Origin of the sequence: Paenibacillus sp. HJGM_3, assembly GCF_045062745.1 — a bacterium.
Lineage (GTDB): Bacteria > Bacillota > Bacilli > Paenibacillales > NBRC-103111 > Paenibacillus_AA.
Genome location: NZ_JBJGED010000004.1, coordinates 1 through 115,343, shown reverse-complemented (window position 1 = coordinate 115,343; position 115,343 = coordinate 1). Strand labels below are relative to the sequence as shown.

The 115,343-nt window shown below is 54.7% G+C and carries 100 protein-coding genes, 1 tRNA gene, 1 rRNA gene and 2 pseudogenes (1 of these 104 running past the window's edge); 33 read left to right on the top strand and 71 right to left on the bottom strand.

Annotated elements, in window-relative coordinates; translation table 11 throughout:
* The 3 genes from cysI to ACI5FR_RS06200 all read right to left on the bottom strand — a co-directional run.
* Positions 1-880, bottom strand: partial view of an assimilatory sulfite reductase (NADPH) hemoprotein subunit gene (gene cysI / locus ACI5FR_RS06210; RefSeq protein WP_405451759.1) — the 5' portion only. Its footprint begins 842 nt before the window's first position; the window shows 880 of its 1,722 coding nt (coding positions 1-880); the start codon lies at positions 878-880; its stop codon lies off the left edge, out of view.
* A 119-nt stretch (positions 881-999) separates the two neighbouring features.
* Positions 1,000-2,826 (bottom strand): assimilatory sulfite reductase (NADPH) flavoprotein subunit, encoded by a 1,827-nt coding sequence (locus ACI5FR_RS06205; protein ID WP_405451756.1) that lies wholly within the window; start codon positions 2,824-2,826, stop codon positions 1,000-1,002.
* A 226-nt stretch (positions 2,827-3,052) separates the two neighbouring features.
* Positions 3,053-4,459 (bottom strand): DHA2 family efflux MFS transporter permease subunit, encoded by a 1,407-nt coding sequence (locus ACI5FR_RS06200; protein ID WP_405452229.1) that lies wholly within the window; start codon positions 4,457-4,459, stop codon positions 3,053-3,055.
* Positions 4,460-4,677: 218 nt separating this feature from the next.
* On the opposite strand from ACI5FR_RS06200, the gene ACI5FR_RS06195 reads away from it, so the two are divergent.
* On the top strand, positions 4,678-5,349 hold the full coding sequence (locus tag ACI5FR_RS06195) for a response regulator transcription factor (RefSeq protein ID WP_405451754.1): 672 nt from the start codon (positions 4,678-4,680) through the stop codon (positions 5,347-5,349).
* The gene (locus tag ACI5FR_RS06190) at positions 5,346-6,347 is read left to right on the top strand and encodes a sensor histidine kinase (protein WP_405451752.1); all 1,002 of its coding nucleotides are present in this window, start codon (positions 5,346-5,348) and stop codon (positions 6,345-6,347) included. Before ACI5FR_RS06195 ends, ACI5FR_RS06190 begins: the two co-directional genes overlap by 4 nt.
* 42 nt (positions 6,348-6,389) lie before the next feature.
* Here the strand turns inward: ACI5FR_RS06190 and ACI5FR_RS06185 are convergent, their stop codons facing one another.
* From ACI5FR_RS06185 to ACI5FR_RS06160, 6 genes are all read right to left on the bottom strand, one after another.
* Entirely contained in the window at positions 6,390-8,351 is a 1,962-nt protein-coding gene (locus ACI5FR_RS06185) for an ABC transporter permease (protein ID WP_405451749.1), read from the bottom strand.
* Complete coding sequence (locus tag ACI5FR_RS06180; protein WP_405452227.1) at positions 8,348-9,094, bottom strand: ABC transporter ATP-binding protein; 747 nt, start codon at positions 9,092-9,094, stop codon at positions 8,348-8,350. The genes ACI5FR_RS06185 and ACI5FR_RS06180 overlap by 4 nt, the downstream gene beginning before the upstream one ends.
* A 200-nt stretch (positions 9,095-9,294) precedes the next feature.
* Complete coding sequence (locus tag ACI5FR_RS06175; RefSeq protein WP_405451746.1) at positions 9,295-9,651, bottom strand: nucleotide excision repair endonuclease; 357 nt, start codon at positions 9,649-9,651, stop codon at positions 9,295-9,297.
* A 71-nt stretch (positions 9,652-9,722) separates the two neighbouring features.
* Entirely contained in the window at positions 9,723-11,297 is a 1,575-nt protein-coding gene (locus tag ACI5FR_RS06170; RefSeq protein WP_405451745.1) for a sigma-70 family RNA polymerase sigma factor, read from the bottom strand.
* A gap of 128 nt (positions 11,298-11,425) precedes the next feature.
* Positions 11,426-12,181 (bottom strand): class I SAM-dependent methyltransferase, encoded by a 756-nt coding sequence (locus tag ACI5FR_RS06165; protein ID WP_405451742.1) that lies wholly within the window; start codon positions 12,179-12,181, stop codon positions 11,426-11,428.
* Positions 12,182-12,380: 199 nt separating this feature from the next.
* Positions 12,381-12,953, bottom strand: a complete 573-nt coding sequence (locus tag ACI5FR_RS06160; protein ID WP_405451741.1) for a permease — start codon at positions 12,951-12,953, stop codon at positions 12,381-12,383.
* Between the two features lie 579 nt (positions 12,954-13,532).
* Here ACI5FR_RS06160 and ACI5FR_RS06155 point away from each other — a divergent pair.
* On the top strand, positions 13,533-14,273 hold the full coding sequence (locus tag ACI5FR_RS06155) for a glycosyltransferase family 2 protein (protein ID WP_405452224.1): 741 nt from the start codon (positions 13,533-13,535) through the stop codon (positions 14,271-14,273).
* 261 nt (positions 14,274-14,534) lie between these two features.
* Here ACI5FR_RS06155 and ACI5FR_RS06150 read toward each other — a convergent pair whose 3' ends face one another.
* Positions 14,535-15,644, bottom strand: a complete 1,110-nt coding sequence (locus ACI5FR_RS06150; protein ID WP_405451738.1) for a glycosyltransferase — start codon at positions 15,642-15,644, stop codon at positions 14,535-14,537.
* A 237-nt stretch (positions 15,645-15,881) separates the two neighbouring features.
* On the opposite strand from ACI5FR_RS06150, the gene ACI5FR_RS06145 reads away from it, so the two are divergent.
* The 5 genes from ACI5FR_RS06145 (at position 15,882) to ACI5FR_RS06125 (ending at position 22,802) form a co-directional block, all read left to right on the top strand.
* A complete protein-coding gene (locus tag ACI5FR_RS06145) occupies positions 15,882-17,417 on the top strand; it encodes a response regulator (RefSeq protein ID WP_405451735.1) in 1,536 nt (511 codons plus the stop codon).
* 6 nt (positions 17,418-17,423) lie between these two features.
* Positions 17,424-19,202: a cache domain-containing sensor histidine kinase gene (locus ACI5FR_RS06140; protein ID WP_405451733.1), complete on the top strand. Its 1,779-nt coding sequence runs from the start codon at positions 17,424-17,426 to the stop codon at positions 19,200-19,202.
* 232 nt (positions 19,203-19,434) lie between these two features.
* The gene (locus ACI5FR_RS06135; protein ID WP_405452222.1) at positions 19,435-20,295 is read left to right on the top strand and encodes an ABC transporter permease; all 861 of its coding nucleotides are present in this window, start codon (positions 19,435-19,437) and stop codon (positions 20,293-20,295) included.
* Positions 20,289-21,149, top strand: a complete 861-nt coding sequence (locus ACI5FR_RS06130; protein ID WP_405451730.1) for a carbohydrate ABC transporter permease — start codon at positions 20,289-20,291, stop codon at positions 21,147-21,149. The genes ACI5FR_RS06135 and ACI5FR_RS06130 overlap by 7 nt, the downstream gene beginning before the upstream one ends.
* Positions 21,150-21,263: 114 nt before the next feature.
* Positions 21,264-22,802: an extracellular solute-binding protein gene (locus tag ACI5FR_RS06125; RefSeq protein WP_405451727.1), complete on the top strand. Its 1,539-nt coding sequence runs from the start codon at positions 21,264-21,266 to the stop codon at positions 22,800-22,802.
* Positions 22,803-22,884: 82 nt separating this feature from the next.
* Here ACI5FR_RS06125 and ACI5FR_RS06120 read toward each other — a convergent pair whose 3' ends face one another.
* From ACI5FR_RS06120 to ACI5FR_RS06095, 6 genes are all read right to left on the bottom strand, one after another.
* Entirely contained in the window at positions 22,885-24,264 is a 1,380-nt protein-coding gene (locus ACI5FR_RS06120; RefSeq protein WP_405451724.1) for an ABC transporter substrate-binding protein, read from the bottom strand.
* 72 nt (positions 24,265-24,336) lie between these two features.
* Positions 24,337-25,161: a carbohydrate ABC transporter permease gene (locus ACI5FR_RS06115; protein ID WP_405451721.1), complete on the bottom strand. Its 825-nt coding sequence runs from the start codon at positions 25,159-25,161 to the stop codon at positions 24,337-24,339.
* A complete protein-coding gene (locus tag ACI5FR_RS06110; RefSeq protein WP_405451718.1) occupies positions 25,158-26,120 on the bottom strand; it encodes a carbohydrate ABC transporter permease in 963 nt (320 codons plus the stop codon). Before ACI5FR_RS06110 ends, ACI5FR_RS06115 begins: the two co-directional genes overlap by 4 nt.
* A 798-nt stretch (positions 26,121-26,918) precedes the next feature.
* Positions 26,919-27,722 carry an aminoglycoside phosphotransferase family protein gene (locus tag ACI5FR_RS06105; RefSeq protein ID WP_405451715.1) on the bottom strand — a complete coding sequence of 268 codons (804 nt, stop codon included), beginning with the start codon at positions 27,720-27,722 and terminating at the stop codon, positions 26,919-26,921.
* A 210-nt stretch (positions 27,723-27,932) separates the two neighbouring features.
* Positions 27,933-31,550 (bottom strand): Npt1/Npt2 family nucleotide transporter, encoded by a 3,618-nt coding sequence (locus ACI5FR_RS06100; RefSeq protein ID WP_405451712.1) that lies wholly within the window; start codon positions 31,548-31,550, stop codon positions 27,933-27,935.
* A 136-nt stretch (positions 31,551-31,686) separates the two neighbouring features.
* Positions 31,687-32,631: a helix-turn-helix transcriptional regulator gene (locus ACI5FR_RS06095; protein ID WP_405451709.1), complete on the bottom strand. Its 945-nt coding sequence runs from the start codon at positions 32,629-32,631 to the stop codon at positions 31,687-31,689.
* Positions 32,632-32,741: 110 nt separating this feature from the next.
* Between ACI5FR_RS06095 and ACI5FR_RS06090 the strand changes: the two genes are divergently transcribed.
* The gene (locus tag ACI5FR_RS06090; RefSeq protein ID WP_405451706.1) at positions 32,742-33,932 is read left to right on the top strand and encodes an MFS transporter; all 1,191 of its coding nucleotides are present in this window, start codon (positions 32,742-32,744) and stop codon (positions 33,930-33,932) included.
* 40 nt (positions 33,933-33,972) lie between these two features.
* On the opposite strand, the gene ACI5FR_RS06085 is transcribed toward ACI5FR_RS06090, so the two are convergent.
* Positions 33,973-35,097, bottom strand: coding sequence for an acyltransferase (locus tag ACI5FR_RS06085; RefSeq protein ID WP_405451703.1), 1,125 nt, complete (start codon positions 35,095-35,097; stop codon positions 33,973-33,975).
* 209 nt (positions 35,098-35,306) lie between these two features.
* On the opposite strand from ACI5FR_RS06085, the gene ACI5FR_RS06080 reads away from it, so the two are divergent.
* The gene (locus ACI5FR_RS06080; RefSeq protein ID WP_405451700.1) at positions 35,307-35,957 is read left to right on the top strand and encodes a response regulator; all 651 of its coding nucleotides are present in this window, start codon (positions 35,307-35,309) and stop codon (positions 35,955-35,957) included.
* Positions 35,958-35,975: 18 nt separating this feature from the next.
* On the opposite strand, the gene ACI5FR_RS06075 is transcribed toward ACI5FR_RS06080, so the two are convergent.
* Positions 35,976-37,931 (bottom strand): ATP-binding protein, encoded by a 1,956-nt coding sequence (locus ACI5FR_RS06075; RefSeq protein WP_405451697.1) that lies wholly within the window; start codon positions 37,929-37,931, stop codon positions 35,976-35,978.
* Positions 37,932-38,013: 82 nt separating this feature from the next.
* A complete protein-coding gene (locus tag ACI5FR_RS06070) occupies positions 38,014-38,661 on the bottom strand; it encodes a hypothetical protein (RefSeq protein ID WP_405451694.1) in 648 nt (215 codons plus the stop codon).
* A 151-nt stretch (positions 38,662-38,812) separates the two neighbouring features.
* Here ACI5FR_RS06070 and ACI5FR_RS06065 point away from each other — a divergent pair, with 151 nt between their 5' ends.
* The gene (locus ACI5FR_RS06065) at positions 38,813-40,222 is read left to right on the top strand and encodes an MBOAT family O-acyltransferase (RefSeq protein WP_405451691.1); all 1,410 of its coding nucleotides are present in this window, start codon (positions 38,813-38,815) and stop codon (positions 40,220-40,222) included.
* A 20-nt stretch (positions 40,223-40,242) separates the two neighbouring features.
* The gene (locus tag ACI5FR_RS06060) at positions 40,243-41,568 is read left to right on the top strand and encodes a DHHW family protein (RefSeq protein WP_405451688.1); all 1,326 of its coding nucleotides are present in this window, start codon (positions 40,243-40,245) and stop codon (positions 41,566-41,568) included.
* Here the strand turns inward: ACI5FR_RS06060 and ACI5FR_RS06055 are convergent, their stop codons facing one another.
* From ACI5FR_RS06055 to ACI5FR_RS06045, 3 genes are all read right to left on the bottom strand, one after another.
* Positions 41,569-42,654 carry an S-layer homology domain-containing protein gene (locus ACI5FR_RS06055; protein WP_405451685.1) on the bottom strand — a complete coding sequence of 362 codons (1,086 nt, stop codon included), beginning with the start codon at positions 42,652-42,654 and terminating at the stop codon, positions 41,569-41,571.
* A 267-nt stretch (positions 42,655-42,921) separates the two neighbouring features.
* Positions 42,922-44,424: a malate:quinone oxidoreductase gene (locus tag ACI5FR_RS06050; RefSeq protein WP_405451682.1), complete on the bottom strand. Its 1,503-nt coding sequence runs from the start codon at positions 44,422-44,424 to the stop codon at positions 42,922-42,924.
* Positions 44,425-44,777: 353 nt separating this feature from the next.
* Entirely contained in the window at positions 44,778-45,443 is a 666-nt protein-coding gene (locus ACI5FR_RS06045) for a YdeI/OmpD-associated family protein (RefSeq protein WP_405451680.1), read from the bottom strand.
* Positions 45,444-45,596: 153 nt separating this feature from the next.
* On the opposite strand from ACI5FR_RS06045, the gene ACI5FR_RS06040 reads away from it, so the two are divergent.
* The 4 genes from ACI5FR_RS06040 to pdxA all read left to right on the top strand — a co-directional run bounded on the left by ACI5FR_RS06040 (position 45,597) and on the right by pdxA (position 50,910).
* Entirely contained in the window at positions 45,597-47,432 is a 1,836-nt protein-coding gene (locus tag ACI5FR_RS06040; RefSeq protein WP_405451677.1) for a sigma-54-dependent Fis family transcriptional regulator, read from the top strand.
* Between the two features lie 124 nt (positions 47,433-47,556).
* Positions 47,557-48,516 carry a 2-keto-3-deoxygluconate permease gene (locus tag ACI5FR_RS06035; protein ID WP_405451674.1) on the top strand — a complete coding sequence of 320 codons (960 nt, stop codon included), beginning with the start codon at positions 47,557-47,559 and terminating at the stop codon, positions 48,514-48,516.
* Positions 48,517-48,608: 92 nt separating this feature from the next.
* Complete coding sequence (locus ACI5FR_RS06030) at positions 48,609-49,910, top strand: four-carbon acid sugar kinase family protein (protein ID WP_405451671.1); 1,302 nt, start codon at positions 48,609-48,611, stop codon at positions 49,908-49,910.
* Position 49,911: 1 nt separating this feature from the next.
* Positions 49,912-50,910 (top strand): 4-hydroxythreonine-4-phosphate dehydrogenase PdxA, encoded by a 999-nt coding sequence (gene pdxA, locus ACI5FR_RS06025; protein WP_405451669.1) that lies wholly within the window; start codon positions 49,912-49,914, stop codon positions 50,908-50,910.
* Between the two features lie 355 nt (positions 50,911-51,265).
* Here the strand turns inward: pdxA and ACI5FR_RS06020 are convergent, their stop codons facing one another.
* Positions 51,266-52,126 (bottom strand): GNAT family N-acetyltransferase, encoded by an 861-nt coding sequence (locus ACI5FR_RS06020; RefSeq protein ID WP_405451666.1) that lies wholly within the window; start codon positions 52,124-52,126, stop codon positions 51,266-51,268.
* A 167-nt stretch (positions 52,127-52,293) separates the two neighbouring features.
* Between ACI5FR_RS06020 and ACI5FR_RS06015 the strand changes: the two are divergent.
* Positions 52,294-52,483: pseudogene (locus ACI5FR_RS06015) on the top strand (hypothetical protein).
* Between the two features lie 86 nt (positions 52,484-52,569).
* Positions 52,570-52,812 (top strand): annotated as a pseudogene (locus tag ACI5FR_RS06010) (MFS transporter); the annotation flags it as partial.
* Positions 52,813-53,107: 295 nt separating this feature from the next.
* Here ACI5FR_RS06010 and ACI5FR_RS06005 read toward each other — a convergent pair.
* Positions 53,108-53,650, bottom strand: coding sequence for a hypothetical protein (locus ACI5FR_RS06005; RefSeq protein WP_405451663.1), 543 nt, complete (start codon positions 53,648-53,650; stop codon positions 53,108-53,110).
* Between the two features lie 111 nt (positions 53,651-53,761).
* Between ACI5FR_RS06005 and ACI5FR_RS06000 the strand changes: the two genes are divergently transcribed.
* A complete protein-coding gene (locus ACI5FR_RS06000; RefSeq protein WP_405451660.1) occupies positions 53,762-54,349 on the top strand; it encodes a TetR/AcrR family transcriptional regulator in 588 nt (195 codons plus the stop codon).
* A gap of 260 nt (positions 54,350-54,609) precedes the next feature.
* On the opposite strand, the gene ACI5FR_RS05995 is transcribed toward ACI5FR_RS06000, so the two are convergent.
* The 3 genes from ACI5FR_RS05995 to ACI5FR_RS05985 form a co-directional block, all read right to left on the bottom strand.
* Positions 54,610-55,176 (bottom strand): hypothetical protein, encoded by a 567-nt coding sequence (locus ACI5FR_RS05995; protein WP_405451657.1) that lies wholly within the window; start codon positions 55,174-55,176, stop codon positions 54,610-54,612.
* Positions 55,177-55,669: 493 nt separating this feature from the next.
* Positions 55,670-55,966, bottom strand: coding sequence for a hypothetical protein (locus ACI5FR_RS05990; protein WP_405451655.1), 297 nt, complete (start codon positions 55,964-55,966; stop codon positions 55,670-55,672).
* A gap of 350 nt (positions 55,967-56,316) precedes the next feature.
* Positions 56,317-56,901 (bottom strand): Crp/Fnr family transcriptional regulator, encoded by a 585-nt coding sequence (locus ACI5FR_RS05985; protein ID WP_405452219.1) that lies wholly within the window; start codon positions 56,899-56,901, stop codon positions 56,317-56,319.
* 110 nt (positions 56,902-57,011) lie between these two features.
* Here ACI5FR_RS05985 and ACI5FR_RS05980 point away from each other — a divergent pair, with 110 nt between their 5' ends.
* A complete protein-coding gene (locus ACI5FR_RS05980; RefSeq protein WP_405451654.1) occupies positions 57,012-57,974 on the top strand; it encodes an NAD(P)-dependent alcohol dehydrogenase in 963 nt (320 codons plus the stop codon).
* Between the two features lie 35 nt (positions 57,975-58,009).
* Here the strand turns inward: ACI5FR_RS05980 and rlmH are convergent, their stop codons facing one another.
* The 3 genes from rlmH to ACI5FR_RS05965 form a co-directional block, all read right to left on the bottom strand.
* Positions 58,010-58,492, bottom strand: coding sequence for a 23S rRNA (pseudouridine(1915)-N(3))-methyltransferase RlmH (gene rlmH, locus ACI5FR_RS05975; RefSeq protein ID WP_405451652.1), 483 nt, complete (start codon positions 58,490-58,492; stop codon positions 58,010-58,012).
* Between the two features lie 182 nt (positions 58,493-58,674).
* On the bottom strand, positions 58,675-58,872 hold the full coding sequence (locus ACI5FR_RS05970) for a CxxH/CxxC protein (protein ID WP_405451649.1): 198 nt from the start codon (positions 58,870-58,872) through the stop codon (positions 58,675-58,677).
* A gap of 5 nt (positions 58,873-58,877) precedes the next feature.
* Complete coding sequence (locus tag ACI5FR_RS05965) at positions 58,878-60,113, bottom strand: S1C family serine protease (RefSeq protein WP_405451646.1); 1,236 nt, start codon at positions 60,111-60,113, stop codon at positions 58,878-58,880.
* A 212-nt stretch (positions 60,114-60,325) separates the two neighbouring features.
* Between ACI5FR_RS05965 and ACI5FR_RS05960 the strand changes: the two genes are divergently transcribed.
* Positions 60,326-60,535: a hypothetical protein gene (locus ACI5FR_RS05960; protein WP_405451643.1), complete on the top strand. Its 210-nt coding sequence runs from the start codon at positions 60,326-60,328 to the stop codon at positions 60,533-60,535.
* On the opposite strand, the gene ACI5FR_RS05955 is transcribed toward ACI5FR_RS05960, so the two are convergent.
* The 12 genes from ACI5FR_RS05955 to ACI5FR_RS05900 form a co-directional block, all read right to left on the bottom strand.
* The gene (locus tag ACI5FR_RS05955; protein WP_405451641.1) at positions 60,501-61,316 is read right to left on the bottom strand and encodes an MBL fold metallo-hydrolase; all 816 of its coding nucleotides are present in this window, start codon (positions 61,314-61,316) and stop codon (positions 60,501-60,503) included. The genes ACI5FR_RS05960 and ACI5FR_RS05955 overlap by 35 nt on opposite strands.
* 32 nt (positions 61,317-61,348) lie before the next feature.
* The gene (gene yycI / locus ACI5FR_RS05950) at positions 61,349-62,101 is read right to left on the bottom strand and encodes a two-component system regulatory protein YycI (protein WP_405451638.1); all 753 of its coding nucleotides are present in this window, start codon (positions 62,099-62,101) and stop codon (positions 61,349-61,351) included.
* Between the two features lie 40 nt (positions 62,102-62,141).
* On the bottom strand, positions 62,142-63,413 hold the full coding sequence (locus ACI5FR_RS05945; protein WP_405451636.1) for a YycH family regulatory protein: 1,272 nt from the start codon (positions 63,411-63,413) through the stop codon (positions 62,142-62,144).
* Entirely contained in the window at positions 63,410-65,260 is a 1,851-nt protein-coding gene (gene walK, locus ACI5FR_RS05940) for a cell wall metabolism sensor histidine kinase WalK (RefSeq protein WP_405451633.1), read from the bottom strand. The genes ACI5FR_RS05945 and walK overlap by 4 nt, the downstream gene beginning before the upstream one ends.
* Before the next feature lie 86 nt (positions 65,261-65,346).
* Positions 65,347-66,066 (bottom strand): response regulator YycF, encoded by a 720-nt coding sequence (gene yycF / locus ACI5FR_RS05935; RefSeq protein ID WP_405451630.1) that lies wholly within the window; start codon positions 66,064-66,066, stop codon positions 65,347-65,349.
* Positions 66,067-66,220: 154 nt separating this feature from the next.
* Positions 66,221-67,813 carry a peptidoglycan DD-metalloendopeptidase family protein gene (locus ACI5FR_RS05930; protein WP_405451627.1) on the bottom strand — a complete coding sequence of 531 codons (1,593 nt, stop codon included), beginning with the start codon at positions 67,811-67,813 and terminating at the stop codon, positions 66,221-66,223.
* A gap of 155 nt (positions 67,814-67,968) precedes the next feature.
* On the bottom strand, positions 67,969-68,589 hold the full coding sequence (locus tag ACI5FR_RS05925; RefSeq protein ID WP_405451625.1) for a hypothetical protein: 621 nt from the start codon (positions 68,587-68,589) through the stop codon (positions 67,969-67,971).
* A 138-nt stretch (positions 68,590-68,727) separates the two neighbouring features.
* On the bottom strand, positions 68,728-70,014 hold the full coding sequence (locus ACI5FR_RS05920; protein WP_405451622.1) for an adenylosuccinate synthase: 1,287 nt from the start codon (positions 70,012-70,014) through the stop codon (positions 68,728-68,730).
* Positions 70,015-70,202: 188 nt separating this feature from the next.
* Positions 70,203-71,564 (bottom strand): replicative DNA helicase, encoded by a 1,362-nt coding sequence (gene dnaB / locus ACI5FR_RS05915; RefSeq protein ID WP_405451619.1) that lies wholly within the window; start codon positions 71,562-71,564, stop codon positions 70,203-70,205.
* A 2-nt stretch (positions 71,565-71,566) separates the two neighbouring features.
* Positions 71,567-72,013: a 50S ribosomal protein L9 gene (gene rplI / locus ACI5FR_RS05910; RefSeq protein ID WP_405451616.1), complete on the bottom strand. Its 447-nt coding sequence runs from the start codon at positions 72,011-72,013 to the stop codon at positions 71,567-71,569.
* Complete coding sequence (locus ACI5FR_RS05905; RefSeq protein WP_405451615.1) at positions 72,010-73,971, bottom strand: DHH family phosphoesterase; 1,962 nt, start codon at positions 73,969-73,971, stop codon at positions 72,010-72,012. Before ACI5FR_RS05905 ends, rplI begins: the two co-directional genes overlap by 4 nt.
* A gap of 20 nt (positions 73,972-73,991) precedes the next feature.
* Entirely contained in the window at positions 73,992-74,924 is a 933-nt protein-coding gene (locus ACI5FR_RS05900) for a DUF2232 domain-containing protein (RefSeq protein ID WP_405451612.1), read from the bottom strand.
* A 204-nt stretch (positions 74,925-75,128) separates the two neighbouring features.
* Between ACI5FR_RS05900 and ACI5FR_RS05895 the strand changes: the two genes are divergently transcribed.
* Positions 75,129-76,361 (top strand): SGNH/GDSL hydrolase family protein, encoded by a 1,233-nt coding sequence (locus ACI5FR_RS05895; RefSeq protein ID WP_405451610.1) that lies wholly within the window; start codon positions 75,129-75,131, stop codon positions 76,359-76,361.
* Positions 76,362-76,427: 66 nt separating this feature from the next.
* Here ACI5FR_RS05895 and ftsX read toward each other — a convergent pair whose 3' ends face one another.
* From ftsX to rpsF, 13 genes are all read right to left on the bottom strand, one after another.
* Complete coding sequence (gene ftsX / locus ACI5FR_RS05890; RefSeq protein WP_405451607.1) at positions 76,428-77,345, bottom strand: permease-like cell division protein FtsX; 918 nt, start codon at positions 77,343-77,345, stop codon at positions 76,428-76,430.
* Positions 77,335-78,021: a cell division ATP-binding protein FtsE gene (gene ftsE, locus ACI5FR_RS05885; RefSeq protein ID WP_405451604.1), complete on the bottom strand. Its 687-nt coding sequence runs from the start codon at positions 78,019-78,021 to the stop codon at positions 77,335-77,337. The genes ftsX and ftsE overlap by 11 nt, the downstream gene beginning before the upstream one ends.
* Before the next feature lie 97 nt (positions 78,022-78,118).
* On the bottom strand, positions 78,119-79,201 hold the full coding sequence (locus ACI5FR_RS05880) for a coiled-coil domain-containing protein (protein ID WP_405451602.1): 1,083 nt from the start codon (positions 79,199-79,201) through the stop codon (positions 78,119-78,121).
* A gap of 153 nt (positions 79,202-79,354) precedes the next feature.
* Positions 79,355-80,143, bottom strand: coding sequence for a 6-phosphogluconolactonase (locus ACI5FR_RS05875; protein WP_405451599.1), 789 nt, complete (start codon positions 80,141-80,143; stop codon positions 79,355-79,357).
* A complete protein-coding gene (locus ACI5FR_RS05870) occupies positions 80,140-81,273 on the bottom strand; it encodes a hypothetical protein (protein ID WP_405451597.1) in 1,134 nt (377 codons plus the stop codon). Before ACI5FR_RS05870 ends, ACI5FR_RS05875 begins: the two co-directional genes overlap by 4 nt.
* A gap of 51 nt (positions 81,274-81,324) precedes the next feature.
* Positions 81,325-83,334 carry a glycoside hydrolase family 20 zincin-like fold domain-containing protein gene (locus tag ACI5FR_RS05865; protein ID WP_405451595.1) on the bottom strand — a complete coding sequence of 670 codons (2,010 nt, stop codon included), beginning with the start codon at positions 83,332-83,334 and terminating at the stop codon, positions 81,325-81,327.
* Entirely contained in the window at positions 83,321-85,660 is a 2,340-nt protein-coding gene (locus ACI5FR_RS05860) for a helix-turn-helix domain-containing protein (RefSeq protein ID WP_405451592.1), read from the bottom strand. The genes ACI5FR_RS05865 and ACI5FR_RS05860 overlap by 14 nt, the downstream gene beginning before the upstream one ends.
* A gap of 98 nt (positions 85,661-85,758) precedes the next feature.
* The gene (locus ACI5FR_RS05855) at positions 85,759-87,390 is read right to left on the bottom strand and encodes a type 2 periplasmic-binding domain-containing protein (RefSeq protein ID WP_405451589.1); all 1,632 of its coding nucleotides are present in this window, start codon (positions 87,388-87,390) and stop codon (positions 85,759-85,761) included.
* Between the two features lie 86 nt (positions 87,391-87,476).
* Positions 87,477-88,409, bottom strand: coding sequence for a carbohydrate ABC transporter permease (locus tag ACI5FR_RS05850; protein WP_405451588.1), 933 nt, complete (start codon positions 88,407-88,409; stop codon positions 87,477-87,479).
* Entirely contained in the window at positions 88,403-89,350 is a 948-nt protein-coding gene (locus tag ACI5FR_RS05845; protein WP_405451585.1) for an ABC transporter permease, read from the bottom strand. Before ACI5FR_RS05845 ends, ACI5FR_RS05850 begins: the two co-directional genes overlap by 7 nt.
* 293 nt (positions 89,351-89,643) lie before the next feature.
* Complete coding sequence (gene rpsR / locus ACI5FR_RS05840) at positions 89,644-89,934, bottom strand: 30S ribosomal protein S18 (RefSeq protein WP_405451583.1); 291 nt, start codon at positions 89,932-89,934, stop codon at positions 89,644-89,646.
* A 21-nt stretch (positions 89,935-89,955) separates the two neighbouring features.
* The gene (ssb, locus tag ACI5FR_RS05835; RefSeq protein ID WP_405451580.1) at positions 89,956-90,462 is read right to left on the bottom strand and encodes a single-stranded DNA-binding protein; all 507 of its coding nucleotides are present in this window, start codon (positions 90,460-90,462) and stop codon (positions 89,956-89,958) included.
* A 44-nt stretch (positions 90,463-90,506) separates the two neighbouring features.
* Entirely contained in the window at positions 90,507-90,791 is a 285-nt protein-coding gene (rpsF, locus tag ACI5FR_RS05830) for a 30S ribosomal protein S6 (RefSeq protein WP_405451579.1), read from the bottom strand.
* A 246-nt stretch (positions 90,792-91,037) separates the two neighbouring features.
* Here rpsF and ACI5FR_RS05825 point away from each other — a divergent pair, with 246 nt between their 5' ends.
* A complete protein-coding gene (locus ACI5FR_RS05825) occupies positions 91,038-91,223 on the top strand; it encodes a YjzC family protein (RefSeq protein WP_405451576.1) in 186 nt (61 codons plus the stop codon).
* Positions 91,224-91,315: 92 nt separating this feature from the next.
* On the opposite strand, the gene ACI5FR_RS05820 is transcribed toward ACI5FR_RS05825, so the two are convergent.
* The 4 genes from ACI5FR_RS05820 to ACI5FR_RS05805 all read right to left on the bottom strand — a co-directional run bounded on the left by ACI5FR_RS05820 (position 91,316) and on the right by ACI5FR_RS05805 (position 92,944).
* Positions 91,316-91,406: transfer RNA gene (locus tag ACI5FR_RS05820), tRNA-Ser, on the bottom strand.
* Positions 91,407-91,517: 111 nt separating this feature from the next.
* Positions 91,518-91,736, bottom strand: a complete 219-nt coding sequence (locus ACI5FR_RS05815; protein ID WP_405451574.1) for a DUF951 domain-containing protein — start codon at positions 91,734-91,736, stop codon at positions 91,518-91,520.
* A 49-nt stretch (positions 91,737-91,785) separates the two neighbouring features.
* A complete protein-coding gene (locus tag ACI5FR_RS05810; RefSeq protein ID WP_405452216.1) occupies positions 91,786-92,631 on the bottom strand; it encodes a mechanosensitive ion channel family protein in 846 nt (281 codons plus the stop codon).
* 49 nt (positions 92,632-92,680) lie between these two features.
* Positions 92,681-92,944: a putative Se/S carrier protein gene (locus tag ACI5FR_RS05805; RefSeq protein ID WP_405451572.1), complete on the bottom strand. Its 264-nt coding sequence runs from the start codon at positions 92,942-92,944 to the stop codon at positions 92,681-92,683.
* Positions 92,945-93,054: 110 nt separating this feature from the next.
* On the opposite strand from ACI5FR_RS05805, the gene yyaC reads away from it, so the two are divergent.
* Positions 93,055-93,666, top strand: a complete 612-nt coding sequence (gene yyaC, locus ACI5FR_RS05800; RefSeq protein WP_405451569.1) for a spore protease YyaC — start codon at positions 93,055-93,057, stop codon at positions 93,664-93,666.
* On the opposite strand, the gene ACI5FR_RS05795 is transcribed toward yyaC, so the two are convergent.
* The 12 genes from ACI5FR_RS05795 to rpmH form a co-directional block, all read right to left on the bottom strand.
* Positions 93,644-94,141 (bottom strand): DUF4446 family protein, encoded by a 498-nt coding sequence (locus ACI5FR_RS05795; protein ID WP_405451566.1) that lies wholly within the window; start codon positions 94,139-94,141, stop codon positions 93,644-93,646. The two genes, yyaC and ACI5FR_RS05795, sit on opposite strands and share 23 nt — an antisense overlap.
* 63 nt (positions 94,142-94,204) lie before the next feature.
* On the bottom strand, positions 94,205-95,362 hold the full coding sequence (locus tag ACI5FR_RS05790; protein WP_405451563.1) for an aminotransferase class V-fold PLP-dependent enzyme: 1,158 nt from the start codon (positions 95,360-95,362) through the stop codon (positions 94,205-94,207).
* Between the two features lie 142 nt (positions 95,363-95,504).
* Positions 95,505-96,365, bottom strand: coding sequence for a ParB/RepB/Spo0J family partition protein (locus ACI5FR_RS05785; RefSeq protein ID WP_405451561.1), 861 nt, complete (start codon positions 96,363-96,365; stop codon positions 95,505-95,507).
* Positions 96,358-97,119 carry a ParA family protein gene (locus ACI5FR_RS05780; RefSeq protein ID WP_405451558.1) on the bottom strand — a complete coding sequence of 254 codons (762 nt, stop codon included), beginning with the start codon at positions 97,117-97,119 and terminating at the stop codon, positions 96,358-96,360. Before ACI5FR_RS05780 ends, ACI5FR_RS05785 begins: the two co-directional genes overlap by 8 nt.
* A 142-nt stretch (positions 97,120-97,261) precedes the next feature.
* Positions 97,262-98,080, bottom strand: coding sequence for a nucleoid occlusion protein (gene noc / locus ACI5FR_RS05775; protein ID WP_405451556.1), 819 nt, complete (start codon positions 98,078-98,080; stop codon positions 97,262-97,264).
* A 178-nt stretch (positions 98,081-98,258) separates the two neighbouring features.
* On the bottom strand, positions 98,259-98,981 hold the full coding sequence (gene rsmG / locus ACI5FR_RS05770; RefSeq protein ID WP_405451553.1) for a 16S rRNA (guanine(527)-N(7))-methyltransferase RsmG: 723 nt from the start codon (positions 98,979-98,981) through the stop codon (positions 98,259-98,261).
* Positions 98,982-98,985: 4 nt separating this feature from the next.
* Positions 98,986-100,875 carry a tRNA uridine-5-carboxymethylaminomethyl(34) synthesis enzyme MnmG gene (mnmG, locus tag ACI5FR_RS05765; RefSeq protein WP_405451552.1) on the bottom strand — a complete coding sequence of 630 codons (1,890 nt, stop codon included), beginning with the start codon at positions 100,873-100,875 and terminating at the stop codon, positions 98,986-98,988.
* A 36-nt stretch (positions 100,876-100,911) separates the two neighbouring features.
* Positions 100,912-102,288, bottom strand: coding sequence for a tRNA uridine-5-carboxymethylaminomethyl(34) synthesis GTPase MnmE (gene mnmE, locus ACI5FR_RS05760; RefSeq protein WP_405451549.1), 1,377 nt, complete (start codon positions 102,286-102,288; stop codon positions 100,912-100,914).
* 132 nt (positions 102,289-102,420) lie between these two features.
* The gene (gene jag / locus ACI5FR_RS05755) at positions 102,421-103,038 is read right to left on the bottom strand and encodes an RNA-binding cell elongation regulator Jag/EloR (protein ID WP_405451546.1); all 618 of its coding nucleotides are present in this window, start codon (positions 103,036-103,038) and stop codon (positions 102,421-102,423) included.
* Positions 103,035-103,742, bottom strand: coding sequence for a membrane protein insertase YidC (gene yidC / locus ACI5FR_RS05750; protein ID WP_405452213.1), 708 nt, complete (start codon positions 103,740-103,742; stop codon positions 103,035-103,037). Before yidC ends, jag begins: the two co-directional genes overlap by 4 nt.
* Positions 103,743-103,865: 123 nt before the next feature.
* A complete protein-coding gene (gene rnpA / locus ACI5FR_RS05745) occupies positions 103,866-104,204 on the bottom strand; it encodes a ribonuclease P protein component (RefSeq protein WP_405451544.1) in 339 nt (112 codons plus the stop codon).
* Between the two features lie 261 nt (positions 104,205-104,465).
* On the bottom strand, positions 104,466-104,600 hold the full coding sequence (gene rpmH / locus ACI5FR_RS05740) for a 50S ribosomal protein L34 (RefSeq protein WP_405451541.1): 135 nt from the start codon (positions 104,598-104,600) through the stop codon (positions 104,466-104,468).
* A gap of 534 nt (positions 104,601-105,134) precedes the next feature.
* Here rpmH and dnaA point away from each other — a divergent pair.
* From dnaA to ACI5FR_RS05695, 9 genes are all read left to right on the top strand, one after another.
* Entirely contained in the window at positions 105,135-106,499 is a 1,365-nt protein-coding gene (dnaA, locus tag ACI5FR_RS05735; RefSeq protein WP_405451538.1) for a chromosomal replication initiator protein DnaA, read from the top strand.
* 165 nt (positions 106,500-106,664) lie between these two features.
* Positions 106,665-107,810 (top strand): DNA polymerase III subunit beta, encoded by a 1,146-nt coding sequence (gene dnaN / locus ACI5FR_RS05730; RefSeq protein WP_405451535.1) that lies wholly within the window; start codon positions 106,665-106,667, stop codon positions 107,808-107,810.
* Positions 107,811-107,843: 33 nt separating this feature from the next.
* On the top strand, positions 107,844-108,065 hold the full coding sequence (gene yaaA / locus ACI5FR_RS05725; RefSeq protein WP_405451532.1) for a S4 domain-containing protein YaaA: 222 nt from the start codon (positions 107,844-107,846) through the stop codon (positions 108,063-108,065).
* Entirely contained in the window at positions 108,056-109,162 is a 1,107-nt protein-coding gene (recF, locus tag ACI5FR_RS05720; RefSeq protein WP_405451529.1) for a DNA replication/repair protein RecF, read from the top strand. Before yaaA ends, recF begins: the two co-directional genes overlap by 10 nt.
* Before the next feature lie 28 nt (positions 109,163-109,190).
* Positions 109,191-109,469 carry an extracellular matrix regulator RemB gene (gene remB, locus ACI5FR_RS05715; protein WP_405451527.1) on the top strand — a complete coding sequence of 93 codons (279 nt, stop codon included), beginning with the start codon at positions 109,191-109,193 and terminating at the stop codon, positions 109,467-109,469.
* 10 nt (positions 109,470-109,479) lie between these two features.
* Positions 109,480-111,390 (top strand): DNA topoisomerase (ATP-hydrolyzing) subunit B, encoded by a 1,911-nt coding sequence (gene gyrB, locus ACI5FR_RS05710; RefSeq protein ID WP_405451524.1) that lies wholly within the window; start codon positions 109,480-109,482, stop codon positions 111,388-111,390.
* 15 nt (positions 111,391-111,405) lie between these two features.
* Positions 111,406-113,865, top strand: coding sequence for a DNA gyrase subunit A (gyrA, locus tag ACI5FR_RS05705; protein WP_405451521.1), 2,460 nt, complete (start codon positions 111,406-111,408; stop codon positions 113,863-113,865).
* 104 nt (positions 113,866-113,969) lie between these two features.
* The gene (locus ACI5FR_RS05700) at positions 113,970-115,022 is read left to right on the top strand and encodes an HD-GYP domain-containing protein (protein ID WP_405451518.1); all 1,053 of its coding nucleotides are present in this window, start codon (positions 113,970-113,972) and stop codon (positions 115,020-115,022) included.
* 246 nt (positions 115,023-115,268) lie between these two features.
* Positions 115,269-115,343, top strand: a 16S ribosomal RNA gene (locus tag ACI5FR_RS05695); the annotation flags it as partial.

The following is a 115,343-nucleotide window of genomic DNA, read 5'->3' as shown; positions in this document are numbered from 1 at the left end:
TGGTGACGGTCTTCTCCGCGACTTCCAGGAGCTGCTCCGGCACGATGAATCCGATCGTACGCGCAACCTGCGGATACGTCTTCGGATCGCCGTGCGACATGCCCATGCCGCCGCCAACTACAACATTGAAGCCCAAGAGGCGACCGTTCTCGTGAATCGCGATGAAGCCGAGATCCTGGGAGAACACGTCGACTTCGTTGGCCGGAGGGACGGCGATGCCTATCTTGAACTTGCGCGGGAGGTAGACCGGGCCGTAGATCGGCTCTTGCTCTACTCCGTCGCGGCTGTCGACGACCTTTTCTTCGTCCAGCCAAATTTCATGATACGCACGGGTCTGCGGCTCGAGGTAGGTGCTCAGCTTTTGCGCCCACTCGTACACCTGCTCGTGTACTTCCGATTGGTACGGATTCGGGTTGCACATGACGTTGCGGTTCACGTCGCCGCACGCCGCCAGCGTCGTCAGCAGCTCGTCGTTCACCTGCTGGATGACGGACTTCATGTTCCACTTGATCACGCCGTGCAGCTGGAACGATTGCCGCGTCGTCAGCCGAATCGTGCCGTTGGCATACTTCTGTGAGATGCGATCCATCATCAGCCATTGCTCCGGCGTGACGATGCCGCCCGGCGCCCGTACCCGCACCATGAATTGGTAAGCGGGCTCGAGCTTCTGCTTGTTCCGCTCGTTCCGGACATCCCGGTCATCCTGCATGTAGCTGCCGTGGAACTTCATCAAGCGGTTGTCGTCCTCGGAGATCGAACCCGTAATCTGGTCCTGGAGCGATTCCGAGAGCGTGCCCCGCAAATAATCGCTTCTGCGCTTGATCGCCTCTACGTCGCTATGCGGCGCGCTGTTCGGCGACACTAAGTTGTTGTCTGACATGCTTTTGGCCTCCTTGCTATCTTAGCCCTCCGGATTAAGAAACCCCACAAAGTGACGTCGGCCCCTCGAAGTTTATTCCGATTACTTTGCGGGGACCCCGGATTTATAAATTCTAATTTCTAGTAAACGTCCCGTTGATAGCGCTTCTCCTGCTGCATCTTCGTCATGTACTCGGCCGCTTCCTCTTCGCTTAGGCCGCCTTCCTGCCGCAGAATCGTGAGAAGCGCCGCATGAACGTCATGCGCCATCTTCTTCTCATCCCCGCAGACGTAGACGACCGCGCCCTCCTGCAGCCATTGGTACAAGTCCTTGCTCTTCTCCAGCATCCGATGCTGGACGTAGATCTTCCGGTCCGTATCGCGCGAGAAGGCGACGTCCATACGCGTCAGTACGCCGTCCTTCAGCCAGCGCTGCCAGTCGATCTGGTACAGGAAGTCCGAGGCGAAATGCTGATCGCCGTAGAACAGCCACGACTTGCCCTCAGCCCCCGTCTCCTCCCGCTCGCCTAGGAATGCTCGGAACGGAGCCACACCCGTGCCCGGGCCGATCATGATGATCGGCGTGTCCGGATTCGCCGGCAGCTTGAAGTTCGGATTCTCCTGCACGAAGACCGGCAATGGCTCGCCGGCCTTCAGCCGCTCCGATACGAACGTCGAGCAGACGCCGTACCGGACACGGCCGTACGATTCGTAATGCACCTTGCGAATCGTCAGGTGCACCTCGCCCGGGTACGCCTTCGGGCTGCTCGCGATCGAGTAGAGGCGAGCCGGCAGCTTCCGCAGAATCGCGACGAACAGTTGCGCCGATACGCCCACGAGATCATAATCCTGGACCAGATCAAGCAGATCCCGTCCCTTGAGGTACTCCCGCAGCTCTTGCTCCCGTCCTGGCGCGAGCAGCTCGCCTAGTCCGCTGTGCGGAGCGAGCTCCGCCGCCTGCTCGAGCAGCGGCTTCGTCAGCACGGTGATCTCGTAATGGCTCGTCAGCGCTTCCTTCAGCGGCACCTCTTCGGTGCTCTTAGGGAGCGGTACCCGCTCATCCGGGTTCCATTCCATCGCCGCGATCAGCTCCTCGACGAGGCGAGGATGATTCTGGGGATAGATCCCCAGGCTGTCGCCCGCCTCGTACTGGAGATTGGAGTCCTCCAGGGAGATCTCCAGATGGCGCGTCTCGCGGTCCGATCCGCGTCCGTTCAGGTTCAGATTCTCCAGCACGACCGCTTGCAGCGGATTCGACCGCGAATACTCGGATGCCGCGCCCGCCGAAGTCGGGGAGACGCTAACGGCTGCAGCAGCGCTAACCGAGCCGCCGGCCGTTGCCTGGCCGAGGGACTCGACGACGCTCGCGATCCACTTGCCGGCCAGCTCGTCGAAGTCCACGTCGCAGTCGACGCGCGGAGCGATGCGCTTGGCACCCAGCTCCTCCAAGCGCTGATCGAAGTCCTTGCCGGTCTTGCAGAAGAATTCGTACGACGTATCGCCCAAGGACAGGACGGAGAACGACATCCCCTCCAATTGGGGTGCCCGCTTGCTATGCAGGAACTCGTAGAAGGAGATCGCATTGTCCGGCGGATCGCCTTCGCCATGCGTGCTGACGACCACGAACAAGTTCTGAACCTTCTTGAGCGTATTCGTTTTGAAATCGATCATCGAAGAAACCGTCACTTGGAAGCCTTGCTCCTGCAGCTGACCGGACAGCTTCTTCGCCAGCTTTTGGCTGTTGCCGGTCTGCGAGCCGAAGAGCACCGTCACCTCGCGGGAAACCGCCGGCGCGCCGGCAACCGGTACCGCTTGCGGAGCCGGGGCCCCCGCTGCCGATCCTGCACTATGGAGAGCGGCCAAATACCCGCTCAACCAGATTTTCTGTCCTTCCGTCAGCGTAGGCAACAAGCGGTTAAGCAAATCCACTTGGTCTTGCTGAAACGGACTGTTCGTTACTTGAAGCATGAACCTAACACACCTCGCTCGATTAGCTTAGAAGAAATTCCGATAATTCTGATTACAATTAGCGACATTGATTCCTTAAAGGTACCATGCCTGGCCGTGAGTCACAATACAAATGATTTTATAGCATTTATAAGTTGCGGTGATAAATTGAACTGCTTTTTTCGACATTTCCTGATCTTGGATAGAAAACGAAAAAAAGCACCCAAACTGGGTGCCTCATTCGATATTACGCCGCTTGCTTCTGCTCTTCCTTAGGCGCCTGGACGCGCTTGATGAAGAACCCGAGGACGAGCGCCACCAGGCCAACGAAGAACCCGACCAGGAACGCATCATGCAGCCCCGCGACGAGACCGCCGGCCTCGGTCGGATTCGGCGTCGTGGCCATGTAATCCTTCGTCCCGGCGGACATGATGCTGATGAACAACGCTGTGCCGATCGCGCCGGCGACCTGCTGCAGCGTGTTCAGGATCGCCGTGCCGTGCGGATACAGATGACGCGGCAGCTCGTTCAGCCCCGTCGTTTGCGCCGGCATCATCACGAGCGAGATCCCGATGAGCAAGATGATATGGAGCGTCACGACATAGCCGGCGGAGGTGTCGACGGTGATGCCGGTGAACAGCCACACGGCAAGCAGAACGAGAATTAGCCCTGGGATGACGAGCACCCGTGGGCCGAATTTGTCGAACAGCTTGCCGGAGATCGGCGCCATGATTCCGTTGATGATCCCGCCCGGCATCAGCGTCAAGCCCGCCTTGAACGCAGTCATCATTAGCGCGGTTTGCAGGAAGAGCGGCAGCAGGATCATCGTGGAGAACAGCGTCATCATGAGCACGAGCATCATGATCGTCACCAGCGTGAACATCGGGTACTTGAACGCGCGCAGATCCAGGATCGGCTCCTTCACTGTAAGCAGGCGCACGACGAAGAGCACCAGGGAGATGCTGCCGACCACGATCGTCCAGACGACCTCGGGTGCCGACCATGAGCCTTCGCCCGCTTTGGAGAACCCATAGACGATGCCGCCGAACGCGATGCTGGAGAGGATGATCGCCAGAATGTCCACCTTCGGCTTCGTAATATCCGAGACATTGCGCAAATACGTCGCGGCGAAAATGACCGAGAACGCCGCGAGCGGAATGACGAGATAAAACAACCAGCGCCAATCGAGCTGGTCGATGATCAAACCGGCGAGCGTCGGCCCGATGGCAGGACCGAACATGATGACGAGCCCGATCATCCCCATCGCGCCCCCGCGCTTCTCAGGCGGGAAAATGACGAGAATCGTGTTCATCATAACCGGCAGCATGAGCCCGGTTCCGAGCGCTTGCACGACCCGCCCGGTGAGCAGCACGCTGAAGACCGGAGCTACTCCGCAAATAATCGTCCCGATTAGGAACAAGATCATAGCCGATAAAAACATTTGTCTAGTGGTGAACCATTGCTGCAGCAAGGCGGTCACCGGCACGAGAATCCCGATCACGAGCATATAGGCCGTGGAGAGCCATTGAATCGTCGCGGGCAAGACGCCGAATTCCTGCATCAAATCCGGGAACGCGATGTTGAGCAGCGTCTCGTTCAAGATCGCCACGAACGCGCCGATCACGAGCGCCGCTACGATCGGCCCCCTTTTGATCCCACTTAAATCTTTGGATGCACTTGCATCCGACGAAACGTTCACTCCAGCTCCTCCTTTATCTATGGGAAAGGTTTCCTTTCCCCTCATCCTTACATAATACCATTCCTCGCTTGCCCGAACAAATGCGGGAGCAGGGATGCTCCACCGTTTCCCAGCGCGGCTCATCTGGTATAATGACACAAGAACCTTTCCCTCGCGGAGTCGGAGGAATCCTTATGTTTCGCATCCTAATCGTGGAAGATGACAAGAAAATTAGGCAAATCGTAGCCGATACGCTGCGGAAGTGGCAATACGAGGTCATCGAGGTGACCGAATTCGAGCATGTGCTGAACGACTTTACCCGAACCCAGCCGCACCTGGTGCTGCTCGACGTTAATTTGCCGCTGTTCGACGGCTACTACTGGTGCAATCAGATCCGGTCGGTCTCGAAGGTGCCGATCATCTTCCTCTCGTCCCGAAATCAGAATATGGACGTCATCATGGCGATCAATATGGGCGCAGACGATTACGTGCAGAAGCCGTTCGATCTGGGCGTGCTCGTCGCCAAAGTGAGCGCGCTGCTGCGCCGCAACTACACGTACCAGGACGAGAGCCTGCAGCTCACCCACGGCCAGCTCGTGTTTCACTTGTCCAATTCGACCGTCCAGGTTGGCGGGCAGACCGCCGAGCTGTCCCGGAATGAATTCATCATCCTTCAGACCTTGATGCGAAATGCAGGGAAGATCGTCTCCCGGGACGACCTGATGCAGGTACTGTGGAACGACGAGCAGTTCGTCGACGACAACACGCTGACCGTGAACGTGAACCGGCTGCGGCGCAAAATCGCTCAATTGGGGTTGGACGAGTTCATCGGCACGCGCAAAGGAATGGGGTACATCATCGAATGAACGTTTGGCGATTCCTTCAGTACGAGCGTCCCTACCTGCTCCTCTATACCGTGGCCTTTCTGCTCACGATCGCCGTGTTCGCGACCGATCCGCTCCTTCCGTGGCGCTGGCCGACGTTCTTCTATGTGCTGGCTTTGGTCGTGCTCTGGCTGGCGGCCTTCCTGCTCCACCGGTATATCCGGACGCTGCAAGCGATCCGCAGCTTGCGCGAGGAAGACTCCGAGCCGCTGTCGCTGGAGGCCGAGGCGTACCGGGACGCCCTGGAGCAGCAGGAGAGGGAGCATATCCGCGCCCTGAACGAGGTGCAGGCGAAGCAGCGGGAACACTATGACTTCATCGTTTCGTGGTTTCACGAGGTCAAGATCCCGATCGCCGTGCTGCGTCTCATGCAGCAGACCGAGGTCGATCCGAAGAGCCTGGAGGAGGAGCTGTCGCGCATCGAGCATTACGTGGACCAGGCGCTCTATTATGCCAAGCTCGACAGCTTCCATCAGGATTACGAGATCGTGAACGTCGATTTGGCGCTGCTCGCGAAGGACGTGGTCAAGGCCCATTCCAAGACGTTCATCTCCAAAAAAATCCGCATGCAGTTGGACGTACAGTCCATGACGGTGCAGAGCGATGCCAAATGGCTCCACTTCATTCTCAACCAGCTGGTCACGAACAGCTTGAAGTACACCGACGATCATGGGGAGATCTCGATCTCCACACGCATCACCCAGCAGGAACGGCAGCTGGTCCTGCGCGACAACGGCATCGGCGTGGAGCCGAAGGACTTGCCCCGGATCTTCAATCGGGGCTTCACAGGCTCGAACGGGCGCACGCACATGAAGTCCACGGGGATGGGCTTGTACTTGGCTCAAGAGCTGTCCAAAAAGCTCGGCCACTATATCACTTGCGAATCGGAAGTCGGCCGCTATACGGAATTCGTCGTGCATTTTCCGAGGATTCACGACCCCTATCTCCACACGCTGCAAAGAAACGACCAAACGCCTTGACCCGAGTTTCAGCCTCGGCTGCGTTTGGTCGTTTCCCCTTTATTAACTCTGATTCGCGATCTTATAATACAGATTCGTGGAAGAGGCGTAGAGCACCAGGTAGATCAGGAAGTAAACGCCCACGATGCCCAGAACCAACCCCGGGAGCTCCGGGAAATCCTTCACCGAATCAAGAATGAAATATTTGATGATGAACCAGCTGTGCAGCACGCCCAGCACGAGCGGCGGCAGGAAGACGAAGAGCAACTGCTTGCGGATGACGCTCTTCATCTGACGGGCCTCGACGCCCATCTTGCGCAGGATCGCGTATTGCATCCGCTCGTCCGTCGCTTCGCGCAGCTGCTTGAAGTAGATCACGCTTGCGAGGGCGAAGATCGCGATCAGGGCGAGGAACCCCGCCGAGAACAACATCAGCGACGAGCCTTCGATCTGCTTGGAGTACACGTCGGCGAAGGAGGAATAGTACGCGTCCGGCTTCGCAGTGACGATCGCATGCACTTGCTTCGACAGCTCCTCCGCCTTCTTCGCGTTCTCGATCCCATAGATCTCGAACGATTCCTTAGGAGCACGCCCCTGCAAGCTTTGGTACAGCTCGTCAGAGACGACCAGCACCGCCAGCTTCTTGATCATGGATGTCTCCGGATCCGAGCCCCACCCAAGATAGGCGTAGTCCTTCTTCTCGACTAGCTGCAACGTCGTCTCCCGGTCCGACTTGACGGTGAACGCAGGCTGCGTCCCCGGGGCGAATTCGCTCGGGAAGTCCGAGCCTTGCGCCAGTGCTACCGCTTCGGACCCGGACAGCTTCACGCGCTCGTCGTCGCCCCTCAGCGCGATCAGTTCGTTGTAAGTTTGCTGTGACACCAGCAGGACTCCCGGGTAGTAGTACTCCGGATTGTCGAATGCCTGCTCCCGGTCCGACACGGCGTCCACCTTCAACAATTCATGCGTCAGGTGAAATTTTGCAGGGTGCTCCGACTTTCGGATCAAGTCGTCAATTTGACTGTTCGTGGCGGCGGATTGCGTTTGAAACGCAATATCGTTCGGCAAATTCCGGCCCACCGCTTCGAACTGCACCTTGTAGTTGATCGTCATGAAGCACATCAGCATCAGGATCGCCGCGCTGAACAGCGAGATGAACGTCAGGTTCAGGGTGTTCCCTCGGACCTGGAACCGCAGGGATGCGGTCCAGAGCACCGTATTGCCTTCGTGATACTTCCTCCGCCGGCTGATCGTCTGAAGCAGCCACCCGGCGAACTGGCGGAAAAACAAGTACGTGCCGCCGATAATGCCGACCGTGACCCCGATCATGGCCCACATCGTGTAATCCTTCCATACGGCGGATCCCAAACCGGACATGATCAGCCCGAACGCCAGCACCAGCAGGAGCAGAGAGAGAATCGCCATGAGCGCGGATACGCGAACGGGCTTCTCCGTCTTTTGTTTCGCGTGGAACAGCTCCGTCAGCTGCACCCGGTTCACCATCACATAGCTTTGGGCGCTGATAATGAGCGCGAGCAAGAGGAACACACCGGCGGTCGATGCGATCGCTTCGATCGGGAACGTAAGCGAGATGACCTGTTCGTACTGCATCAGTCTCATGAGCGCCATACCGAACAGCTTGGACAGCAGGCCTCCGAGCAACACCCCCGTCGCCAGTGCGATCGCACTGATGATCAGTGTCTCATACAACACCATCCGCGTGACCTGGCGTTCGTTCAGGCCGTACAACAAGTACATGCCGAACTCTTTTTTGCGCTGCCGCATGAAGAACGAATTGGCGTAGAGGATGAAGAAAATGATGAACAAATACACGACGACCGATGCGATGGCGACACCTGTCTGGAAATTTTGGCGATTCTGCAGGGCGTTCATGATGTCTTCGTTGTACATGAGCGACGAGAACGTGAACTGAATGATGACGCCGATGATCATCGAGACCAGATAGATCGTATACAAGCGGAAATTCCGCTTCACATTCCGGATGGTGAGGTCTAACAGGCTCATCGCAGCTTGCCCCCCATCAAGCTCTGGGTCTCCAGAATCCGGTCATAGAACACCTTCTGGCCCATCTCGCCGGCATAGATCTCGTTCACGATCCCTCCGTCGCGCAGGAAGATGACCCGCTTGCAATAGCTCGCCGCATACGTATCGTGCGTCACCATCAGGATCGTCGTGCCGAACGTCTCATTCAAGCCGACGAGCTGCTCCAACAGCTGCGTGGCGGAACGCGAGTCCAGCGCGCCCGTCGGTTCGTCGGCGAACACGATCGCCGGCTCCGTGATGATCGCCCGGGCCGAGGCGACCCGCTGCTTCTGCCCGCCCGAGATCTCGCTCGGGTACTTCGCCAGAATCCCTTCGATGCCCAGAGCCTGCAGGATCGGCTGCAGCCGGCGCTCCATCTCGTCCGCCTTGAAGCCCCGTAGCGAGAGGGGCAAGAGGATGTTCTCCTTGACCGTCAGCGTATCGAGCAAGTTGTAGTCTTGGAAAATAAAGCCGACCCGCTCCTGGCGAAATTGCCGCAGCGCGCTTTTCTTCAGGTCGAGCAGCGCCTTCCCCTCCAGCCACACTTCGCCTCCGGAGAGTTTGTCGATCGTGGACAGCACGTTCATCAGCGTCGATTTGCCCGAGCCCGAGGGGCCCATGATGGCCGTGAATTCCCCCGGCTGGACCGTCAGATCGATATTTTTCAGGACCGCCGTCGCGCCATATTGTTTGGATAAGTTTTTCGTTTGAATCACCGGTTGTATCGCTTGCATCGTTGCTCCCTCCCTCTTACCGGAACGGACGCAAATGATAGGCGTCTGTTCTGGTGTATACCCTTACTATAGACACTTCCAGCCTTTCCAACCATCGATATACCGCGACTCGAAGTGACGTTTTTGTCACATACGGCGAATAAAAAAACGACGAGCCGGGTCTTCAGGACCGCGCTCATCGCTTCTGGGGTTTACTTGAAAAACGCTTTGTCTACGTTGTACTTGGCCTTGCCTTTATTCAGGATGTAGGTTTCGTAGATGTCCCGCTCCACCGGATCCTCGTTGATATACACCTCGATCTTGGTCACTTCGTTCCGATGCTCCTTGATGTCAGAGACGGTGTCCTCGAAATGCTTTTTGATCCGCGGCCGCAGCTTCCTCGCCTTCCCTACGAACAGCAGCTCGTCCTTCTCGTTGTAAAAAGCGAAAAATCCGCCTTTGTCCCGGGGAATCAGATGAAAGTCCGTAAATCCATAAATATGGCTCATCTGCGGGGCCTCTTGCTTCGTAATCGTCACATCCGGCGACGGAATCGTAATCTGGATCACACGCGTTCACTTCCTCTGTCCATATAGGACTCCATCCTATCACAATTGGCCGGAGAAAACCATCGGGCTTGCTACTCCCCATCCCCGATCTCTCGGATCGCTCCCTCGACCCGATTCCACCGCCATCGAGGCCGATGTCCTTGCAGATGCACCCCGCCATACCACTCGTCGATGCCTTGCTTCCCGATCCAGTCCTCTTGTCCGTTCAACACCCGTTTCCCGAGCTCTGTAAGGCTTACAGTGCAGTCGCGAAGGGATGCAGGCGGTTCGTTGTAAGCCGGAAAAGCGGACACACCCTGGACCTCGAGCAACGGATGGGAGCCATGAGACATTTTCCTGAGAATGTGCCAATACTCCAGGTCCCCCATGCCCAATACCGAGAGCTGATCCCCTACCTGCTCGAACAATTCGAACGGGGTTCCGGCCCCTTCCTGGATCCTCTCCAGCGTAGTCTGCTCCACGAGACCAAGCCCATTCGTTGTCGAAGGAAACCTCGCCAGATGAGCCCGGAATGCTTCCTGTGCGAACGGGAGAGGAGACGTATCTTGATGAAGCAAGCGCTCCAGCCCTCTCGGATCCTCGGAGGCGTAGGCTTGCCACAGCGCGCGGCCCAGCTCCAGCTCCGGGGCTCCGATCGGCCTCCACGTGCCGGACAAAGGCTTCAACTGGCCGACGGTGAGTTGGCCCAGCCCCCGGAACCGCTCGATGCCCGGATAGTCGCCGATGCTCAAAAGGCTCAGCTTCGTAGCAGCTGGCGGCTGACCGGCGAACCAATGGAGCAAGCGGCTCAGCATCGTCTGGTCGAACAGATCGTGCTCGAACCATAACACGACCTCCTCATACTGCCGAAACCCCTCCAAAACCTTCTCCTGGGCTGCGCTTATCCGGATAAAGTCCTCGCTCGGGACGCCTATCGTTAGTTCCAAATATTGCGCCCGTGCCGCACGATTCTCCTGCGCCTCTGGCGATACGAATGCGGGCCCGTGCGGGTACACCTCTCTCCAGACCAAAATCTCGCCCTGCACGATGCCTTGCCGCAGCTTCTCCGCGACCGAATCTCCGTTCACGATATGCAGCATGCTTCGTCCTCCTTCATACAGATTGTGGAATACGGACGCCAAGTCGGCTACGGGCAACGCGCCCTTCAGCTTGAGGCGGGCATCGAAGAGCCGTTTCTTCAGCGCCGGCACCGAAACGCCGAGGAACCGGGACATCTCTTGCAGCGAGTAACCTTGGAAATAAAACAACTGAACCGCGATCCGCATATTAGCCGTTAGCGCTGCGATCGAGTCATGAATCGCTTGCTCCGCTTCCCGCCGCTCGAAGGCCTCCGCCACGCCCGGCGCTGCTTCAGCCGTTCGCTCAGCTTCGTCATACGGGATGGCGAGCACCCGTCGGCGGCGCAGGATCCGATAGCATTGCCGCGCCACGATCGCCTTGAACCAACCCGGGAAAGCCGCTGGAGCCCGCAGTTGAGGCAAATGCAGGAACGCTTCCGTGAACGCTTCCTGGACGGCATCCTCGGTCAGCTGCACATCGCGCAGCTTTTCGTACGCCACAGCCTTCGCCATCGCCGAATAATGCGTGACGATCTTTTCGAATGCCTGCCGGTCTCCTTGCCTCGCCTGTTCGATATACGCCTCCATGCGCTGCCGCTCCTTTCTACCGTATTATACAGAAGTGCCGCGGCTAGGCTCAAAGGTTACCCCGCAAAGCAAATACGAGTGTGAAGACCACGGATGGGCCCCTCACACTCGTAAACGTGAATGTACAATTAAACCTCGCCCCAGAACACTTGAGTCTCGTAGTCGAACGAGATCTCACCGTTCTGCTGGCTGCGGTCGAATAAACTTCGCAGCTCGCTCATCATAGGCTCGTAATTCGGATCTCCGGGTATGGGGGAGTAGGAGGACGACAGCAACCGCCCGCTTAGCCCTTCGAAATCAAACCATTGCTGGTTCGGGAACCGGGCTTCTTGGATCCGGCCCGCCCGGAAGAAGGAGGCCAAGCTCTCTTCGGTGATGTTCGTATGCTTCACTTCTTGGTAATCGGTGCCGTACTTGTGCAACAGCCGGTCGTAGTCCTCCCGGAACGGAGTGCCTTCCGTCAGGCGGGTATTCCATATCAAGGCGACCTTGCCGCCAGGCTTCAGAATACGCCGGAATTCCGCTTGCGTCGCCTCACGATCGAACCAGTGGAACGCTTGGGCACAGACGATAAAATCGACGGAGCCGTCAGGCAATCCGGTCGCTTCGGCCGACCCTGCGACGGTGCGAAAACCGCCCTCGCCACCGAGGTTCTTCTCTGCGGCTTCCCGCATTTCCTTGTTCGGTTCCACCGCCGTCACTCGACTCCCCCGCTCCAGCAGCAGCTTGGAGAAAATGCCGGTACCGGCTCCGACATCCGCCACTTCGCAACCCGGGGACAACCCCACGGTGTTGTAGAGATGGTCGATCGCGGCCACAGGATAGCTCGGGCGGTACTTCTCATACAACTCGACCCGGTTCGAGAAACGTTCTTTGCTGTTCATTAGAACCACTCTCCCGCTTGTCATTTGTTTCATACAATGAAACTTGGTTGCATCCACTGATTTTATTGTATGACAAGTTGGAGGTCGTAGCCAGTCTTTTTTTCAGTTATTTAGCCTTTCCCGAAACCCGGGCGTCCAACCACCCGCACAAGATTGTAAATAAGAGCATAAAGACGATGAAACTCATGGCGCTACCTCCTTAAAATAAACCGGTTACGTCGGTAATCAACGCGAACCCGAGTACGCCTCCGAGCACGATGGACGACGCGATCGCCGTCTTCCTCCTTGCGGCCCCCGCCCTCCGAAGCGCAGACCCGGCGTACATCCCGAAGCCGATCACAAGAAGCAGAAGCTCGATGGTGACGGACAACCCCTCGAATCTCCAAGCGCCCAGACCCAGCAGGGGCAGATTGCCCCAGTTCGCAGGGAAGACCGGCATGTCAGCGCGATGCACGACAAGATCCAGGATCCAGTGGCTGAAGACAACGCCTGCCATGATGAAGCTCGCCCTCTTCCCCCATAGCTTCTTTGCCAGCAGTCCGGCCAATAAAGCGAGAATCAGAGCCCCTAGTAAAGAATGGGTATAGTCCGCATGAATAATCGCCTTCCCATATCCGACTCCATGCTGATCATCAATGGTCTCCACGCCTGACACAAAGAGAGGAACGAACACGACGTCCAACAACTGCGTACCCAGCATAAGCGCCCACAGCGGCACCTCCGGTGCCTTCGCTCTTATTCCCGCCGCCAATCCGAAATGGCCTGCAAACATAAGCTTTCCACACTCCTCATCAATATTAACCATTGGTTACTAACCGTTGGTTATATTGTAACCGGCGGTTATATTGTTGTCAATAATAATCATAAATAAGAAAAGCTTCTGATCGAAGCCTTTCGAGGATGTACATTCGTGCTTTAGCGGTAGCTTTTCTTGCAACACCAGAATTCATGAGCTTTGCGAGCTGTAGTTCGATTTCACCGAATTGCTCGAGGGCAGCTTGGCTCCTATCGAGTTCTAATTCCATTTGTCCGAATTGGAGCGGCTTATTGGAGCCCTAACCCCGTCAGAATGCGCTCTAAATAGGCAAAATCGAACTGCATCCCCATAAACGCTTCGGACCGCGTCTCCAAGTGGTCTAAATCGAATTACGCGAAGCTTCCCCCGGATCGCAAGTTTAATAGCGCTGCTGGTACTTTCCCCAACAATTGCAGTTTACCGGACGTATACACCGGCAGGATGCTTGTCACAATGATTCATTTGCCTTGGTGGATATGCCGTTCCGCTTGTCTCAGGATCACATATAGTACTGACAGGCTAAGTTTATTCATCCTCGAACAAGGGAGCCCTATCATGTCATCCAACAGAAGAAACCCTGTGCATCGTCTCGGAGTGTCGGTTATTACTTGCACGAATCGTCACCCTTTTATACGAAACTTGTTTGACAATTACATTAGGCAGCGTCATTCGAAGAAAGAATTGATTGTCATTGTGAACGATAATAAAATCCCGCTTGCCCCTTACCAACGACTAGCTCGAAAGATCGGAAACATAAAAATTTTTCGTATTCCGGAGCATATTTCATTGGGCGTTTGCTTGAATCTTGCCGTTCGGAAAGCCAAGTTCAGTTATATCGCCAAATTCGACGACGACGATTATTACGCTCCTTATTATTTGACCGACAGCCTGCAGGCGTTAATCCGGACCAAGGCCGACATCGTGGGAAAACGAGCCCATTATATGTACTTGCGCGGCTCCAAAACGCTTCTCCTGCGTTTTGCCCAGGATGAGAATCGACCTGTCACTATACTTCCGGGCGCCACGCTGGTCTTCAAACGGAACGTCTTCGATAAAGTCCAATTCCCGAATCGAAGCGTCGGAGAAGACGATCTCTTCTGCGAAAGAAGCAAGAAAAAGGGATACAAGGTGTACTCTGCGGGCAAATATAACTTTATCGCCATCCGCCGGAAAAATTCGGCCAACCATACATGGATCATCAGCGATAAAGAACTGATCGCCCACAATAAGACCGTGCCCAATGTGCATAATTACAAAAAGTTCGTGCAAAGAAAGCCTAAGGACGTTCTAACATGAAGAGCGCGCCCTACACTTCCTATGCCCCGCAGGCGGTCGATCTTGCCGCCGGGAAGGCTTCCGGATTTACGCGGGCAGCCCGTACAACTTCGTCGCCATGCGCAAGCCGAACTCGAAGAATCATACATGGATCGTAAGCGACAAACAGCTGCTAACCCGACACGTGAAAGTACTGCCTGTGGAGGAGAGGAAACCATTTATAACCCGGTGAACGCAAACGAACCGTCAACCTCGATTACACCGAGACTTGACGGTTTTTGTTCATCGGCGGATGACCGCTTCGATCGCTTTCTTCATCATCACCCCGGCACGGTTCCATGATAGTCTTAGCGCATCCCTTCGGCCTTCCTGCCCTTTCCTTCTGCTCAAGACAGGGTTCTCGTAAGCCAATCTCATCTGGCGCTTCAAGCTGCCGATATCCGCTTCCGCCCATAACTGGGCCCGGCCGGAGAACAAATAACGGAACGTGCGCGAGATGGGGCGCGACCTGCCGGTGAACGGGTGACTTAAGCGATATTTGACGAGGAACGAGTTCCGACCGTTCAAGAAATCCATATGCCCGCCCCAGCCGGTCGCGATGACGGGCGTGCCGCTGGCCATCGATTCGAGGAAGGGCAAGCCTACCCCCTCGCCCCTAGTGGGAAGCACGAACGCATCCCCGAGCGTGTAGATCCCTTTAAGCTGCCCTTGCCTCAGACGCCGGGCCAGGATCGTCACCGGAGCGGTTCTTTTGCGAATGCCGAGCCTTCGCTTATAGGCCGCGATTCGGTTGCGGATCCACTGTTGGTTTTCCCGTGCATTGTAGCCATTCGTCTTGACGACGAGATGCACCTTGTCCGAGGCGGAGAACGCCTCCCAATACGCTCGAAACAAGGCCTCCGGATTTTTGCGGTGCTGGAAGCCGAATACGGACACGAACACGAATTTCCCCTTCGTCTCAGGCACTTGCAGCTTACGATTGCGGGGATGGAAGACCGCCGCGTGCACCCCATGGGGAGCGATATATACGGGGACCCGGACCCCGCTGTTGCGCATCGCTTTTTTGTTTTGCCTGGAAGGCACGAACACCGCATCATACTGATTGATGGCCCTCACCCAACTGCCGGGAATGACCGTCGTCTCCCAGACGGCGTTCAGAATGACGCGTTTATACTGCGTCTTCGCTTTCCTTACGTTCAGCGTGTGGGGAGGATAATGATAGATCAAGACGGAGCGGCTCTTAGCACCGCCGGACTGCCGCAGCTTTCTCCCGCTTCCGGCCGTGGTTCGTACGCCTTGCCGCCGCAACGCCCGGACATATTCCCTGCTTGCGATGCCAAGGCCGCCAGCGGTATGGATCGGTCCTTTCCACACGACATGGTATCGGGACATCAGCTTGTGAGCCTCCTCATAGTCAGCACAGTTTTAGGCCTTGCCTACAGGATATGCGGCAATTTCGGAACCTGATAAGGTGATCGCCCGGACCGGCCTGAAGTTTTCTTCTACTCGGCTAACAAGATTTGAATACAAAAGTTACGTTTTTGTGTATGACCCGTAGTCCGCTATCATGATAAAATACAATAAAAGCGTTTACATATAGGAGCAAATCTATAAAAAGAGGGAGATTGGATGGCGAATGAATGGCTTACTGTGCTTATTGTTGACGATGAACTTCCGATTCGGCAAGAGCTGCGGCTCTTTCCGTGGGAGTCCCATGGCTTCGAGTTGATCGGCGAGGCGTCTAACGGCGAGGAGGCGCTCCGGTTTTGCCGGAATTTCACGCCGGACGTTGTCGTGACCGACATCACGATGCCCGTCATGGACGGACTTGCCTTGTTCCGCGCACTCAGGGAAGAGTACCCGGAGGCGCTTGTCATCCTGCTGACCTGCCATTCCGATTTTGCGTACGCGTGCGAAGCGGTGAAACTAGGCGCGATTGAATACATCGTGAAGGTGACGATGGGTGAGGACGATCTTGGTTGCGCGCTCGACAAGGCGAAGGAGGTTTATGCGCGGGAACGGTCGCGTCGCCGAAGCGAAACCGAGCGGCAGCGATGGGAATGCTCGCTTAAGCTACGCCGGTTCGCCCAGGATCCCGAGGCGGGAGGCATGACCGATTTCCTTTGGGAGGCGTTCGGTCTTGGGTTGCCGCTTCGTCTGACGGCGCTTCATGTGGAAGCGAGGAAGGAAAACCGGTTGCTCGTGAAGCGAGAGGTCGAAGAGACCCTGACGGAGCTTGAGCGATCGCACTTGCCGTTCGCTTGGGTGCCGGCGGAGGACGGCGTCTATCTGCTGTTGTTCGAGCCGTCGGTGCAGCGTAGCGCCGGCGTCCTGCGAGACCAACTGGAAGCGGCCATGGATGCGCTGTGCAAGGTCATCGACAGCCGGCTCGCTTATTTAAGCGGGGCATTCCGGCTTTATGCCGTTATCGGCGAGCCGGTTCGGGAGGCAGCGGACTTCCCCGGCTGTTACCGCACCGTCGCGAATGAGCATCCGAACCGCTTTTACGATGCGGCGAGCCGTGTGTTTATCGCCGACACCGCCGAAGCGGCAGGGGCGCCGGACGAGACGGCGAATGCGGAGATCAGGGAGAAGCTGAAACAGCAAGATCGGGAAAAGCTGGTCCACCAATTCATGCACGAGCTGCCCCGCTGGGCCGCGAAGTTCCGAATCGATCCGGATACGCTCAAGATTTGGGCGGCGGACTGGCTCCGGGAGTGGCTGCACGGGCAATCCAGCGGTGCAAGAGCGCTCGGTGCGGCCAAGGCCTTGCAAGAGGCCCGTACAATCGGCGAGCTGATCGCCGTGATCGTTCATGAAGTAGAGACATTAGGCGGGAAGAAGCGCAAGCTGCGCAAGGAAATTGCGGATGCCCAACACTATATTGGCAACCATCTCGATCAGTCGATTACTCTCCCGGTAGTGGCGGAACAGGTAGGGCTCAGTCCGCATTACTTAAGCCGGCTATTCCGGGAGGAAGCGGGGATTTCCTTCAACGATTACATCACGAAGCTGAGAATGGATAAAGCGGTCCATCTGCTGCAGACTACGTCGATGCGCGTCTATGAGGTCGCCAGCGCCGTGGGTATTCCAAGTTACCGCTATTTCAACGCGACGTTTCGGGAACATACAGGGGCCGCTCCGACCGCCTACAAAAAAGGATGATGCCAGATGCTGCGCTCCCTAAGAAGCTTGAGCCTCGGTACGAAGCAATTTCTGCTCCTTTTTTGCGTGACCTTCACGATGTTCGCTTTCCTGGCGGTCAACAATTACAACCGTTCTGCCGAGCTGTTCAAAAACCAGATCGTGGACGACGCCCAAATGCTTATGCTGCGAACGAATCAATTTTTGGACACGTACCTGGATAATGGGCAAAACATTTTGTTGGTGCTTTCTTCGCAAACCGACATGCTCAAGTCTTCCCCGGATACGGAGGTGGAGAACTTCCTTCGTTCGGTTTCCGAAAACAACAGCATGATCGTCAAGACGCTCTACGTGATTCGCGATGACGGCAAAGTGTTCAGCAGCTCGCAGGTGTTCTACGAGGTGCTTGGCAATCCGATGCTGCCGCGATTGTATGACCAGGCGCAAAAGGGGTATGTCTCGATCGTCAGTCAGCCTTATGTATCGCCGCAATCCGGACAGACCGTAGCGATCGCGCGCCCCCTGGTGGACAAAAAGAATCAGCGCGCAGGCGTCGCCGTAGTCGAGCTCGACCTGAACAAAGTCAACAGTGAAATAACGGACGTCAATACGGCCAATCAAACATTCGTGCTCCTGTCGGACAAAAACGAGTTGGTCACGTACGACAATCAGACCGACCTGCTGCCAGCCAAGCCGCATGAGTATCAGACCGTGCTGACGGATGAATTCGTCGAGGCGGTGATCGCTCTGCCCGTCGGCACGAGCCACATCGAAGGACCGCAAGGACCGCTTGTCACCATTCGGTCGGGGCAAAACCGGCTCGGCTGGACCCTTGTCTTTTTCATCAAAGAGTCGTATTTCTACCAGAACATAGCTGCCTTAAATGAGAACTACAGAACCGCGGCCATCGTCATGCTCGCCGTGCTACTGCTGGCGGCGTTTACGATCTCGCGCTTTTTCACCCGCCCCATCCGGCTCCTTGCTTCCCGTATGGACCGGGTGCAGGACATGGCGGTTGTGCCGAATATTACGCTGCACCGCGATGATGAGATCGGCCGGCTCGCCCGCAGCTTCAATGCGATGATGGAGCGGATCCGGGGGCTGCTCGATGAGACGAAGCGGATGGAAGCCCGTAAGAAGGAGCTCGAGCTGAAGGTGCTGCAGAGCCAGATTGCGCCGCACTTCCTGTACAACACGCTGGCTTGCATCGGCAGTCTGGCCATCCAACACAAAACGGCCGAAGTCAAAGAGACGATTCGCGCTCTAGTTGGAGTGCTCAAATTCAGCTTCGACAAAACGGCGGAATTCGTCCGTGTCGACGAAGAGCTCGAGGGCCTGCATCACTACTTGCAAATCCAGAAGACGCGTTACGGTGACATGTTCTCGCCAACCCTCGAGGTCGACCCGGCCGTTTACGATTGCGTGATGTTGAAGCTGACGCTGCAGCCGATCGTGGAGAATGCGATCTTTCATGGCATTTTGCCGCTCCAGAGAGAGGGCCGGCTCGTCATTCGCGGCGTGGTGCGGAACGGGGTCATTCGGTTCACCATCCGCGATAACGGCGTCGGCATGGAACCGGAGCGGCTGCGCATGGTGCTGGAGCAGCGCATCACGAAGCTGTCCAAAGAGCGGTTTACCGGCATCGGCGTCCACAACGTACATGACCGTCTCCGCCTTTACTACGGCAAGCCCTACGGGATGCGCATCCGCAGTCTGGAAGGGGCCGGCACGGTCGTTTCCATCGCCTTCCCCGCAACCAAGGCGGATCGCCAGCCAGATGAGCAAGCCAATGCCGCCTCGATGTAGGCGGTTATTTTTTTGTTGCATTACAGCCTATTTTAACAAAATCGGTGCATATTGGAATCGCTTACACCCTGCTATACTACGGTTACAGCTTCGAACCGCGCCAAATCTACACACAAACGAGGTGACCATCATGGAACAGCCGTTTCCTGCCGAAGGACACGCGGTTTCCCGCATAAGCGTCAAACCGAACCGGCCGCTGAAGCGAGTGTGGCAATTCCGTTCGCTCTACTTCATGCTGCTGCCTGGGGTGATCTACTATGTCCTCTTCAAGTACATCTCGATGTACGGCGTCGTGATTGCGTTTAAGGACTTCAGCATCGTGGACGGCATCCTCGCGAGCGATTGGGCCCACCCATGGAATAAGCATTTCCTGACCTTTATCCACTCGCCTTACTTCTCGCAATTGATTACGAATACGCTCTTGATCAGCTTCTACAAGCTCGTGTTCGGCATCCTGCCCCCGATTCTCATGGCGATTTTGTTGAATGAGTGCCGGATCCGGTGGTTCAAATCGCTGATTCAGACCCTGACGTACATGCCGCATTTTTTATCCTGGGTGATCATCTATGGGATTCTAATCGCGCTGTTGTCGCAAAACTCCGGTCTCGTCAACCATTGGATCAAGGAAGCGGGCGGAGAAGCGATTCCGTTCCTGACCTCCACCGGCACGTTCCGGTCGATTCTCGTCGGCTCGGAAATCTGGCAAAATCTCGGCTGGGGAGCGATCATCTACCTCGCGGCCATGGCCGGAATCGATCCGACCTTGTATGAAGCGGCCCGCGTTGACGGCGCCAGCCGGTTGCGGATGATCTGGCACATAACGATTCCCGGCATCCGCAGCGTCGTTGTCATGTTGTTTATTTTGCGGCTCGGGCATATGTTGGATGCCGGATTCGAGCAAATCTACATTTTGTACAACGTTCAGGTTTATCCGGTCGCCGACATTCTGGACACATGGGTATTCCGCACCGGGTTGCAGCAGCTCAATTTCAGTCTTGCTTCAGCGGTCGGCTTGTTCAAGGCCGGGATCGGACTCGCGCTCGTCCTGCTGTCCAACCAAATCGCCAAGCGCTGGGGGGAAGGCATATGGTAAGAGGCCTCGAGGATCGACTGTTCAACACCTGCGTCTTCGTCATATTGACGGTCTGCGGTGCCGTTGCCTTGTTCCCGCTGCTATACGTCGTTTCCGTTTCGTTAACCCCGATCAGCGAGGTGCTGAAAAACGGTGGATTCATTCTGATCCCAAAGCAGCTGACCTTCGTGGCGTACCAGACGTTGCTGACGGAGTCGGGGATTCCGCGCGCTTTTTGGATAACGATCTTCATTACGGTAGTCGGTACGCTTCTCAATATGCTCTTCACCGTGCTGATGGCTTATCCGCTTAGCCGCAAGCTGTTGCCGGGACGCAGCCTCTTCCTGCTCATGGTCGTCTTCACCCTGCTATTCAACGGGGGGATCATTCCAACCTATCTCGTAATCAAGTCGATCGGACTACTCGATTCGGTATGGGCGATGATCCTGCCGAACCTGATCTGGAGCTTCAACGTTCTTATTGTTAAAAGCTTTCTCGAGCAGCTGCCCGAGGAACTGTTCGAATCGGCCAAAGTCGACGGTGCCCGCGAGCTCCGAATTTTGTGGCAAATCGCCGCTCCGCTTTCGGTTCCGGTCATGCTGACCGTAGGTCTCTTTTATGCCGTGGGCCACTGGAACGAATTTTTCCAAGCGATCATGTATGTGACCGATCGGACGCTCTTCCCGCTTCAGGTGATCGTACGCGAGCTGTTGATGCAAACGCAGCAGCCGCTGGAAAACGCCGAGAATGTCACCCCCACCGAAACGCTGCAAATGGCCTCGGTCGTTCTCGCCAGCGCCCCGATTATCGCGGTGTACCCGTTCTTGCAAAAGCATTTCACCAAAGGCATGCTGCTCGGCTCGATCAAAGGTTGAACGCGGGAGGCGGAGCATCGACCTGCAGGGATGCCACCGCCGGTACTGCTTCAATATATAGCCAGACAGGTAAGAAACGGACCACAATCATAAATAGAAAGATGGGGTATGTGTATGAAATCGAGAAAAACCGTGGCTGTCTCCCTCCTCTCGGTCTTGCTCGGCGGGGTTCTCGCCGGCTGTAGCGGCGGGACGAAACCCGATCCCGGCGCCGGCAGCACCCCTGGGGCTTCTGCAAGCGCCAAACCTCCCGAGCCAGCGAAGCCGGTCAAGCTGGATATTATTGAGAATGCGAGCGGCCTCCCCGCACCCGACAAAGATTTCGTCAAGCAGGAGCTGGACAAGGCGCTGAATACCGACATCGTGCTGACTGCTTATGCAGCGGCCGACGATTACAAAAATCAGTTGAACGTTCGCATGGCATCCGGCAACTTCCCCGATCTGTTCGGCGTGGATAAAGGGCAGTTAAAACAGTTCGTGCAGCAAGGACTGCTGCTCGATCTAACCCCGTATTTGAACAAGGAGCTGAAGCCGGTCAAAGATTTCATCGGCGAGGACAGCATCAAGAAAGCAACGATCGATGGGAAAGTGTACGCCGTTGCAAAGGCGCCGACCATTCCATATAACACTTACTGGATTCGCAAAGACTGGCTGGATCAGCTAAAGCTGCCGGTCCCGACGACATACGAGGAAATGCTGAATGTAGCCAAGGCGTTCACCGAACAGGATCCGGACGGCAACGGCAAGAAGGATACGTTCGGGCTCACCGGAGGCAAGCTTGGCGCGTTCGCCCCGATGTATGGCGGCTATGGGGTAGGGAATCCCGGCGATTTTTACTTGAAGGATGACAAAGTCGTCAACTCCCTGTATGACCCCGCGATGAAGGATGCGCTGGCGCTGATCCAAAAGTTCATCGCCTCGGGCTCCGTCGATCCCGAGCTCATGGCGAACACGGGGCTTCAGCACCAAGAGAAGGCGATTAAGGGTCAGGCGGGTATCATATACATTGACTGGCCAAATATTACGAAGGAGCAGTTCGCGGATCAGATTAAAAAGGTGAATCCGAAGGCCGAATGGATCCAACTGACTGCTCCGAAAGGCCCCGCAGGCGCTTACGACGGAGCGCTCGACATAGGCAGCACGGCAGGCTTGTTCGCGATTCCGAAATCGCTGGAGAAAGACAAGGCGAAACTTCAGAAAGTATTCGACCTGCTGAATTACGTGTCCACCGGGGATGGGGCGGCGCTTGTCCAATTCGGCCAGAAGGGCAAGCACTACAATCTCGAAGGCAACAAGGTTGTGCCGACCGAGCTGATGGGCAAGGAAGCCGGCTATACATGGCTGTATCAGTTTACGGGCCGGCCGGAGCTGAGCTATCTGCAGGTGAAATTCGCCCCGCAAGCGGCTTATATCGATTTCGCCAACAAGCAGCAGCGCATCAAGACGCTGAATGGCTTCATCAGCTACCCGGACGGCTACAATTCGGCCGACGCCGGGCGTTATATCGAGGAGGAATTCACCAAATTCGCCTACAATAAAAGACCGCTCAGCGAATACGACGCGTTCCTGAAAACGCTCGAATCGACCATGAACTATAAGACCTACCTGGATTCGGCCCAAAAGCAACTGAAGGATCTCGGATACGGCAAATGATTGTGCGGTGAGAACCGCTCTATTGCAAAAGCCCTCAAGGACATCATTCCTTGAGGGCTTTCGCTCTGTTGGAGCGTCGGGCTTACTTCACCGTCTTATTGTAATCGACAATTTTGGTGCTGATCTCTTTGGCCGCCGCGTCCAGCGCGTCCTTCGGCGATTTTTTGCCGGCGAGCGCCTCTTCGATGGCGTTCTCGGTAATTTGGCGTGCTTCCGGATACACGCCCATGACGGCGCCTTGCGTAGCCAGGTTCAGCTTGGTCGCATGCAGCTGGTCGACAGCCGTCTTGAATTGCGGATATTTCGTCATGTTGTCTTTGACGATTTGCTCATCGTACGCTTTCTTCGTGATCGGGAAGTAACCGGTGTTCACGCTGAAATACGCTTGTTGCTCCGGCGCCGACAAATACTTGATGAACTCCCACGCCGCCTTCTGCTCGGCTTCGCTCTTGTTGTTCAAGATCCAGTTGCTCGCGCCGCCTACCACTACGCCGCCTTCCTTGGCATCAGCCGGCTTGGGCAGGAAGCCGGTGCCGACTTCGAACTTGCCGCTGACGGAGTTGACGATGCCCCGCAGCGATGCGGTGGAATCAAGGATCATGGCCACTTGTCCGGCAGCAAAAGCTTTTTTGGTGTCATCTGTTTTGCGGCCCAGGTTGATCGCAGCCTTGCTGTCGACGAGATCCTTCCACCAGGTGAGCGTCTTGACGCCGGCATCGGCGTTCACCAGTGAAGTCGTGGCCAAGCCGCTGCGGCCATTGCCGTTATTCAATAGCTCGGAGCCCTGGTTTGCGAAGAACTGCTCCATGAACCAGCCGTAGATCGCGAAGGAAGCACCTGACACGCCATCCTTGCTCAGCTTCTTCGCGGTTTCGGTCAACTCCTCGTACGTTCTTGGCGGCTTCTCCGGGTCCAGTCCTGCGGCTTTGAACAAATCCTTGTTGTAATACAGAATTGGATTGGATGTGTTGAACGGCATGGAATACAGCTTATTGTCGAACTTGTAGTAGCCGGTGATGTTTTCCTCCAGCCGGGTCAAGTCGAAGTTGTCTTTATCGATGAAATTCTGCACCGGTGTGATCGCCTTGGAGTCGATCATGTAGCGGCTGCCGATTTCGTAGACTTGGATGAGGGACGGTCCGGTTTTGGAGTCCATCGAGGCTTTCATCTTCGTCAGGCTCTCATCGTAGGAGCCTTGGAACACGGCTTCGACCTGGATATCCTTGCGGGACGCGTTGAAGTCGGCCACGAGCTTGTCCACCGCCTTGCCGTTGTCGCCGCCCAGCGAGTGCCACCAAACTACTTTTTGCGGAGCGGCGGCTGCAGTTGAAGGGGCTGCTGATTGACCGGGTGTCGCGGCAGAGTTCTTGTCGGTGGCGTTCCCACACGCACTGACCAACGTCATGACGGCGATGGAGGCCGGGATCAAAGCTTTGCGAAGATTGCTGACATACATGTTCATAAAATTGAGTTCGCTCCTTCAATAGATTGGGACCTGCAAGGTAACCTATATAGTTAAAGCTTGACGTTCGGCTCAGCCTTTGACCGCTCCGGCCGTCATGCCTCGAACCAATTGTTTCAAGCCGAGCACGAGCAAGATCAAGGAAGGCAGCAAAATCAACACGACCCCCGCCAGTACCGCGCTCCACGAAGTAAATTCTTCCGATTGCATCATGCTCACCCCAATTTGAACCGTGCGCATCTGCGGACTGTTCGTGACGAGCAGCGGCCACATGTACTGGTTCCAGGCGTGCAGGAACGAATACACCGCCAGGGTGGCGAGCGCCGGACGGGCCAGCGGCAGGACGATCAGCGCGTAGCAGCGCCAATGGCCGCAGCCGTCGATGCGCGCCGCTTCGTACAGCTCGTTCGGGAGCTGGAGGAAAAATTGACGCAGCAAAAAGGTACCGAACGCGGAAGCCAAAAACGGTACGATCATCCCGGGGTACGTATCCAACCAGCCCCAAGCCCGAACGGTCAAATAATTCGGAATCATCGTCACTTCCCACGGGATCATCATCGTCGACAGGAACAAGGCGAACCAGAACGGTTTTCCCGCGAAGCGGATATTGGCGAACGCATACGCGGACAGGCTCCCCAGCACCAGATGGCCGACCGTGATTGCGATCGAGATGAGCAGGCTGTTCCACATGAAGCGGCCAATCGGCACCGCCTGGATCACCGCGGCGAAGTTGTCGAAGTACAGTTGATGCGGCACCAATGCCGGCGGGTAGCTCATCGCTTCCTTCTGCGTCATGAACGCGGTCAGGAAGGCGTACAGCACGGGATACAAGACCGCCACCGCCAACACGCCGAGCAGCAAGTACTGAATCGTAGACCAGAGTCGGTTCGTTCTCATCGGTAATGCACCTTCCTCTCCAGCACGACGAATTGGACCAGCGTCAGGATGAGAATGATGGCGAAGAGCACGAGCGCCTCGGCGCTAGCCATCCCGAACCGATAGTTTACGAACGCCTCCCGGAACACTCCGTATACGAACACGTCTGTGGTGTGAATCGGGCCGCCTTTCGTCATGATGTGGAACTGGCCGAACGCCTGCAGCGATTGAATGACGGACACCACGAGCGTGAAGAACAGCGTCGGAGACAAGAGCGGCAGCGTGATGCGGAAGAACACGATAAACATCCCGGCACCGTCGATCTTGGCGCTTTCCTGCATGTCGGACGGAATTGCTTGAATGCCGCTTAGCAGAACGATATACGTGAAGCCTAGATTCATCCACACCGTCATGACCGAGACCGAGAACAGCGCCCACGCCGGATCGGACAGCCAAGGCACGGCTTCGAAGCCGGCCAACTTCAGGAAGTAATTGAAGATCCCGGCGGTCGGATGGAACAGCAAGTTCCAAATAACCGCGCCCGTTCCGACCGAAATCGCCACCGGCATGGAGAACACGCTCTGGAACAGCTTCATGCCAGGCCGTGCCCCCGCGGTCAAAGCCGCAAGCAAGAGCGCCAATATGATCGTTGTCGGCACCGTATAGAGCGCGAATTTCCCGGTTACGAGGAGATTCTGGTAGAACGCCTCCGACTCGAACATCGCTTTGAAGTTATCAAAACCTGCAAAATCTACTACCTTCCCCCTCGGGTTCGTTACCTGCATACTGAGATAAACGGACCGAATCAGCGGATAAAAGCAGAAGATCGAGAATACCGCAAGCGAAGGAGCCAGAAAAAGCAGACCCAGGGCGGTTTCCCGCATATGCCTCGCCCGGACGGACGTTTTCTTTTGCAGCAGAGTTTTTTCTGTATTTTGGGCCTGATGCGGAATGACCAGCGTCTCTTCCATTGCGTTCATCGCAAGACCTCCTTTCGCTAACTATCATAGCGGCGCTTTGTTTGGACATTATCAACCGCAAGTAAAGAAAAAGTTAAGCCAACCGGTTCGGCTCAACAAAGCTCTCCAAGTAAGAAAAACCTGACCGGAAGATCATCGGTCAGGTCCTTGGGCATATGAGTTTCGTCAACGCTCGGGGAGGGCATCGGAAGGGCTCCGACCGCTGTTGAAATCGTTGCCCTTCGATTGTAGTTTTGTAGTAGTTGGGCAATGATTTCAAAGGCGGACGCTGACGCTTCTCCGTAACCTCCGCGTTCGGTTTGGCGGGCCGTACATCTTCATTCCGATATTCGTATCCATGCACACCTTGTAGACCTCCGGATACATCTCGTTATTGGAGTTACAGCCTTTGCATGTGTTTGGTTAGCCGCGAAGATAGCGACCAAAAACCGCGTATTTGGTGTCCCATGAATACGAAGGGAACATGATTCCGCTATTCTTCCGGAAACCAGAGAAATGAAATCTTTGTGGAAACGAAGTTCCCTTATTCGGGGCGAATAGGGCTAGAGCCGTGCATTTTGAAAGGAATAGCGGAATGTCGTTCCCTTTCATGACGAAATAAATGCCGTATACCCCAAATAGCGGAACGACGTTCTCATTCACTCGCTGTTATCCCTTTTTCGCCCCTGTTCTTAGCTCAGAGCTGCCGAGTTCGCCATTCTCGTAGGGTACCTCTTCGTCCAAAGCCACCCGAAGTTTATATTTTCTAGTATTTTAAAAAAGGCAGGCTGCCGTTGTTACGGCGCCTGCCTTTAACTGCTACCCTAGTGCTTTTTGTAAAACGGCTCGGTGCTTGAGAATCCATGCCGCGGCCCGCGCTCTCCAAGCGATCCCCCACAGCGACCCATGAGTGTCCGGGATAACTTGAATCTCGATCGCTTGTTCCGCGGTCTCGCGAACAACTACTTCCAAAATAAGCTCGAATAGTGCCTGCCTCTGAGCGGGAGGAACACCATACGCCTCTACTAGCAGACGCAGCTGCCGAGCTCGCATCTCCAGAGAAGGCAGGCCCACCCGATCCGCGACATCGTCGTCATGAAGCTGCGGGAAGAGCCAGCATACTCGAGCAAGCTCTGCCATCGGATCGACAGGTCCGGCGCACTCCCAATCGATGAGCGCCATTGGCATTCCTTTTCGTGTCACCGTGTTCCAAGGCGCCACATCGCCATGGCTGTACACAACGCTCGTCCCGCCTAGCTCTCGCAAGAACCATGGCTTCCAAACGGCATGGGCAGGAGGCTCGAACGTTGCGGAATGATCATGCAGCCTTCGCAACAGGCTTCCCACCTCCGAGATCGCCTCATCGCTCCAGGGGCCCGGATGAACGGACTCCCCCTCGATATAACTCACCATCTCGCGGCCTTCCGTATCCAATCCGGAGCCCACAATAGAGGGTGCGGATGTAAAGCCGGTTTTGTGCAAATGCCGCAACAGCGAGTGAATGCCTGGCGTCCACGGACCTGATGGCCGAAGCACCACGTTGCCCTTACGAACTACCGACTTGTCGGGAGAAAGTACCGTCTCTTCGTTGATTCTCGAAGTTTCGTTGTTATTGTCTTCCACCTTAATACCCCTTTCGTCCATAAAGGGGAATCCCGCAGTTTAACGGGCTAGTGATGCGTCATCCCCATTTTGGATTCAGCCCGGACTGATTGAACATATTCTTCCATCGACAACGCCTCCTATGTAAGATAGTTCCAGTTTATCACATTAACTCTGCCGTGACTTGGTTATCGGTGCTTTCGGTCCCCGGCGGGCATCACGGGACGCTTCTTACCCCTGCTGCTGCATCGTCCTCAGACGTTCGGCCAGGAAACGCAGCATCCCCTTCATGACGTCGAGGCGCTGGAAGCAGAACGAGAGAGTCGTCTCGCGCGTCAGCCGCAGCAGCAGCGTGGGCTCGGTCGCCGTGCAATCCGCCGATCGGGGTTGATTGTCGAGGATCGACATCTCCCCGAAGAGCTCGCCTTCCCCCAGCATGGCGAACGTAACGTCCCCACGGTGAATGCGCACGGTTCCTTCGATGATGCCATGCATCGAATCTCCTGGCTCATCCGCCCGGAAGATGACCTCGCCTGCCTCATAGTGAACCTCCTCCACCACTCGAGCGAGCCGAACATAATCGTCCTGGGAAAAATGGGCGAACAGGGTGATCTTCTGCAGCACCAGCATGCGGCGCAACAGGGTCTGATTGTCGACCGCGGCCGCCGCGGCGAGCGCAGCGGTGCCGGGTCCCGACTCGGCCGCAACGGCGGCAGCCGTCTGCCGCTCGGCGAACGCTGGGTCCATCTCGGTCTGCTGGCGCACTGCGCGGGCATTGGAGCCCCGCAATCGCTCCGACAGCAGGCGCATCATCTCCAGTGCAATGTTCGTCTGGTCGAACATAATCTCATAGAATACATCGGAATCGAGCCGCCACAGCCGCATGTCGCTCTCGGCCTCGATCGTCGCCGTGCGCAATCCGCTTGTTAACACGGCCATTTCCCCAAAGCAATCTCCGGTCTGCACCCGCCCGATTCGCGCCTCGCCTCGGAATACGCCAGCCTTGCCCTCAATGACGAGGAACAGCGAATCGCCCTCCTCGCCTTCATGTATGATCGTCTCCCCAGCGACCGCGTCGACGGCGACCAGCTGTCCGGCGATCGCGGCCAGATCCTTGCCCCACATGCCCCGGAACAACGTGACTTGCCGCAGGAGCTTCACCTGCTCCAAGACAGGCGGCTGCCCCGTGTCCGCAGCCAGCGCCGCATCCACGCACAATTGCAGCCAGCTGTCGCCGTGCTTCAGAAGCCGCAGCGCCACCAATCGGCTATGGATGAGTCGGATATCGGGCGCCTTCGAACCGGTCGAAGAAGCGACTGACGAGTAGCCCCGCGTCATGAACTGGGCCATCGTGTTCCGCAGCTCGCCTTGCAGCACTTGGTCGATCACTTCGGCAGCGTTCGCCTGCCGGCGCATCTCGCCCGACGCCCAGTTGGCCTGTACCGCCTGGATCACTTGCGAGTCATAGATCAGCGCCAATAAGCCAAACACCCGGTTCGCGGCCGCTTGCTTCAGGCGGCGGACCGCGTCCGCCGTTTCCGTGTACGCTTCCCCAGCCGACTCCAAAAACCTGCCGTTCTCATCCAGCATGCCAAACATCTCGGCTTCTTCGGTAATTAGAGGCTCCACTGTGGCGGCAGCCGCATACCTCCCTTCCTTCCGCATTCGCGTCATCGCTTCCAGAAGAGGCGTACGCAGATCGCCCTCGAGCCGGCCGTAATGGCGCAGGAGCACTTCGAAAGCCCGCTGGGTGCCCATTCGCTCGAATACTCTGGAGATATGCCTGGTCGCGTCACCGCCCGCCATCATCGGCTCAAGAATCGCCTCGATGTGCTTCTCCTCGTAGCCGGCTAGCGCCCCGATCGCTCCTTCGCGCGTCGTGCTGTGCCCGAGCAGCGGCACGAGGTGCGGGATCAGCTCGGGTACGCGCAGTTGGGAAGCCGACAAGAGGGCACGCTCCCGAACTTGCACCGATCGGTCCGTGAGCAACGGAATAAGCGGCTTATAAAAGCTGGGGATCCCAATCTGACCGAAGAGGGTTGCGACCGCAATCCGTTCTTCGACGCGTTCACTGCCTATAAGAGCCTTCATCGGCCCTACGGCGTGGAACATGCCTTCTACGCCATAGTACTTGATCAGCCCGACGATCGCGGCCGCCCGGGCTTCGATGTGGGGATCGTCCAGAAACGCCGTCACGCGTTCCAACTGCGAATCCTGAGCGTACGCCGCCAGAGCCAGCAGCGCCTGCGCACGCTCCGTCTGGTGTTCTGCGGCCAGGAAGGGATTCAGATCGGGCATCCGGCCTTCCGGTGTCCGGACCTGCACCCACTTGAGGGCCTCCACCCGGACTTCCGTCACCGGATGCTGAAGCAGCTGGGGAATGTGGGGCGCCAAGTCGAATCCGTTCAAGCTCTGCAGCAGCCGAAGCGCATAGAGCACCTGCAGCTTGTCGTTGCTCTGCAACGTATCCGTAAGCGCCTTTACGCTGCCCGAATCCATGAGATTCCAATCGGCGTCGAGCAGCTCCTCGTCTCTCGTCCTGAGCGTAGCCATGAGCATTTTCAAGTACGCCTGCTTGATCCGGATCGCGGCCGCTCCGCAGATGAGCAGCAGCACGATGACGATCACGCTGAACTGCTGCACCGACAATAGAGGCGATAGCAGGATGAGGCTAATCCCGGCGATGCTCTTCGCGCCGTTGCGTACGGTTCCATCGAGGAAGCCTTTCGCCCTTGCCCGGTATTCGGGAGGGATCGGGAACATGACGAGCTGGCTGACCGAAGAATAGATCGTATCGCCGAACACTTTGTCGCTGCCCTTCAGCACGATCGCGAGAGCCACGATCGGCGCCGCCAACAGTCCGGCCGATCCCGCCAGCAGCGCCGCCGGCAGGAGGAGAAGCGATGTCCTAACCCCATAGCTCGAGATGACTTTGCCGGTCAAAAACAGTTGAACCGCAAGGGCCAAAATACCCGCGAAGCCATAGAAGCTGCCCATGAAGCCGGCGAGCGCTTCGTTTTGCAAGGAGCCTCGCAGGATAAGCTTGAACTGATAGTCCGCATAAGTAAGCGAAATCGTGATCGTCAACGCGATAACGGCCAAATATTTCAGGTGCGGGACTTGCTGGAACAAGCCACCCTTGCCCGCTTGGGCTGAGCTTGGTTTGCCTCCACCTTTCGTCTGCTTGGCCTTGGAGGTAGAAGCTCCTATCGCGAAGGTCCCACGTCGATCGGTAACCCGACTGATAAGCACCCGGACCAGTATGAAGCCTACCAGCTGGAGGCTGCTGTAGATGAGGATCAAATTTAGCGTGCCAAGCGGCTGAACGAGCCATTTCAGCCCGAACCCACTGACGATCCCACCGACAAGCGTCCCGCTCCCTACCCAGTTGATCAGCTTCTTCGCCTTTCTTTGGTCCATCACCGACGTAGCGAACTGCCAAAAGCTCACGATCATGAGAAAATTGAACAAATCGAAGGCGACGTAGGTAACCATAAACAGCTCGTTGTAGCCTAGCTCGGCCAGCATACGTGTCCCGAGACTGAGTCCCGCGGTTCCGAGTGTAATGAACGTGCAGAGCTGGTCGATGCGCACTTGCTTGCACACCTTCTGATACACAACTCCGGCTAGCAGCAGCGTAAGCGATTGGGGCAAGTACATCATGGATAATTGCGAAGGGGAGAAATGGCTGAGGAATAACGTGTCCGCCGCGGTTCGGCCGATCGTCGATGCCGAGGCCGCGCAAAATAAATAGAGAAAGAGGAGTCCGATTTTGGCGTACTCCTCCCGGTCGTCCAGCACCTGTTGACGAAACGCCCCGAGCTTTTGCCGGGAAAGGATAGACTCCAATGGAAAGCACGCACCTTTATCTAGGAATGACCAGTAGGGCGTTCCGCCTATAAATCTACTACCATTTATACTACTGGAACTGGACGAAAATGACAAAGTTACTTTTGGATCAACCGATGCCATGCACATCGCCTTATTACTCGTATCGGACCAACAGCTCGGTCAGCTTCCGCCGGATCGCCTCTTTCAACTCCTCCGGCTCCTCCAGGATGGCCTCGTCGCCCAGTCCGATGAAGAATTTCGTGTAAAAAGGGATGTCCGCCCGGGGCACGTCCTTATCGATCGCGCCGCTTCCGTCTTCGCGGACTTGAAGCATCGGAGCGAGCCACAGCTCGGCTTCGCATAGCTGAACGCCCGTGCGGGTCAGCTGCGCGCGGAGACGAACCGGCTCCCGCGGCTCTTCCGCCTCCCGCCGACTCAGGCGGATCTCACCCAGATCGAGCGGCTCTGTGCCTGATGTATCGTACTCGGCCTCGCGAATCCGGTCGCAACGGAACACCCGGAAGCCCTGACGCAGGAAGCAGTAAGCCGTACAATACCAGAATCCATTGTTCGCATATAGGCAGACCGGCTGAATCCGGCGGCAGCTCTTCCCTTCGCCCTTCGACTCATATTCGACGGTGAGCACCTTTTGATGGACCGCCGCGTCGAGAAGAATGGCCAAACAAGGCGCATCGCCCCGTCGGGTCGGCGTAATGAAGTCGACCCGGTCCTTCATCCCGTCGATCCGGTCTCGGACATCCCCGGGCATATGCAGATAGAACTTGCTGAGCGCGGAGGCGGATTCCGCTTCGAACGGCAGCGACGAATAATGGCGCAGGGCATGCACCGCGAAGAACATGGCCACGGCCTCTTCCTCCGTGAAGGCGATCGGCGGCAGCACCCGCTCCCTCACCACCTGATAACCCCCATGTGGACCTACCTCCGAGTACAGCGGCACGCCCAGCTCGCTGAGCTCCTGCAAATCCCGTAGAATCGTACGCTTGGAGACGCCGAACTCGTCGGCCAACTCCTGCACCTTGAACCGCCGCTTCCGGTTGACGGTCATCATCAGCTCCATCAGCCGCTTGGACTTGGGCATCCGGGTCAACCCCTTTTTTAAGAAAGATCAAAAGTTTGTGACACAATCTGTCACCATTATACCTTACGATAGGGGCAAGACCAACAGTAAACCCTTAGGAGTGATCGACCATGCGGAAACACACCGCCCTGTTCTTCCTCATTATGTTCATGATCGGAACCGACACCTTCCTCATCTCCCCCTTGCTCCCGACGCTGCAGACGCAATTCGGCGTCTCGACGGGCAACGCCGGCTGGATGCTCGGCGCTTATACGCTCAGCTCGGCCGTCTTCGCCCTGATCGCCGGGCCTCTGTCCGACGGCTGGAACCGGAGGACCGTCCTGCTGGGCGGCCTGCTCGGCTTCTCCGTCTCGACGATCCTCTGCGGATTCGCGGACAGCTTCTGGACGATGTGCCTGTTCCGCTTCCTGGCCGGCGTCAGCGCGGCGTTCACGGCTCCCCAGGTGTGGGCTTCGATTCCCGCGGTCATGCCGCCGGCCCGAATCCCGAAGACAATGGGCCTCGCCTTCTCAGGGCTGGCTGCCTCCCAGGCGCTCGGCGTGCCGATCGGCAGCTGGCTGGCCACCGCCCATTGGTCCGTGTCGTTCTGGACGATCGGAGTCGCTTCGTTGCTGCTCGCGCCCATCGTCTACTCCTCGCTGCCGGACATCAAGCCTATGGCGCAGAAGGGGGACCGGACGTCGGTTCTTCGCCGCTATGTTCCGCTCATCACGAGCGGCAAAGCCCGAAGCGGCTTCCTCGCCTACCTGCTCCTCCACTTGGGGAGCGGCACTGCGTTCGCCTTCGCCGGCAAGTGGCTGGCCGACCGCTTCGAGCTTCCGATCGGACAGATCGGGACGGTGATGATGGTGCTCGGCTTCGGTACCCTGCTCGGAAGTACGGTTAGCGCTTATGCGGCGCGCAAACTGGGCCATGCTGGCGCGTTCGCGATTGGAATGGTGATGGTCATCGCGCTCTACGCGGTTCTGCCCCATCTGCCGAATCTCTCGATCGTGACGATCTTCTACCTCATCATTTTCGCGACTCTCGGGATCATCTTCCCGATTGTCATGGAGGCTCTGACTTCCCTGAACGCCTCGATTCGGGGAACGATCTCCAGCCTGGCCAACTCCACGATGAACGGCGCGAACACGCTTGGCGCTTGGGTAGCGGGCCTCCTCTATGTCCATCTCGACGGCTATTCGTCGATCGGTCTCTTCGCGGCGGTCTGCCTGGCGCTCTCGCTCGGGACGTTCCTTTTGGGCGGCGTCCTGGGGAGGAAAACCGTCCGTTCCAACCCGGAATCGGCCTCTGCTTCATGAAGAAAGGGTACCCGGGCGCCCGGGTACCCTCTACTTTTCTTCAAACCACCTTCTTGACCCCGGGTATCCGCCGGATTAGCGATGCTGCCGTATACGAGAGCAGGACCGCGGCACACCCGACCAGCACGAATTTGATCATCGGATTCCACTCCAGATCACGGAGCGCAAAGGCCACGTAGGTTACGAACAGCGCATGCAGAATATACACAAGAAAGGCGTTGGTGGACAGCCATCCGGTTGACTTCGTGGCCGTCCCGTTGCAGCGCTCGCGAAACGATACGAGCAGGACATAAGAGATCCCAAGGCCCATAAGCGGATCGAGTGTGGCATAGAAAGCCGATTGCCAACTCACTCCCCCCATAAATACGGAGATATCGCCTTCCATCGCGCCTCCTAGCGCCATGCCCGCAGCCATCGAGACGATCAGCGCCAACACCGCCCACTTCCATTTGCGGGCCGCGCCCTGGGTGAGCTGCTGCAGCCATTTCCCGCGATAAGCGGCAACACCCGCCATGAACAAGCCGATATAAGCCGGGAAATAAGCCAACTGCAAGTTCAATATTTCTTCACCGACAGGGTACGCCAAGCGAACCACAAAATTCGCTGCAGCCACAATTACGACATAGCCGGCCATCAAGCGAGGAGACAGGTCGAGACGATGACGACGTGTTGTGCCCGCAGTCAGCCGACGAACCAAGGCATACCCGGCAACGAACAGCAGCAGCGCCTCGAGATACCACAACGGCCCTACTTCAAACCCCATGACACCTCGCAGCGGATTGGATACGATCTCCTCTTGAATGAATTGGCCCAGCGAACCTTCATGTCCGGAGGACACATACTGCAGCAATGGGGCAATCACCAGCATGTAGAAAAGCAGCGGAATGCCGAACCGGACCAGGCGTCCCTTGAGGAAATTCGCAGCCCCATGCCGATCATACGAAGCCGGCGTCACAAACCCGGATATGAAGAAAAATAGCCCCATAAAAAACGACTGGTTGACGGCCGTAAACATCGTCAGCAACGTGTTCACGACGACATTATCCTGATGCTCGTAATAAAACCAGCTGCCCGCTCCTCCGTAAGTGATCGCGGTATGGTGCAGCACTACCAGCACCGTCATAAAGATTTTCAACCGATCCAAGTAAACCAACCGCTTCTCCATCTTTGCATCCCTCCCTGTTCTCATGCATCTACGGTAACACGGAATGCACAGGAAGCTCACCGAAAGAAAGAAGCGAACCCGCGCAATTCAAGCTTCGGTACCGAAGGGTGTCTCTTGCGGTCCCGCTCACCACCGTTGCGGTGTGGCCTTGCGTCCGCCATGGTATACTGAAATCGATCCTATAGAAGTAGCGCGTGGGGGAATCCGATATGAAGCATATTTTATTAGTCGACGATCACCGGACATTCTTGGCCGGGACGACCCTCATCCTTGAGAAACACGGCTTCCAGGTGACGACCGCGTCCAGCGGAACCGAAGCACTGGATCGGATGGAGCAGTCGGTATTCGATCTGTATGTGTTTGATTTGAAGCTGCCTGGGATGAACGGCTTCGAACTGACGGAAGCGACCCTACAGCGCCATCCGGAAGCGACGATCGTCATTCTGACCGGGGAAGACATCTCGGAGCACTACGACCGGCTGATCGAGATCGGGGGCACCGGCATTCTGGAGAAATCGCTCGGCGAAACGGAATTTATCCATAGCCTTCAGCTAGCCATGCAGCAATTAACCGTTCTTCCTCTTCATCTCGCTAAGCAGCTCAGAACCAAGGATAGCCGATTCTTCCGCCCAGCCGCAGAGTCCGGGACCTCGAGCCGCGCATTGACGGATAAAGAGTTGGCGGTCTTGAAGCTGATCGCCCAGGGGCATAAAAATAAAGACATTGCGGATCGGCTCTTCATGAGCCAGCGCAATGTCGAGTATGTGATCTCCCATCTGTTCGAGAAATTGAGCGTCACCTCCCGTCAGGAGGCCGTCATGAAGGGGATCGAGTCGAAGTGGCTGAACGTGGACCTGTAGCGGGCAGCCTACTCCGCACTAGACCGGCACTGTACACTGGATCGACACCCCTTGGCCGGGTCCGGACTGTATCGATAGCTCCCCTCCGACCATGCGAATCCGCTCCGCAATGCCTCTTAACCCGAAGCGGTTCGTGGAGGAGAAATCGACCCCGGTCTCCATCCCCTTCCCGTCGTCCGTATACCGGATATGCACCTCTCTCCCCTGCTGCCCGAGCTCCAATGTGACCCGGCCGGCTTCCGAATGCTTCATCGCATTGTGGATCAGCTCCTGCACGACCCGATAGATCGTCGTCGTATGCTCGTCGCTGAGCGAAGCGGCTAGCGGCGAAGGGTGGTACTCCAGCTGGAAGTCCGCGCGCAGCCGGGTTCTCTCCACCAGCTTGGACACCGCCTGCAGCACGCTTTGATCGGACAGCGATGAAGGCATCAGCTCCCGGCACGTTTCCCGGATCATGAACTCGGCGTTATCCAACCCGAGCCGGATTTGCTCCCTGTCCTCCAGCGGCCCTTGTCCGGCCGGCGATCTATCCAATAGGCGGCGAATATGGAGCAATTCCTGCAGCACCTCGTCATGCAGATCGGAAGCGAGCCGTTTCCGTTCCTTCTCGACCATCTGCATGAACAGCTTGGACAGCCAGGGAGCGTCTCCGGCTTGCCTTTGCTCCATCTCCTTCAACCGGCTCTCCAGCAGTTGAAAATACTCATAAAAGATAGACACGTATTTCGACATAAGCAGTAAAGCGAACTTGGCCCGCTCTTCTACGACGACAGGACCGCCATCCGGCGAGTATACCGCCAAAAAAAGCCTCGTTCCCTCCGCACCCCCTGCCGCTCCTAACACCATCGAGGACGTTACCATCGACTCTCCGGGGGACATCCGACTCCGGTTCGATCGCAGCATCGCGCGAATGTCCTCCTCCACCGAAGAAGAACCGTCCGCCCCTTCTAACCACACTGAATCCTGCGTTTCGTCGTACTTCACCAACACGAACGCGTGCGGTTCAAAATAGCGCTGTCCTTCCCGGAGGACGCATTTCTCCCAATCGGCGACCCGGTATGTCCGCAGCATCGCGGTGAGCAGTTGATCCAACCGCTGCCGGGTATCGACCTCCTGCTCGAGAGCCGCGTTTTTGGACCGAAGCTCTTCCGTAACCGCCCGATTATCCTTCAGTGTCTGAACGAACCGGCGGAAAAACACCACCCCGAACACCGCCAACAAGGAGAGCAAAGCCCACGGGAACGTATCCTCCAGACATTGCTCCCAAAAGACCAATCGATACCCGAGTGGGCGTCCCTCGACTTCCTCCATCAAATCTTTCACGGGATCCGGCAGCAGCACGAGCGCAAACAACACGAATCCGGACGCGATCCACCGCAGCTCCGCTTCATGTTCCTTGCGTCGCAGCAACGCTAGAAATTGCGTGAAACAAAGCGCCATGTTCAAGAAAACGAGAAGCAGGAACATTCGGGTGAAGCCGATGAACCAGGACTCGTCGGCCGAGAGCAGGGTTGCTGCCAAAACCGTCGCTGTAAGAACCCCTTCCGCCCCCAGGAGTAAGCGTGTAATCCGTCTTTTGGCGGTGTCCAGCAAATAGGCGATTAAGGAGAACAGCAGGAACACAATGCCGCATTTGATCGCGAGCGACCCGTATGGAGCTTCCGGAAAAGGGCCGAACAACATGGCTTTATCGTCCCAATCCCAAAACAGCTGCAGCGCGGTCAATAGGGCGATCACACCAAGATAAAGATAGCCGCGCTCCCGGGGGAGAACGGCGAACATCGCCCAAAATACAATAGCTAAAAACACAAACAGCATCACGAATAACGCATCGTCCAAATGGGAGCGGAACCGGTCGAACCCCTCCGCCCCGCCGACAAGCGGCTTCATCAGCGTGTAGTTGATCCACCCGTTCATCCCGAAGATAAGGATCGCCGTACCCGCCACCTTCGAGAGCGATTTTGCCATTGTCATCGGTCTACTCATCCTTCGTACTAAGGTCCAGAACCGATTTACATTTCTTCACGGACAGGGCAAACTCCTTTTCTATCCATGATCATGGTTCTCCCCGGATAGGTTTTACAACTCCAGCGTTTCTTTCGAGCAACCAGACGAGACCGCCCACCACACAGCTTGCGATGACCGCCGCTATAGCCGCTCCGCCCGCATGCAGCAGCAGGATGGGAACCAAGAGCAGCCCGAGCGACCGATGCACCGTACGCATCCACTTATTCCGAACCTTATTAATTAAGAGTCCATACCCGACGATCATCAGCAAAATGACGAATCCCGCCAGACCGGTGTAAATGTTGATGTCACCTGCTTTGGCGATCAAAAAATAAAGGCCATGGGCCGCAATGAGGACCAGAGTTGCCCATCCCAGGACCTTGTGTACAGCATGAAACAGTTTGCCGATTTTCCGCACCAGCATCGATGGCGATTTCAGCTTTTTCTTGAACCACAACCAAGAGAAACTGGCCGCCCCGAGGAAGACGGCGATTGTCCCCAAGGTCTTGAACACCCCTTCGCCCGCCTCATGTCCTTCGCTTCCGGGAGGACGCATTCCTCCAGTGCCGCCTTCGGGCCTGTGCAAGCGAACTTCTCCGCTACCGTGGGACCACGATAGAAAGAAATAATAAGCAATGAATATCAAGGCAACTGCAGTTGCTATTAGGGCTGGAATCCAGATTTTTTTCATTTTCATGAGGATGCACCTTTCCGAAGGGAAGTGCATTCATTTTACCTCGACTAGATTAGAAGGAGATTAAAACAGGCCGCATGACTAAATGCATGGTTTTTCCAGAAACCGTTTATACTACTAGACGTTTCGATTCAGCGGTTCGAGGTGAGCACGTATGGTCTTTTCCAGCTTTATTTTTTTGTTCGCGTTTCTCCCCTTAACGCTTTTTTGTTATTTCGCCGTTCCTCACAAGTTCAAGAATGCCATACTCCTGGTCTTTTCTTTGGTGTTTTACGCCTGGGGAGAACCGATCTGGATTTTGATTTTATTGTTGAACGTCCTGCTTGGGTGGATCGGCGGGTTGCTTCTGGAACGAAGCCCGAATTTGACCCGTTCGCGGGTTATTCTCGTAGCTTCGATCGCCAGCCAAGTGCTTTTTCTCTTCTACTTCAAATATCTCGGGCTTGTACTAAAATCCATTGCTTCGTTGACCTCGATATCCATTATTTATCACGAACCTGGGCTCCCCATCGGCATCTCTTTTTTCACCTTCCATTTGATTTCCTATCTGGTTGATGTTTACCGCCAACAAGCCCCGGCCATGAAGTCCTATTCCAAGCTATTGCTTTATATCTCGATGTTCCCGCAATTAGTGGCCGGACCCATTATTCGATACGCCGACGTCCAGGATCAGCTGAGCCGCCGGACCGTCACGGTCGCGGAGTTTAGTTACGGGATCGGCCGCTTCGCCATCGGACTCGGCAAGAAGGTCATCCTGGCGAACGCCCTGGCTGAACTGTCTCCAGCCTTCCTGGACCGCGATTTGCAGGGATTGTCCCTGATTGGCGCATGGCTTGGTATTCTTATCTTTGCGCTGCATATTTACTTCGATTTCTCCGGGTATTCGGATATGGCGATCGGCTTAGGCCGGATGCTCGGCTTCACTTTCAAAGAAAATTTCAATTACCCTTATGTCTCCAGAAGCGCTACGGAATTTTGGCGTCGCTGGAACATCTCGGTCGGCGGCTTCTTTCGAGATTACGTCTACATCCCGCTCGGCGGCAACCGCCGCAGGCCTTGGTTCAATCTGTTTGTCGTTTGGTTTCTGACCGGGTTATGGCATGGGGCCAGCTGGAATTTTGTAGTTTGGGGCCTCTATTTCGGTGTGCTGATCGGGTTAGAAAAGAAATTTCTCTTAGCCGGATTAGACCGGTTCCCACGATGGGTTTCGCACATCTATTTCGGGATCCTTGTGTTGGTCGGGTGGGTATTTTTCTATTTCGAGTCGCTCAGTCGCGCGGGGATGTATCTGCGAGCCATGCTCGGATTAAACGGGGCGCCTCTCGCCGATACCGAAGTGCTCATTCACGTTCAAAATCATCTCTGGCTGCTCCTGGTTGCCCTCGCAGCCTCGATGCCGCTATCCGCTCGTATTCATTCCATGATCGCGGACCGGGCGCAGCAATCCTTAAAAACCGTCTACATGAATACGCTGGTTCCTCTTGCCTGTTTAGCGCTTTTAACGATTTCCGCCATCTTGCTGGTCGGCAAGACCTATACCCCGTTTTTTTATTTCCGTTTCTAACTGGAAGGGAGGTCACGACGATGCGTATCGGGAACATGATGCAGATTTTGTTTTTCATCGGATTTCTTATTACAGGATCTATACTGACACTCTTCGTGCATAGGACCCCTGCGAGCTCGGAGACGGAAAATCGCAGGCTGGCTTCGTTCCCCCTCTACTCTCTGCGAAACGTCATGTCCGGCGTTTTTTTCCGTGAGCTCGACAATTACACCGCGGATCATATCGGGTTTCGCGAGCCGCTGATCCATTCCAGTACGTTCCTTACTTCTCTACAGGGCATCGCCGGCCGTGAATCCGCACTCATCGTGCCGTCCCACGCCAATAACACCGGCGAATCGCAATCCGCCCCGCAAGTTCTTAGTACATCCAATTCCGGACCAACCGAACCGCCGACCAGCCCCCTATTGGTTCCTGAGCAAGCCACCCCCTCCTCCCAACCCGCGGTTTCGGAGGAGAAGGGGAAGGTTCAAGGCAAGATTCTGATCCTGGAGGATCGGGCGGTTAATCTGTTCTCTTATGATCCCGCCGCGGGACAAGCTTATGCCGACGAGATCCATAGGATCCAAGAGCGAATCGATCAGTTGATGCCCGATTCCGTTCATACATCGGTGATTCTGGCCCCGACGGCGGCTGAATTTCTACAGTCGGCCAAGCTCAGGTCCCTCTCGGATTCGCAAAAAAACGCCATCGACGAAGTATACGGAAAAATCAAAACCAAGATTGCAAAGGTCGATGCTGTATCGTCGCTGAGTCCCCATACTGGGGAGCCGCTTTTCTTTCGAACGGACCACCACTGGACGGCATCCGGCGCTTACTATGCTTATGCCGCCTTGGTCCAAGCCAAGGGCATGGACCCGGTACCGCTGACGGCTTACCAGACGGGGGAAGCGCCGGATTTTCTCGGCTCCTTCTATACCTCTACTATGAACCGCCAACTCGCCGCTCATCCAGATACGGTGGTCTACTATAAACCGAATGTAAGCCATCGGTATGTCGTCCATTACAGCGGACCCTTGGAAATGCCGCTACTCGACTTGAGCCATGCAAGCAAGAAGAACAAGTACCGCATTTTTTTGAGCGGCGATCGGCCATGGTCCCAGATTACGACCCAGAGCGACAACCAGCGGAGTCTATTGGTCATTAAGGATTCTTACGGCAATGCGCTGGTGCCCTTTCTGCTGCCGCATTACCGGGAGATCTACGTGGTGGACCCCCGGCAATTCGATCAGCCGATCGTTCCGTTTATTCAGCAGCATCACATCCAGGAGGTTCTCTTTATTAATAACGCAGAAGTTCTTATGGATCAGGGGTTCGCCCAACTGCTGCGCAAGCTTGTTCGGGAGTAATCAGAACGGCTCCGTCCGGTCCGGCAAATACCGAATCAAGCTTTCTTTGAACGGTTCTTTTGACGAAGCCTCATGCGCCACCATAGAGAGCTCCTCTACCCAGCCGAACGACCAGCGGCTCCTCGGAACGTCGTTCCAATGCTGGACGAGGGCCGTCTCCCCATCCGTCAGCTCTCCGCGAAGGAACATGATGCACAGCAGCTTGGCAGCCGCTTCCCGCTCAATCGGACTATCCAGATTCGCCAAGCCGTCCCCGATCCCTTCAAAATAACCGAGCGCGTTAGCCGTGCCGGCCGCGAGTTCCGCCCAGTGTCCTTTCGTATCGGTGAAATTCAGCAGCGGATACGGCTCGATCCCCCGTACGCGAAGCATGAGGACAACGAATTCACCGCGAGAGATGGGGGCCTCCGGACGGAACGCTCCATCGCTGCCGGTCATATAACCCGCCGCTGTCACCTTCTGCACATATGAATACGCCCAATGAGAGGTTGCGACATCGTTATACGAGAAGGCCGTTTTCGTATCCGGCAAGTTGGCTAACCGCGCAATAATCGCCGCGGTTTCCGCGCGAGTCAAGTTCGCGGCAGGATGGAACCCCCCGTCGGGATACCCGTTAAACACCGGCTGATCCACTTCCGTGCCCAGCTTGATCTGGATTGGCGAGCTTTGTACGAGGATCCCTCCATCTAATTCGCCGGTACAACCCAATTGGATGTTTTCCGCTTTGGCGTCGGCCTTCACCTTCAGGCTAAAATGAATGACACCGGCCCCATTAGTCTGCAGATCGTTCAAATTCCATTTCAGCGTACCCGTTTCCGCTTCCCACACGGCTCCCGCCGCAGCGCCAATCTCCAGATCGACCGGCACCTTCACTTTCACCCAAGCCTTCGACAGGCTCTTGTTGTCCACGCTATGATACAAGACATGCAGCCCGATTTCGCCGCCTTTGTCGACCGTGCGTTGGTCGGCCACGCATTGCAGCTCCAGCGAGGCGGTTACCGATTCTGCGGTTGATATCCCCGGCACCAACAGGACTAGAGAGAGTAAGATCACGAGGGCCCGCCGAATCAAATGCAGCTTCCACATAGGATCATCTCCATTTTCGGATGTGGGGCGACGACTACCAGGATAGGAATCGATTGCTCGGTGTACGTGTAGTCACATTTTGTATCCCCCTGCTAATCAATTCGAGTGCAGTCTGCGTTTTGAAGGGGGAGGGATGAATATTTTTCCAATGGCGAGCCCGTTTAGAGCATCTATCATTCGGGACCCTCTCGCGTGCAAAACGAAACGGCCTCAGTCCAAGAAGTTCAGGACGAAGGCCGCTTTACTCATTTTTATTTGTCGTACCCTCTAGTTGGCGTGCTGCAGTTCACGGCTTAGTCCAAGCGTCCGAGAGGTGGAAGTATTAATTTCGTCGATAAGCTCCGGTTTTTTCAATAAGGACTCGCCATAAGAAGGAATCATTTCTTTGAGCTTCGGCTCCCACGCTTTCATATGTTGCGGGAAGCATTTTTTGATTAACTCCAGCATGACGGAAACGGCGGTAGATGCACCCGGAGAAGCGCCGAGCAAGGCCGCGATCGAGCCATCCGCACCACTGACCACTTCCGTACCGAATTGCAGCGTTCCTTTGCCGCCGGCCTCGGTATCCTTGATTACTTGCACCCGTTGGCCCGCTACCACGAGATCCCAATCTTCGCTTTTGGCGCTCGGGACGAACTGGCGCAGCTCTTCCATCCGCTTTTCCTTCGACAACATAACCTGCTGGATCAAGTATTTGGTCAAGGACACGTTTTTGGCACCGGCGGCCAGCATCGTGACCACATTATTCGGTTTGACGGACCCGATCAAATCAAACATAGAACCGGTTTTTAAGAACTTGGGCGAGAATCCGGCAAACGGTCCGAAGAGCAACGATTTTTTGTTATCGATATATCGGGTGTCCAGATGCGGCACAGACATGGGAGGTGCGCCGACCGGAGCTTTGCCGTATACTTTGGCATGATGCTGCTCGACCACATCCGGATTGTTGCACACCATGAAGAGGCCGCTTACCGGGAAGCCTCCGATATTTTTGCCTTCCGGAATCCCGGACTTCTGCAGCAAAGGCAGGCTGCCTCCCCCACCGCCGATAAAGACGAATTTCGCCGTATGACGCTCCACAGTACCGGTGTCGAGATTCCGCACTTTCAATTCCCACAAGCCGTCGCGCGTACGTTTAATATCATCGACATTTTGTTTGAATTTTATTTCTACATTCTTGCTCTTCAAGTAGTCGAACAGTATTCGCGTTAAAGCGCCAAAGTTTACGTCCGTGCCAGAGTCGATTTTTGTCGCCGCAATGGGTTCGTTCGATGTCCGGCCTTCCATGATCAGCGGGATCCATTCCATCAGCTTCTTGGGGTCATCGGAGAATTCCATCCCTTGGAACAGTGGATTGGCGGTCATCGCTTCAAACCGTTTTTTGAGAAACGATACGTTCTTTTCCCCTTGGACCATACTCATATGAGGCAAGGGCATGATAAAGTCCTGCGGATTCCGGATCAAGTTGTGGTCTACAAGATAGGACCAGAACTGTCGGGACACCTGAAACTGTTCATTAATTTTAATCGCTTTGCTAATATCTATGGATCCGTCCGGTTTCTCGTCCGTGTAGTTCAGCTCGCACAGCGCGGCATGCCCCGTTCCCGCATTGTTCCATTCGTTAGAGCTTTCCTCTCCAGCGCTCGCCAGCTTCTCAAACACTTTAATTTCCCAGTCGGGTACTAGTTCTTTCAGCAATGATCCTAGAGTCGCACTCATGATTCCGGCACCGATTAAGATTACGTCTGATTGCGTTTGTCTGTTGCTCATAATAACCTTCCTTACATGCTATATTCGTAGAAAAGATGCAGGCGCTCCTGCACTCGCTCCACAACAAGCCAGCGTGAGACCTAAGTCACACACCTTTTCCGGATCGCAGCGTTCACGCCTATGATAGACTTTGTTATTTACTATTATATGATAGTTACAAGGTATTTAAAAGCATGTAAATTTCAGTGATAAGCATCCTGCTGCAGGCAGACATCGACAAACCGTTGCCGTTCCTTGCGATACGGTTCTCCGGCTGCTTATAAATGGCAAGTTTACGAAAGGCGAAAAAGGAGGACATCCGAATCGGACGCCCTCAGAGTTTGGCGAAACATGAAAAACCGGTCTCGAACTCATTATTTCCTGCGATAGAGGTCCATGCTCTTATACCCTGCCCGTAGAGCCTCTATCATTTCCTCTTTCCGTTTGGCCCTTGTTTCCTCTTGTACAGCACTGAAGACATAACGAGCCCAATCCTTGCGATACCCGGGAGTAAGCGACTGATAGAAAGCAAGCACCTCTGGCGTATCCTGCAACACTTTCTCCACTTCCGGAATCATTGCTATATAATCATCTACTTGCTGACTTGGTTTGGATGACGCTCTATTTTTGCTCCGGGTCTCATTTTTTAACCCGACCACCGTGAAGACATCGTCTAACCCGACCATTCGCGCAAATTTGATGCTGCTGGTTCCGATATATCCGTCCTCGCCGGCGCCTAACCCCTCAAGCAGACTGTCCCGATGAATATAAGTCGGATACACTTTATTTCCCTTCTTCGGGTAAGCCGCGTATAGATAGCCCCCCTCTTGCAGATCATCTTTTTCAATTACCCGGGTTACAAGCTCCTGTAAGGATTGCATTTCCAACACAAACGCAAAGATCAGATCATAGCCGGTGTCTTGCAGCTCAGTATCATACGGCTCTAAGCCCTCCAGCAGATCTTCACCCTCCGGTTTATTCAAAACCGCAGCTTTTCTATATTTCTGCAAATTTAATTTCTCTACAATGGATTTAGACATATTCATACCTCCCTATCTATAATTCTCCTCATTTGCTCATCATAAAGCAATGGAAATGAATTCGAGAGTTTTCAATCCCGTCGCAACTCTTGTGTATACTCCAAGGAGTTGTTATAATTTGCAACAACTTAATTCCATAAGCGAGGATGCAAGATGAAAATTAAAGTATTGGCCATTGCCCCTTATCCCGGGTTAAAGGGGTTGCTGGAGAGTATGGCACATGAAGATGCACGGATAGAAATGGACATTGAAGTAGCCGATCTCCAAAACGCCATTCCAATCGTTAATAGGGGACAGCCCTATGACGTCATCCTCAGCCGAGGGGGGACTTCATCCGTAATCAGAAGCCATGTCTCTACTCCGGTAGTCGATATTCCGGTTTCAGGCTACGATATTTTACGAGTTCTTACTCTAGTTAAAGACTCCACTACTAAGTTAGCCATCATCGGCTTCCCCAACATATGCCGCGGGGCAGCGGCTGTTTCGAGCCTGCTCGACTTTGCCATTCCGATTTATTCGATCGAACAAGCAACCGAAGTGCATGCCGCGCTGAAAAAAGCTTTTGAGGATGGCGTGAAAATCGTCCTTGGAGACGCGATCACGGTACGTACGGCGGAGGAGATGGGTTATAACGGTATCTTGATTACATCGGGACGCGAATCCGTGCTGGAGGCCCTGTCCGAGGTAAAACGGATCTATGATGTCATATTGAAGGCAAGGGAAAACGGAGGTTTTTTTGAACATATCCTGGAACATCACCGGACAGGAGTGCTTGCGTTAGATGATCGAGGTGTTATTCGTTATGCGAACCAGGCGGCCTCGTTCTTATTAGGGTACGATAATGCGGTCATGCGAGGAATGAATGTGACAGGCATCGACCCGGTCTGGGGGCGGTATTTGGATGAGGTCTCCAGAAGCGGTCCGAGCCCGTTAGATCAAAATAAAACAAAATGGTTCCATAAGGGAAAGTTGAAAATCGAAATTGTTGTTCCCTCAATGGCGACGGGGCACACCTATTTAGTCTATATGTATCCCTTGGAAGACAGTGTGAAAAACCCGATTTCCAGCGCCTTTGAAATAACGGATCGGATTGCGACTTTTGCGCAAGTCATTGGGTCTAGCATGATTATTCAGCAAACGATCAAACGAGCCAAAGCACTTGCTCAAACCGATAAGCCGATCTGGATTGTAGGGGAAGCCGGCAGTGGGAAAACTTTATTTGCCCATTCGATCCATTCTGCAAGCAAACAAAGCGGTGACGGATTATATGTTCTACCGTGCAACACTTTAACCGAAACGGAGCAAGAGTCTATTTTGTTTGGTTCGGATACCGCTCCAGGGCTGCTGGATATGGATTCGGTCGGAACCATTTGTCTCCAGCAAATTCAGCATGTTAGTCCGCTTCTACAGCGAAAATTGCTTAATGCCATGCAAGCAGGAGCCCATGCCAGGATATTGGTTACTTCCCTGCTTCCGATCCATACTTTAGTGAAGAAGGAAGCAATGGATAAAGATTTTGTTCAGCTTTTCGTAGATTCCAGCTTACACTTGCCGCCGCTTCGGGATCGCTTAGAGGATATTGGAGAGATCTCGCGCGTCTTGATCGCCAACTATAATTCCCGGCACGGCAAACAGATCGTAGGCATAAGGCAAGAGGTATTGGAAGAAGACCTGATGCAAAAACTATGGCCAGGTAACATCCACCAATTGAGAACCGTGTTAGAAAGTATGCTTATGGTTACCAGCGGGAATTATATAGGCAGCAAGGAAGCAAAAGAAGGATGGTCCAAAGTTAAGGAAACCTTGCTAATGGAAGACGCGAGCCATACTGTGCCTATAAATTTATCAGGTACTTGGGAAGATATCGAAAAAAGAGTATTATGGGAAATCCTTCAAAAGGAAGGCATGAACCAATCAAAAACAGCCAATCGATTAGGCATTAACCGCTCCACTCTATGGCGAAAACTCAAAAATATGTTGCATAATTAAACACTTCTAGTGTTGATGTGCAACATAGCCTCCCTTATAATAACCTTGTAACGCTGCTCTTTGTGATGTGTTGCAATTTATAGCAGTGTTATTGTATCGCAAATAAATTAGGAGGGATTACACCATGAGAATAAAGGCAACCATTGAACGAATCCCCGGAGGTATGATGATCGTGCCATTGCTCTTAGGCGCCATCATAACCACGCTGTTCCCCACCATGGGGAAAACCTTCGGCTCCTTTACAGGGGCTCTTATGACGGGATCATTGCCGATTTTGGCCGTCTTTTACGTTTGTATGGGAGCCACCATTAATTTCAAGGCAACTCCCTATATTCTGAAGAAAGGCGGTACCTTGCTCGTTACTAAAATCCTGACAGCCATGGCCGTCGGGTTCATCGCTGCCCAGTTTCTTGGAGATGGCATGGTCAGCGGAGGCTTTTTTGCAGGACTTTCCGTGCTGGCTATCGTAGCCGCTATGAATGATACGAATGGCGGATTGTACATGGCTTTAATGGGCCAGTTCGGCAAAAAAGAAGATGTCGGCGCCTACTCGGTCATGAGTCTTGAATCCGGACCTTTCTTTTCTATGGTGACTTTAGGCGTCGCAGGACTGGCTGCCTTCCCTTGGCAAACGTTTGTAGGTGCGATTTTGCCCCTTATTGTGGGGATGATCTTAGGAAACCTGGATAAAGATATGCGCGAATTTCTTGGAAAAGCGGTTCCTGTTCTGGTTCCCTTCTTTGCTTTCGCTCTCGGCGCGGGCCTTAATCTTCAGACGGTTTGGAAAGCAGGGTTCTTAGGCGTATTGCTGGGCATTGCTGTCGTTGTAGTCACAGGGTTAACTTTGCTGTTCACAGACCGGTTAATCGGCGGCAACGGGATTGCCGGATTGTCAGCCGCCTCAACGGCCGGTAATGCAGCTGGCGTACCTGCCGCAATAGCGGCTGCCAATGCAGCCTATGCCCCGCTGGTCCCCTCGGCCACGGCCTTAGTGGCTTCCTGTGTGATCGTCACGGCTATACTGGTTCCGATCGTAACGGCTTGGTATGCCAAGAGAATCGGTGTCAAAAGTCAAATCGTATAATTGGTTTCAACGTACAAAGGTCCCGGGATTGACCTCCGGGACCTTTGTACGTCATCCTTTTCAAAAGCTCGATTTGCAAGGAGGTTCGCATCATGAGACACATTGCCATTATTGCAGATGATTTGACCGGAGCTTCCGATTCTGGTGTGCAATTTGCCAGAAAAGGCCTTCAATCTCAAGTTGTCTTTGATTTAGAGCATCTATCTACAGCTACTTGGGATTATGACGTAGTAGTGCTGGATACGGATAGCCGTTCCGTTCCCCGGGAGGTTGCTTTTGACAGAGTGACGGCAGCGGCTTCTCAGGTTAAACGTTCCGGATTTAAGCATGTTTACAAGAAAATGGATTCCACGCTGCGAGGAAATTTGGGTGCCGAATTAGATGCCGTCATGGATGCCCTTCCGTTCGATTTTGCCGTTGTAGCCCCCGCCTATCCGAAAATAGGCCGAACTACATTCAATGGCATCCATGCTCTGAATGGAGTACCCATTGATCAAACCGAAATTGCCCGAGATCCCAAGAGTCCGGTTAAGGAATCGGATTTAGTGAAACTGTTCACCTCTCAATCGAAACGCAAAGTTGGACTTATCCCATTAGAAACCCTACATGCAGGCTATCAGCAAGTTTTCGATCAAATAAAATTATTGCATCAGGACCATACTGAGCTTATTGTGTTTGATGCCGTTACGGAAGCCGATATGCAACAAATCGCGGAAATGTTGGCCGCGAGCGAATACAGGATCCTTTGGGCGGGCTCAGCGGGACTGGCAGACTACCTTCCCAAGGCGCTCTCTTTTCCGGTTGGCAGGAGTGAACCTGCAGAGCTGCCTAGCTCTAATAAGCCTGTTCTTTTAGTAGCCGGAAGCATTTCGGAAGTCACCCGCAGTCAGGTTTCTACGTTCAATACGGATCCGCAGGTCACCGCAGTAGAATTAAATACGGTTCAGATGATCGCTTCCGATGAGGGGAGCTTGCAGGAGGTACAGCGTTGTCGGACTGTACTTCTGACCGCTCTATCCACAGGATCGGATGTCTCCCTCTATGCAAGCTCCTCCCCGGAGCAAGTTAAATTGTCTAAAGCGGCAGGCGCCGAACGAGGATGGGACTCTACGGAAGTGTCCAACCGAATTGCGAATGTACTGGGCGAGATTGCTTCCGGTATTCTGCAGGAGGTCGAGCTTCAAGGCGTGATTCTAACCGGCGGAGATACGGCTAAAGCCGTTTGCAAACATCTTGGCGTATCGGGCATTCAGTTGATTAAAGAGATTGAACCTGGGATTCCCTTGGGTAAACTGGTAGCGAAATCGCCTTTATGGGTCGTCACGAAGGCCGGCGCATTCGGGAATGCAAACAGTTTGTTACACGCCAAACATACGCTGAAGGGAGAGCAATAGAATGAACAGACCGATCATAGGGATTACGATGGGAGACGCTGCAGGTGTTGGCCCTGAAATTATTATGAAATCTTTAAAGGATGCACAGGTTTATGAGTCTTGCCGACCGTTTGTCATTGGAGATGCTAAAATCTTGGAGAGAGCGGACGGCTTTGTCCATACCGGACTGCGCGTCCGTAGCATTCAATCGGTCGCGGAGGCTCAATTTCAATATGGGACCGTGGACTGTCTTGATTTGAATTTACTTCCCGCCGATCTGCCCATTGGACAAGTCTCGGCCGAGGCGGGACATGCGTCATTTAGCTTTCTGAAAAAAGCCATTGAATTGGCCAATGCCGGCGAGATCGATGCGATTTGCACCGCCCCCTTAAACAAAGAAGCTTTACACAAAGGCGGACACATTTACCCGGGTCATACCGAAATTTTGGCCGACTTAACGGGTACACAAGATTATGCGATGATGCTGTCCGCCCCCAAGCTGAAGGTGATTCACGTCACGACTCACGTTGGCCTTATTGATGCAGTCAAGATGATTCATCCGGAACGGGTGTATAAAGTCATTCGCATGGCCCATGAAACGCTACAAAAGGCCGGCTATACCTCGCCTAAAATTGCCGTCTGCGGGATTAATCCGCATGCTGGGGAAAATGGCCTCTTTGGTTACGGCGAAGAAGAGGAGAAAATCATCCCTGGTGTCCAAAAGGCTCAAGCTGAAGGCATCCAAGTTGTAGGGCCCCTTCCGGCGGATACCCTGTTCTTCCGTGCCACGCGTGGGGATTTTGATATCGTTGTGGCGATGTACCATGATCAAGGCCATGGGCCTATTAAAGTACTTGGCCTAGAGGCCGGGGTTAACATTACGGTCGGTCTGCCTATTATTCGGACCAGTGTGGACCATGGTACCGCCTTCGATATCGCCGGCAAAGGCATCGCGGACGAGCAGAGCCTGAAGGAAGCCCTTCGCCAAGCGATTGAATTGGCGCCTAGACGTGTGGAGTAGTTGAATTCATTCGAAAGTGAAAGGCGGCCATAAATGGTCGCCTTCACTTTTTACTGATTATCGATTTCCAGGAAAACCGGTTTCAAGATCTGTGGGCTGGACTTCTCTCTTTTACATTTTTGCGGATCCTCTGCTATTCACGCTGCAAGTTGCACACCACTGAGAGGAACAGCTTCTTCCCGCTTCTTTCGAGAGGCACAATCTCCTTGCCCCTCGGCAGTCGCGTCTTCGTGAACTCAACCATGACCGGAGGGCCATCTCATGAAGATGGCCTTGAGAGTTACCTGCGCCGAGGGATGTTCTGACTGGCTGATGGTCGGTCGGTGAAACAATGACCGGAGTGGGTCCACGTTCATCAACAAAGCTCATAATAATCCATCGTCGAGGTCTCCACGAAACCGGAGGATTGATAGAGCCGGAGTGCATTGGCGTTCTCCACGGCCACTTGCAGCATAATGTCCCCTGCGTTCGCTTCCTTCAGCTTATCAATCGCCTTCAAGAGAGTCGCTCTTCCATATCCCTTGCCGCGATACTCGGGCAGAACCCCTAGACCATAGATGCTCCCGATGCCGGGGGACAGCTGGATATGGACTTTCCCGATGACCTGATGATCAGCTTCTGCAAGATAGATGGTCATGCCCCTCTTTTCTTCCTCCTCAGGCAGGATCATCCCTTCCCTTGTGTCGTTTGTCTCCTCTTCCCCCAGTTCGTCGCCAAAGTATATCGCATTCTGCCGGTGAATCTCCCACGCATCGGCATTCGTCGCCTTCCGAAGTGTAAAGCCCTCTAAGTCATTGTGTATCTCCGGTCGATCCACCCGAAGATACATCTCATGCTCCGAATGGTGGTACATGGCTCCGGTTCCTTGGATGAACGCTTGCCCGGCCTCCGACTTCCGATCGCTTAAGAGAAGCATACTCTTGGGAGATCTGCGCCTCCACTCTGCCATAACCAGCCTGCTTAATGTCCCAAAAATGCCTTGGCGCCTGTATTCAGGATGCACCATGCCGTTCACTTCGAGCGGTGTACCTGCGCCCCCGAATTCGCAAATCCCCATATAGCCGATCAACTCATGTCCATCGAAGTACATGAATTCATTGATTTGGCGGATCCCCGCGCAGTCTGTGCGTGAATATACACCAAGCTTGTAGTCCAATTCGAGCTTCAGAGTCGTCTGATCTTCACGGATGCACCTTTCTTGGAGTCTGTTAATCAAGTCATAATCCTCTTGGTAGATTCCCTCTCTGAGCTTCAACCACGGGTTACGGATAGTCTTCATGTGACACCTCTATAGGACCGATTGTCATATTCCATTTGCTGTAAGCCTATCATAGCATAACAAATGAATTCAAGGCGATGACTAAAGACAGAAGGAGAAGCTGTATGAACAGAGTGGACAAAATCAGATTCATGCTCCTTTACGGTGAAGCGCCTGAGGCCCAATGTTAAAGTTACATGGAATTGGATCGGGATGGCAATATGATCGCGCTCTACAATAGGTATGGCGAGGAAATAGATGGTACGGGCGCTTGGCAAATTCGATAACGAAGACCGCGATCATTTTTATTCCTAGTTAGAATGTGATGGTGTAGGATAATCTGCACGACAGGCTGGCGATTCGGTGTCGGACGGACGTAATGAATAATTGGGTGGTAGAAGATGGACAAACGGGTTCAAGCGGTAAGAGGAATAAAAAGAGGGACAATGTTAACTGCTCTACTCATCGGTATTTTTGTCGCGTTTCTTAATGAAAATTTACTTACCAATACGTTTCCTGGATTGATGAGGCAATTTAACGTTGCTGCTTCGACGATACAATGGTTATCGACAGGTTATATGCTCGTGATTGGCGTACTGGTGCCGGTGACCGCATTGCTGCAGCAATGGTTCACGACTCGCCAGCGCAAGCAAAAGTCCCCCGCCAGGTACCGCATCATTTTCTGACCAAAATTGGCCCGAGCAGCAGTTTGCGCCGACTTTTCCGCCGAGTGTAGCCCACTCCCAACCATACCCAGCAAAGCCTTCTTCTATGTCACTGCGGGATTTTCCGAAAAAACTTGCCGTTACTTGTGGTAAAGGTTCAGCAAATCCTCTCTAAGGCGAAATTACTTAAGGTGTTTTTTGTCTTAACATTTTCAACAACGGAATCAGCCGAAGCGCATAAGAGAAACCGTCTCGCTAAGGAGGCGGCAGCGGTTTAGGTCGATTTCGCCTTTTTAGGCCAGACGAAGTTGGAGACGCCGATCAGAAAGTCGATGCCGAGGACGAGCATCCATTTCGACGCTGTTTGAATCAAGACTTCCGTGCGGGAGGCGTCCCCGACGATCCAGTGAGTTAAATACAAAAGTCCCGCCCCGATCGCGAAAGCAACGACATGCCTTAGCACGCCTTTCATATAGTGTGCGGCATATTCCATCCCGTACCGCTTCTCAGGCTTCTCGCCTTGCTTCGCCACGTAATACCGGAATCGCTCGTCCGCCCAGAGGATCATGCTTTTCCCGAACGCGATCGACACTCCGATATAAACCGCGGCCACCGCATGCGCCAGTGTCGCCGTCGCACCATAGTACATGTCGATGCCCGCGACGATCAACAAGTATAAATCGATCACCGGCGTCAGTGACAGCAGCACGAGTCCCAACGTCTTCTGCCGCAGCAAATACCGAGCGATGAACCCGAGGCCGATAACGACCCAAAAAGCGATCTCGCAAGCGACGATCGACCATACGATGAAGTTCAAAGTCCACAATCCCTTTCCGATACAATTGTATTATTTAACGAATTCATCATATCATGCATCATTTTACAGCACAACTGTATTATTAACATCACGATATGATACAATGAACTCATGCCGAAAATCGTGAATCGTGAACAGAAAAAAGAGCATATCGCGGCCGCTACTTGGCGGGTGATTTTGCGAGATGGGATGAAAGGCGCGACGGTGCGCGGCATCGCGAAAGAGGCGGGCATGTCGCTCGGCGCGCTGCGGCACTACTTCTCGACGCAGGACGGGCTGATTGCCTATGCCATGCAGCTCGTGCGCGAACGGGCGCTCATGCGTATCGCGGCGATCGACCGCAGCGACCTACCTCCGAAGAGAAAGGTGCTGGGCGTCCTTTTCGAAATCGTGCCCTTGAACGAGGATACGCGGGCGGAGATGGACGTCTGGCTCGCCTATGTGTTTTCGCTCGGCCCCAAGGCGGATACGCTCGGGGTACAGCAGGAGATACGCGAGGGGATGCGGAATCTTGTCGCTTATTTGTCCATAGTCCGCTTGCTCCGCGAAGGGACGGATCAAGAGCTAGCGGCTGAGACGCTGTACTCCCTCGTCGATGGCATCGCAATGCACGCGTACCTCGAGCCGAGCCGATTGACGAAGGAGCGGATCGCTGCCATATTAACGGGGTATTTGGATTCGATCTGTATCGCGGAGTAAAAAACGCCTTAAGATCGCGTTTGTCCATCGGCATTGATGGTGGTTCACGATTTACTTTTCTTTCACATAACGTTGTTGTATTCACGAACCCTCACTGGCTTAAGGCCGCAGGCCGGCCGCGACGCGGTTTGCCAGTGCAGGGTTGTCTGCCTGATCCACATCTCAGATTGAGCTTTGGCAGACCAAGGTCGGCGTAGCCGACCGCAGCGTGAATACGGTGTTATACGCAGTTCTCGACATCCTGAACTACTCCACAAAGATCAATCTTCCCAGAAAAAGAAGCAATCAAAAACTCGATAACCTTCTTCATTAATTATTGTTGGGATAGATATCTCAAATTCAATAGGCTGTTCAAGATATTCCTTTTTTAAAAGTTTGTAGCCATAATTATTCAACACTTGTTTTATCCGATTTTCTACTTCATTCCAATTTCCTTCTGGTAATTTACCAATTGATTTTGTCGATAAAAACTCAAAACTCCCACCTCGAGAATGTCGCGTCACTTCGCTTCGTCCATATGCTGCCACTGGCGCATGCCTGCAAACATAAAGTAATAATCCATAAATGGTTTGATGACCTCTATTAATTAATGTTGATGATCCATCCTTTTTGTAACAGAATATATTTACAAAAGAGGCATATCCGCTTCCGTAACTATTAAAATCCGCTTCTACTCTCAAATTACTAATTGAACTTAGGTTTCCTACTAGTTTCTTTATATAACTACCTATCTCATTTTCTTTCATAGGATATGTGTCATAAGGATAAGTACCACTAACAAACTTCTGTTCTACTATTGATTTTAATTCATCCTCGGTAAACTTCATGCTTAAATCCGCCTTTCGAGAATTGCGTATAACGTTTTTGAATTCACGAACCCGAAAGGCTTAAGGCCAGCTTGACTGGACGGGTCCGCTTGCGGACTTAGCCTTGCAGGGTTGTCTGCCTGATTCTGCTTCCTTGAGTTACCTCGGGCAGACCAAGGACCCGCCAGGGTCCGCAGCGTGAAAATGGTGTTAGGTGAAGTCATTGCCTTCTTTGGCAAGCTCAAACATTCTTCTATAATCATCTTTAGTCGTAAACCGACGAGGAACTTTATCTTTCTCCAATGCCTTATTCCATATATTAACTAAATCTTCAAATTAAACTAACTTGCATTCAAGAATTCTGTCAGAATATCTTGTAATAACATTAGCTAATAATGCATAACACATAGCTACTGGTTGAGGTAACGTTAACAATTCTGAATTGTATTCACCTTCATAGACTACAAATTCTCGTTTCCTTAATAAATAAGAATACGCCAATGACCTATAAGTTCTATGATTTAATTTTGAAAGATCTTGATATAACTGATCGGGCATCCCGTGGATAGGTCCCATTGCGTTTCATCAAAAAAGTAAATAATTCTTTAGCCAGAACTTCAGCTTCCCTTTGAAATTGATTTTGAGCTTCATATTCATATGGGTTTTCATATGCTTCATTAGGTGAACGACCCCAAATAAAACTTGTCATTGTTATCTCATCCCTTGCAATGATTTCACCTAACGCCTGATTCACGAACTTCGCAAACAAGCCAAATTCAGCGATATTTATGAATTCCAAAGTGCCGCTCACTATCTATATAATATCATGAGATTGGAAGATTGTGGTCATTATGATAGTCCCAAAGAACTAAGAGCCACTAAAACAAAATGTTTTAGTGGCACTTAATCACGCTATTCCATGTGTCCTTCAGGCTTCACGGGGTTTTCCCCAACAAAATTTTTTCGCCTCACTTATGATAGAGTTCTCCGCACTATTTGTATCAGCAAGTTTCGTTTTTCTCACAGCATACTCAGGTTCCCAATTTCCTGGCTTGTCTCTTGACTTAAGTCAATGCACGTAAGCATCCCCCTAGTTACAATGTAATCATTACTTTAACTTAGGGGGGTTTTTAATGGTATTCCAAGGAAAGGGTTATGGGATCAACTAAGGTCTTGTTGGATTCTCTTCTTAATTCTGCTTAGTGACTCCGGAGTAATGCCGAGATAACTGGCCAATTGATGTTGGGGTACCCGGTCGATGAGAGATGGGCGTTTCATTAACAGAGTCCTGAAGCGTTCTTCAGGCGAAGAAGCGATAAAAGCAGCGAATTCCTCTTGGACCTCACTAAAGTTCTCCTCGATCATCCTGCGGGTCATCGACTCCAATTGAGGGTGTTTGTTGTACATGTCTTTTTCAGTATCCAGGTCGCCAACGACCATTTCCGAATCTTCAATGCACGTGAAGGTGTAATCGGACGACTTGTCTGGTTTGTGATGATTGAAAATGGCGATAGCTTGCTCTTCGGTGTAGAAATTGGATGTGACCTCTCTTCCATCTTCATCGATCGAATACTGCCTTACGCAACCTTTCAGGATGAAATAACATTTTGTAGGGGCATCTCCTTGTTTAAAAAGAACGGTCCCCTTTTTATATTCCTCTATACGGATCTCGTCCACAATGGCTTGCTGATCTTCCTCGTTAAGGGAAGTCCATCTGGACATATACTTGTATAAAATGTCTTTCATATCGCTTTCCTTCATCTCCTTCTCTTCCGCTCTACTCCTATTCATTTTCTAACGTTAGGGAGCCGGTTGTAAAGGACCGTTGTAATGGAAAAAAATAGGGGGAGAAACTCATGAGAGCCATGGTCCAAATCTCGTATGGTTCACCGGAAGTGATTGTCCCGCAAGAAGTCGCGAAACCATCTCCTGGAAACAAGGAAATTCTCATTCGTATCCAGGCTTCCAAAGTGGGGCCATCGGACTGCGCTTTTCGCAAGGGCGATCAACTAATGGTTAAATTGATGTACGGACTGTCCAAACCGAAATTTGCAATTGGAGGAACCGAATTAGCCGGAGAGGTCGAAGCGGTCGGCGAAGAAGTAAAGCATTATAAAGCGGGAGATCGCGTGTTGGGGATGAGCATCAAGAACTTTGGCGCTTATGCCGAATATAAGTGTCTTTCCGAAGAGAGCCCACTTGCGGTAATACCGGATAACATCACCTATGAAGAAGCCGTCGGCGTCTGTGACGGGGGTGCCACCGCATTGACGTTTCTAAGAGATAAGGCAAAGCTGCGGATGGGACAGAAAGTGCTGATTAATGGCGCCTCGGGGGCTGTCGGCATCTACGCCGTGCAATTGGCCAAATACTATGGCGCTGAAGTAACAGGCGTTTGCTCTCCCGGCAACGAAGACCTGGTGAGAAAAGCAGGGGCAGATTTTTTTATTGATTATACCCGGGAGGATTTCACGAAGGCGGACAGAGCCTATGATGTCGTTTTCGATGCTGTAGGCAAACGCTCCTTCACGGCGTGCAAGCGAGTACTTGCGGCCAAAGGAATTTATCTGACCACCGTACCCAAGCTGTCTAATATGTTACAGATGATGTGGACTTCTCTGTTTAGAGGCAAACGGGCCGTATTTGCTGCAGCCGGTCTTATGCAAAACAAGGCGAATTTGGCGTTTCTCATGGAACTCGCAAGGAATGGAACGCTGAACGCCGTGATCGATCGTCGATATCCTCTGGAGCTCCTGCCGGATGCCCACAAATATGTAGAGACCGAACGTAAAAAAGGTAACGTGATTATTAAGTTTTAAAGTCAGCCGTGACCCTTCTGCTCAAAAACTTGCCGTTACTTATGGTACGGTTCCCCGCGCATAATTTTATACGCGCGGTACACCTGCTCGGCCAGGACGAGCCGCATCAGCTGATGCGGCAAGGTGATGCGGCCAAAGCTGAGCCGCCGTGCGGCGCGCTGGAGCACGGCCTCGGACAGGCCGAGCGAGCCGCCGATGACGAAGGCGAGCTGGCTCGTGCCGTAGGTGCCGAGGCCCGCGATGTGGCGCGCCAGCTCCTCCGACGACCAGGGCTCGCCCTCGATCGCGAGGGCGATCACGTGCGTGTCGTCGCTCTTGATCGCGGCGAGGAGGCGCTCGCCCTCGCGCTGCTTCACCAGCGCCTCCTCAGCGGCGCTGAGGCGCTCGGGCGCCTTCTCCTCGGCGACCTCCACGATCTGCAGCTTCGCATACGGCGTCATCCGCTTCACATATTCCGCGATCCCGTCCATCAAGTACTTCTCCTTCAACTTCCCGACCGCAACGATTTGAATCAACAAAAGTCCCACACTCCTTGTGAAGTAACCCCTGAATATAACGAAAGACCGCCAGAACCCGTTCCAGCGGTCATTGGAGAGTCAATCCGTCACTACTCGCGGCGTCAGCTAAAGGCCTCGGCCGTAACACGAAGTATTACTTAGTATTTCCCAGCCTGACCGGAGTCACACTCCGCCTTCCCCGGCTACACCCGATCCTGCACGGGCGTACCTAGCTTCACCAGCACATATTGCGGCGGACTCGAGCAACGCGCACAATGCGTCGACAGCTCCATGCCCGGGATCGAAACCCGGCTCAAATCATACACATCCGGAGCCGCCTCATGCTCATCGACGAAAATGTCGAGGGCCAGCTCCAGATGCTCCTTACAAACGACAAGCATGTCGATTATTCCTCTTTTCGCTCGATTAACGTCAGGGTGACGGTCGCTTTCTTACTGCCGCGGTAATACGTGATCGTCAGCTTATCCCCGATCTTCTTCTCGTTGTACAAGTACTGCCGCAGCGAGAGATTCGTAGACACCGCCTTGCCGTCCAGCTCGGTGATCACGTCGTTCACCGCGAGCCCCGCGTCCTTCGCCGGGCCCATCGCGTCCATGACGATAAGTCCATTTTTCACCGTATCCGGCAATTTTAGTCCTTCCACGCCCTTATAGGAACGCAGGGAATCGGTCGTCACGCCCAGGTACGGCCGCTTCACCTTGCCATACTTGATCAAGCTCTCGATCGTATCCTTCGCCTGATTGATCGGGATCGCGAAGCCCAGCCCCTCGACGCCTGTCTCCGACACCTTCATGCTGTTGATGCCCACAACTTGCCCGTCCAGGTTGACCAGCGCGCCGCCGCTATTACCTTGATTGATGGCTGCGTCCGTCTGGATCACGTCCATCTCCCAGTCGTAGTTGCCATCGTTCGCGAAGGAGATCGGGATCCGCCGATGCGGCGAGCTGATCACGCCCACCGTCGTCGTCTGCGAGAAGCCGAGGCCAAGCGGATTACCGATCGCGATCGCAGTCTCGCCCGACTGCAGCTTCTCCGAATCGCCGAAATCCGCATACACCTTGATCCCGTCCGCGTCCATCTCCAGCACCGCCAGGTCGGTGATCTGATCCTTGCCCTTCACCGTCGCCTTCTTATGCTCCCCGCTCGCCAGCACGACCTCGATCTGTGTCGCATTTTGTACCACGTGGTTGTTCGTGACCACATAGGCGTGATTCCCGCTCTTCTGGAAAATCACACCCGACCCGATCCCGATCATCTGCTGAGATGCGCTCTTATCGGCCGCTTCTTTGCCCGTGCTAATAATACTCACGACCGTCGGTTTGACCGTGTTCACAGCCTTCACGACCTTGTCGCTGCGCCACTGCACATAGTCCTCCGCAGACATCGCAGGCGCCGCGACGGGAGCGGCCTCCCCAGCCGGCTTCCCGGAACCGGTCAGAGCGGATGCGGCCCAGATGACGCATACCGCCAGCAGGATGCCGGCCCCCGCCGAAGCCGCGACGACCCCCAGCTTTTGCTTGCCCCTCCAGCCGGACCTCCAGCCTGATTTCGTCCAGTCGCTCCGCCAGGAGACGGATTTGTTCACCTTCGTCGTATAAAAGTCATCGTCGAACAGGCTCATGACGCTCACTCCTCCCGAGGACCCTCTCTAGCCCTCGCCCAAACTTGCTATGTCCATCCGAATCCCGCATGAATGGCGGGCCGTCTTAATGTCAAAACTGGTCCTATACCCTATATTTACCCAAATCGATTCTAAATCTACCAGACCTATCATACATTTTACTAGATTCCAGGAAGAACTTCGAGAGAAGCCAAAAAAAGGAGAGATTCCCAATGAACCGAATCCATTCGCACATGCAGGAAGTGAACATGATCGCCAAGCTGGCGGACTTGAAGGAGGAGCACTACCGCAACAGTCTGTTGATCAGTGCCCTGATGGAGCTCTTGATTGAGAAAGAGGTGCTGAAGCGGCAAGAAATCGAGTCCAAGATGGTGGAGCTCGATTCGCTTATGACTCCCGATTCAGCTTATCCCATGGCGTAGAGCGGTCGAAGTATGTATCCATCAGCTTCACCCTCCGGCTCTCGGCCGGCAACCCGCCTTCTTCTAAAATATTATTCACGGTGAGTTTGGCCAAATCCATGAGATTGTGGTCCCGGCTGAGGTGCGCCAGATAGACCGACTGCGTCCGCTCCGCGACGATCTCGCAGAGGGCTTCCCCCGCCGCATCGTTGGACAGGTGGCCGGTATCGCCCATGATCCGCCGCTTGATGTTCCACGGGTAATGCCCGATGCGGAGCATCTCGAGATCGTGATTGGACTCCAGGATGAGCGCATCGGAATCGGCGAGCTTCTCCTTCACCTTGCTGCTGACATAGCCGAGATCGGTGGCCAGGCTGAGCTTCTGCTCGCCCTCATAGAAGCAATAGCCGACCGGATCGGCGGCATCGTGCGAGATGCGGTAAGACTCCACCTGGAGCGAGCCGCCACCGAACTCCAGCATCTCGCCGGGCTCCAGCACGACCCGCTTCTCGTCGGCCAGCTCGCCCAGATGCTTGTTGAGCGCGTCCCACGTCTTCTCGTTGGCGTACACCGGCAGATCGTATTTGCGCGCCAGCGCGCCGACGCCCTTGATATGATCGGAATGCTCATGCGTGATCAGGATCGCGTCCAGCTCTTTCCCCTGCACATCCCGCTCCTGCATGAGCTGCTCGATTTTTTTCATGCTGAGGCCCGCGTCGACCAGCACCTTCGTCTCCTCGTTCGCTACGAGCAGCGAATTGCCGGTCGACCCGCTGGCCAGTACTGTGAATCGTAATGACATCGTGCCTATCTCCTTCGTCCCACTAGACTTCCTTACTTCGCCGGCCCGAGGTTAATCGGCTGCGGATTCTCGACATCCCCCCGGAACCCGTTGACGTAGTACACGTCGCCGCCCTCCACCGCTACGCGCCACGTAGGCACGAGCAGCCGTTTCTCCGAATCGTACAATTGCCCGTGATAGCCGAGCCGGATATCCTGGATGACCGCCCCGTTCTGCAGGAATTTATCCGACAACGTCCGCAGCACCGTATAGGCCGGGATGACCTTCTTCTCTTCCTTCTCATCGCCCGGCGCCGACTCGACCTCGACGAACGATTGCTTATAGGCGCTGATCTCGCCGTTCGTCATATACAGCTCGAGATTGACGTCGAACATCGGATAGTCCCCATGCATCTGGTTCATGACGTACAGCCCGTCCAGCCCGGAGATCGGGTCATAGCGGTACGCTTCCGCATGGGGGATCGTGTTGCTGTTCATATCCCGCAGGGTGCCCTTGCTGATAAAACGGTTATATTTGAGCGGCTCCGAGAGCGTTACTTTTCTTCCAAAATTGTTGCCTTCGACCCATTTTACCACAATTTCTTTCATCTTGGGTACGTCCTTCGGAATGTCCACACTGAGTCGAATGCCCCGGCTCTGCATCAGCTTGTTCAGCTCTTCGGCCTGGTCGGCGGACGCCTTCTTGTCCCCAATCATCCACTGATTCGACCACAATTCGTAGCCGAGCGTGATGTTGAGCAGCAGGAAAGAGAGGATCAAGATCGTCTTGGCCCGGCTCCAATCCATGCAGCTGTCCCCCTTTCCTTCCAAATGTTTCTGAACAAGCTTATTTGATCACTTCATACGTGCCGTCCCGGTACTCCGCGATCCAGACCGGATTCAGATCGATATATTTCTCCTGCACGACCGGCTGATACGCGGGATAGATCGCAGCCACCAGCGTGCGCCGGGGCGAATTGGCCAGCCAATCGTCGAGGTATTTGCCGCCCTCCAGCGTCTTGAGCGTCCGTTCGAGCCGTCGGCTCTCCAGCGTCAGCATCGACCGGTCGTAATTGGCGACCGTTCCTTTTTGGAGCACGAGCTTGATCAGCCCGAACCCGTCGGGGCGATCGCTCATGATCGGATACGAATCGTAATATTGGCGGAACGTGAACGTCTGCTTCCCGATGACCGGCGTCTGGGGAATGCTCTTCACGGCGAATTGCCCGCTCCAGCCCCCATGCTGATTGACGAACGTGACGGCGGAATTCAAATTCTCCCTCACATCGTTGCGGCTGTCCACAGACGGGATCGGGTCGGAATAGCTCATCCACTGGTCCGTCCTCACCTGCAGGCCGCGCTTGCCGTCGGTATAGATCTGCGAGCCGTCCCGAATGCTGAAGTTCCGCGTGTTGCTCGGGTCCACGAACAGCGTCTTGGTCAGTTGTTCCACCGTCATCGCTTCGAACGGAATGCGATATTTGGTGATCTCGATCGGCTTATCCGGCAAATAAATGTCGCCGTCCTTCGAGTGGTACGTCGTCTGCAGCTCGCCAAAGCCGACATAGCCCTCCACGTCCTTGATATTCAAGTCCGCTCTGGCCTCATACAAGTTGTAATCCGTAATGAAGAACGTTTTCACGTCTTCCTTGACATCCTTCGTATAGATCCAGATCCGATTCACCATCTCGTTATCGAGCGGCAGGTCGCCCTTCAGTTCGAATAACGATTTCAGAATGCTGAACGGAATCCCCCCGCGAAAACGGAGCTCCACCCCCGGCTGCTTGCCCCGCACCTCTTCCCAATCGACATTGCCCGTGAGCGTCGAGCTGCGCCGGAAGCTGTCGAACGTCCGCTTCTTGAGCGACTCGAAGATCAAGTTGTAGAACTGCGTGTTTGGGTACAGCAGGGTATGTGTATCTTTGCCGGAATGCAGAATGATCTGCTCCGGGAACAACAGCTCGTCGACCGACACTTGCGTCCCGATTTTGTCCGCCTCGACGTATTCATTCTGCTTCACCGGGTCATGACGCGGTTCGCTGAATACGAGCAAGTAGCTCTGGAACAAGCTGGACGCGACGAGCAGACTGAGCACGATGGTCTTCAGCCTCTCGATCACACCGCATCCCCCTCCCAGCGCTGCAGCGGCAAAGTAAACGTGACACGCGTGCCATGGTTGTATTCGGACTCGAGCGAGATCATACCGCCGTGGGCTTTGACTATTTCCCGGGCAATCGACAGCCCGAGACCGGTCCCGCCCATACTGCGGGAACGCGCCTTGTCGACGCGATAAAATCTGTCGAAAATCCGGTCCAAATCTTTCTTCGGAATGCCGATTCCGTTGTCCTGTACCCGGAACTCCATCCAGTGGTCATCGAGCTTGTGGCCGAACAGCTGAATATAGCCGCCCTCCGGGGTATATTTGATCGCATTCGACACAAGATTGTCGAGCACCTGATCGATCTGGTCGCGGTCCAGCTTCACATCGGCGAGCTCTGCATCGGCGCTGATCGAGATCTGGATGTTCTTCTGCTGCAGCTGGAAGGCGAACCGGTCGGCCACCTCCTCGAGCATATCCGGCACCTGTGTCCGCACCTTGGCCATAAGCGCCTTGCGCGAATCGAGCCGGGACAGGTGCAGCAGATCGTTCACGAGCCGGATCATCCGCTCCGTCTCATTGCGCATGACGCCGACGAAGCGATGGGCGAGCGCCCGGTCGTCCACGGCCCCATCGTCGAGTGCCTCCAGGTAGCTCTTGATCGTCGTGAGCGGCGTGCGCAGCTCGTGCGATACATTCGCCACGAACTCGCGTCTCGCCTGCTCCAGCTTCTCCTGCTCCGTCACATCCTGCAGCACCGCGATCGTGCCGACCTCGGTGCTCTTATCCCGTCGCAGGATCGGCGTGAAGGTCACCCGGAGGGTAACCGTGTCGTCTTCCTCCGGATCGCCGATGTGGACGAGCGCCATCTGCTGCTGGCCGTCCGCCGGCACCGGCATCGTCTCCCGCCGCAGGCCGAGCATTTCCCAAATTTCTTGATTGCGGATCTCCGCCTTGTCCATACGCAGCATCTGTCTCGCCCGCCGGTTGATCACGAGAACCTTCCCCCGATCGTCCGTGGCGATTACCCCATCGTTCATATTGGACAGAATGGAGCTCAGCTTCTCCTTCTCCTCTTCGTTCAGCGCGAGCGCGTCCTTCAGCCGATCGGTCATGTAATTGAACGCATGGCCCAATTGGCCGATCTCGTCGGAGCCCTTCACCCGCACCACCTGGTTATAGTTGCCTTCGGCCATGGCGGTCGCCTGTCTCGTAATCTCCTTGATCGGATTCGTGATCGCATTCGAGAGAATGATGCCGAGCGCCGCCGTCAGGACTAGGGCGAAGATCGTTCCGGTGAGGAAAATCTTGTTGATCCCGTTCATCGTCCGATACAACGGCTCCATCGAAGCCACTATATATACGACACCATTCACCTTCGAACCGTTGCCTACCGGTTGGGCGACAATTTTTTTGCGTTCCCCGCTTTCGTCGATCAACTCCGACTCATTGTCTTTGATCCCCTGTAGCGCCGACAGCACCTCAGCCTGGATGTTCTTCTGTCCGACCCGGGCGGCATTGCTCTGCAGCGACGTGCTTAACACTATGCCGTTCGCGTCGATAATCTGAATCTCGGCTCCGCTGATGTCGAACAAGCTGTTCACGATGCCGTTCAGATCGGCGAGCGACTTCTTGCCTTCCTCGGTCGAGCTCGAATCCTGGCCCTCGGACAAATATTTGTCGATGTCGACAAAGCCCGCCAGCAGCGTCGCCTGAGACTTCAAGGTGGAGGAGAAGTTGTCGATGAAAGAACGCTCCATCGTGCGCACGAAATACACTCCGATGAGCTGCATCGCGATCAGGATGAGCAGCACATAGATGATAATGAAGCGCACTTGAATCGTCTGGAACAGCTTCAACCCTTTCATAATCGGCCCCCTTGCTCTCCTGCTAGCTGTTGTCCCGCTTGCGCTGTTGCCCTACTTGCCCGACGAGGTTAACCGCGTCAACGCCTTTACAAAGGCCCCCCGTTGCGCGGATTACGCATCATATAGCCCAGCCCGCGCCGGGTCATGATGTATTCCGGCTTGCTCGGGTCGTCCTCGATCTTCTCTCTTAGCCGGCGAATCGTCACATCTACGGTACGCACATCGCCTAGATATTCGAAGCCCCACACCGCCTGCAGCAGATGCTCCCGGGTCATCACGCGCCCGCAATGCTTGCCCATGTAATAGACCAGCTCGAACTCGCGATGCGTCAAATCGAGCGGCTGCCGGTCCTTATACACAATGTACATATCGCTGTCGATCATGAGCCGGTGAATCCGCAATCCGGTTGGCTCCGCCGCTTCCTGCTGCGACGGCAGCGCCTTGTTCTGGCGCCGCAGATGCGCCTTCACCCGAGCGAGCAGCTCCCGCGTCCCGAACGGCTTCGTCACATAATCGTCCGCGCCCAATTCGAGGCCCAGCACCTTGTCCAGCTCCGAGTCCTTCGCCGTGAGCATGATGATCGGGATGTCGCGCTTCGCCCGCACTTCCCGGCAGACGTCCATTCCGCCCTTCACGGGCAGCATAATGTCGAGCAGGATCAAGTCCGGCTCTTCGGAGAACGCGAGCTCGACCGCCGTTCCGCCATCGAACGCGCACACGACCTGGTAGCCTTCCTTCTCCAAGTTGAATTTCAGAATTTCCGCAATCGGTTGTTCATCATCGACGACTAATATTTTTCCGTGCACGCGCGCCACCGCCCTGCTTTTCTTGGTATAACATCATTCTACCACACCCGGCCCCCCGTTGCCCGCTCGCAGACTACTAAAAAGAGGCTGAATAGCGACACCGCGGTCGCTACCCAACCTCTGGAAACCCAACGAATAAGCAATAAGAGTGCTCTTACATCGAAATAAACTTAAGCGGGTTCTCCGGCACTCCACTGCGCTGCACCTCGAAGTGGAGGTGGGTGCCCGTGGAATCGCCCGTGCTGCCCATAATGCCGATCTTCTCGCCCTTCTCCACAACCTTGCCCTTCGAGGTCAAGATCTGGCTCAGGTGGCCATAGACCGTACGGTATCCATTCTGATGATCAATGATGATCTGGTTGCCGTACCCGTCGCCCTTGTCCCCGACATAGAGGACAATGCCGTTGTCCGACGCCATGATGTTCTTATTGCCGGTAATGTCGATGCCCTTGTGCATCTTGCCCCAGCGCATCCCGAAGCTGCTCGAGATGCTGCCGCTCAGAACCGGTCGGGCGAACTTGCCTGTGCCTTCACCCAGGACGACCTTGGTCCCCTTCTTCGCGACCGCGGACACCGGTTGTTCTAGCACTTGCTCTTCGAGCAGCTGTTCCTCCGCCAGGAAGCCGTTCTCCTTCGTCAGCTGGAACGTCGCTTTCTTCAAACCGTTCTTACCTGGCGAGATGATCTGGACCTGGCCGGCCCGCATGTTCTCATCCTTCTCGTAGATCGTGTCGTATTGAATCTCCTGATTCTCGACGACCTTCTCCACCGTTCTTACCGTCAGCGCAGGCTTCAGCACCGTCAGATCGAGCACTTGGCCTACCTTGATCTTATCGTCTACAATCCAAGGATTCTTCTCATAGATGAGCTGGCGGGGAATGCCCAGCTTCTTCGCGATACAGCCGACACAATCGCCGGCCTGGACCGTATACTTCGTCGGGGCGACGTCCCCGGTCTCGAGCTTCTTCACAATGTCCTGCGGGTTCGCCAGCTGGTCCGGCTGGATGTCCTTCTCGTTCAGCGCCACCGGCTCCACGAAGCCCACCGATTGAATGATCGGCTGCCCGATCTGCGGTTCCGCACTAGTGGCGGTGTCCGCTGCAGGAGCGGCGCTGCTCGCCGACAGGACGCTTACGGCTCCCGCGGCTTTGGCGGTTGCCGTGACGGGCACGAACTTCGCCTTCACCTGCTCGAGAATCTGATTGGCGGTGTCGTTATCCTTCACCATCCCCATGGACTTGCCGTTCACGACGAGCTCGACCCCGACCGCCTTCGCGACCAGCAGGCTGTTCACACCCTGGATCGCCGCTGCATCGTCGCTTTGGAGATTGAAAGCCTTTTCAGCTTTGAAAGTGACCTCATCCGCATTAGCCAAGACCATATGTACGTTGGGATTCTGGGCTTCCAACTCCTGTGTCTTGCTCGAGATGAAGTTGCGGATTACCGATGGATCGCTCACGGAACCGACTTGCTGATTGCCTACGTACACGTGGTACACTTCGTACGTATGTTCTTTAACATATTGATTGCCGCCAATCGAGACGGATGCCAGGAGCCCGAGTGCTCCTACCCCTTTCAAAAGGCGAAGCCTATACGCTCGAAGAATGGAGGATGCGTGATGAAGAGGCTTTCGATCCGTGATTGGTTCAATCAAGCTTGTGCCGCGAGCCTTCGGCAGTGAGCTTAGCGCGCGCTTCGCGCTCTGCCACTTGTCCTTGACCCACTCGGTTGCCTTGAATGAGTTCATGATTGTCTCCTCTTACTTATTTGTGAAACTGGCAAAATTCGACAGAAAATGCCGATTTGCCACGTTTCTACTTTACCACAGCCAGTCTACTATTTTCAACCGACGGGTCTAAAGTAATAGGAGAGGATCGCGATTTGGTTCGAATCGTATCTCATTTATTCATATTTACGCAAAATCTGTAGCAACTGGTTATATTCTTCCGGTTTGAGCTGCTGTTCCACGATCTTCTCCACCTGCGCTAGCTCGCTCGAAGTGATGCCATCCTCGACCAGGGTCGAGATCGTCTGCATGTCGGCTTCCGGAAGCTTCGACAATGCGGCGAAGATAATGCGCTTATCCTCACTGGTCAGTTGATCCTTCTTGCTCTGAAGCTGGTCTTCGGACATCACGACGGCTCGGTCCAACGCCCGCTCGGTGGAAGTCTCCGAAGTACGGGAGGCGTCGGTGCCGGCGCGATTGCTCGTTTGCGCCCAGGCGGCGACAGCGTCCTCCTTTCCAACCGGGGTTGTGCTGGCCGGATTGCTGGTAGGATCGGGGTTCGGATCAAGGGATGTCGCATCCGGCGAAGTTCCTCCCTGACCCAATATATTCGACTTTCCCCACAGATTGACCAAAATGTCCGAAAGTTCTAAAGGTTTTTGCGAAATTTGCAGGTTAAAGGGCTTTAGGAGCTGCGTAATGTACGTGTTAACGATATACGCGGTCGTCAATACCGAGATGGTGCTGACCAAGATCGCCCCGAGCAGCAGCTTGCTGATCCAGCCTAAAAGCTTCATGTCGAATTCCCGCCTTCTGTGCGCTTCCGTGAAGCGTTCTTCCGTCTATCCATCCAGTATTGACCGATTGCGGGACGTTTAAAAGGCGGAAACGACAAAAATCCCCGCACTCATGAGAGCGCGGGGCGTGGAATTCGGTTAGGCGTAAATCGGACGAACGAGATTCGTCTGCTCGCGGTTGCGCCCGACCGAGAAGATCGCGATCGGAATGCCACTCAGCTGCGAGATGCGCTCCAGGTAATGCCGGGCATTGCTCGGCAATTCGTCGAGGGACTTCACGTTCGACAGGTCCTCGCTCCAGCCCGGAAGCTCTTCATAGACCGCTTCGCACTCAGCCAGCATGTTCAAGCTCGCCGGGTAATGGTCGATCACTTCGCCGCGGTACTTGTAGCTCGTGCAAATCTTCACTGTCTCGAGTCCGGACAGGACGTCGATCGAATTCAGCGACAGCCCGGTAATCCCGCTTACGCGGCGAGCGTGGCGGACGACGACGCTGTCGAACCAGCCGACACGGCGAGGGCGGCCGGTGGTTGTGCCGTATTCGTTGCCCTTCTCGCGGATCCAATCGCCGGTCTCGTTGTTCAGTTCAGTCGGGAACGGGCCGTCGCCTACACGCGTCGTGTACGCCTTCGCCACCCCGATGACCTGGTGAATCTTCGTCGGGCCCACACCCGAGCCGATGCAGACGCCGCCTGCGGTCGGGTTCGAGGAGGTAACGAACGGATACGTGCCTTGGTCGATGTCGAGCATAACGCCTTGCGCGCCTTCGAACAAGACTCGCTTGCCGTCGTCGATCGCATTGTTCAGGACGACCGAGGTGTCCGTCACGTAAGGGCGCAGAACCTCGGCGTAGCCCAGGTACTCCGTCAGGATCGTCTCTACGTCCAAGCCCTTGGAGCCGTACACTTGCTCGATGACGTGGTTCTTCTCCGCCACCAGATGGCGCAGCTTGCGCTCGAATTCGCCTGCATCCATCAAGTCTGCGATCCGGATCCCGTTGCGGGCCGCCTTGTCCATGTAGCATGGACCGATGCCCTTGCGCGTCGTGCCGATCTTGTTCGAGCCCTTGCGGTCTTCCTCCAGGCCGTCGAGCAGCAGGTGATACGGCATGATCAGGTGCGCCCGGTCGCTGATGCGGAGGTTGTCCGTCTTGTATCCGTTGTCGTGAATGTACTGGATCTCTTCGATGAGCGCCGCCGGATTCAGCACCATGCCGTTGCCGATGACGCAAATTTTATTGGAATAGAAAATACCGGATGGGATTAAGTGCAATTTATACTTTTTGTTTTGAATGAGAATCGTGTGGCCGGCATTGTTGCCGCCTTGATAACGGGCTACGACCTCGGCGCTCTCCGCCAAGAAATCGGTGATCTTGCCTTTTCCTTCATCGCCCCATTGGGTTCCGACTACAACAACCGTTGACATCCCGCATACCCCCGTTAAGGTGGTGTGATCTCACACCAAGATAGCCGCACCCTTCGGAGAGCGGCATTACCAGTGTAGCAGTCCCCTATTTCAAAGTCAATAAAAACGAACAATTGCACGGATGCCCATGCAATTGTTCGGAATTTGTCATATAAATGCCTATATATTCGGAAATTATGGCTTGATCCTTACCCCGCTTCGGCTCCTCCGGCGTATTGCCGGTCGAGGCTGACGAACTTGTTGAAGTTCTTCATGAAGACGAGCTCGACGGTGCCGACCGGCCCGTTCCGCTGCTTGGCGATGATGATCTCGATGATGTTCTTCTTCTCCGATTCCTTGTCGTAGTAATCGTCCCGGTACAGGAACGCCACGATGTCGGCGTCCTGCTCGATCGAGCCGGATTCCCGCAAGTCGGACATCATCGGCCGCTTGTCCTGCCGCTGCTCGACGCCCCGGCTGAGCTGGGACAAGGCGATGACCGGCACGTCCAACTCCCGCGCGATCCCCTTCAGCGTCCGGGAGATCTCGGAGACTTCCTGCTGCCGGTTGTCGCCCTTGCCCCGGCCGTGAATGAGCTGGAGGTAGTCGATCAGGATCATGCCGAGGCCCTTCTCCTTCTTCAGCCGGCGGCACTTCGCGCGGATATCGGCGACCGTCACGGACGGCGAGTCGTCGATGTAGATGTTCGCCTCGGACAAGGCGCCGATCGCCATCGTCAGCTTCTCCCAGTCGTCGCCTTCGAGGAAGCCGGTCCGCATCCGCGTCGCATCGACGTTCGCCTCGGCGCAGATCATCCGCTGGACGAGCTGCGCCGCGCCCATCTCGAGACTGAAGATGGCGACGGTCTCCTTCGCCCGGACGCCGACGTTCTGCGCGATGTTGAGCGCGAACGCCGTCTTCCCGACCGAAGGCCGCGCCGCCACGATGATGAGGTCCGACCGTTGGAAGCCGGACGTCATCCGATCGAGGTCGGTAAACCCCGACGGAATCCCGGTCGCCCCCCCCTTGTGGTTGTACAAGAACTCGACGCGCTCGAACACTTCCATCAGCACGTCGCGGATCGACACGAACCCGTTGCCGGCGCGGCGGTTCGAGATCTCGAGAATCTTGCGCTCGGCCTCGCTCAGCAGATCGCTCACTTCTTCGCCGCCGGCGTAGCCGTTGCTCACGATCTGCGTCGCCGTGCGGATGAGCCGCCGCAGCATCGACTTCTCCTCGACGATCTGCGCGTAGTAGTCGACGTTCGCCGCCGTCGGCACCGCGTTGGCGAGCTCGCTCAAGTACGAGACGCCGCCCACGCCCTCCAGCTGCTGCTTGTCCTGCAGCTTCGCCGTAAGCGTGATCAGGTCGACCGGCTCGTCCGCCGCCGCGAGCTCCTGCATCGCCGCGAAGATATGCTGGTGCGCCGTGCGGTAGAAGTCCTCGTCGCTGACCCGCTCCAGCGCCGTGATCATCGCTTCGCTGTCCAGCAGAATCGCACCTAGCACCGCTTGCTCCGCCTCGAGGTTCTGAGGCGGGATGCGGTCCAGCGCGAATAGTTCTTCACTCATGTTTATTTCTCCTCGACGACGTGAACCTTCACTTGAGCCGTAACTTCAGGATGCAGCTTGATGTTCACGACCGTGACGCCCAGCGTACGGATTGCATCGTCCATCTGGATCTTGCGCTTGTCGACCGACAAGCCCATCTTCTCCATCTCCTCGGCCACCTGCTTGCTCGGAATGGAGCCGAACAGCCGGCCGCCCTCGCCGGATTTCGCCTTGATGACGACCGTCACCTCGGCGAGCTTGGCCGCGAGCGCCTGGGCGTCTTCCTTTTCCTTGTCCTTCTTCTTTTTCTCCGCTTGCTTTTGCTGCTCGAGCACCTTCACATTGCCATCCGTAGCGATGGCCGCCAGCTTCTGCGGCAGCAAGAAATTGCGCACATAGCCCTCGGACAAGTCCTTGACCTCGCCTTTTTTGCCTTGCCCTTTGACATCCTTCAGAAAAATGACTTTCATTCGAATAGCCCCTCCTCTTCATTAATTTCCGCCAAGACGGCCTTCAGCCTGACGACCGCGTCCTCAACCTTGCCTTCCAGCTGAGTCGCGGCATTCGTCAGGTGTCCCCCGCCGCCAAGACGCTCCATCACGACTTGCACATTGATCTCCCCGAGCGACCGGGCGCTGATCCCGATCAAGCCGTCCGGCCGTTCGCTGACGACGAACGAAGCCATGATGTCCGTCATGTTGATCAGCGTGTCCGCCGCCTGGGCGATGAGCAGCTGCGGGTACTTGCTGCCCGGAGCGGTCACGGCCACGGCGATATGTTCATAGAGCACTTCTGTGTGCTTGATCAATTCCGCCTTCCGGTTGAACGCCTCCAGGTCCTCCTTCAGCATGCGCTGGATGAGGCCTGAATCGGCGCCGTTGCGCCGCAGGAACGAAGCCGCTTCGAACGTGCGCGCTCCCGTGCGCAGGGCGAAGCTCTTCGTGTCCACGGTGATGCCGGCGAGCAGCGCGGTGGCCTCCAGCACCTCCATCGTGAGCCGCTCCTGGAAGTACTGGAGCAGCTCGGTCACGAGCTCGCATGTCGAAGACGCGTACGGCTCCATATAGATGAGCGTCGCCTCGCTCAGGAACTCCTCCCCGCGCCGATGGTGGTCGATCACCATGATGCGCTGCGTCGTCTGCAGCAGCTTCGGCTCGGCCACCATCGAAGCCTTGGACGTGTCGACGACGACGGCCAAGCTGCGCGGCGTCATAATCTGCATCGCCTGCTCCGGCGTGATGAACCACTTGAACAACCGCTCATCCGCCCGGATCGCCTCCATCAGCCGCTGAATGGACGGATTGACGCCTTCCAGCACGATGTAGCCTTCCTTTTGGCTCACCTGAGCCGCCTTGAGCACGCCGATCGCGGCACCGATGGCGTCCATATCCGGGAAGCGGTGGCCCATAATGACGACCTTGTCGCTGTCCCGGATCAGATCGCGCATCGCGTGCGAGATGACTCGCGCCCGGACTCGCGTCCGCTTCTCTACCGCGTTCGAGCGGCCGCCGTAGAAGCTTAAGCGCTGCCCGACCTTGACCGCGACCTGGTCGCCGCCTCGCCCAAGCGCCATGTCCAAGCTCGTTTGGGCGAACTGCCCCAGCTCCGTCAGGTTGTCGCCGCTCGCCCCGATCCCGATACTGAGCGTCATCGGCACCTTGTTCTCGATCGTCAGGTCGCGCACGTCATCCAGCACTTCGAACCGGGACTGCTCCAGCTTGCGCAGCGATCGGTTGTTCATCAGGATCAGGAAACGGTCCGACGCCGTGCGCCGCAGGAACACTTCGTATTTTTGCGCCCATTCCGTGATCTCGCCCGTCGTCTTGGCCAGCGTCAGGCTGCGCGTCTGATCGTCCATCCCCTGCGTGGCCTCGTCCACGTTGTCCAGCATGAGAATGCCGATCGCGATCTTCTCTTCTTCGAACCGTTTGCTCATCGTGCTGAGCGCCGTGACGTCCTGGAAATACAGGAGGCGATGCTCCGCCTTCACCATCACCTGATAGATGAGCGCTCCGACATTCAGCTCGAGCCGGCCGTCCTTGTCCGTCTTGCCCTTGAGCGAAGGAAACAGCTCATACAACCCTTCGCCGATGAGCGAATCCCGCTTCAGCAGCTGCGCCATATGGGGATTGTTCCACTGGATGGTCCGGTCCTCGTCGTACAGAACAATGCCGATCGGCAGTTCGTTGAACACTTCGTTGCCGGCCTTCTTCACCCGATGCGACAGCGTGGCGGCATACTCGGTCAAGTCTTCGCGGAACGCCATCTCCGCTCGGATCGTGTAGAAGACCAGTACACCGCCCAGGATTAGGCCGATTACGCCCAGAATCCATTCGTAGACCATCAGACCGCCGGACAAGAGCAGAACGAGCCCGATCAGTCCGTACATATGCAGACCGTGCCATCGATTCACCAGAAACTTCGGCATACTGTTGCTCCCTGAACTCGTTATGTTTTCTTAAACCGTTCCCGGATCGGAAACGCCACATCGAACAGCCCGAGCAGACTGACCAACTGCATGAGCATCGGAATGAACAGGAGAACGAAGATGCCCACTACGGTGAGTACCCGGGGCAGCGCCTTCGGCCAACCGCGAATATCCGCGAGGAAGAACAGGAAGCCGAACGCCTGTACCGCAAAGGCAAACATCATGAGCGGCATAATATTCAGCAAAATCATGAAAATCATGGAATCATCCGGCTCGGTAAACACATAGCTTAGCACGAGGGCGGCGAGATAATACCAGATGAGCGAACGCGGCAGCATCCAGTCCTTCGCCCGCTTGAAGCCCGCCACGGCCACTCCGGCGCGGAGAAGCGCCTTGCGCGAGAGCCAGTGCGTCACGATGGAGTAGTAGAGCGAGAATCCGATCAAGTAAAGCGGCAGCAGTTGGGTCATCACCTGCAGGATCTGATCCAGCATCTCGGTCGGCACGACGCTCTTCAGCTCCGCCGGAAGCGTATCGAGGCTGCTCCTCATGTAATCCCGCATTTCGTTAATCACATGGTAGCCGGACACCGTCAGGATGAGCAGCAGCACGAGCAGCTGCACGAGCATCGCGACGAAACCGCCGGTCAGCACGCTGCGCGCCGTAGCCTTCCGCTTGTAGAGCGTACCCATCACGACACTCGGGATAAGGAAGAACAGGAACAGAATCGCGGCCACCGTCCCGAGCGAGGAGACGCCGAACACGAACGAAATCGCATAGACCGCAAGCAGCACGACGACGTTGTGCACGAGGAATCGTTTCCAATCCAGCTGCACGAACAGGACGACCAGCGGAATCATCATTAGATTGATCGTCACCAGGACGAGCGGCGTAAACGTAAGCAAGAGCAGCACCATGTAGATGAGGCTCCAAAGCAACGGCTGCTTTTTCAACAAATGTCACCTCGTACCCAAATTACTGTTCATTATATCACAAAAGCGAGACGGTTGCCCTATCGACGTTCAGGGGTGACGGGAGCCGGACAGAGCTGTTTTAGCCCCGAGTCCCCGGGTTTAATTGCACGGCAGAAAAGGTTTTTGACCCTCCCGTGTAGAATGAAAGAAATGGATAGAGAACTTATTGTTGGAGGGACTCCTATGCGAAGCAAGAAACCTAGAACCGTTACGATGGCCGCCCTGCTCCTGGCCGTGCTCCTCTTGGTCAGTGTGCCCTTATCGGCCTTCGCCGAGACCACACCGGCCACACGGATCGTGGCGTTGGGCGATTCGATCACAGCGGGCTACGAACCGGACCTGGAAGCCGGCGTGTCGTACTATGGCTACGTAGATCGGGTGTATGAGCAAGCGCTGTTCCGGGGCCGCGCCTCTGTAGCCAATTACGGAGTAGTCGGGCTGACGAGCACCGGGCTGAACAAGCTATTGCAAGCCGTCGTCGCCGGTACGGAAGTGAAAGGCGCCGATATTCAGAGCGACCTGGAAGCGTTGAAGGACCAGACACTCCCTGTAGCGCAAATCAAGACCGACCTGAAAGCCGCCACTCACGTCACCCTCACAATCGGCCTCAATGATATCGGTACCGACATTGTGGAGCGCTATCGAGAGCTGAATACGGATGAGAAGCTGAAGGCGTTCGCCGATGAAAAGCTGAAAACGTACGGCGACAACCTGCAAGCGGCTCTAAAATCTGTATATGCCGTAAATCCTAAAGTAAAAGTCGTTATCGCCGACCAATACTTCCCGATCCCCCCTGTTCTCGCGGCACTTGCGGCTAGACTCCAGCCGATCAAAGCGAGTATGGATACGATCTTGCAGACAACCGTAAAATCGTTCGCTGATCAACAATACGCGATTCAGATCGCACCGGTTGCAGCCCAATTCGTGGGCAAGGAAGGCAATTATACGCACATCTCCGTCCTCGACGTGAATCCGACCCAAGCCGGGTACGCGGCGATTGCCGAGCAGTTCGCCAAGACGATCTGGGGCGACTACAAAACGGTAACTCGCGTCGAAGGCCTGATCACGGTCGTCGTAGGCGGCCGGACGCTCGATACGCCGTTCCTGCCGACCCTGATCAACGACTCGACCTTCGTGCCGCTCCGCGAGTATACGGAAGCGTTAGGGGCGAACGTGGAGTGGGTTGGGGCCACCAATACAGCGGTGATCAAGCTGGGCGGCAACCAAGTCGAACTAACGATCGACTCGAACGTGATGAAAATCAACGGCACGACCAAGACGATCCAAGACCTGCCGCTCTTCTATGAGATCGCAGGCGAGACCAAAACCTATGTCCCGCTTCGTCTGATGGTCGAAGGCCTGGGGCTCGACGTGCAATATGCAGGCGGCAGCCACACGGCTTACATCAATAAATAACCAACGGACTGCAAACCAAAACCCGTTCCACCTAGGTGATTGTCGCCCAGCGGAACGGGTTTTATTTTATACCTTCATGAACTTGCGGAGCGAGAAGCCACTGCCGATCAACCCGATCGCCAGGCCGATCCCAAGCAACAGTCCTCCGACCTTTGCGACGACCTCGCCTAGAGGCAGCAGCTGGATGAGCATCAGCCCGAGCTCCATCTTGCTGTAGTCGACGAACTGCCAGTAGCCGAACAGCAGGACGATCGTCGGCAGGAGCGACCCGATCAGGCCCAGCAGCGCCCCCTCGATGAAGAACGGCCAGCGGATGAAGCCGTTCGTCGCGCCGACGAGCTTCATGATGCCGATCTCGCGGCGGCGGGCGACGATCGTCATTTTGATCGTATTCGAGATGAGGAACATCGCCGTCAGGGCGAGCAGCGCCACGAACACGAGGCCGACGTTGCGCACGGTCGTCGTGATCTGGAACAGCTTCTTGACCGTATCTTTGCCGTAGCTCACCTTATAGATCGGCGCCGGGTTCTTGCCGCTATTGATCGCCTCGATCTGCAGAGCGGTTTGCTCGACCGACCGCGGATCGCGCACCTCTACGGTGAACGAGTCGTTCAGCGGATTTTCCGCCCCTTCGAAGCCTTCGAGCAGCTCCTTGCTGTCCTCGCCCAGCTTCTCCCGCAGGATCACCAGGCCCTCTTCCTTCGAGACGAATGTCACTTTGCTCACATCGGCCATCGCGGTCAGCTCGTCCTTCACAGCCGCGATCTGCTGCTGGTTCGCATCGACTTCCATATACACTCGAATCTCGACCTGGTTCTCAATTTGGGTTGCCAAGAAATTGATGTTCAGGGCGAGCAGGAGGAACAGCCCGAGGATGAACAGCGAGATGCAGATGGCGCTCACCGAGGCGAACGACATCCAGCCGCCCCGCACCACGCTCCTCGCCCCCTCCCTCAGGTGCCGCACCATCGTGTCAATCTTCATACCCGTACTCCCCTTTGACCTCATCCCGCACGATATGGCCCTTCTCGATCGCGAGGACACGCTTGCGCATCGTGTTGACGATTTCTTTGTTGTGTGTGGCCATGACGATTGTCGCTCCGCGGAAGTTGATCTCCTCGAGCAGCTTCATGATTTCCCAAGAGTTCTCGGGGTCGAGGTTGCCGGTAGGCTCATCCGCGATAATGACGGTCGGGTTGTTCACGATCGCCCGCGCGATGACCACCCGCTGCTGCTGGCCGCCGGACAGCTGATTCGGATACGCCCCTGCCTTCTCCCGCAGCTTCACGAGCTCGAGCACTTCCATCGTCCGCTTCTTGATGAGCTTCTTCGGCGCTTCTACCACTTCCATGGCGAACGCGATATTTTCATAGACCGTCAGCTTCGGCAGCAGCTTGAAGTCTTGGAAGACGACGCCGATGTTGCGTCTTACGTAAGGGATTTTACGAGGCTTCAGCCGCTCCAGGTTGAAGCCGTTGACGAAGATATGGCCTTTCGAAGGGCGCTCTTCCCGGTAGATTAATTTCATGAACGTGGACTTCCCGGCTCCAGAGGGTCCCACCACATACACGAACTCGTTGGAAACGATTTTGACGTTAATGCCGTTCAGCGCGGAAGTTCCGTCCGGATAGGTCTTCCATACGTCCTGCATTTCTATCAACCGAAATCACATCCTTCTGTAAAGTATGACTTGGCAATGTTGCATCAGGTCGAGTAAGGTGAAAAAAGCCCGTACCGAACCCGCAGTCCGTTAGGGGCTAAAAGTTGAGTTTCAAGTCAATCGTCAGCTTCCCGAGCGTCGTCTGGACGCTTGTGGCCTGCAAGTATGAAGCAATTTTGCTTGGATAAAAGCTCAGGTCGTTCGTTTCCTTCAGCTCGTTCACCGTGCCCGGCGGCAGCTGCAGCCCGTTGTACCACAGCTCGTCGACGAGGAAATGAATCGCTTCCTTCTTCGTCTCCTCCAGCTCGTAGCGTCCGACCATCCGCATCTCCGTCCCCTCCTGCTTGCCCAGGACGGTGATCTTCCCTTCCTCGAACGTGAACGACAGCGTCTCCAGTTCCTTGCTCTTCGCGTGGAGGAAGTCGTTGAAATCCGTATCCTTCAGTTGGAACGAGTAGCTGCGCCCCTTGAGCACGAGCATCTCCGGCTTCTGGTCGATCAGCTCCTGCAGCTTCTTCATGTTCTCGGCCAGTGCGGAGAAGTAGACGCGGACTTGCGGCAGCCCCTTCTCTTGCCACTGCTTATTGGAGTCGTTGATTTGCTCAAGCGCCGTATTCCCTACGGGCAGCGCGGCCAGCTTGCGGTCCAATTCCTCCTGCTGCAGCTTCAGCTCCGCCTTCTGCGCCTCGAACCGTGCCTTCAGCTCCCGAAGCTCCGTTCGGGACGCTTCCAGCTGCTCGGTGGCCGTCTTCATTTCCTTATATGCGGTCATGTAGCGGTCCATCGCCCGCTTGTCATTCTTCGCGACGATCTGGGTCTGCTCCAGCACGTAGAGGGCATCCCGCCAGCTGCTCACCGACAGCAGCATCGCCCATACCGGCTTGCGCCCCCCGTTATAATACGCCCGCAGCACGTGCTTCACGTGCTCGCGCTTTTGCTTGACTTGCTCATCCTTTTCCTTCAGCCGCTCTTGGTTCTCCACGATCTGCAGCGTCATCTGCAGCTCCTTCACCGACAGGCCGGCGATCTCCCGGTCCAGTTCGTGTATCGTGAGCCCCTGCTGCAGGAGTCCCCGGATCTCCTCTAGCTCATCCGCGGCTGTGTAGGACGGTGCAGGTACGGTCGCCAGCAAGAACCCGATGAAGATGAGAAGGGCGAAGCGACGCAGCCTGGTGCGCATCCGACTCCCACGTCCTTTCCTGATATCCACTATATCATGAATCCCAGGGGGTGACGATAAAAAAAATGCCATGCGGACGCCTCACAAAGAAACGTCACCCCTACTCGGGAGTCCGAGCGGAGGTGACGTAAGCTCCCTATATGACGTCTCGTATCAAGCGATCGTCTCCGCCGACAACAACCCCGCCGAATCGCGGTCGAGGTATAGCCTCGCCTGCGGGCAGTTGCGCAGCCACGACGCCGGGCAGTCGGTCGTGATCGGACCTTCGAGCGTATCGCGGACCGCGCGGTTCTTCCGCTCGTCGGGCACGACGGTGAAGATATGCTTCGCCGAGCAGATGGCCGGCATCGTCATCGTTAGCGCCATCTGCGGTACTTCCTCGAGCGTGGCGAACGTGCGATCCTTGACGGCCTGGCGGCGCGAGACTTCGTCCAGGGTAATCGGCTTCACCAAGTGCGGATCTTGAAAATCCGCCACATGCGGCTCATTATAGGCCAGATGGCCGTTCTCGCCTATGCCGATGCATGCTATATCCGCCCCGTATTCGCGGAGCAGGCCGCCGTACCGCTCACATTCGGCGTGCACATCCTCCACGTCCCCGTTCATGAAGAACACTTGTTTGAACGGCACCTTCCCGAACACTTGCTGCTGCGCGAAGGCCGAGATGCGCTGCATGTTCTTGCCCACATATTCGTCCAAGTGGAACCCGTACACCCGCTCCCATGCGATTCCTTCGATGGCTACCAGCGCAGCCAGGAAGTCCGTCGCCGATGCCGCCGGCGCGAAGATCATGCTGATCGTCTCCTGCTCGGCCAGCAATCGCTTCATCGTGGCGGACACATCCTCGGCGGCCGCCCGGCTCAAGGCCAATCGGCTCTCATAAACGCTAACGGCGAGTTGGTCTTTCTGGAACGCCCTCACGAGTTGATTTCGGTTTATCATGTTTGCCTCGCTCCCTTCGATGGGCTAGTTTGGCTGTGCAGGTCGAGCAAATAAACATTCCCCTTATGTGTCCCGCCATGATCGGTGCAGAAGGCGATATATCGATCATCGTTGCTGAAGCAGGGGTGGGCGTGGACGAAGTTACCCTTCATACTCGAGCCGTGCCGGTACAGGGGAACGAACTCCGCCTCTTGCGTCCCCTCGTGAAGCCGGACCATGCTGAGATAGTCGTTCCCATCGGCCACAACCTGGCGCCCCTGTTGCGACATGCTGCTGTGTCCGGCCTGTTTCCCGTGCAAGCAACGGTAATACCGGTCGTCCGTGCCATCGGCGTTCATCGAGCCCCACGTATGTCCGATGTTCTTGTATCGGCCCTCGTCTCCCACGGCGTAAAATTTCCCATGGTACGCAATCCGCACGCCGTCCGGGGTGAAGTACTCGTGCGTCCGGTGCTCGTTGGGCTGCTCCGGTCCGAGCGCCCCACCCCGGGTGCCGTCGAGGCTTGTGCCCCAGATGCGGTGATGCGTGGCGTAGAAGCCTCTGGCGCAGAATAGGAGCCAATCCCGATCGGTCGGGCTGCACTGAATGTGGTCGAGCTCGAAGCTTCGGTCCAAGATGCGGCTCCACTCGCCGGTGGCCAGCTCGACCTTGAACAACCGGTACAGCTGCATCTCCCGCGGTTCGCCGTCATTGCCGCTGTAGCGGTACGGCACTTTCATGCTGGAGATCAAATAGCGGCCGTCGCATGTCACACCGATCGAGGCGCACGCCGACTCCCCGCTATAGACGGTTCTCGACTCTAGCGTCTCGAGGTGCACGCTCTTGATGGAATGGCCCAGGGCGTAATAGAGCGTGTCGCGCCCTTTATCGTAGTGCGCCTGCGATACGACAATGCCCGGTTCATCGGTCAGTTGGAGGCAGGTGCCATCCTCATAGTTCAGCTTGTAGAAGTTCTCGACGCCGTCCCGCACCGAAGAGATCAGCAAGCTTTGATTGTCCCGACAGAAGCAATTGCTCGTGAAATACATGATTCGATTGTGATCCTGCTCCATCGGCTGTACGATCCGATAGCCGAATTCCGGATCGATCCAGGACGTGACGTTTCCTTCCAAGCGCGTCCCTACCGCCATCCTCGATTCCCCTCTCCCTTTCGCTTTCCAGCTGGAGCGTGTCACTTCCATCTAGCGGAATGTGCCGGCTCGCAGCTCCGCCTTCAATTCGTTCCAGAGCTGGAACGATTCTTCGTTTTTGTGCACCACTTTTTCCAGTGGCATGCTCTTGATCAGCACTTCGGCGATGTCGGCCTTAAGCGGGGCGAGCTGTTTGTCCAGCGCTTCAATTTCGCCTTCCACCCGAGCCGCATCCTGCTCCGCTGCGCCTTTCAAACGGGCATAGCTTTGCACCACGCCCAGCCAGAACCGCTTGATCGCGGCCCCCAGCGCCCATTGCTCCAGCGTATATTCGTTCCACTTCACTTCTTTTTGGAGCGCTTCGAACAGCGCCTTCGTCTCCTCGATATTCCGCTCCAGCTGTTCATTCGCGGCGATGTCCGCCATCGGGATGTCTTCGCGTCCGTACAGCCTGTTCGTGTAAATGCGCGGGAACCGCTTCTCGACGATCGCATAGGGCTCGCTTAGCCGGTAGAAGGCGTTCACTGCGTCCGGGGAAGACAAGCCGAAATACAGGGCTGCGAAATTCCGGTTTAGCTGGTCGACCCCGCCGCTGGGCTGCCCCCAGCTGTACTCCGCCCCCAGGACGATGCCGTACAGCGTCGTCTCGAACAGACTGCGCTCCCAGATTGTATTTAAGACGCCAACGACTCCGTACCGCTTGCCATGCTGGATGTACTGGACTATATTCGGCGCATGCACGCCGTACCGCGGCACCCAGTAGCAACCGGGGCCTACAGCAGCCGTAGAAGGCAAGGCATACGTCGAATAGCCCCGCTCGATGAAATAGTTCGTATACCCGAACGCTCGGTACGTGCCGTCTTCTCGAATGAGATGCTGTTTATAGAATTGCTTCGTCTCACCCGGCAGCTCTTCCACTTTCGCCAGCGGAATTTGCTGCTTTGTCTTCCAATCCTTCATGAACGGCGGCGACGCTTCGACGGTCCAGTAATCCCAATCGGCGATCGCATACCGAGGGTGCAGGCGGTCGATAGACTCGGGGTATGCAAGCAGCATATCGGAGCATGTGATCGGTTCGAGCCCCAGCTCCAGCACTACATCCGCCAATTGGTTGACATAATGGACGTACAGCCCGCCCTTGCCCTGCTGGTCGACGAACGCGCTGCACTTCGGACATTTGCCAAGATGGAACGTCTCGTCCCCGCCGATGAACAGCTTCGTCGAGTGCTTGTGCGTCTCCTGAATTTGTCCAAGCAGCTCGCGCGTCATCTCGATGGAATCTTCGTGCAGCGGACAGCACTGCGAGGCATAGTTGGGGTCCTCCCGCAAATAGCGGAAATGGTCGTGGTGCAATACATATTCCATATGGCCAAATGACTGCACCATGGGAATGAGCTCGATGAAATGGTCCCGGCAACACGCCACGAACCGGTCCACCTCTTCCGTGGTGAACGCGTTGACGTCTCGAATGACTGCAAACCGGTCGCGATACGGAAACTTGTTGCTATACTCGATGCTCAACACGTTGATTTTGTACTGGGCTATCCTTTTTACGAAATCGATCAAGTAGTTCATCCGATACGATTGAAACCTCAAATCTACCAGAACGCCCCGCTGCAGTAAATCCGGCGCATCCTCGATATGAACAAACGCTAGGACGCCTCCCCTCGCCTGCTTCACGATCTGAATCAGCGTCTGCAGACCGTAGAACACCCCTGCCGCTTCAACGGCGCGAATCTGAATTCCTTCCGCACTTATGTCTAGCTCGTATCCTTCCGGGCGCAACCATAGGGACTCCGAATCAACTGCGGGCACCAATTCCAAGCGGAGTACCACGGTCCCCTTGTTGAGCGGCCTCTCGGCTTTCTCGTCCTGCTCGTCCTGCTCGCCCTCCAGAGTTCCCTGCTGCCAAATCCGCATCAGCTCGGATACAGACGCATGTACCCGTTCCAAAATGTTCGCCGCTCCTCCGACGGCCAATTCCGTACCCGGTCCGCCTTGCAAAGATCCCGCTCCATAGACAATCCGCTTCGGCTCTGGGATCAACCTATATTCGCTCATGGGCCTCTTCCTTCAAATAATGGATATGATGCAAATATTCCTTGGGCGTACACCCGTATTTCCGCTTGAAGATGCGGATGAAATAGCTGATGTTCTCGTAGCCCATGTCCTTGGCCACGTCCTTGATTTTCACGTTCGGATTGTGCAGCGCCTTCTCGGCTTCCATCAGCTTCAGATTGATGACATAATCTTTGAACGTTACGCCGATTCCTTCACTGAACAGCTTGCTGAGGTAGTTGGCGTTTTTGTTGAACTGGTCGGCCACCTCTTGGAGCGTGATCTCCTCCGGCCGCCCTTCCAGCACGAGCTGCTGAATGTAAGCTTGCATTTGGGCGAGCTCGGCGGTCACCCGGTTGTCCCTCTGCTGCTGTACCGCCTCGACCAGCTCTCGGCATGCCGATGCCAGCAGGCGGAACACATCGTGGATGTGGTTGCGCTCCAGGAACTTCTCGCTCAGCATATCGTTCGGCAGAAGCGCCAACTGCTCCAATCCGGCCGCCTTCTGCTTGCGGTGCACGATGGCCGCGAGCAGCAAAAGCTGCTTTTGCACGGTTTGGAAGGCGTACTCTTTGCGTCTCAAGAGGACGACCATATTTCCCAGGCAATCTTGGATCGCTTCCATGTTGCCTTCGTTCAATGCCTTCTCGAATTTATCGCTGTATCCCCCTGGGAACGGCATCGCCATTCGCTCTCGCTCGCTCGTCTCGCCTTCGGAGAAGATGGCTAGTTCCGGATGGACGAACGCATATTGCAGCGCCTGGCTCGCTCCGGCATAGGAGCGGCTTACCTCCACCAGCCGGCTTCGTCCCTCCCCGATCCCGATGAACAGCCGCATGCCCGACCGCTGCGTGCCGTACTCGATCAGATCCTTGACGAAGCGCACGACACTGGCGTAGTCCCGGGAATTGATGAGCGCGAGCACATGTCCGTCCACCGCGTCGGTCGCCAGTTTCACACAGTCTTGGGCGTCGACATGCTCGATATAGTACACGAGATTCGAGTAGAACGTATCGCGGACGACAGGATCAGACGGCTCCGTCTCCAGTGCTTTGATGGTCAAGCAGAAGAAATGCGGGAACGGAAACGAGATCCGGAACTGCTCCAGCTCTCGCTCCACCTCCGCCTCCTGTCCGTATTTGCCTTCGAACAGCTTGGTCAGCACACTATTTTTGATTTGCGGCTCATGGATGACGATCTTGTTCTGCAGCTCCCCGATCTTCAGCACCAGGTGGTCGAACGCATAGTCCAGTGCTTTGTCATCCTTCCTCAGTTCCTGATCGGTCAACAGCAGCTCCCGCATGACGTGCTTCGTCCGCTGGACGAGCTGCCCGATCGGCCGGTACAGCTTTTGGGCCCAGAACATCGAGATCGCGATGAACACCAAGATGGCTGCGACGGCGATCGCGAATGACGTCTTTTTAACCGATGCCAGCTCTTGCTGGAACAGATCGAGCGGCACGACATTCACGTATTTCCATGTGTTCACCGAGGAGTTCGTCTGAAAGGCGAGCTTCTTCTCACCGTTCTCCTCGATCGGCGTGTAGTCCTGGTCCTTCTCCATCACCTGCTTCAGCAGCGGGAGTTCGGCCAACTTCTGGAACGTGTGCTTTCTCGTGCTGTCGTACATCACGTTGCCTTGCGCATCGAGGACGTACATCTCGCCGAATACGGCGCTCGACAGGCTCTCCATCTGCTGGAACAGCTTATCGTAGTCGATAGTGACCGCGATCGTGCCCAAATTCAGGGACATGTTCTCGCTGAACGGGTATTTTTTCGCATAGGCGATCACATCCCTTGAGAGCGAGTCGTTCACCGTCGGGTACGGCTTGAAGCCTTTCATCCCGTTCCAGTTGCCCCGCGGCTTCGTTCCCTCGGTCAGCCAGCGAAACTCTCTAGCCCGATCCACTTTTTGATTCAAATAATACGTGCCGTAATTGCTGACGACGAGCTCATTCGCCTTGTAGTAGATGAAAATGCTATGGTAGAGCGGATTCGAGTTGATCAGGTTCGTAATGCGGGCAGCCGCTTCCTGGATATAGAACTCGTTCCCCTCCACGGGCAAGCGGAACAGCTTCATCACATCGGCATCGGTGCTGATCGAGTAAGTGATGAGCTTATCCGACGCTTCCAGAATGAACTGGTCGACGTTTTCCTTCAACTGGTCGAGGATCAGCGTGTTTTTTTGCCGGAGCTCCTGCTCGTAGTTGCCGAGAAAAATATAGCTCGTCGTCATGCTGACGCTAGTCACCAAAATGATAATGATCACGATGAACGACAGCGACATCTTGAAGTAGAGCGTGCCGATGATATTCCGAATGGAAGCCATTCCGCATCAACCCGAATCCATTAGATTTGTCCTGAGGCTATGATTCTATCTCCTATTCTACTGGTTTTTGAGCCGTGATGTAAGCGGATTCAGCTTGACTATTTGGAAGAATTGACGGATGTATACCATTTGTTTGCTTCTTCGATCAGCTTGGTGCCGCCGGAAGAATTCCACTTCTTCACGAACTCGTCAAACGCCTCGATCGGCTTTTTGCCGGTAATGATCTCAAGATACGTCTGTTTCTGCAGCTTGTTCAGTTCATCCCCGTACGTATCCATGGAAGGCAACCGCGTGTACAGGGCGTTCGTGTATTCCTTCGAGAACGTAGCTACTTTGTCCGCATACTCGTAATAAGCCGGATCCCAACGCTTCACCATTCCGGATGCTTCCCACGCCGTGAACGTCGACCCGAGCCCGAACTCCTCAACCGGCTTGCCCTTCGGCAGCAGGTCCTTGAACTTCCCGTTCTCCATTGCGTAATGCGTGCCTTCCAACCCATAGTTGGCGATCTTCCACGTATCGAAGTCGGTTCCGATGTCCTGCATGATTTGCAGAATCTTGCCCAGCTTATCCGGTTCCTTCTCCAACTTCTTCGAAAAGGCGATCGAGATGCCGGTAACGACTCCCCAGCGAACACTGCCGCTCTTGCCGTTCGGACCGATTGGGGTGCGGCCGGTCACCATCTTGGCTCCGTCGTTCTTGTGCGCCGAGGCGAACGTCCGGTACATCTTGCCGCCCTCGGCTGCTCCGATCGGAGGCGGTGCGTTGACGTAGAACGGCCCATTATTGGAGTAGCCGATCACCCCGTCGATCAAATCCTGCGAGATCGACCAGTGTCCACCGCGGTTCTCTCCGGTGATGAATTCCGGGTTGATCAACTTATCCTTGTACCACTTCGCCAAGTAGGTGAGCGCCTCTTTCATTTCCGGTTGAATGCCGCCGTATATCATCTTGCCGTCCTTCACTGACCAGTAGGTCGGAATGTAGCCGAACGCCCCGTAGATTGCAGCGAACGGCTCGCTGCCGTAGCCAGACGACAACGCATACGTGTCCTTCTTGCCGTTTTTGTCCGGATCGTCGTTGACGAACTTGTAGAACGCTTCTTCATATTCTTTCAGCGTCTCCGGGACCTTCGTAATCCCTACGTTTTTCAGCCAATCCTCGCGCCAGATCGACACGAACGGATAGGCGCCGCTATCGTTGAACCGCGGAATCCCATAGTTTTTGCCATCCATTCTAGTCGTGATCCATGGATCGAAGCCTTCCTGCTGCTTCACTTTGTTCACTTCGGCGGTAATCTTCGGCGCCAGCTTCTCCAAGAGCGGGAGCGGCAGCTCCATGATTAGATCTTGATTGTAATAACTGCTCAGGATGTTGGCGTCATCGACGTAGATCACATCCGGGAACTCCCCGGCCGCGATCTTGACGTTCAAGATTTCTTGCCATTTGGCGCGCTCGATGTACCAGAGGTTGAACTTGACATTATATTTCTTCTCCCAGTAAGCCTTGAGCTCCGCCGTATCCGGTACGGGAGCGTTGATCGGCGCGGCGAGCCAGGCAATGTTGTACACTTTGCCGTCGTTCGGCTTGTACTTGTCCGAATCCACTTGGCTGACTTCTTTAGCCGGTTCATTGTCAGGCTCCTTGCTCGAATTGCCGCTGCAGCCCGCCAGCGTCGTCACCGCCAGCACCATGGCGAGACTGAGCGTGACCCATCGCTTTCTCTTCATTTTTGCATACCCTCCCTATGGAAGTTCTTTTATTTTTACACTGAGGTCTACGTCGCTTGGGCGCAGCCCAGCTGCAAAAACCACCCCTATCCTTTCAACGAGCCCATCATAACGCCTTTCACAAAATACTTCTGAATAAACGGATATACCATCAGGATCGGAAGGGTCGCGACGATAATCGTGGCGTTCTTCACCACCTCCGACGATACCACCGCCCTTTCCACCAGGTTAGCGCCTGTGATCTCCACCGATGATTCAAAAATGATGCGCCTCAACACCACTTGCAGTACATACTTGGCCGGGTCGGTAATGTAGATAAGGGCGTCGAACCAGCGGTTCCATTGATCCACGATCGTCCAGAGACTGATCGTCATGATGACCGGCATCGAGACCGGCACGATAATCCGGAACAAGATGTGAATCGCGTTCGCTCCGTCCATCTCCGCCGCTTCCTCCAGCTCTTCTGGAATGCCCATGAAGAAATTCCGCATGATGATAATGTAGAACGGCTTGGCCAGCAGCGGGAGAATAAGCGCCCAGTAGGAATTCAAGAGCCCGAGGTTCTTGATGTTCAAGTAATGGGGGATGAGGCCCCCGCTCGCGAACATCGTCACGACGATGAAGAGCGTAAGCGCCGTGCGTCCAGGAAGCTTCTTCTTGGCTAGCGGGTACGCATACCCCATCGTGACTAGCAGCCCTAAAGCTGTTGTCGCGACGACACGGATTATCGTATTTTTGTAGCCAGACCATATATAGGACGAATCGAGAATGAATCGATAGCCCTCCCAGGAAAATTCCTTCGGGATGATATGAAGCCCCGGTAAATTGACGGTATTCGCCGTGCTGAGCGACAGGGCGAGAATGTGCAGCAGCGGGTATACCATGCTGATGCCGATGAGCGCGGCGCTGATGTTCACGAACCAGTCGAACCCGGTTATCCGCTTCAACCGGCCTTGTTGACGCCGGGCACCTGGTTTCACCTGGGAACGTCGGCTTGCGTCTGAGGCTGAATTTACCATATGCCTTCCTCCCCCGCTTTCTTAGCCACGAAATTCGCTGAGAACACGAGGATGAATGCGATTACGTTCTTGAACAAGTCGATGGCGGTCGCCATGCTATACTTCATCTCAACCAGCCCCATTCGATACACATAGGTACTGAGCACGTCGCCTACACCCAACACCGAGTCGTTCAGGAAGTTGAAGATCTGGTCGAAGTTGTCGTCGATGATCGACCCCGCGTTCAGAATGAACAGGATGATGATCACGGACTTGATCGAAGGAAGCGTAATGTACCAAATGCGCTGCAAGCGTGAGCATCCGTCGATCTCCCCCTGCTCATACAGCTCCGGGTTCACCGTGGCGAGTGCCGCCAAGTAGATGATCGAGTCCCAGCCTATCGACTTCCACATGCCGGTCAGGACCATCATCGTCCGGAACCAGCTGGAATCGCCCAGGAAATAGATCGGATCGAAGCCGAGCAGCTTGATCACATAGTTAACGGGCCCGGTTCCAGGGGAGAGCAGCTGCAGGAACAAGCCGGATACGATAATCCACGACAGAAAATGCGGCATGTAGGACAGCGTTTGAATGAGCTTTTTGTAGGAGAGGCTGCGAATCTCATTGATCAGCAGGGCGAGCAAGATCGGAGCCGGTGTCCCCCACAGAAGCTTGTAAAAGCCGATTATGATCGTGTTTTTGAAAACGCTTAAAAAAGTAGGGCTGGCAAACAGGATGCGAAAGTTATCCAAGCCGATCCAAGGGCTGCCCAAGATGCCGTCCCGGATCCGAAAGTTCTTGAAGGCTAATGTAATCCCATAGAGCGGGATGTAATGAAAGATAAGGAAATAAGCAAACCCCGGCAGCATAAGCAAATACAAATATTTGTACTTCAGGAACAGCATCCATGTCGGATTGCGTTTTCGATTCTGGGCCGCGGGGCTGGAAGGCGCCATCGCCATAACCTTACTCCCTCCTCCGGTCGATATGTGCCTTGAGTATAGCAAGGCTGGGATAGTCCAACAATGATTGCATCATCGGATTATACTCCAAACTTCACATTTCGGGTCCAAACCATGACCCGGATGGGAGAGAATAGTCCAAAAATAGGAAAACCGTCGGTTGCCCGGACGGTCCTTGGTGTAAGTATTTCGTAGTTCAAGCATCGATGCACAATTTCCTTCTATCCTGCGGTATACTTCCCGTGCACAAAAAAACAGGCCGCGCGTGAGCGCGGCCTGCAGCAGGGTGAATCTTAGTTATCGGTTGTGTAAGGAAGCAATGCGATGGTCCGTGCACGCTTGATCGCGATCGTCAACGCACGCTGATACTTCGCGGAAGTCCCGGTTACACGGCGAGGAAGAATCTTCCCGCGCTCGCTAACGAATTTCTTCAGCGTTTCGATATCTTTATAGTCAATGTGCTTGATCTTGTTTACAGTGAAGTAGCAGACTTTGCGGCGCTTGTTGCGACCGCCCTTGCCGCGGGAGAACTTGCGTTCGCCGCGCTCTTCGCTGCCGCCTTCTCTACGGTTGTTCATGCTCATGCGACTGTCATTCCTTTCTACCTAGAATGGTAAATCATCATCAGAAATATCGATGGGCTTGCCATCGTCGGAGAATGGATCTGAATTGGTCCGTGCGTTCCCGCCACTGTTGCGGCTACCTCCGCTCGATCCAGCCCCACCGTAATTTCTACCTCCACCTTCATCTTGAAACGGAGGTGCTTCCTCACGCTGGTTGTTTGCACTGTTCGCCGACTCCAGGAAACGTACGTTGTCCGCGATTACCTCGGTCACGTATACCCGCTTGCCTTCGTTGTTATCGTAATTGCGCACTTGAATGCGGCCCTCTACCGCCGTCAACCGCCCCTTGCGCAAGTAGTTCGCGCATTGCTCGGCGAGCTGTCTCCATGTGACAATGTTGATAAAGTCGGCTTCTCGCTGCTGGCTCTGCTGATTAGTAAACGGACGATCTACCGCAAGCGTAAACTGCGTAACCGCCACTCCCGCTGGAGTGTAGCGCAGTTCCGGATCCCGGGTAAGACGACCGATCAGAATAACACGGTTTAACAATTCAATTCCTCCCCATCACGAACGTTCCACTCGGCATGCCGAGATTAAGCGACGTCTTTTACGATCAGGTAACGAATGATTTCGTCGGAAATCTTCATTACGCGCTCAAGTTCTGCAACCACGTCAGGGTTCGCATTGAAATGGACCAGAACGTAATGCCCATCACGGAACTTGTTGATCTCATACGCTAGACGGCGTTTCCCCATAACGTCATGCTTTGTGATTTCGCCACCATTGCTGATGATGCCTTGGAATTTTTCGACCGCCGCTTGAACTGCTTCTTGTTCAATGTCAGTACGAATAATGTACATCACTTCGTATTTGCGCATGATTAATTCACCTCCTCTTGGACTTAAGGCCCTCGTAGACTCGAGAGCAAGGAGCGAGACTTGCTGTTCAAAACTCGCACTATAATATAATAGCAGAACGCCCAGGCCATTACAAGTTGATTGTGGCGCCAATCGACGCCAATCGACGGCTCGGTTGGGCATCGTTCCCATGGTTAATCCGCGCTTCCCCTCCTCATACTAGTATGGCAATGGTCACATGCTGCACAACCTAGGAGGGATTGCGAAATGGGTGAACAGACCGAGTTCAAGCCCGGTATGCGGGCACCGAACAACGGCACGTACATCGAGATCGGCGAGAACGATTTCCACATGGGGATAACCGATCCTCAACAAATTACGCTCAAGGCTGGGGATAAGTTCCCGGAGACGAAGAACAAGGACCGTAAATGGACGAAGAAAGGGAATGATTGATTTCATTCCCTTCTTCCAATTCCCCACAAAGGGACATAGGCTTTCAATAAATAAAAAACGACCCCTGCGGGTCGTCCTAACATTGCGTATGGTGGCGGAAAGAGTGGGATTCGAACCCACGCACGCCTTGCGACGCCTAGCTGATTTCGAGTCAGCCCCCTTGGGCCTCTTGGGTATCTTTCCGCATTGGCCTAGCGGCATTCGAAAATGCCGACAAAAAGCATTGTAGCACAGATTGCACCCATTTTGCAACCTTTAATTGATCCAATTCATGGCTATTCGCAGTGCGTTCGATTACCCTTCGCTTGTGGCCGGCGGCTCATTCTTCGGAATCAGCACCTTCTTCATTTTCTTCTCGAACTCCACGCGCGGAATCAAGACGCTGTGCTTGCAGTTAACGCATTTGATGCGGATATCCATGCCCATGCGGATGATCTCCCACTCGTTCGCCCCGCACGGATGCGGCTTTTTCATCTGGACGATGTCGCCCAACTGGAACTGCTTGCGCTCCACGCTTCTTCCCTCCTTCCTTGTTAGCTTTTCGAAGCTTATGAAATGAACGTTATACTTGGGTGCGGAACTTCAAGCCTTTCTGGTCAAACGCTTTCTTGATCAGCGCATTCATTTGCCGGGACACGGCCGACTGGGCGTTCGGCTTGCACTCGGCGATGACCCGGATCACGACATCGCTCGCACTCATCGTCTGCACGCCGAGTACCTCCGGCTCCTTCACGATATTCTCGTTGCCTTCATACCCCGCATGCAGCGTTTCCTTGATCAGCGCAATCGCCCGATCGATATCAGCGTCATAGGCGATCGTAATATCCAGCACCGCAAGCGAGTTGTTGACCGAGAAGTTCGTAACCTGCGCGATCGTCCCGTTGGGAATGATGTGCATCTCCCCCGTCCAGCTGCGGATCCGCGTGACCCGTATGCCGATCTCCTCCACCGTCCCTTTATTCGTCCCGATCTGGACGACGTCGCCGACGGCGAATTGATCCTCGAAGATAATGAAGAAGCCTGTAATGACGTCCTTGACTAAACTCTGCGCCCCGAACCCGATCGCTAGGCCGATTACGCCTGCCCCTGCGAGCAATGGAGCCAGATTGAATCCGAATTGGTTCAGGACCATCATTATGACGATGAAGTTCACCGTGTAGGAAATGATGTTGCCCACCAGCTTCCCTAACGTCTTCGCGCGGCGGGGATTGAATTTGAGCGGCGATCGATCCCGCTCCGTCATCATATGGCTAAGCGCCTTCGCGGCGATCCGATGGACGAAACGCCCGATGATCAGGATCAGGATGACCTTGATTGCGATCGTGCCGTACTTGATCCAGATGGCGGGATCCGCGAATTGCCCCCATAGCTCCTGCTTGAATTCACTCCAGCTCCATCCTTCCAACATTCGTACCACGGGTTTCTCCTCCTGCTGATTTGTTCATCTCGGCTGTCACTTAGTTGTCTGTTTGAAGCGGCTCATAGCCGCCGCCCGGTAAAGGGCTGAAAATGCCCCGGATCTCGACCGACTCCGTACGGATGATCGTCCGAACTTCCTCCAGCCGATCGCCCGGAAACTCAATGCTGAGCGCGCAGCCAGCGGTTATTTCTTTGGGGGTCGGCCGGATATCGATCTCGATGTCGGCATACTCGAGCAGCATCTCCGTTCGCAGCGCCTGCTGCGTGGAATCGAACGCAATGACCAGAATATCGGTTGCCATTCGCCCCCTCCTTCTTTTCTACGGAATCGGGCCAATCTTCCATTTCAGACGTATAAATCTTTTCTTTTATTCGTATACTAGTAAAAATTACAAGCATGCGGAGGAACCTTATGAAGTTCTCGTTAGGATTTCAGAACAAGACCGAGTCCGTATCGAATTCGAAGTTCAATTATACCGAGTCGAATGTAACCGAACATCTCACTCAGCGGCTCTACGATTACTTCCTTCGCGTTCCGTTGTCCAAACCCATTGTATTCGTCTGTATCGGCACCGACCGCTCCACAGGCGACTCTCTAGGGCCTCTCGTGGGCACGCATTTGTCCAAGCATCATTATAGCGGTCTTCATGTATTCGGCACGCTGGACGAGCCCGTGCACGCTATGAATCTGAATGACACCGTCCAGCACATCGAACGCCTGTTCCCCAATGCGTATATTGTGGCGATCGACGCTTGTCTAGGACAGTTGTCCAGCGTGGGGCACATCACCGTGGCCGATGGACCGGTGAAGCCGGGAGCCGGCGTTCAGAAGGAGCTCAGCCCTGTCGGCGATATGCACCTGACCGGCATTGTGAATGTAGGCGGGTTCATGGAATACTTCGTTCTCCAGAACACACGGCTCAGCCTGGTGATGAACATGTCCGAGATTATCGCACGAACGTTATTCCGTGCCATGCTGATGTCCCAACGGATTCATGCCTTCAGCTACCCGAAGATCGACTGATCGCTTCCTTCTCTTCCGGGGAGAGCGCGTAGGAAGATTGCCCTTTATCGAGCGGTTTGGCGTAGATGTACGTCTCATCCCGGGCATGGATCCCGGTTAGCACGACTCCATCTAACGATTCATCCACGATGGCGACCGAGAAGCTGAGATCGCTCCCTCGATCTCCGAATGCATTGTAGCGATACACGCCGACTCGAGACTTCATCTTTTTCTGGACCGCTTCCGCTACCGAGAGGCGGTTTTTGTATTGTTGCATTTCTTCCTCATGCAGATCCAGACGATGATTCAGTTGAATAAGCAGTTCCTCGATATTACTCACGCTGCCGCCGTTCATCACTTGCATGTACCGTGTGCGCAGCTTCTTCAGTTTGTTGGATATCGCGATCAGCCATATGAATAATACAAGTACGATTGTCCCTAGTCCTAGCGACAGCCATGCGACTGCCGCCGGGGGAAGCCACTCCTCCACACTCATTCTCTATGTCCTTCTTTCTACTCTGTTTACATCCTCTATCCGAACATGGCTTGTTTCCCTATCTTAGTGTGCATAGTGCCGGCTGATCTCTTGGATGGCATGGATGAATTGCTCCACTTCTTGGTTCGTGGTGTAATACCCGATGCTGGCTCGTACAGCCCCGCTGCCGAATGTACCTGCGGTTTCGTGGGCTAGCGGCGTACAATGATACCCGGACCGCACTGCGATCTGAAACGATTGGTCGAGGATGAAGGCAACCTCGGACGCTTCCGCTTGCGCGACATTGAACGCGACGATTCCGGTCTTGTTCACCCCCAGTTCGGGGCCATACAGAACGACGCCCGGAATGGCCATGAGGCCCTCCATCAGCATCTGGATTTGAGTCCATTCCTTAGTATGAATCCGTTCTACGGTCTCATTCCGGATAAATTTGACACCTTCGACAAGTCCCGCGATCCCCACCGTGTTCTGCGTCCCGGCTTCATATCGATCCGGCCGCACTTTCGGTTGTTCGATCGCTTCGGATTGACTGCCCGTCCCTCCGTGAAGCAGTGGTTCGAGCTCTAGGTCAGGCGCAATATATAACCCTCCGGTGCCTTGGGGTCCGAGAAGTCCTTTATGACCCGGGAAGGCGAGCATATCGATGCCCATTGCTTGCACATCGATCTCCAGCACGCCGGCCGTTTGTGCCGCATCTACCAGCAGCTTGACGCCATGCTTCTTCATCATCGCCCCGATCGCTTCAAGCGGTAATATCGTCCCAAGCAGATTCGAGCTGTGATTGCACACCATTAGTGTGGTGTTCGGCTGAATGAGCCGCTCGAGCTGCTGCAGATCCACATTTCCTTGTACATCCATAGGGGCATAGCTGACTTGCACCTGATGGTGAGTCCGCATGTACTCTAGCGGCCTTCTGACGGAGTTATGCTCTACGCCCGTGCAGATGACGTGATCGCCCGGCTTTACGTACCCTTTGATCGCCAAGTTCAATGCAGCCGTCGTGTTGAGCGCATAGCTGATGTCGTTAGGGTTGGCAATATCGAATAGCTGTGCCAGCTGCTTCCTCCCTTCAAAGAGCACCCGACTTGCCCGCACCCCTAGCTGATGACTTCCTCTTCCCGGGTTCGCTGCGAACTCGGTGATGCAACGGGTCATCGCTTCCACCACCGCTGGGGGTTTAGGCCAAGATGATGCTGCATGGTCGAAATACAGGATGCTCATGCCTTCTCCCTCCTCTCTCCCCTTTTCTGAGACTTGCGCTGCTCTTAAGCTTGAAAAAACATACCTGGATTCGACTGTACACTCGCATGTTGTACATCGGGACCTGGGTATGTTTTGATTGTGTGCCACATTCAACTTCGCTCTAGCTTATCTTCCCCTCAAGCAGCTCCAACAATCGCTCCAGATCGTCCTTGGAATAATACAGCAGCTCGATCTTGCCTTTATTGTTGCTGTGTTTGATCTTCACGGTTGTTCGATAGCGATTTCTCAAGCTCTCCTCGAGCTGATCGATATAAGGATCTTTCCGCTTGTTGAGCTCTTTCGGTTTTTCCTTCGCGCTTGCGGACACTTCCTCCAACTGCTTGATCATGTCCTCTAGGTGGCGAACACTCCACTCGTTTTTGATCGCCTCATCGGCAAGTTCCTTCTTCTGCTTGTCGTTCTTCACGCCTGCGATTGCTCTCGCATGCCCCATCGATAATGTTCCACGTGAAACATGTTGTTTGATTTCTTCAGGCAATTGCAACAAGCGGAGGAAGTTCGCAATATGCGACCGGCTCTTTCCCACCTTCACCGACAGCTCTTCCTGTGTCAGAGAGAATTGCTCTACAAGCGCTTGGTATGCATTCGCAATCTCGATCGCATTCAAATCTTCACGCTGAACGTTCTCGATCAGAGCGATCTCCATCACTTGTTGATCCGTGAACTTCCGTACGACCGCCGGGATCCTCTCGAGCCCACATTGCTGCGAAGCCCGGAATCGGCGTTCGCCTGCGATAATTTCGTATCCCCTCAGGACTGATCTAACGATAATCGGCTGAATGACACCATGCTCTTTAATGGAAGTTGCCAATTCATTGATGGAATCCTCGTTGAACGTTTTGCGCGGTTGATACGGATTGGGACGCAATTCTTTTAAAGGTATCTCGATGACCTTGTCGTCTTCGCTCACATTCAGGGATGGTATCAAGGCATCGAGCCCTCGCCCTAAACGTTTACTCATAGGAGATCACTTCCTTTGCCAATTCCATGTAGACTTCCGCACCCTTGGATCTCGGATCATATGTAATGATCGATTGCCCATGACTAGGCGCCTCGCTCAGGCGGACATTCCTTGGGATAATCGTCTGGTACACCTTCTGTTGAAAATACTTCTTCACTTCTTCGATGACTTGAATACCCAGATTCGTACGCGCGTCAAACATCGTCAGCAAGACACCCTCAATCTGCAGGCTTGTATTCAAGTGCTTTTGCACCAGTCGAACTGTATTGAGCAGCTGGCTTAAGCCTTCCAGCGCGTAATACTCGCATTGAATGGGGATGATCACGGAATCGGAGGCTGTGAGCGAATTAATCGTCAAGATGCCCAGGGATGGAGGACAATCAATCAGAATGTAGTCAAACATATGCTTCACGAGATGCAGCGACTTCTTCAGCCGTACCTCACGGGAGATCGTGGGCACCAGCTCAATCTCGGCGCCCGCGAGTTGAATCGTGGCCGGGATAATCTTCAGATTCGGTATCGCGGTATCTACTATCGCATCCTTCGGATGTACGTCATTAATCAGCACATCGTAGATGCAGTGCGTTACGTCTGCCTTGTTGATCCCAATCCCGCTTGTTGTATTCCCTTGCGGGTCGATATCAACAAGCAGCACGCGCTTGCCTAGTGTGGCCAGCGACGCGCCTAAGTTCACAGAGGTCGTGGTTTTCCCCACGCCGCCCTTTTGATTGGTAATCGCAATAATTTTCGACAACTCATTCACCTCAATGATCCTATCAAACAATGAAACTCATAGTTTTATAGATTTAATATAAATTCACTATACCACAATCGATCCTGACATTCATCTATACGAGGCCAAAACAAAAGCTCCAAGTCGGAGCTTATCGAGTGTTTTAATGTTTTTTGGGAATTCGAATAATAAATTCGTAATGATCGTCGTGATCCTTCTCATCCGTCTTGATCGTGAGCCCTGTGCCCGCTACCATCTCCACCGATTGGCGGATCGTGTTCAGAGCGAGGCGGATATCCTTGGAGAAACTGACTCGCTTGCTCTTCTTGATTTTAACCGCTTCTTTGTAGAAGTTTACTCGTGCTTCGGTCTGCTTGACGTTCAACTCTCTGGTGATGATGTCATCCAACACCTTCAGTTGAAGCTCTTCGCTATCTAGAGATAATAGCGCCCGTGCATGCCGTTCCGTAATTTTGCGCTCCATCAGCGCCATCTTGACCAAGTCCGGCAGCTGCAGGAGTCGAATTTTATTCGCGATTGTCGATTGGCTCTTGCCTAGGCGTTGGGCCAAGCTCTCCTGCGTAAGATCGTGGAGGTGCATGAGCTGCTCGTAGGCGACCGCTTCCTCGATGGCCGTCAAGCCTTCTCGTTGGAGGTTCTCGATTAAAGCGATCGAAGCGGCCTGGGAGTCGTTGATTTCACGGACGATCGCTGGGATTGTGTCCATGTTGAGCTTCTTGACCGCCCGCCATCTTCGCTCCCCGGCGATCAATTCGAATTTATTATTGCGCACGCGAACGACGATGGGCTGAATGACGCCATGCGTCTTGATCGTTTGGCACAGCTCGTCGATCCGCTCATCATCGAATATGGTTCTCGGTTGATAAGGACTAGAAACGATTTCCCCGACCGGGATGTTCTTGATGTCTTCGCCTGATGCTCGTTCCGATAATCCGAATAGCTTGGATATTTGTTCTTTCATAGTATGTCTGATCACCCAATCCTTGAATTCCATCTAACCTGAACGTCTACAATATGTATGGATCAGTCAGTTTTCTCCCACTAATAAAATTCAACAAAAAAGCGAATTTTCCTGCTATCCAAATATGAACATTTCACGCAGCATCAAACTCGAGCACTGTAATGTTTCACGTGGAACATTAAACCAAAGGCTGCTTGAGTGGCGTTCCTGCTTTTCTAGGATACTTGGCCGGAGTAGCAGCTTTCTTACGGATAATAATGATATGTCTACTGGATTGTTCTATAGGAAGCTCGAACCGATGCGTAAGCTCCAGCTCTCCTTTTAACTCCCGCAAACTGTACTTCGCTTCCGCCAGCTCTTCAGCCGGGTCCGCCCCCTTCATCGCTGCGAACAGACCGTCAGTCTTCACGAACGGGAGACAAAATTCATTCAACACACTTAACCGTGCGACAGCACGGGCCGTTACGAGATCATACCGGTCGCGATGCTCCTTCATCCTGGCGACATCCTCTGCCCTGCCATGGATACACGACACGCCATCAAGCTCCAGTTCTCCGACCAAGGCCTGCAGGAAAGAAATTCGCTTGTTCAACGAGTCCACAATCGTCACCTTCAAATGGGGAAACATAATCTTCAGCGGAATGCTCGGAAATCCGGCACCCGATCCGATATCGGCAATCGTCTGTACATTACCCAAAGGGACAAAAAACGACAAAGAAATCGAATCAAAAAAATGTTTGACGAACACTTGTTCCCGGTCGGTAATCGCCGTTAAATTCATCTTCTCGTTCCAGGCTACGAGCTCCTGGTAATACCGCTCGAACTGACTCCATTGCCGTTCAGACAAGGAGAGCTGCCAAGACGCAAGCAGCTCTGTGAATGTAATCTTCAATTGATCCATATCGTTACCCTCTAGCAGCCGTAACTTTATTGTAGTGTTCGAGATAGACGAGCAAGATCGAGATGTCCGCCGGCGTCACGCCCGAAATCCTCGAAGCCTGACCGATCGAGATAGGGCGAATGTCCGCGAGCTTCTGCTTCGCCTCATTCGCGATCCCATGAATGGCCTTATAATCGATATTCTCCGGGATGCGCTTCTTCTCCATCTTTTTCAGCCGTTCGACATGCGCCAGCTGCTTCTCGATGTAACCCTCATACTTGATCTGAATCTCCACCTGCTCCTTCATGTCTTCCGTAAGCTCCAGAGGAGACCGCGAGAGCCGCTCGATATGAGCATAGGTGATCTCCGGGCGGCGCATCAACGACAGCAGGTCGACCGCATTGTTCAAGACCACCGTACCGGCTTCCGTCAACAATTGCTGCACTTCCGGCTCCGGACGCACCTTCGTGGACTTCAGGCGGTCGATCTCCAGCTGCACCTGCTGCTTCTTGTGCAGGAACCGCTCGTAACGATCGGGCTTGATCAAGCCAATCTCATACCCGATCGGAGTTAGACGAAGGTCCGCATTGTCGTGGCGGAGCAACAGACGATACTCCGCGCGGGAAGTGAGCAGCCGGTAAGGCTCACTCGTGCCCTTCGTCACCAGATCGTCGATCAAGACGCCGATGTAGCCTTCCGAGCGGTCGAGAATAACCGGTTCCCGGCCCTGCACCTTGCGAGCCGCGTTGATCCCGGCCATAATGCCCTGCCCTGCGGCTTCCTCATAGCCGGAAGTCCCGTTGATCTGCCCGGCTGTGAACAGGCCCGGCAGACGCTTCGTCTCCAGCGACGGCCACAGCTGCGTAGGCACGACCGCGTCATACTCGATGGCGTACCCGGTCCGCATCATCTCTACCTGTTCGAGACCCGGGATCGAGCGAAGAATCCTCAGCTGCACGTCCTCCGGCATGCTCGTAGACAACCCCTGCACGTAATATTCCGACGTGTGAAGGCCTTCGGGCTCCAGGAAAATCTGATGCTTCGGCTTATCGCTGAACCGAACGATCTTATCCTCGATCGACGGGCAATAGCGAGGTCCTGTCCCCTCGATCGCGCCAGAGAACATGGGCGCCCGATGCAGGTTGCTGCTAATAATCTCATGCGTCTCTCCGGACGTATACGTCAACCAGCAAGGCAGTTGTTCATTGCTAGATTCAGTCGTTTCGTACGAGAAGAACTTCGGCTCCTCATCCCCGGGTTGAATCTCCATCTTAGAGAAATCGATCGTCTCCTTGTGCACGCGAGGCGGAGTTCCCGTCTTGAAGCGCACCAGGTCGAATCCTTGCTTCCGAAGCGACTCCGACAGCTTCACCGAAGGCTGCTGGTTGTTCGGCCCGCTCTCGTACATCAACTCGCCCATAATCACTTTGCCGCGCAAATAAGTGCCTGTCGTCAGCACGACAGCCTTCCCCTTATATTCGGCTCCCGTCTTTGTAATAACACCCGTACAGACGCCATTCTCGACGATCAACTCTTCCACCATACCCTGACGAAGCGTCAGCTTCTCCTGCTTTTCGATCGTCTCCTTCATCGTGTGCTGGTACAGGAATTTATCGGCTTGCGCACGCAGCGCGTGTACGGCCGGCCCTTTCCCGGTATTCAGCATCCGCAGTTGGATGAACGTCCGATCGATATTCCGCCCCATCTCGCCGCCCAGAGCGTCAATCTCCCGCACCACATGCCCCTTAGCCGGTCCCCCGATCGAAGGATTGCATGGCATGAAGGCCACCATATCCAGATTGATCGTCAAGAGCAGCGTCTCGCACCCCATCCGGGCCGCGGCCAAAGCCGCTTCACAACCCGCATGGCCGGCCCCGATGACGACGACGTCATATTCCCCCGCCACATATCCCATTCGTAATCCCTCCAGTCTATATCAAACCGCAATCGTTTATTTGCCGAGACAAAATTGAGAAAAAATTTGATCGATCAACGAATCGCCGACCGAATCCCCGATCATCTCGCCCAAGCTCTCCCACGCGTTGCGAATATCGATCTGAATCAGATCGATCGGCACCCCGGATTCACTGGACGTCCGTCCATCCTCCAGCGCCCGCTTCGCCTGCTTGAGCAGATGAATATGCCGCACGTTGCTCACATAGGTCAGATCGCCGCTCTCCAGCTCGCCGCTGAAGAAGATCGCACTGATCGCGCGCTCCAGCGCATCGAGGCCCTGCCCCTCTCGGACCGACATTCGGACCAGTCGATCCTCCGCGACACGATCCCGGAGATACGCTTCATCCAGTTGGCTGGGCAGATCCGACTTGTTCATGACCACGATCGTCTGGCGGTCTGCAATTTGATCGAGCAAAGCCCTTTCATCCTCATGTAGCGGCTCGCTCTGATTCAGGACCAAAATAATCAGATCCGCATCCGACAGCGCGGTTCGCGATTTCTCGACCCCGATCTGTTCGACCAAATCCGTCGTTTCTCGCAGCCCCGCGGTATCGAGCAGCTTCAGCGGAATCCCGTTCACATTGACAATCTCTTCTATAATATCCCGCGTCGTCCCTGGGATATCCGTCACGATCGCTTTGTTCTCCTGCGCCATCGCATTCAGGAGCGACGACTTACCCACGTTCGGCCGTCCCACGATCGCCGTGACGATCCCTTCACGGAGCACTTTCCCCTGCTCGGCGGTCTTCAGGAGCTGCTCGATGCGCTCGATCGCTTGCGTGCATCGTTCGCGGATGAACGAACCGGTCAACTCCTCCACGTCATGCTCCGGATAGTCGATGTTGACCTCGATATGCGCCATCAATTCCACTAATTGATACCGCAGCTCTTTCACCTGCCGAGACAGAGTCCCCTCTACCTGCTTCAGCGCCACCTTGAACGCCCGGTCGGACTTCGCGCGGATCAGATCGATGACCGCCTCGGCCTGCGTCAGGTCGATTCGGCCGTTCAAGAAAGCCCGCTTCGTGAACTCGCCCGGCTCCGCCAAGCGGACGCCCTGCTCGAGGATGAGACCGAGCACCTTCTTGACCGAGATCAACCCGCCGTGACAGCTAACCTCGACGACATCCTCCGTAGTGAAGGAACGAGGCCCCCGCATCAGGGTGACCAATACTTCCTCCACCCGTTCCTTCGTCTCCGGGTCTAGAATATGCCCATAGTGAACCGTATGCGTATCCGCTTCGGACAAGCGGGTCTTCGTCTGGAACAACCGGTCAACCGCCGGGATGGCATCGGGGCCGCTCACGCGAATGACGGCAATCCCGCCTTCGCCGAGCGGCGTCGAAATGGCGCCTATTGTGTCGGTTATCATGCTGCACAACACCTTTCTGCGGGCCAGACCAGGCCTTTTAGCACCCTATGCTCGCTTCCCGCAACTTCCCGTTTTACGAAAAAATGCAATGACTGCCTGATTCAGGAGTCATTGCATGTCTCTATATCTCAGTCATCGAAGAGCAATGACGACTCTCCGGTTCGGATCTTCGCCCTTACTGTATGTCTTCACATTCGGATGATTCTGCAGTTGCGAGTGAATCACTTTGCGTTCTTGCGGGGACATCGGCTCCAGGACGACCTCCTTGCGCGTCCGGATGACGCGCCGGGCCAGCCGGTCCGACAGTTCCTCGAGCGTCTGTTTGCGCCGATCACGGAAGTTCTCCGCATCGAGCACGATCCTGACATGGGATGTGGCATAGCGATTCGCGACGATATTCGTCAAATATTGCAGCGAATCGAGCGTCTGCCCTCTTCTTCCAATTAAGATCCCGAGCTCATTGCCGCTAATGTTCAGCTGGACTCCTTCAGCCGATTCTTGGCTCTCGATGGCTGCATCGATGTGCATCGACTGAAAGACGTCGTGCAAGAAAACCGTCGCTTCTTCAATCGGATCCGGGATCCATTCCAACTCAACCTTCGCTTCCTTGTTGCCGATCAGGCCGAACAACCCTTTGCTGGGCTGCTCCAACACTTGAATCTTAACCCGGTTCTCGGTTGTATTCCATTGGGCTAATCCGGATTTGACTGCGTCTTCGATTGTTTTTCCCGCAACAACCAGCTTTTTCATTTGGATGGGCCACCCTTATTCGTTGATGGTCGACGATAAAGGAAATAAGATTGAACGACTGTGAACAAGTTGCTGTAAATCCAGTATAGAGGAAGCGCAGAGGCGAAGTTCATCGACATGACGAAGATCATCACGGGGAAAATGAACATGAGCGCCTGCATCTGCGAAGTCATTTGGCTCGACATCATCTTCTGCTGCAGGAAAGTCGTAATCGCCGCCAACACCGGCAGGACGTAGTAAGGATCCGGCGACCCCAACTTCAGCCACATGAACGTGTGCTGGCTAATCTCGCCGTTCCGCATGATCGCATGGTAGAGCGCAATCAGAATCGGCATCTGTACCAAGAGCGGTAAACAGCCGGCCAGCGGGTTAACCCCGTTCGCCTGGAACAACTTCATCGTCTCTTCCTGCTGCTTCTTCGGATCGTCCTTGTACTTCTCCTTCAGCTTCTTCATCTCGGGCTGAATGTCTTGCATCTTCTTGGAGCTGCGGTATTGCTTGAGAGTCAGCGGCAAGACGAGGAATCGGATCAAGATCGTCACGATTAGAATGGACAACCCATATTGACCCCACAATATATCAGCAAACCAATTCATTAATGTAGACAGCGGATAAATGAAGAACTTGTCCCAAAAGCCGTTGGCCGGATCGATCGGATTCGTCTGCGGATTCATGCTGCCGCATCCCGCCAAGACCAAAATCATGAGAGATAATACCGCTAGTGTATAGATACGACGACGGGTCAAAATAAGCTTCCTCCTAACCTTCTTTTCCAAACTCAACTATACCACAATCGCAGGGGTAAAGAAAACTTTTTATTCCATCTTCTACTGGAGCAGCGATGCCCGCTTCAACGCGTGCAGCAAGCTTTTCTCCATCTCCTTGTACTCCATTTCGGATGCGGGTTTGCGGGCGATTACGACGAGATCCACATGAGGACGAATCCGGTCGGCATGATGCCGCAAAATCTCCTTCACCACTCTTCGAATCCGATTGCGCACAACCGCGTTGCCTACCTTCTTGCTCACCGAGATGCCGGCCCGGAACCGCTCCACCTTTGTCTGAGGCAAGCTGTAGACGACGAACTGGAAATTCGCGCTCGATTTGCCGTACCGGTACACTTTATTGAAATCTTCGCGTCTGGTCAGCCTTAGCTCTTTTTGCACCGTCCATCACCATCAATTTTCATGAACTATTAGTACATTTATAATATCCGAAGTTTCATCTAGAGTTAGAAGCTCCAACTTTCCTAGTCTAGACACAAGCCAGACCGGATAAACGTGCTCGTGGAGCGTGCCTTTGTCCTATGTAAGAAAAGCTCCTAATGGAGCATCTCGAATCGTCGGCGGGTCCCTTTTAGAGGAAGTTAGCGAATTCAAACTTTCTGTAACGCTCAAAAAAAAAGACCACCTCGGAGTGGCCTTCCTTTATGCGCTGATAACTTTTCTGCCTTTTTGACGACGAGCCTTCAGAACTTTACGACCGTTCTTCGTGCTCATTCTTTTCCGAAACCCGTGCACCTTCGCGCGCTTGCTCACATTCGGCTTAAATGTCGGTCCCATCTATTGCACCCCCTCAGGAAAACTGGTTCAGTTGTTGGACTCCATACGGTATACTCCAAAAACGCCTTTTTCCATTAAACCATTTCCGCCTGTAAAAGTCAACGATCCAACCCCATTGGGAAAATGAAGCATCCACTGTGGATATTGTCAAAATTCGCAAGTTATTCACTTGTGTATAATTATCCAGAGGAAATCAAGCGAAATTTGTCGATTCTTAACAACGTATTAACAATATCTAGTGTTGTTGACAACTCGAATACACAAGGGATTGAATATGTGGATAAATCGCTGAATTGCGTTGAAAACAAGGCTTTGTTCTGCTATCATAAAATTGTTTTCGGTTGTGTACAATCTCCGAACATCCTCAAATTATCAACAACATGTGGATAACTTTGTGAACAAACACCCCGGCTGTTACTGATTCCGTTCCTGCAAATCGGAAAACTGTGGATATTTATTCGACAAGATCCCTCAATCATTGACATAGCAAGACAAGAACTTGCAATGCTCGCAATTTAAAGGAGTGAACAATTTGTGGATGGCCACGTTCAAGAATTATGGCAGCAAGTGTTGTCCAACATCCAGAATAGGCTTAGCAAGCCCAGCTACGACACGTGGTTGAAATCAACGCGAGCAACGGTATTCACCGAAACCTCGCTCGTCATCTGCGCACCGAACAAATTTTCGATGGAATGGCTGGAGAGCCGGTATTCCAAAATGATCCGCAGTACGGTGTTCGAGGTGACCGGCCGGGATGTGACGCTGACGTTCACGCTGCAGGAGATGGAGCAGCCCGCCGCCGCCAAGCCGGCAGCTGTGGCCGTAGCCGAACCGGCCAAGCAAGGATTGTTTCCGGAAGACCCGTTCATTAATAATTTGAACCCCAAGTATACGTTCGATACGTTCGTCGTCGGCCTGGGCAACCGGTTCGCGCATGCCGCCTCGCTCGCAGTAGCGGAAGCGCCGGCCAAGGCTTACAATCCATTGTTCTTGTACGGGGGCGTGGGCCTAGGCAAGACGCATCTCATGCACGCGATCGGCCACTATGTGCTCGAGCACAATCCGAGTGCCAAGGTGCTGTACATCTCGTCCGAGAAATTCACGAACGAATTCATCAATGCGATCCGCGACAACCGAGGTGAGAGCTTCCGCAACAAGTACCGCAACATAGATGTCCTGCTTATAGACGATATTCAGTTTTTGGCGGGGAAAGAACAGACGCAGGAAGAATTTTTCCATACGTTCAACGCCCTTCACGAAGAGCGCAAGCAAGTCATCATCTCGAGCGATCGCCCGCCGAAGGAAATCCCGACGCTGGAAGATCGGCTGCGCTCCCGGTTCGAATGGGGCCTCATCACCGACATCGAGCCGCCGGACCTCGAGACGCGCATCGCCATCCTGCGCAAGAAGGCCAAGGCGGAGAACTTGGATATCCCGAACGAAGCGATGGTCTACATAGCCAACCAGATTGACACGAACATCCGGGAGCTCGAGGGGGCGCTCATCCGGGTAGTGGCCTATTCCTCCTTGATTAACCAAGACATAACGACGCATCTAGCCGCCGAGGCGCTGAAGGACATCATTCCGGCCAGCCGGCCTCGCATTATTACGATTCAGGACATTCAGCAGCGGGTAGGCGAGTTTTATGGACTGAAGATCGAGGACTTCAAGGCGCGCAAGCGCACGAAGGCGGTTGCCTTTCCGCGGCAGGTGGCTATGTATTTATCCCGCGAGCTGACGGACTATTCCTTGCCCAAGATCGGCGACGCCTTCGGGGGCCGCGACCATACGACGGTCATCCATGCCCACGAGAAAATTACGGCGGCCTTGCAGCAAGACCAGGAATTATATAAAATTGTCCACAACATCACCGAAAAAATTAAAAATCCGTCTGCCTGACGCACACAAGCCTATACACAAACTATTCACATGTGGATAGGCTTGCTTATTCAGAGGTTTGCCTACTTATCCACATATTCAGGGCCCCTAGTACTACTACTAAAAAGATTTTAAACCTATATCTTATGATCGTTTCTCGCGAAAAAGAACCACGGGAGTGACATGATGAATATTATTATTGCCAAAGATCAACTGAACGAATCCATCCAACACGTATTCAAAGCGATATCCAACCGGACGACGATTCCGATCTTGAGCGGGATCAAGATCGACGTAGACGGCAAGGGAGCCACATTCACGGCAAGCGATACGGAAATTTCCATTCAGAGCTACGTACCGACGGAGAAGGACGGCATCACGATCGTGGAAGTGCTGAGACCGGGCAGCGTCGTGCTGCCTGCGCGCTTCTTCTCGGAGATGATCCGCAAGCTTCCGGCCGCGGTAGTAGAGTTGGAAGTGAAAGACAACTTCATTACATGGATCCGCTCCGGCTCGACCGAAGTGCAGCTCGTAGGACTGGATCCGGAGGAATATCCGCTGCTGCCGCAGCTGGAGGAAGACCAGAAGGTGTCGGTATCCAGCGATCTGCTGAAGGCGATGATCCGTCAAACGACGTTCGCGGTGTCCACAAGCGAGACGAGCCCCATCTTGACCGGCGTGCTGTGGAAGTTTGATGCGGAGCAGTTGAAGCTGATCGCCTGCGACCGGTTGCGGATGGCGAGCCGGGAAGCGCACATTCAGACGAGCGAACAGTGGGAGCCGCAGACGAACATCGTGATTTCGGGCAAAAGCTTGAACGAGCTGAACAAGCTGCTGCCGGATCAATCCATGCTGATCGATATCGTCGTAGCCGATAACCAAGTTTTGTTCAAGATGGATTCCATCTTGTTCTTCACCCGCTTGCTGGACGGTACTTATCCGGACACGGCCAAGCTCATCCCGGCTTCCTTCAGCACGGAGATGACGATCGAGACGCGGAAGCTGGCCGATGCGATCGACCGGGCGTACTTGCTGTCCCGGGAGGAGCGCACGAACATCGTGAAACTCACGATGAAGGACGAGCAGACGGTCGAAGTGTCCTCCACATCCGCTGAGCTGGGCAAGGTAACGGAGCAGATCGGCGTTCACAAGCTGGCGGGCGAACTCATCAGCATTTCCTTCAACTCCAAATACATGCTCGATGCCCTCAAGGTCATCGACAGCGACTATATCGCCATGGGCTTCCGAGGCCCGATGCAGCCAATCATCATCAAGCCGGAAGATCATGCGAATATGCTGCATTTGATCATGCCTTACCGTACAACGAATTAAGCGAATGCCAGTCCAGGATCGGAGTCCGATGGTATGAAACGAATAGAGATCACAACCGAATATATCGCACTCGGTCAGTTCCTGAAGCTGGCGGATTGCATATCCACAGGTGGACAAGCGAAGCAATTTTTGCAAGAAACCGTCATCCGGATCAATGGAGCTGTGGATAACCGGAGAGGACGCAAGCTGTATTCGGGGGATACGGTTGAGGTAGAGGGGTGCGGCCGGTTCGAGGTGGTTTCCACTTGTTCCTGAAAAAGCTGACCTTGCACAATTACCGCAACTATGAGCATGTAGAGTTCGCCACCGACTCGAGCGTCAATATGTTCGTCGGGCCCAATGCACAAGGCAAGACGAATTTGCTCGAGTCGATCTATGTGCTGGCGCTGACCAAATCGCACCGGACGCACCAGGACAAGGAGTGGATCGGCTGGAATGCCGAACGCGCGCACATCCATGGTGAGATCGAGAAGCGCTATGGCGCCTGCACTCTGGATTTGCAGGTGTCGGCCCAGGGCAAGCGGGCGAAGGTGAACGGGCTCGAGCAGCGCAAGCTGAGCGACTTCATCGGGCAGCTCAACGTCGTCATGTTCGCTCCGGAAGACCTCGAGATCGTGAAGGGCGCCCCCGGCGTGCGTCGCCGGTTCCTCGATATGGAGATCGGCCAGGTGCAGCCCTCGTATTTGCACGACTTGTCCCAGTACCAGAAGGTGCTCGTCCAGCGGAACAATTTGCTCAAGCAGATGCAGCATTCCTCAAGCCTCGGGACGCAATTGGAGGTTTGGAACGAGCAGTTGGTGCAATTTGGTATTAAAATTATGAAAAAACGTCAAAGCTTTATAAATAAGCTCCAAGTCTGGGCGGAGACGATTCATCAGAGCATCACGAATCGCGCCGAACAGCTCAGCATCGCCTATCATCCCTCGTTCCCGTATGACGATTCGTCACAACAATCTGTTATATTTGATCAGTTTATGGTAAAGTTATCACAGGCCAGAGACCAAGAGGTCCGGCGCGGCACGACCTTGTACGGCCCGCATCGCGACGATCTGCTGTTCCAGATCAACGAGAAGGACGTCCAAACTTACGGTTCACAGGGGCAGCAACGGACGACGGCCTTGTCCTTGAAGCTGGCCGAAATCGAATGTATCCGTGAAGAAGTGGGGGAATATCCGATTCTCCTGCTCGATGACGTTTTGTCCGAATTGGATAGTTTCCGTCAGACGCAGCTGATCGAGACGTTCCAGGGGAAAGTGCAGACGTTCATCACAACGACCGGCGTCGAGAGCGTCAAGATGGACAGGCTCACGCACGCGGCCCTTTTCCATGTGCAGAATGGAAAACTGATCTAGCCTAGACTACGAGTAGGAGCGGGTCTCAATGTTTATCCATTTAGGCGGAGAGAAAATAATACGAGCTTCCGAGCTGATCGCTATATTCGATTTGTCCATTGAGAAGTCGTCCAAAATTTCCAAGCATTTTATTCAGCATGCCCAGAAAGAGCGGAACGTCGAAGTGATCGGGGAAGAGGAATGCAAGTCGCTTGTCCTCACGAAAGGCAAAGTATATTATTCTCCCGTATCGTCCGCGACCCTAAAAAAACGGGCCCAAGTGCTTTTAGCGAACGAAATCGAAGCGACACCCAATCAGAGAAAGTAGGTGACCCGGAATGACGATCAATCAAAATGCGTATGATGAAAGCCAGATTCAAGTTCTGGAAGGCCTGGAAGCGGTTCGGAAACGGCCGGGGATGTACATCGGCTCGACGGGACCGAGAGGGCTGCACCACCTGGTTTGGGAAGTAGTCGACAACGCGATTGACGAAGCCTTGGCAGGCTATTGCGATAAAATTACCGTAACCGTCCACAAGGACAACAGCGTCACGGTCACCGATAACGGCCGGGGAATCCCGACCGGCGAGAATGCGAAGCTGAAGAAATCCACGGTCGAGGTCGTGATGACGGTGCTCCATGCCGGCGGCAAGTTCGGTGGAGAAGGGTACAAAGTGTCCGGCGGCTTGCACGGGGTAGGGGTTTCCGTCGTGAATGCGTTGTCCGAGAACGTGTATGTTAAGGTGAAATATAAAGGCAAAATTCACGAACAAGCTTACCATCGGGGAGCGCCGGAATACCCGTTGCGAGTCATCGGCGAAACCGAAGAGACCGGAACGCTTGTCCGCTTCAAGCCGGACGCCGAGATTTTCACGGAAACGACCGAATATGACTATGATATTCTGCAGTCGCGGATTCGAGAACTGGCGTTCCTCAACAAAGGGATCGAGATTACGTTGCTCGACGAGCGTACGGACGTATCGAATTCATACAAGTACGATGGCGGGATCGTCTCCTTCGTCGAGTATTTGAACCGCAATCGGGCACCCGTTCACGAACCGCCGATCTATGTGGAGGGCGACCGCGACCAGATTCATATCGAGATTGCCATCCAGTATAACGACAGCTATACCGAGAACATCTATTCGTTCGCGAATAATATCAATACGCATGAAGGCGGGACGCACGAATCCGGCTTCAAGAGCGCACTTACTCGCATTCTGAACGATTATGCCCGCAAGACGAATGCGCTCAAAGACAATGACGCCAATTTGTCGGGGGATGACGTGCGGGAAGGCTTGAGCGCGATTATCTCCGTGAAGATTCCCGACCCTCAATTCGAGGGACAGACGAAGACGAAGCTCGGCAACAGCGAGGTGCGCGGCATTGTCGAGTCGCTGTTCGCCGAGAAGCTGCAGGAGTTTATGGACGAGAATCCTGCGATCGCCCGTAAAATTCTCGAGAAGGGGATCCAAGCAGCCCGTGCCCGGGAAGCAGCCCGTAAAGCCCGCGAACTCACCCGCCGCAAAAGCGTGCTGGAAGTCAGCTCCCTGCCGGGGAAGCTGGCCGATTGCTCTTCGCGCGATGCCTCCATCAGCGAATTGTTCGTGGTGGAAGGCGACTCCGCCGGAGGCTCGGCCAAACAAGGCCGGGACCGGCACTTCCAAGCCATCCTCCCGCTCAGGGGCAAAATCCTGAACGTGGAGAAAGCCCGCTTGGATAAAACCCTCTCCAACCTGGAGATTCGGGCGATCATTACCGCACTCGGCACCGGTATTAGCGATGATTTCGATATTACCAAGGCGCGGTACCACAAAATTGTCATTATGACGGACGCGGACGTAGACGGCGCCCATATTCGGACGCTGTTGCTCACGTTCCTCTACCGGTACATGCGCAAATTGATTGAGTCCGGCTACGTGTATATCGCGCAGCCGCCGCTGTACAAGATCGAACGGAACAAGACCGTGCGCTACGCTTATAACGACAAGCAACGGGCGGCCATCATGGAGGAGTTCGGAGATGGTACGAAAGTCAACGTGCAGCGCTACAAAGGCTTGGGCGAGATGAATCCCGAGCAGCTGTGGGAGACGACGATGGACCCCGAGAGCCGTACGCTGTTGCAGGTGAGTATCCAGGATGCGATTGAAGCCGATGCGATCTTCGACACCCTGATGGGCGACAATGTCGAGCCGCGCCGCGATTTTATCCAAGAGCATGCGAGATACGTGAAAAACCTGGACGTTTAACTTTGGAGGTAACTCATGGCGGAAGAGAACAGATCGGAAGTAAGAGAAATAGATATCGGCACCGAGATGCGTACGTCCTTCATGGACTACGCGATGAGCATTATCGTGAGCCGTGCGTTACCTGATGTCCGTGACGGCTTGAAGCCGGTGCACCGCAGAATTTTGTACGCGATGTCCGAGCTGGGCATGACGCCGGACAAGCCTTACAAGAAATCGGCTCGTATCGTAGGGGAAGTCATCGGCAAGTACCATCCTCACGGCGACAGCGCCGTGTACGAGACGATGGTCGGCATGGCGCAAGACTTCACGTACCGCAACATGCTGGTCGACGGACACGGCAACTTCGGTTCGGTTGATGGCGACATGGCGGCTGCGATGCGGTATACGGAAGCTCGTCTGTCGAAGATCTCGATGGAGCTCCTGCGGGATATGCAGAAGGAGACCGTAGACTTCGTCCCGAACTATGATGGGGAAGAAAGCGAACCGGCCGTGCTCCCGTCGCGCTATCCGAACTTGCTCGTGAACGGCACCTACGGGATTGCCGTAGGGATGGCGACCAGTATCCCGCCTCATAACTTGGGCGAAGTCGTCGACGCGGTCCAGCAGATCATCGACGATCCCGATGTCACCCCGCTCGAGCTCATGCAGTCGATCAAAGGTCCGGATTTCCCTACAGGCGCCTATATTATGGGCCGCGAGGGGATTCGTTCCGCATACACGACCGGCCGCGGTTCCGTGACGATGCGGTCGAAGGTGAACATCGAAGAGAACAACAACAAGGCGCGGATTATTGTTTATGAGCTGCCTTACAAAGTCAACAAAGCAAGACTCGTAGAGAAGATTGCCGAGCTGGTGCGCGATAAAGTCATCGACGGGATCACCGATTTGCGGGACGAATCGGACCGCACCGGGATGCGGGTCGTCATCGAGCTCCGTCGGGACGTCAATCCGAATGTCGTCTTGAACAACTTGTACAAGCATACCCCGATGCAATCCAATTTCGGCATCATCATGCTGGCCTTGGTGAACGGGGAACCGAAGGTGCTGAATCTCAAAGAGGTGCTCCAACACTACCTGAAGCACCAGCAAGAGGTCATTCGCCGCCGGACCGAGTTCGACTTGAAGAAGGCCGAAGCCCGGGCGCATATTCTGGAAGGCTTGCGCATTGCCTTGGATCACTTGGACGAAGTCATCGCCCTGATCCGGGGGTCACGCACGACGGAAGAAGCCCGGGACGGCTTGATGAATCGGTTCCAGCTCAGCTACGATCAGGCCCAGGCGATTCTCGATATGCGCCTGCAGCGCTTGACCGGATTGGAGCGGGATAAGATCGAGGCCGAATACGCGGAATTGCAAGTCAAGATCGCCGAATATCGGGCCATTCTCGCCGATGAACAGCTCATTCTGGGCATTATCAGTGAGGAATTGAAAGAAATCAAAGACAAGTATGCGGATCCTAGACGATCGGAAATTACGATCGGAGAAGAGAGCATCGAGGATGAGGACTTGATCCCACGGGAGGACGTCATCATCACGATCACGCATACCGGCTATATCAAGCGTCTGCCGGTGACGACTTACCGCAGCCAGAAGCGCGGAGGCCGAGGCGTTGTCGGGATGGATACCAAGGACAACGACTTCGTCGAACATCTGTTTGTGACGAATACGCATCACTACTTGATGTTCTTCACCAACAAAGGCAAAGTGTATCGCTTGAAGGCTTACGAGATTCCGGATCTGAGCCGGACCGCGCGAGGCACGCCGATCATCAACCTGATTCAGATCGAACAGGGCGAGACGGTGAATGCGGTCATCCCGGTTGAGGAGTTCAATTCCGAGCAGTACTTGTTCTTCGCCACACGGGGCGGCATCGTGAAGAAGACCCCGCTCGATGATTACTCCAACATCCGCAAGGGCGGCTTGATCGCCATCAACCTGCGGGAAGACGACGACCTGATCGGCGTCAAGCTGACGGACGGCAATCAAGAGATCATCATGGGGACGCAGCAAGGGATTTCGATTCGATTCCCCGAACAGGATGTTCGTCCTATGGGCCGTTCGGCTACCGGCGTGAAGGGGATTCATATTTCCGACAATGACGCGGTCATCGATATGGATGTCGTGAATGTCGACCATGACGTGTTGATCGTCACCGCCAAAGGATACGGGAAGCGGACTCCAATGAGCGAATACCGGATCCAGTCTCGCGGCGGGAAAGGGATCAAGACGCTGAACGTCACCTCCAAGAACGGGCCGGTCATTAGCCTCAAGGTTGTAACTAACGAAGAGGACTTGATGATCATTACCGCATCCGGGACGATCATTCGGACCAGCATGTCCGGCATCAATACGATGGGCCGGAATACGCAAGGGGTCCGGTTGATCAACATCCGGGAAGACGATGAAGTGGCTACGGTCTCCCGTGTCGAGAAGAGCGATGAGACGACAACAGAGGAAACGCCGGAAGAAGAATAAGCTCTTAGCGGAGCCGCAAAAAATTTTGAGGGATTGGTCTTACATACCAATCCCTTTTGTTTTACAATAAGGAATACGGATTATTTTTGAGGTGGGGGGATAGTATGGCGGTAGTTCCCGTTTCCCAGCTGAATGAGGGCGACAAACTTCAAGAGGATGTTCTCACCAAATTGGGGAACATTCTTTTTCACAAGGGCAAAATGCTCATGGCGAGGGAACTCGAGATTTTAAGAGCCTTCATGATTCCCTATGTAGATATCGAGATCGAAGAGGATGAGAATAACCCGCGTTCCGATTACATGAAAGAAGAAGAGAGCGCGCTGCCCTTTTACATAGAGTATCACAACATGCTGCAACTGCTGAAGCGGGTGTTCCGCAACGCGATGGCGGGGGCCAACCTGCCCGTGCTGGACATTCGCAATACGATGGAGGCGCTGCTGGCGCAAATTCAACACTATCACGTGCTCACGTTCTCACCGAGAACGATGCACATGTCGGAATACATTTACCATAACAGTATTCAGGTAGCACTCACGGCGTACACGCTAGCGAAGTGGCACGGCTTCACCTCAAAAGACTGGATGCCGATTGCTCTTTCCGGCCTGTTGCACGATATCGGGAATGTGAAAATCGATTCGGCAATTCTTGAGAAACCGTCGCGTTTGACCGGGGCCGAGCTGGAAGAGATGCGCAAGCATACGATTTATGGGTACCAAATCCTGAAGACCGTCCCTTCGATCAACGAAGGGGTGAAGCTGTGCGCGCTGCAGCACCATGAGAAGGAGGATGGCTCCGGCTATCCGCTGGCGCTCAAGGGCGACAACATTCATCCGTACGCCAAGATCGTGGCGGTGGCCGATATTTTCCACGCCATGACCGGGCCGCGTACATACAAGAAGCCCAGCTCTCCGTATGTCGTGCTGGAGCAGTTGGTGCAGGATTCCTTCGGCAAGCTCGATCCGACGATCGTTCAGACGTTCGTCAATCGGGTGACGCAGTTCAACCGAGGCACGGTTGTCCGGCTGAACGACCATCGCGTAGGTGAGATCATCTTCACTGATCCTGCCCACCCAACACGGCCGATGGTGAACGTCAACGGCACGATCATTAATCTTGCCGTGGAACGAAAATTGTTTATTCAGGAAGTTATGTCTTGACATAGGGTTCCGCCCATGATATATTATTATTCGCCTCTTCGGAGCGGGTCGCTGCTGGATGGACTCGAAGCACTTTTTGGTTAAAAAAAGTACTTGCAATGAAGTGGGCGAATGTGATATATTAATATGGTCGCTGTTTGAGAGGTTCTCTTAAATGCCAGCGACGGGATTGTTCCTTGAAAACTGAACAACGAGCGTGCAAGTAATAAATGCTAGTAACGTTTTAGAGCTATATCAGATGTATCCTTTATGGAGAGTTTGATCCTGGCTCAGGACGAACGCTGGCGGCGTGCCTAATACATGCAAGTCGAGCGGATCGTT

What these genes read in the sequence shown, in the direction of transcription:
- ACI5FR_RS06145 (WP_405451735.1), top strand. Translation starts at nt 15,882, where the DNA reads ATGGCGAATGAATGGCTTACTGTGCTTATTGTTGACGATGAACTTCCG.
- ACI5FR_RS05850 (WP_405451588.1), bottom strand. Translation starts at nt 88,409, where the DNA reads ATGGTAAATTCAGCCTCAGACGCAAGCCGACGTTCCCAGGTGAAACCA.
- jag (WP_405451546.1), bottom strand. Translation starts at nt 103,038, where the DNA reads ATGAAAAAGCTGGTTGTTGCGGGAAAAACAATCGAAGACGCAGTCAAA.
- ACI5FR_RS05985 (WP_405452219.1), bottom strand. Translation starts at nt 56,901, where the DNA reads ATGAAAGACATTTTATACAAGTATATGTCCAGATGGACTTCCCTTAAC.
- ACI5FR_RS06120 (WP_405451724.1), bottom strand. Translation starts at nt 24,264, where the DNA reads ATGAACATGTATGTCAGCAATCTTCGCAAAGCTTTGATCCCGGCCTCC.
- ACI5FR_RS05960 (WP_405451643.1), top strand. Translation starts at nt 60,326, where the DNA reads ATGAACCGAATCCATTCGCACATGCAGGAAGTGAACATGATCGCCAAG.
- ACI5FR_RS05865 (WP_405451595.1), bottom strand. Translation starts at nt 83,334, where the DNA reads ATGAGCGAATATAGGTTGATCCCAGAGCCGAAGCGGATTGTCTATGGA.
- dnaN (WP_405451535.1), top strand. Translation starts at nt 106,665, where the DNA reads ATGAATATTATTATTGCCAAAGATCAACTGAACGAATCCATCCAACAC.
- ACI5FR_RS05980 (WP_405451654.1), top strand. Translation starts at nt 57,012, where the DNA reads ATGAGAGCCATGGTCCAAATCTCGTATGGTTCACCGGAAGTGATTGTC.
- ACI5FR_RS06070 (WP_405451694.1), bottom strand. Translation starts at nt 38,661, where the DNA reads ATGAAAATGAAAAAAATCTGGATTCCAGCCCTAATAGCAACTGCAGTT.
- ACI5FR_RS05970 (WP_405451649.1), bottom strand. Translation starts at nt 58,872, where the DNA reads ATGCTTGTCGTTTGTAAGGAGCATCTGGAGCTGGCCCTCGACATTTTC.
- ACI5FR_RS06055 (WP_405451685.1), bottom strand. Translation starts at nt 42,654, where the DNA reads ATGTGGAAGCTGCATTTGATTCGGCGGGCCCTCGTGATCTTACTCTCT.
- remB (WP_405451527.1), top strand. Translation starts at nt 109,191, where the DNA reads ATGTTTATCCATTTAGGCGGAGAGAAAATAATACGAGCTTCCGAGCTG.
- rplI (WP_405451616.1), bottom strand. Translation starts at nt 72,013, where the DNA reads ATGAAAGTCATTTTTCTGAAGGATGTCAAAGGGCAAGGCAAAAAAGGC.
- gyrB (WP_405451524.1), top strand. Translation starts at nt 109,480, where the DNA reads ATGACGATCAATCAAAATGCGTATGATGAAAGCCAGATTCAAGTTCTG.
- ACI5FR_RS05930 (WP_405451627.1), bottom strand. Translation starts at nt 67,813, where the DNA reads ATGAACTCATTCAAGGCAACCGAGTGGGTCAAGGACAAGTGGCAGAGC.
- ACI5FR_RS06035 (WP_405451674.1), top strand. Translation starts at nt 47,557, where the DNA reads ATGAGAATAAAGGCAACCATTGAACGAATCCCCGGAGGTATGATGATC.
- ACI5FR_RS06080 (WP_405451700.1), top strand. Translation starts at nt 35,307, where the DNA reads ATGAAGCATATTTTATTAGTCGACGATCACCGGACATTCTTGGCCGGG.
- ACI5FR_RS05895 (WP_405451610.1), top strand. Translation starts at nt 75,129, where the DNA reads ATGCGAAGCAAGAAACCTAGAACCGTTACGATGGCCGCCCTGCTCCTG.
- ACI5FR_RS05795 (WP_405451566.1), bottom strand. Translation starts at nt 94,141, where the DNA reads ATGAGTGTGGAGGAGTGGCTTCCCCCGGCGGCAGTCGCATGGCTGTCG.
- ACI5FR_RS05855 (WP_405451589.1), bottom strand. Translation starts at nt 87,390, where the DNA reads ATGAAGAGAAAGCGATGGGTCACGCTCAGTCTCGCCATGGTGCTGGCG.
- ACI5FR_RS06045 (WP_405451680.1), bottom strand. Translation starts at nt 45,443, where the DNA reads ATGTCTAAATCCATTGTAGAGAAATTAAATTTGCAGAAATATAGAAAA.
- ACI5FR_RS06155 (WP_405452224.1), top strand. Translation starts at nt 13,533, where the DNA reads ATGTCATCCAACAGAAGAAACCCTGTGCATCGTCTCGGAGTGTCGGTT.
- walK (WP_405451633.1), bottom strand. Translation starts at nt 65,260, where the DNA reads ATGAAAGGGTTGAAGCTGTTCCAGACGATTCAAGTGCGCTTCATTATC.
- ACI5FR_RS05790 (WP_405451563.1), bottom strand. Translation starts at nt 95,362, where the DNA reads ATGAGCATCCTGTATTTCGACCATGCAGCATCATCTTGGCCTAAACCC.
- gyrA (WP_405451521.1), top strand. Translation starts at nt 111,406, where the DNA reads ATGGCGGAAGAGAACAGATCGGAAGTAAGAGAAATAGATATCGGCACC.
- ACI5FR_RS05785 (WP_405451561.1), bottom strand. Translation starts at nt 96,365, where the DNA reads ATGAGTAAACGTTTAGGGCGAGGGCTCGATGCCTTGATACCATCCCTG.
- ACI5FR_RS06065 (WP_405451691.1), top strand. Translation starts at nt 38,813, where the DNA reads ATGGTCTTTTCCAGCTTTATTTTTTTGTTCGCGTTTCTCCCCTTAACG.
- ACI5FR_RS06160 (WP_405451741.1), bottom strand. Translation starts at nt 12,953, where the DNA reads ATGTTTGCAGGCCATTTCGGATTGGCGGCGGGAATAAGAGCGAAGGCA.
- ACI5FR_RS05805 (WP_405451572.1), bottom strand. Translation starts at nt 92,944, where the DNA reads ATGGCAACCGATATTCTGGTCATTGCGTTCGATTCCACGCAGCAGGCG.
- ACI5FR_RS06140 (WP_405451733.1), top strand. Translation starts at nt 17,424, where the DNA reads ATGCTGCGCTCCCTAAGAAGCTTGAGCCTCGGTACGAAGCAATTTCTG.
- ACI5FR_RS05870 (WP_405451597.1), bottom strand. Translation starts at nt 81,273, where the DNA reads ATGGCGGTAGGGACGCGCTTGGAAGGAAACGTCACGTCCTGGATCGAT.
- rpsR (WP_405451583.1), bottom strand. Translation starts at nt 89,934, where the DNA reads ATGAGCATGAACAACCGTAGAGAAGGCGGCAGCGAAGAGCGCGGCGAA.
- rpsF (WP_405451579.1), bottom strand. Translation starts at nt 90,791, where the DNA reads ATGCGCAAATACGAAGTGATGTACATTATTCGTACTGACATTGAACAA.
- ACI5FR_RS06075 (WP_405451697.1), bottom strand. Translation starts at nt 37,931, where the DNA reads ATGACAATGGCAAAATCGCTCTCGAAGGTGGCGGGTACGGCGATCCTT.
- ACI5FR_RS05995 (WP_405451657.1), bottom strand. Translation starts at nt 55,176, where the DNA reads ATGAAGTTTACCGAGGATGAATTAAAATCAATAGTAGAACAGAAGTTT.
- ACI5FR_RS05905 (WP_405451615.1), bottom strand. Translation starts at nt 73,971, where the DNA reads ATGCCGAAGTTTCTGGTGAATCGATGGCACGGTCTGCATATGTACGGA.
- yycI (WP_405451638.1), bottom strand. Translation starts at nt 62,101, where the DNA reads ATGGATTGGAGCCGGGCCAAGACGATCTTGATCCTCTCTTTCCTGCTG.
- noc (WP_405451556.1), bottom strand. Translation starts at nt 98,080, where the DNA reads ATGAAAGAACAAATATCCAAGCTATTCGGATTATCGGAACGAGCATCA.
- ACI5FR_RS06110 (WP_405451718.1), bottom strand. Translation starts at nt 26,120, where the DNA reads ATGAACGCAATGGAAGAGACGCTGGTCATTCCGCATCAGGCCCAAAAT.
- ACI5FR_RS05925 (WP_405451625.1), bottom strand. Translation starts at nt 68,589, where the DNA reads ATGAAGCTTTTAGGCTGGATCAGCAAGCTGCTGCTCGGGGCGATCTTG.
- ACI5FR_RS06115 (WP_405451721.1), bottom strand. Translation starts at nt 25,161, where the DNA reads ATGAGAACGAACCGACTCTGGTCTACGATTCAGTACTTGCTGCTCGGC.
- ACI5FR_RS06205 (WP_405451756.1), bottom strand. Translation starts at nt 2,826, where the DNA reads ATGCTTCAAGTAACGAACAGTCCGTTTCAGCAAGACCAAGTGGATTTG.
- ACI5FR_RS05965 (WP_405451646.1), bottom strand. Translation starts at nt 60,113, where the DNA reads ATGAGCCTGTTCGACGATGACTTTTATACGACGAAGGTGAACAAATCC.
- pdxA (WP_405451669.1), top strand. Translation starts at nt 49,912, where the DNA reads ATGAACAGACCGATCATAGGGATTACGATGGGAGACGCTGCAGGTGTT.
- ACI5FR_RS05955 (WP_405451641.1), bottom strand. Translation starts at nt 61,316, where the DNA reads ATGTCATTACGATTCACAGTACTGGCCAGCGGGTCGACCGGCAATTCG.
- yaaA (WP_405451532.1), top strand. Translation starts at nt 107,844, where the DNA reads ATGAAACGAATAGAGATCACAACCGAATATATCGCACTCGGTCAGTTC.
- ACI5FR_RS06030 (WP_405451671.1), top strand. Translation starts at nt 48,609, where the DNA reads ATGAGACACATTGCCATTATTGCAGATGATTTGACCGGAGCTTCCGAT.
- mnmE (WP_405451549.1), bottom strand. Translation starts at nt 102,288, where the DNA reads ATGATAACCGACACAATAGGCGCCATTTCGACGCCGCTCGGCGAAGGC.
- ACI5FR_RS06135 (WP_405452222.1), top strand. Translation starts at nt 19,435, where the DNA reads ATGCTGCTGCCTGGGGTGATCTACTATGTCCTCTTCAAGTACATCTCG.
- ACI5FR_RS06150 (WP_405451738.1), bottom strand. Translation starts at nt 15,644, where the DNA reads ATGTCCCGATACCATGTCGTGTGGAAAGGACCGATCCATACCGCTGGC.
- ACI5FR_RS05700 (WP_405451518.1), top strand. Translation starts at nt 113,970, where the DNA reads ATGGCGGTAGTTCCCGTTTCCCAGCTGAATGAGGGCGACAAACTTCAA.
- ftsX (WP_405451607.1), bottom strand. Translation starts at nt 77,345, where the DNA reads ATGAAGATTGACACGATGGTGCGGCACCTGAGGGAGGGGGCGAGGAGC.
- ACI5FR_RS06060 (WP_405451688.1), top strand. Translation starts at nt 40,243, where the DNA reads ATGCGTATCGGGAACATGATGCAGATTTTGTTTTTCATCGGATTTCTT.
- ACI5FR_RS06000 (WP_405451660.1), top strand. Translation starts at nt 53,762, where the DNA reads ATGCCGAAAATCGTGAATCGTGAACAGAAAAAAGAGCATATCGCGGCC.
- ACI5FR_RS06190 (WP_405451752.1), top strand. Translation starts at nt 5,346, where the DNA reads ATGAACGTTTGGCGATTCCTTCAGTACGAGCGTCCCTACCTGCTCCTC.
- ACI5FR_RS06040 (WP_405451677.1), top strand. Translation starts at nt 45,597, where the DNA reads ATGAAAATTAAAGTATTGGCCATTGCCCCTTATCCCGGGTTAAAGGGG.
- ACI5FR_RS06195 (WP_405451754.1), top strand. Translation starts at nt 4,678, where the DNA reads ATGTTTCGCATCCTAATCGTGGAAGATGACAAGAAAATTAGGCAAATC.
- rpmH (WP_405451541.1), bottom strand. Translation starts at nt 104,600, where the DNA reads ATGGGACCGACATTTAAGCCGAATGTGAGCAAGCGCGCGAAGGTGCAC.
- ACI5FR_RS06090 (WP_405451706.1), top strand. Translation starts at nt 32,742, where the DNA reads ATGCGGAAACACACCGCCCTGTTCTTCCTCATTATGTTCATGATCGGA.
- ACI5FR_RS06185 (WP_405451749.1), bottom strand. Translation starts at nt 8,351, where the DNA reads ATGAGCCTGTTAGACCTCACCATCCGGAATGTGAAGCGGAATTTCCGC.
- ACI5FR_RS05920 (WP_405451622.1), bottom strand. Translation starts at nt 70,014, where the DNA reads ATGTCAACGGTTGTTGTAGTCGGAACCCAATGGGGCGATGAAGGAAAA.
- ACI5FR_RS06085 (WP_405451703.1), bottom strand. Translation starts at nt 35,097, where the DNA reads ATGGAGAAGCGGTTGGTTTACTTGGATCGGTTGAAAATCTTTATGACG.
- mnmG (WP_405451552.1), bottom strand. Translation starts at nt 100,875, where the DNA reads ATGGGATATGTGGCGGGGGAATATGACGTCGTCGTCATCGGGGCCGGC.
- yyaC (WP_405451569.1), top strand. Translation starts at nt 93,055, where the DNA reads ATGAAGTTCTCGTTAGGATTTCAGAACAAGACCGAGTCCGTATCGAAT.
- rsmG (WP_405451553.1), bottom strand. Translation starts at nt 98,981, where the DNA reads ATGGATCAATTGAAGATTACATTCACAGAGCTGCTTGCGTCTTGGCAG.
- ACI5FR_RS06165 (WP_405451742.1), bottom strand. Translation starts at nt 12,181, where the DNA reads ATGAACAGCAAAGAACGTTTCTCGAACCGGGTCGAGTTGTATGAGAAG.
- yidC (WP_405452213.1), bottom strand. Translation starts at nt 103,742, where the DNA reads ATGATTTTGGTCTTGGCGGGATGCGGCAGCATGAATCCGCAGACGAAT.
- ACI5FR_RS06125 (WP_405451727.1), top strand. Translation starts at nt 21,264, where the DNA reads ATGAAATCGAGAAAAACCGTGGCTGTCTCCCTCCTCTCGGTCTTGCTC.
- ACI5FR_RS06170 (WP_405451745.1), bottom strand. Translation starts at nt 11,297, where the DNA reads ATGGAGGCGTATATCGAACAGGCGAGGCAAGGAGACCGGCAGGCATTC.
- ACI5FR_RS05875 (WP_405451599.1), bottom strand. Translation starts at nt 80,143, where the DNA reads ATGATAAACCGAAATCAACTCGTGAGGGCGTTCCAGAAAGACCAACTC.
- ACI5FR_RS05845 (WP_405451585.1), bottom strand. Translation starts at nt 89,350, where the DNA reads ATGGCGATGGCGCCTTCCAGCCCCGCGGCCCAGAATCGAAAACGCAAT.
- ACI5FR_RS06130 (WP_405451730.1), top strand. Translation starts at nt 20,289, where the DNA reads ATGGTAAGAGGCCTCGAGGATCGACTGTTCAACACCTGCGTCTTCGTC.
- ACI5FR_RS06050 (WP_405451682.1), bottom strand. Translation starts at nt 44,424, where the DNA reads ATGAGCAACAGACAAACGCAATCAGACGTAATCTTAATCGGTGCCGGA.
- ACI5FR_RS05880 (WP_405451602.1), bottom strand. Translation starts at nt 79,201, where the DNA reads ATGCGCACCAGGCTGCGTCGCTTCGCCCTTCTCATCTTCATCGGGTTC.
- ACI5FR_RS05860 (WP_405451592.1), bottom strand. Translation starts at nt 85,660, where the DNA reads ATGGCTTCCATTCGGAATATCATCGGCACGCTCTACTTCAAGATGTCG.
- ACI5FR_RS06095 (WP_405451709.1), bottom strand. Translation starts at nt 32,631, where the DNA reads ATGCCCAAGTCCAAGCGGCTGATGGAGCTGATGATGACCGTCAACCGG.
- dnaB (WP_405451619.1), bottom strand. Translation starts at nt 71,564, where the DNA reads ATGAGTGAAGAACTATTCGCGCTGGACCGCATCCCGCCTCAGAACCTC.
- ACI5FR_RS05810 (WP_405452216.1), bottom strand. Translation starts at nt 92,631, where the DNA reads ATGTTGGAAGGATGGAGCTGGAGTGAATTCAAGCAGGAGCTATGGGGG.
- ACI5FR_RS05825 (WP_405451576.1), top strand. Translation starts at nt 91,038, where the DNA reads ATGGGTGAACAGACCGAGTTCAAGCCCGGTATGCGGGCACCGAACAAC.